This window comes from Streptomyces sp. A3M-1-3, assembly GCF_024213665.1.
Taxonomy (GTDB): domain Bacteria; phylum Actinomycetota; class Actinomycetes; order Streptomycetales; family Streptomycetaceae; genus Streptomyces.
The window spans coordinates 1-81,542 of sequence record NZ_JANAVP010000034.1; the positions used below are offsets into that span (position 1 = coordinate 1).

73 protein-coding genes, 2 pseudogenes and 1 riboswitch are annotated in these 81,542 nt (G+C 70.7%); of the genes and pseudogenes, 36 read left to right on the forward strand and 39 right to left on the reverse strand.

Translation table 11 applies throughout. The features are described 5' to 3' along the window. Nucleotides 1-95 precede the first annotated feature (95 nt). Nucleotides 96-3,206, reverse strand: a complete 3,111-nt coding sequence (locus NLX86_RS29110; protein WP_254374790.1) for a sacsin N-terminal ATP-binding-like domain-containing protein — start codon at nt 3,204-3,206, stop codon at nt 96-98. A 933-nt stretch (nt 3,207-4,139) separates the two neighbouring features. Next, entirely contained in the window at nt 4,140-5,066 is a 927-nt protein-coding gene (locus NLX86_RS29115; protein WP_254374791.1) for a DUF3027 domain-containing protein, read from the reverse strand. Between the two features lie 329 nt (nt 5,067-5,395). On the opposite strand from NLX86_RS29115, the gene NLX86_RS29120 reads away from it, so the two are divergent. From NLX86_RS29120 to NLX86_RS29135, 4 genes are all read left to right on the forward strand, one after another. Continuing rightward, nucleotides 5,396-6,778, forward strand: a complete 1,383-nt coding sequence (locus tag NLX86_RS29120) for an MFS transporter (RefSeq protein WP_302061911.1) — start codon at nt 5,396-5,398, stop codon at nt 6,776-6,778. 27 nt (nt 6,779-6,805) lie between these two features. Then, a complete protein-coding gene (locus tag NLX86_RS29125; RefSeq protein ID WP_254374793.1) occupies nt 6,806-7,318 on the forward strand; it encodes a DUF2771 domain-containing protein in 513 nt (170 codons plus the stop codon). Nucleotides 7,319-7,612: 294 nt separating this feature from the next. Continuing rightward, the gene (locus NLX86_RS29130; protein WP_254374849.1) at nt 7,613-8,209 is read left to right on the forward strand and encodes a futalosine hydrolase; all 597 of its coding nucleotides are present in this window, start codon (nt 7,613-7,615) and stop codon (nt 8,207-8,209) included. Further along, complete coding sequence (locus NLX86_RS29135; RefSeq protein ID WP_254374794.1) at nt 8,202-9,059, forward strand: 1,4-dihydroxy-6-naphthoate synthase; 858 nt, start codon at nt 8,202-8,204, stop codon at nt 9,057-9,059. Before NLX86_RS29130 ends, NLX86_RS29135 begins: the two co-directional genes overlap by 8 nt. Nucleotides 9,060-9,066: 7 nt before the next feature. Here NLX86_RS29135 and NLX86_RS29140 read toward each other — a convergent pair. The 4 genes and pseudogenes from NLX86_RS29140 to NLX86_RS29155 all read right to left on the reverse strand — a co-directional run. Next, nucleotides 9,067-9,261: pseudogene (locus NLX86_RS29140) on the reverse strand (VapC toxin family PIN domain ribonuclease); the annotation flags it as partial. Nucleotides 9,262-9,302: 41 nt separating this feature from the next. Beyond that, nucleotides 9,303-10,508 (reverse strand): annotated as a pseudogene (locus NLX86_RS29145) (IS3 family transposase). A gap of 95 nt (nt 10,509-10,603) precedes the next feature. After that, nucleotides 10,604-11,098: an SMI1/KNR4 family protein gene (locus NLX86_RS29150; RefSeq protein WP_254374795.1), complete on the reverse strand. Its 495-nt coding sequence runs from the start codon at nt 11,096-11,098 to the stop codon at nt 10,604-10,606. Continuing rightward, nucleotides 11,095-18,039, reverse strand: coding sequence for an HNH/ENDO VII family nuclease (locus tag NLX86_RS29155; protein WP_254374796.1), 6,945 nt, complete (start codon nt 18,037-18,039; stop codon nt 11,095-11,097). Before NLX86_RS29155 ends, NLX86_RS29150 begins: the two co-directional genes overlap by 4 nt. Before the next feature lie 736 nt (nt 18,040-18,775). Between NLX86_RS29155 and NLX86_RS29160 the strand changes: the two genes are divergently transcribed. After that, nucleotides 18,776-21,925, forward strand: a complete 3,150-nt coding sequence (locus tag NLX86_RS29160) for a DNRLRE domain-containing protein (protein WP_254374797.1) — start codon at nt 18,776-18,778, stop codon at nt 21,923-21,925. Between the two features lie 60 nt (nt 21,926-21,985). On the opposite strand, the gene NLX86_RS34600 is transcribed toward NLX86_RS29160, so the two are convergent. Further along, the gene (locus tag NLX86_RS34600; protein WP_308409658.1) at nt 21,986-22,369 is read right to left on the reverse strand and encodes a cold-shock protein; all 384 of its coding nucleotides are present in this window, start codon (nt 22,367-22,369) and stop codon (nt 21,986-21,988) included. 145 nt (nt 22,370-22,514) lie between these two features. Here NLX86_RS34600 and NLX86_RS29170 point away from each other — a divergent pair, with 145 nt between their 5' ends. After that, nucleotides 22,515-22,763: a hypothetical protein gene (locus NLX86_RS29170; RefSeq protein ID WP_254374798.1), complete on the forward strand. Its 249-nt coding sequence runs from the start codon at nt 22,515-22,517 to the stop codon at nt 22,761-22,763. Here the strand turns inward: NLX86_RS29170 and NLX86_RS29175 are convergent. Continuing rightward, complete coding sequence (locus NLX86_RS29175; protein ID WP_254374799.1) at nt 22,742-23,392, reverse strand: HAD family hydrolase; 651 nt, start codon at nt 23,390-23,392, stop codon at nt 22,742-22,744. The genes NLX86_RS29170 and NLX86_RS29175 overlap by 22 nt on opposite strands. A 71-nt stretch (nt 23,393-23,463) precedes the next feature. On the opposite strand from NLX86_RS29175, the gene NLX86_RS29180 reads away from it, so the two are divergent. The 3 genes from NLX86_RS29180 (at nt 23,464) to NLX86_RS29190 (ending at nt 26,566) form a co-directional block, all read left to right on the forward strand. Next, nucleotides 23,464-24,498 (forward strand): iron ABC transporter permease, encoded by a 1,035-nt coding sequence (locus NLX86_RS29180; protein WP_254374800.1) that lies wholly within the window; start codon nt 23,464-23,466, stop codon nt 24,496-24,498. 83 nt (nt 24,499-24,581) lie between these two features. Beyond that, nucleotides 24,582-25,622 (forward strand): iron ABC transporter permease, encoded by a 1,041-nt coding sequence (locus NLX86_RS29185; protein ID WP_254374850.1) that lies wholly within the window; start codon nt 24,582-24,584, stop codon nt 25,620-25,622. Nucleotides 25,623-25,663: 41 nt separating this feature from the next. Continuing rightward, nucleotides 25,664-26,566, forward strand: a complete 903-nt coding sequence (locus NLX86_RS29190) for an ABC transporter ATP-binding protein (protein WP_254374851.1) — start codon at nt 25,664-25,666, stop codon at nt 26,564-26,566. Between the two features lie 80 nt (nt 26,567-26,646). Here the strand turns inward: NLX86_RS29190 and NLX86_RS29195 are convergent, their stop codons facing one another. After that, nucleotides 26,647-27,777, reverse strand: coding sequence for a hypothetical protein (locus NLX86_RS29195; RefSeq protein ID WP_254374801.1), 1,131 nt, complete (start codon nt 27,775-27,777; stop codon nt 26,647-26,649). A 107-nt stretch (nt 27,778-27,884) separates the two neighbouring features. Between NLX86_RS29195 and NLX86_RS29200 the strand changes: the two genes are divergently transcribed. After that, a complete protein-coding gene (locus tag NLX86_RS29200) occupies nt 27,885-30,422 on the forward strand; it encodes a helicase C-terminal domain-containing protein (RefSeq protein ID WP_254374802.1) in 2,538 nt (845 codons plus the stop codon). Between the two features lie 102 nt (nt 30,423-30,524). Next, nucleotides 30,525-31,019 (forward strand): MBL fold metallo-hydrolase, encoded by a 495-nt coding sequence (locus NLX86_RS29205; RefSeq protein WP_254374803.1) that lies wholly within the window; start codon nt 30,525-30,527, stop codon nt 31,017-31,019. 210 nt (nt 31,020-31,229) lie between these two features. On the opposite strand, the gene NLX86_RS29210 is transcribed toward NLX86_RS29205, so the two are convergent. After that, nucleotides 31,230-31,736 carry a VanZ family protein gene (locus NLX86_RS29210; RefSeq protein ID WP_374213988.1) on the reverse strand — a complete coding sequence of 169 codons (507 nt, stop codon included), beginning with the start codon at nt 31,734-31,736 and terminating at the stop codon, nt 31,230-31,232. Nucleotides 31,737-31,811: 75 nt separating this feature from the next. Between NLX86_RS29210 and NLX86_RS29215 the strand changes: the two genes are divergently transcribed. Beyond that, a complete protein-coding gene (locus NLX86_RS29215) occupies nt 31,812-32,402 on the forward strand; it encodes a DUF4291 domain-containing protein (RefSeq protein ID WP_254374804.1) in 591 nt (196 codons plus the stop codon). 18 nt (nt 32,403-32,420) lie between these two features. On the opposite strand, the gene NLX86_RS29220 is transcribed toward NLX86_RS29215, so the two are convergent. Both NLX86_RS29220 and NLX86_RS29225 read right to left on the reverse strand, forming a co-directional pair. After that, nucleotides 32,421-32,837 carry a PIN domain-containing protein gene (locus NLX86_RS29220; RefSeq protein ID WP_254374805.1) on the reverse strand — a complete coding sequence of 139 codons (417 nt, stop codon included), beginning with the start codon at nt 32,835-32,837 and terminating at the stop codon, nt 32,421-32,423. Continuing rightward, nucleotides 32,834-33,055 (reverse strand): type II toxin-antitoxin system VapB family antitoxin, encoded by a 222-nt coding sequence (locus tag NLX86_RS29225; RefSeq protein WP_254374806.1) that lies wholly within the window; start codon nt 33,053-33,055, stop codon nt 32,834-32,836. The genes NLX86_RS29220 and NLX86_RS29225 overlap by 4 nt, the downstream gene beginning before the upstream one ends. Nucleotides 33,056-33,206: 151 nt before the next feature. On the opposite strand from NLX86_RS29225, the gene NLX86_RS29230 reads away from it, so the two are divergent. Beyond that, nucleotides 33,207-34,853: a DNA repair helicase XPB gene (locus NLX86_RS29230; RefSeq protein ID WP_254374807.1), complete on the forward strand. Its 1,647-nt coding sequence runs from the start codon at nt 33,207-33,209 to the stop codon at nt 34,851-34,853. Nucleotides 34,854-34,904: 51 nt separating this feature from the next. Beyond that, nucleotides 34,905-35,189: an antibiotic biosynthesis monooxygenase family protein gene (locus NLX86_RS29235; RefSeq protein WP_254374808.1), complete on the forward strand. Its 285-nt coding sequence runs from the start codon at nt 34,905-34,907 to the stop codon at nt 35,187-35,189. A 24-nt stretch (nt 35,190-35,213) separates the two neighbouring features. Here the strand turns inward: NLX86_RS29235 and NLX86_RS29240 are convergent, their stop codons facing one another. Then, on the reverse strand, nt 35,214-36,425 hold the full coding sequence (locus NLX86_RS29240; RefSeq protein ID WP_374213989.1) for a glycosyltransferase 87 family protein: 1,212 nt from the start codon (nt 36,423-36,425) through the stop codon (nt 35,214-35,216). A 52-nt stretch (nt 36,426-36,477) separates the two neighbouring features. Next, nucleotides 36,478-36,684 (reverse strand): hypothetical protein, encoded by a 207-nt coding sequence (locus NLX86_RS29245; protein WP_254374809.1) that lies wholly within the window; start codon nt 36,682-36,684, stop codon nt 36,478-36,480. A gap of 292 nt (nt 36,685-36,976) precedes the next feature. Between NLX86_RS29245 and NLX86_RS29250 the strand changes: the two genes are divergently transcribed. Next, nucleotides 36,977-39,046: an ATP-binding domain-containing protein gene (locus NLX86_RS29250; RefSeq protein ID WP_254374810.1), complete on the forward strand. Its 2,070-nt coding sequence runs from the start codon at nt 36,977-36,979 to the stop codon at nt 39,044-39,046. Between the two features lie 39 nt (nt 39,047-39,085). Here the strand turns inward: NLX86_RS29250 and NLX86_RS29255 are convergent, their stop codons facing one another. Then, nucleotides 39,086-39,772 carry a copper homeostasis protein CutC gene (locus tag NLX86_RS29255; protein ID WP_254374811.1) on the reverse strand — a complete coding sequence of 229 codons (687 nt, stop codon included), beginning with the start codon at nt 39,770-39,772 and terminating at the stop codon, nt 39,086-39,088. A gap of 94 nt (nt 39,773-39,866) precedes the next feature. On the opposite strand from NLX86_RS29255, the gene NLX86_RS29260 reads away from it, so the two are divergent. Beyond that, nucleotides 39,867-40,520, forward strand: coding sequence for a hypothetical protein (locus NLX86_RS29260; protein ID WP_254374812.1), 654 nt, complete (start codon nt 39,867-39,869; stop codon nt 40,518-40,520). A 439-nt stretch (nt 40,521-40,959) separates the two neighbouring features. Beyond that, nucleotides 40,960-42,174 (forward strand): Cmx/CmrA family chloramphenicol efflux MFS transporter, encoded by a 1,215-nt coding sequence (locus tag NLX86_RS29265; protein ID WP_254374853.1) that lies wholly within the window; start codon nt 40,960-40,962, stop codon nt 42,172-42,174. Nucleotides 42,175-42,373: 199 nt separating this feature from the next. Here the strand turns inward: NLX86_RS29265 and NLX86_RS29270 are convergent, their stop codons facing one another. Together NLX86_RS29270 and NLX86_RS29275 are read right to left on the reverse strand one after the other, a co-directional pair. Further along, nucleotides 42,374-42,643 (reverse strand): DUF4031 domain-containing protein, encoded by a 270-nt coding sequence (locus NLX86_RS29270; RefSeq protein ID WP_254374813.1) that lies wholly within the window; start codon nt 42,641-42,643, stop codon nt 42,374-42,376. 7 nt (nt 42,644-42,650) lie between these two features. Continuing rightward, nucleotides 42,651-43,043 carry a hypothetical protein gene (locus NLX86_RS29275; protein WP_254374814.1) on the reverse strand — a complete coding sequence of 131 codons (393 nt, stop codon included), beginning with the start codon at nt 43,041-43,043 and terminating at the stop codon, nt 42,651-42,653. Between the two features lie 101 nt (nt 43,044-43,144). Between NLX86_RS29275 and NLX86_RS29280 the strand changes: the two genes are divergently transcribed. After that, nucleotides 43,145-44,068: a MurR/RpiR family transcriptional regulator gene (locus NLX86_RS29280; RefSeq protein ID WP_254374815.1), complete on the forward strand. Its 924-nt coding sequence runs from the start codon at nt 43,145-43,147 to the stop codon at nt 44,066-44,068. A 39-nt stretch (nt 44,069-44,107) separates the two neighbouring features. Next, nucleotides 44,108-45,049 (forward strand): N-acetylmuramic acid 6-phosphate etherase, encoded by a 942-nt coding sequence (gene murQ / locus NLX86_RS29285; protein WP_254374816.1) that lies wholly within the window; start codon nt 44,108-44,110, stop codon nt 45,047-45,049. 11 nt (nt 45,050-45,060) lie between these two features. Here the strand turns inward: murQ and NLX86_RS29290 are convergent, their stop codons facing one another. After that, the gene (locus NLX86_RS29290; RefSeq protein WP_254374817.1) at nt 45,061-45,201 is read right to left on the reverse strand and encodes a hypothetical protein; all 141 of its coding nucleotides are present in this window, start codon (nt 45,199-45,201) and stop codon (nt 45,061-45,063) included. Nucleotides 45,202-45,227: 26 nt separating this feature from the next. On the opposite strand from NLX86_RS29290, the gene NLX86_RS29295 reads away from it, so the two are divergent. Next, nucleotides 45,228-46,913 (forward strand): transposase, encoded by a 1,686-nt coding sequence (locus tag NLX86_RS29295; protein ID WP_254374818.1) that lies wholly within the window; start codon nt 45,228-45,230, stop codon nt 46,911-46,913. Nucleotides 46,914-47,008: 95 nt separating this feature from the next. Next, a complete protein-coding gene (locus tag NLX86_RS29300) occupies nt 47,009-48,571 on the forward strand; it encodes a PTS transporter subunit EIIC (RefSeq protein WP_254374819.1) in 1,563 nt (520 codons plus the stop codon). 26 nt (nt 48,572-48,597) lie between these two features. Here the strand turns inward: NLX86_RS29300 and NLX86_RS29305 are convergent, their stop codons facing one another. Genes NLX86_RS29305 through NLX86_RS29325 form a run of 5 tightly spaced genes read right to left on the reverse strand, consistent with a single transcriptional unit; the run spans nt 48,598 to nt 50,289 of the window. Continuing rightward, nucleotides 48,598-48,963 carry a fic family toxin-antitoxin system, toxin component gene (locus tag NLX86_RS29305; RefSeq protein ID WP_254374854.1) on the reverse strand — a complete coding sequence of 122 codons (366 nt, stop codon included), beginning with the start codon at nt 48,961-48,963 and terminating at the stop codon, nt 48,598-48,600. Nucleotides 48,964-48,965: 2 nt separating this feature from the next. Beyond that, complete coding sequence (locus tag NLX86_RS29310; protein ID WP_254374820.1) at nt 48,966-49,208, reverse strand: hypothetical protein; 243 nt, start codon at nt 49,206-49,208, stop codon at nt 48,966-48,968. Between the two features lie 56 nt (nt 49,209-49,264). After that, nucleotides 49,265-49,840 carry a hypothetical protein gene (locus tag NLX86_RS29315; RefSeq protein WP_254374821.1) on the reverse strand — a complete coding sequence of 192 codons (576 nt, stop codon included), beginning with the start codon at nt 49,838-49,840 and terminating at the stop codon, nt 49,265-49,267. Between the two features lie 39 nt (nt 49,841-49,879). After that, nucleotides 49,880-50,089, reverse strand: coding sequence for a hypothetical protein (locus NLX86_RS29320; RefSeq protein ID WP_254374859.1), 210 nt, complete (start codon nt 50,087-50,089; stop codon nt 49,880-49,882). Beyond that, complete coding sequence (locus NLX86_RS29325; protein ID WP_254374822.1) at nt 50,086-50,289, reverse strand: hypothetical protein; 204 nt, start codon at nt 50,287-50,289, stop codon at nt 50,086-50,088. Before NLX86_RS29325 ends, NLX86_RS29320 begins: the two co-directional genes overlap by 4 nt. 120 nt (nt 50,290-50,409) lie before the next feature. Here NLX86_RS29325 and NLX86_RS29330 point away from each other — a divergent pair, with 120 nt between their 5' ends. The 6 genes from NLX86_RS29330 to NLX86_RS29355 all read left to right on the forward strand — a co-directional run bounded on the left by NLX86_RS29330 (nt 50,410) and on the right by NLX86_RS29355 (nt 53,997). Further along, entirely contained in the window at nt 50,410-51,246 is an 837-nt protein-coding gene (locus tag NLX86_RS29330) for a helix-turn-helix transcriptional regulator (protein ID WP_254374823.1), read from the forward strand. Then, complete coding sequence (locus tag NLX86_RS29335) at nt 51,233-51,529, forward strand: DUF397 domain-containing protein (protein WP_254374824.1); 297 nt, start codon at nt 51,233-51,235, stop codon at nt 51,527-51,529. Before NLX86_RS29330 ends, NLX86_RS29335 begins: the two co-directional genes overlap by 14 nt. 231 nt (nt 51,530-51,760) lie before the next feature. Beyond that, nucleotides 51,761-52,645: a hypothetical protein gene (locus NLX86_RS29340; protein ID WP_254374825.1), complete on the forward strand. Its 885-nt coding sequence runs from the start codon at nt 51,761-51,763 to the stop codon at nt 52,643-52,645. Further along, the gene (locus tag NLX86_RS29345; RefSeq protein ID WP_308409659.1) at nt 52,642-53,211 is read left to right on the forward strand and encodes a Uma2 family endonuclease; all 570 of its coding nucleotides are present in this window, start codon (nt 52,642-52,644) and stop codon (nt 53,209-53,211) included. The genes NLX86_RS29340 and NLX86_RS29345 overlap by 4 nt, the downstream gene beginning before the upstream one ends. Before the next feature lie 49 nt (nt 53,212-53,260). Beyond that, nucleotides 53,261-53,482, forward strand: coding sequence for a hypothetical protein (locus NLX86_RS29350; protein ID WP_254374826.1), 222 nt, complete (start codon nt 53,261-53,263; stop codon nt 53,480-53,482). Further along, nucleotides 53,479-53,997 carry a PIN domain-containing protein gene (locus NLX86_RS29355; protein WP_254374827.1) on the forward strand — a complete coding sequence of 173 codons (519 nt, stop codon included), beginning with the start codon at nt 53,479-53,481 and terminating at the stop codon, nt 53,995-53,997. The genes NLX86_RS29350 and NLX86_RS29355 overlap by 4 nt, the downstream gene beginning before the upstream one ends. Here the strand turns inward: NLX86_RS29355 and groL are convergent, their stop codons facing one another. From groL to thrC, 4 genes are all read right to left on the reverse strand, one after another. Further along, nucleotides 53,998-55,620 (reverse strand): chaperonin GroEL, encoded by a 1,623-nt coding sequence (groL, locus tag NLX86_RS29360; protein ID WP_254374828.1) that lies wholly within the window; start codon nt 55,618-55,620, stop codon nt 53,998-54,000. It abuts the gene before it with no gap. A 290-nt stretch (nt 55,621-55,910) separates the two neighbouring features. After that, a complete protein-coding gene (locus tag NLX86_RS29365) occupies nt 55,911-56,114 on the reverse strand; it encodes a cold-shock protein (protein ID WP_005315736.1) in 204 nt (67 codons plus the stop codon). Nucleotides 56,115-56,504: 390 nt separating this feature from the next. Beyond that, the gene (locus tag NLX86_RS29370) at nt 56,505-56,780 is read right to left on the reverse strand and encodes a MoaD/ThiS family protein (protein ID WP_254374829.1); all 276 of its coding nucleotides are present in this window, start codon (nt 56,778-56,780) and stop codon (nt 56,505-56,507) included. Nucleotides 56,781-56,831: 51 nt separating this feature from the next. Then, nucleotides 56,832-58,166: a threonine synthase gene (gene thrC, locus NLX86_RS29375; protein WP_254374830.1), complete on the reverse strand. Its 1,335-nt coding sequence runs from the start codon at nt 58,164-58,166 to the stop codon at nt 56,832-56,834. Nucleotides 58,167-58,183: 17 nt separating this feature from the next. Further along, nucleotides 58,184-58,327, reverse strand: a riboswitch (SAM riboswitch). Nucleotides 58,328-58,481: 154 nt separating this feature from the next. Here thrC and NLX86_RS29380 point away from each other — a divergent pair. Continuing rightward, on the forward strand, nt 58,482-59,420 hold the full coding sequence (locus NLX86_RS29380; RefSeq protein ID WP_254374831.1) for a glucosyl-3-phosphoglycerate synthase: 939 nt from the start codon (nt 58,482-58,484) through the stop codon (nt 59,418-59,420). Nucleotides 59,421-59,496: 76 nt separating this feature from the next. Beyond that, a complete protein-coding gene (locus NLX86_RS29385; protein WP_254374832.1) occupies nt 59,497-60,972 on the forward strand; it encodes a trehalose-6-phosphate synthase in 1,476 nt (491 codons plus the stop codon). Between the two features lie 19 nt (nt 60,973-60,991). Here the strand turns inward: NLX86_RS29385 and NLX86_RS29390 are convergent, their stop codons facing one another. From NLX86_RS29390 to NLX86_RS29415, 6 genes are all read right to left on the reverse strand, one after another. Then, nucleotides 60,992-61,663 carry a response regulator transcription factor gene (locus NLX86_RS29390; protein WP_254374833.1) on the reverse strand — a complete coding sequence of 224 codons (672 nt, stop codon included), beginning with the start codon at nt 61,661-61,663 and terminating at the stop codon, nt 60,992-60,994. Beyond that, the gene (locus tag NLX86_RS29395) at nt 61,660-62,934 is read right to left on the reverse strand and encodes a sensor histidine kinase (protein ID WP_254374834.1); all 1,275 of its coding nucleotides are present in this window, start codon (nt 62,932-62,934) and stop codon (nt 61,660-61,662) included. Before NLX86_RS29395 ends, NLX86_RS29390 begins: the two co-directional genes overlap by 4 nt. Nucleotides 62,935-63,010: 76 nt before the next feature. Next, nucleotides 63,011-65,278 (reverse strand): MMPL family transporter, encoded by a 2,268-nt coding sequence (locus NLX86_RS29400; RefSeq protein WP_254374835.1) that lies wholly within the window; start codon nt 65,276-65,278, stop codon nt 63,011-63,013. A gap of 255 nt (nt 65,279-65,533) precedes the next feature. Then, nucleotides 65,534-66,382, reverse strand: coding sequence for a trehalose-phosphatase (gene otsB / locus NLX86_RS29405; RefSeq protein WP_254374836.1), 849 nt, complete (start codon nt 66,380-66,382; stop codon nt 65,534-65,536). A gap of 61 nt (nt 66,383-66,443) precedes the next feature. Further along, nucleotides 66,444-66,707 (reverse strand): DUF3263 domain-containing protein, encoded by a 264-nt coding sequence (locus NLX86_RS29410; protein WP_254374837.1) that lies wholly within the window; start codon nt 66,705-66,707, stop codon nt 66,444-66,446. 38 nt (nt 66,708-66,745) lie between these two features. Further along, nucleotides 66,746-67,996 carry an extracellular solute-binding protein gene (locus tag NLX86_RS29415; protein ID WP_374213990.1) on the reverse strand — a complete coding sequence of 417 codons (1,251 nt, stop codon included), beginning with the start codon at nt 67,994-67,996 and terminating at the stop codon, nt 66,746-66,748. Between the two features lie 205 nt (nt 67,997-68,201). Between NLX86_RS29415 and NLX86_RS29420 the strand changes: the two genes are divergently transcribed. The 3 genes from NLX86_RS29420 (at nt 68,202) to NLX86_RS29430 (ending at nt 71,345) form a co-directional block, all read left to right on the forward strand. Beyond that, nucleotides 68,202-69,134, forward strand: coding sequence for an ROK family protein (locus NLX86_RS29420; RefSeq protein WP_254374838.1), 933 nt, complete (start codon nt 68,202-68,204; stop codon nt 69,132-69,134). Further along, complete coding sequence (gene nagA / locus NLX86_RS29425; RefSeq protein WP_254374839.1) at nt 69,134-70,288, forward strand: N-acetylglucosamine-6-phosphate deacetylase; 1,155 nt, start codon at nt 69,134-69,136, stop codon at nt 70,286-70,288. Before NLX86_RS29420 ends, nagA begins: the two co-directional genes overlap by 1 nt. Before the next feature lie 130 nt (nt 70,289-70,418). Continuing rightward, a complete protein-coding gene (locus tag NLX86_RS29430; RefSeq protein WP_254374840.1) occupies nt 70,419-71,345 on the forward strand; it encodes a 1-phosphofructokinase family hexose kinase in 927 nt (308 codons plus the stop codon). Nucleotides 71,346-71,401: 56 nt separating this feature from the next. On the opposite strand, the gene NLX86_RS29435 is transcribed toward NLX86_RS29430, so the two are convergent. Then, on the reverse strand, nt 71,402-72,367 hold the full coding sequence (locus tag NLX86_RS29435; RefSeq protein WP_254374841.1) for a CBM35 domain-containing protein: 966 nt from the start codon (nt 72,365-72,367) through the stop codon (nt 71,402-71,404). 89 nt (nt 72,368-72,456) lie between these two features. Next, a complete protein-coding gene (cdgB, locus tag NLX86_RS29440; RefSeq protein ID WP_254374842.1) occupies nt 72,457-74,118 on the reverse strand; it encodes a diguanylate cyclase CdgB in 1,662 nt (553 codons plus the stop codon). 304 nt (nt 74,119-74,422) lie between these two features. Between cdgB and NLX86_RS29445 the strand changes: the two genes are divergently transcribed. Next, complete coding sequence (locus NLX86_RS29445; RefSeq protein WP_254374843.1) at nt 74,423-74,989, forward strand: flavin reductase family protein; 567 nt, start codon at nt 74,423-74,425, stop codon at nt 74,987-74,989. Between the two features lie 19 nt (nt 74,990-75,008). Here NLX86_RS29445 and arfB read toward each other — a convergent pair whose 3' ends face one another. Beyond that, on the reverse strand, nt 75,009-75,446 hold the full coding sequence (arfB, locus tag NLX86_RS29450) for an alternative ribosome rescue aminoacyl-tRNA hydrolase ArfB (RefSeq protein ID WP_254374844.1): 438 nt from the start codon (nt 75,444-75,446) through the stop codon (nt 75,009-75,011). 155 nt (nt 75,447-75,601) lie between these two features. Between arfB and NLX86_RS29455 the strand changes: the two genes are divergently transcribed. Further along, nucleotides 75,602-76,177 (forward strand): TerD family protein, encoded by a 576-nt coding sequence (locus NLX86_RS29455; protein ID WP_254374845.1) that lies wholly within the window; start codon nt 75,602-75,604, stop codon nt 76,175-76,177. An 89-nt stretch (nt 76,178-76,266) separates the two neighbouring features. On the opposite strand, the gene NLX86_RS29460 is transcribed toward NLX86_RS29455, so the two are convergent. The 3 genes from NLX86_RS29460 to NLX86_RS29470 all read right to left on the reverse strand — a co-directional run bounded on the left by NLX86_RS29460 (nt 76,267) and on the right by NLX86_RS29470 (nt 79,103). Then, nucleotides 76,267-76,857, reverse strand: a complete 591-nt coding sequence (locus tag NLX86_RS29460; protein WP_254374846.1) for a Uma2 family endonuclease — start codon at nt 76,855-76,857, stop codon at nt 76,267-76,269. Between the two features lie 107 nt (nt 76,858-76,964). Further along, the gene (locus tag NLX86_RS29465) at nt 76,965-78,308 is read right to left on the reverse strand and encodes a M1 family metallopeptidase (RefSeq protein ID WP_254374857.1); all 1,344 of its coding nucleotides are present in this window, start codon (nt 78,306-78,308) and stop codon (nt 76,965-76,967) included. A 237-nt stretch (nt 78,309-78,545) separates the two neighbouring features. Continuing rightward, complete coding sequence (locus NLX86_RS29470) at nt 78,546-79,103, reverse strand: heme-binding protein (protein ID WP_254374847.1); 558 nt, start codon at nt 79,101-79,103, stop codon at nt 78,546-78,548. Between the two features lie 309 nt (nt 79,104-79,412). Between NLX86_RS29470 and NLX86_RS29475 the strand changes: the two genes are divergently transcribed. Both NLX86_RS29475 and NLX86_RS29480 read left to right on the forward strand, forming a co-directional pair. After that, a complete protein-coding gene (locus NLX86_RS29475) occupies nt 79,413-80,732 on the forward strand; it encodes a sensor histidine kinase (protein ID WP_254374858.1) in 1,320 nt (439 codons plus the stop codon). Further along, nucleotides 80,729-81,382, forward strand: coding sequence for a response regulator transcription factor (locus NLX86_RS29480; RefSeq protein ID WP_254374848.1), 654 nt, complete (start codon nt 80,729-80,731; stop codon nt 81,380-81,382). Before NLX86_RS29475 ends, NLX86_RS29480 begins: the two co-directional genes overlap by 4 nt. Nucleotides 81,383-81,542 lie beyond the last annotated feature (160 nt).

An 81,542-nucleotide genomic window follows, 5' to 3' on the forward strand; every position in this document is an offset into this window, starting at 1 on the left:
TCGTCCGTCAGATCTGCACGCGCCACAACACAAGATCATTTCACAGGCGAGATCCACTTTCGCAACAGGCCCTAGGGGAGGGGGTGTCCGGCGGCTCAGTCGAACCAGCGGTCCCGGGCCAGCTCGTCAGTACGCGACGGGTCCTCCAGCAGGGCCGCCACCTCGAAGCGCCGCGGCCACTGGCCCGCCGCCCAGGCCAGGCCGGCCGCCACGCCCTCCAGCGTGGCCGCGTGCAGGACCCCGTCCGGGGTGCGGCGCCAGTCCAGTTCCACGCCGCCCGCGACGAGTTCCTCGTGTTCGTAGTACGAGTGCGGAGTCGCGGGTCCGAGCAGGATCCGGACCGCGTCCGGCACCCGGTGCTCCTCGCCCTCCGTCGTCACCTCGGCCGGTACGGTCTCGCCCAGGCGCCGCACCTGGAGCAGCTCGGCCAGGTCCGCGGCCCGGGACGGCGACACCGGCAGCAGCGCCAGGCCCGCGGTGAGCGGCAGCAGGTCCGGCGCGTCGGCGATGACGGCGTCCGCCGCGTCGACCACCCGCACCTCGCCGTCCACGACGGCCCGCAGCTCGTCGGGCAGCGTCACCTGGTCCGGGTCGAGGTCCGCGAGCGCCCCGTAGAGGGCGTGCAGCTGGCGCGCGGTGACGTGCCGGGACGCGTCGGCGAGCCGCCCCAGCAACTCGGCCGCGCCGCCCGGCTCGTCGAGGAGGGCGGCCACGGATGTCCGTACACCCAGGGCGCGCAGCACCTGCTCGTCGTCAAAGCCGGTCGCGTCCGCCTCGTCGTAGAGCCCTGCGAGCAGCGGATCGCCGCCCGTGGCGCGCAGACCGGCCGGCCGGCGGCCGTCGAGCACCGGGTGGTCGCGCAGCCACCACGCCGTGTAGGACCGTACGGTCTCGGTCCTCCCGTCCGGCAGCAGTACCCGCACCGGCTGGGTCAGCGCATCACGCAGCGGCGGCTGCGCCAGCAGAGCCAGCGCCCGCGGCCAGGCGTCGTCGTCCACCAGATCCAGATCCCGTACCGCGACGATCTCCGTCACGACGGGCGGCACCGGGGTCTCCGGCAGCTGGTCGAGCACGTCCTCGCACCACACGTCCACCGCGTCGAGCAGCCCGGCGTCGTCGGGCTCGGCGAAATCACTGTCGCGCGGCTCGAGTTCGTCCGGGTCGAGTACGACGTCCGTCGTCCGTACGAGGGTGAAGTTGCCCAGCACCCCGCAGGCGGTCAGCGGCTGCGCACCCCAGCGCGTGGCCAACTCGCTGTCGCAGAAGGCCAGTTCACCTTCACGCATAACCTTCGCGAACGGGCTGCCGGGCAGCACGAGTTCACCGGCCGGGGCGGGCTCGCCGTCCTCGTCCGGCAGCGCGAGCGCGCCGAGCCACGGCTCGTCGCCCGGCTCCAGCCCCGCCTCCCGCACCAGCCCGAGCACGACCTCGGCCAGCTCCTCGGCGTCGAGCCCGTCCTCCTCCCACATCCCGCCGTCGTCGAGCGACGCGGCGACCGCGGCCCGCACCTGGGGGGTGGTCAGCACGGCGCGGGGCGTCGCGGGCAGCGCACCCAGCTTCTCCAGCAGCGGATGCGCGGCGTCGGGGTGCGCCACCTTCAGCCCGAGCCGGGCCAGCTGCTCGCTGTCCACCGCGTCCGGCAGCGGCAGCAGCACCTGGCGGGGGCCGTTCGCGGTGCGGCCACTGGCCAGCGGCACCGGCAGCCCGGCCAGCCGGTCCGGGTCGACGCCGGCCAGGGTCTCGTACAGCCGGTGCCACCACTCCGGCGCGCGCTCCACACCCGCCAGCCGGTCGATCGCGTCGCCCAGCGGCAGCCGGCCCACGCCGAGCGTGCGCAGCTCCGTGCGCCGCTCCAGCCCGGCCGGCAGCAGCGTCGGCAGCACCTCCGCCAGCACCAGCACCGTGTCGGCGCCGGCGCCCTCCACCACCTCGGCCTCAAACGGCCGCAGCGCGGTCAGATCCTCCGACGGCGCCGCAGGCGCGAGGAAGGCCACCCGCGTCAGCCGCCGCAGGATCGCGCCTCGCAGCGCGCCGTCCAGCTCGCCCTTCCCCAACGGCCCCGGCACCAGGTCGATGGTCCCGGTCGAGACAGGCTGCCAGTCACCCAGCAGCTCGGCGTACGCGTCGGCCGCCCGCTCCACCAGGAAGTCGGTCAGCGGGCCGGGCGCGGGGTGCCGGCGGGCCGTGTCCAGCGGCAGCGAGGCGATCAGCAGCGCGGGCACGCCCAAGGGCTCGTCGGTGGGCGTCGGCGCATGCACCACTGCCGCCGTACGCGGATACTCGGGCGCCCCGTCCAGGTCCACGGGCACGGCCCAGGTGACCGCCCAGTTCGGGCGCAGCCGCTCCTCGACGGGCCGTCCGACGAGCAGCGCCGGCTCGATCGGTCCGCCGTGCGTGACCGTGCGCCAGCGGTTCGTCACCCCGGCGCTGTCCTCCACATGGACGTACGGCCCCTCCTCCCGGCGGCGCAGTACGCGTACCCCGCCCGGGGTCTCCACCACGACCTCTTCGAGCCCGGACAGCGTGAGCAGCAGCGCGTCGTCGATGGCCCCGAGCAGCCGCTCCACGAGGTCCTCGGCGCTGCCGTCCCGCAGCGGGAGGATGACGACGGTGTCGTACCCGTCCGGCGCGGTGCCCTCGGCGGGCAACGGCAGCCGCAGCAGCGGCACATGGCCGTCCCGGCGGCGCAGCTCGTCCCCGAGGCCGGGGCTCGCCAGCGCGGTACGCGCGGCCAGCTCGCGCGCCTCGGCGAGCGACCACCGCACGCCCCCGTGCCGCCCCACGACAGCGGGCTCGTCACTCACCGCGAGCACGGCGGCGAACCCGACCCCGAACCGGCCGACGCTCACCTCCTGCGCGTCGCGCTTGGCGGACGCGCGGAGCGTGCTCAGCGACTCGACGCCGGTCGCGTCCAGCGGCGCGCCGGTATTGGCCGCGGCCAGCACGGCGGGCTCGCCGCCTGCGCCGGGATGCAGGGTCAGCCGCAGCCTGCCCGGCACCCGCGCCCTGGCCGCCGCGTCAGCAGCATTCTGAGCCAGCTCCACAACGAGCCGGTCGCGGTACCCGCCGAGCGCGAGGTCCTCCTCGGCGTTGGCGTCCTCCCGGAAGCGGGCGGGGCTGGCCCCCCACGCATCGAGCACCCCGCGCCTCAGCCGCGCCGTCCCGAAGGGATCGGCCCCGTCGGTCGCCGTCGCCTTTACGCTCACGCCTGGTGCCTCCAATTGTCTGACGCCGCCTCCTGGCGGGGCTGGCCTGAAGGTACCGCGCGAGACGGCAATTCCCGCCCTCGCCCCAAGCACCTACCCGATGCCTCAGCCCCCACGCGGCCCCCTGCCGGGGCCGGCCAAGCCGGTGAAGTTCCCCTACCCGCCCTCCCCGAAACGGGGGGCAGCCCCCCGGCCCCCCAGCGCCCAGCTGCGCTGCACGACAGCGAGTCCCAGGCCGGGGCCCCGCAACCCGCCCGCCGCGCGGCACGGGGCACGGGGCGCGGGGCGCGGCACCGCACGGAGCGCCGGGCGCGGGGCGCGGCACAGCACGCGCACGCGCACGCGGCACACGCGGCACCGCACACGGCAGCGAGTCAAGGCCCACCCCGGACGGCCAATCACCCACGGGACGGGGCGAGCGCCCACCGGGCCCAGCTGTACGGCGAGCGGTAGCGAGCAGGCGCGCGGCGCGCAGGCGGGGACGGGGCTTGCCCCCGACCCGCCCCCCATCTCCGCACCCGGAACGATGCGCGCTTCGTCGGCGGGAGGGTGGCGGGGTCGGAGGGCGGGGTGTTCGGGACGTAGAAGCGTGATTTGTGGCGCGGGGCACTGGGCGCCCGAACGCGCCGCCCGAGGGCGCCGTAAATCATGCAGTCCCGGACGCGCCGCCCGGAGGCCCCGGCGCCCGGCCCCTCACCCCCGCGACGCGGGCCGCCCCCGGTCCGGCACTGCAGCGCGGGCCCAACCCAAAACCCCGGCCAACGCCCCGCCCAGCACGGCGGCAGGCCAGCCCGGCCCCAGCGCGGGGACGCCCAATGGCCCCGACCCGCCAAGGCCGACACACCCCGGGCCCCGGCCCGCCAGGGCCGACGTAACGCCAAGGGCCCCGACCCGCCAAGGCCGACGCACACTCCAGCCCGCGGTCCGCCGGGGCTACGAGTGGCCCAGTTCGCCGTCCGCCGTTTCCGGTTCCTCCGGGACCGAGCCGCCGTCCCGCGCCGGGCGGAGCGCGAACTCGTCCACCCGCATCGAATCCAGCACCGGCGGCGCCGGCCGCAACGGCTTCGGCATGACCGCCGCCTCCGAGTGCCCACCGCATCCGTACGACAGCGACACGACATGCCCGTCCGCCGGACCGAACTCGTTGCCGCAGATTCCGAACGCCTGCCCGAGCGACCCGCCCAACGGCACCAGGAAGCCGCACGACACGCACGACGCCGGCGCCGCCTGCGCCATCGCGGTCTTCGCGCCGAAGGATTCGTCCCAGCGGTCGGCCGCCGTGTGCAGCCCGTACCGCGACAGCACCCGCGCCCGGCGCATGCCGAGTTCCTCGGCCACCGCGGCGATCGAGCCACGCGCGGGGGCGACCGGCAGGGAGGACGGCGGACCGCCCGTGACCTCGGCGTCCTCCGCCTCCACCAGCTCGGCCATCTCCTCCGAGACGGCGGAACTCGGCATGGGCTCGTCCTCGCCCGAGTAACCGGGCTCGAGCCGCAGATCCTCCGCCTCGGTCGGCAGGAGGTCGCCAGGACCCATGTCCCCGGGCCGGAGCCGCTCGCTCCACGGCACCCACTCGGGCGCGAGGAGCGCGTCGGGCCCGGGCAGCAGCACCGTCTCGTCGAGGGTGACGATCTTCGCGCGGGAGGCCCGCGCGACCGTCACCGCCCAGCGCCACCCGCGGTAGCCCATCTCCTTGCACTCGAAGAAGTGGGTGACGATGCGGTCACCCTCCGCGACAGCGGAGACATGTTCGCCCACCACCCCGGGAGCGGCGGCTTCCTCGGCCGCCGCACGGGCGAGGTCGACCGCCTCGACGCACAGGCGGTCAGGGGTACGGCTTCGCGTCGTCGCAGCACTCACAGGTCTCGCTTCTCTCCTACGCCGTCTCCTGAGTGCGCCGTCCGTGCAGCCGGTCCATGTCCGTCCGTACGTGGAGCGGGCGGAGCGGACCAGAGGGCCGCGTCGACGTCCGCACCCGATCGGCCTCGGGCGCACCTACTGCTATCCATTCTGCGGGATAGCGGAGAGGCGCGCGGCCAAGAGCAACCGCCGGTGGCGCGCTACGCACGCTACCCTCTCCGCCGCCTGTGGCCCACCTGCGCGTCCGATTCATGGGACAGAGTGAGAAAAAGACGGGAGCGCGACGACCGGCGCACCGGCGCGCCGTACAGCACATCCCCGCCAGTCAGTTGGGGCACTATGACGGGGTGGCAGCCGCAAGGTCGTCCGACGACGCAGCGGGCCCGGTCCGCAGAGCCGGCCGGGCGGTCGGCCGCGCCCTGCACCTCCCCTTCACCGGCACAGCCAGAGGCATCCGCCGCGCCACGCACGCCCACGGAGCAGGCGAATCGGGCCTCGGCAAACTGATCGAACTGCACGCCGTCAACGGCGCGGGCGACATGATGATCACTGTCGCCCTCGCCTCCACGGTCTTCTTCTCCGTACCGACGGACGAGGCACGCAGCCGCGTCGCGCTCTACCTCGCGATCACAATGGCCCCCTTCGCCCTCCTCGCCCCCGTCATCGGCCCGCTCTTCGACCGCATCCCGCACGGCCGCCGCGCCGCGATGGCGGGCGCGATGCTGACGCGCGCGCTGCTGGCGCTCACCATGTCGGGCGCGGTCGCGACGGGCGGGCTGGAGCTGTATCCGGCGGCGCTGGTGGTGCTGGTCGCCTCCAAGTCGTACGGAGTCGTGCGCAGCGCGGTCGTCCCGCGCCTCCTCCCGCCCACGTTCTCGCTGGTCAAGGCGAACTCCAGGGTGACCCTGGCCGGCCTGGTGGCGACCGGCATCGCCGCCCCGGTCGGGGCGGGCCTCCAGGCGATCGGCCCGCAGTGGCCGCTGTACGGGGCCTTCGCGCTCTTCACCGCCGGTACCTTTCTGGCCTTCACGCTGCCCCACAAGGTCGACTCGGCGAAGGGCGAGCGCAAGGCCTCGCTCATCACGCACCCCGAGCGCCACCCCCACGGCCGCAAGCCCGGGCTGCGGACGGTCGGCCCGTCCGTGGCGTGCGCGCTCCGCGCGAACGCCGCGTTCCGCTCCCTCTCCGGCTTCCTCATCTTCTTCCTGGCCTTCCTGCTGCGTGAGCATCCGCTCGCCGGCCAGTCCGCCGTCGTCTCGCTGGCCATCGTCGGCGTCTCGGCCGGCGTCGGCAACGCGTGCGGCACGGCGGTGGGCGCCTGGCTCAAGGCCCGCGCCCCCGAAGCGATCATCGCCTCGGTGCTGACCCTCACCCTGACCGCGGCGATCACCGCCGCCGCGCTGTTCAGCCCGGCCCTGGTCGCGGTGCTCGGGGCGTCCGCGGGCTTCTCCCAGGCGCTGGCGAAGCTGTCGCTGGACGCCCTGATCCAGCGGGACGTACCGGAGGAGGTACGGACCTCCACCTTCGCCCGCTCCGAGACCCTGCTCCAGATGTCCTGGGTGGCGGGCGGAGCCATCGGCATGGCGCTGCCGCTCAACGGAGTCGTGGGCATGTCGGTGGCCGCCGGGCTGATCGGGATGGGCGCCGCGACCGCCGCTCGGGGCCTGCTGACGTCGGCCCGGCGCGGCACGCCGCACCCCCGCGTGGCATGAGCGAGACCGAGCGATAGCCTTCGGCACATGACCGCTCCGCTTTTCTCGGGTAAGGGCCGCCGCACTGCTGCCGCCCTCGGCGCCGTGTCCGCCGGACTCCTCGTCCTTTCCGCCTGCGGCAGCAAGCCGACGCCGCTGGCGACCGTTACGGTCGGCACGACGACGGTGACCTCCGAGGCCGCCTGCCAGGGCGGTGACGGCAAGGGGCTCTCCAACGAGAAGCTCCAGGAGTGCATCGAGGGCCTGAAGACGTCAAAGACCGTCAAGTACTCCCCGGGCACGACGCTGCGTATCGGCGTCGAGCCGGAGGTCGTCGAGGACGGCAAGAAGTGGATCGCCGCGCTGGACGGCCAGCCGATCACCGACCAGTCGAACAAGACCTACCGCAGCTTCCCGGGTGTCGACTTCTTCGGCACCGGCGGCCAGGGCGAGCCCGCGAAGAGCCGGAAGATCAGCATCATCCAGTTCTCCGACAAGGGCCCGAGCAAGGGCAAGGCCGAAGCCGTCTGGAACTTCAAGCTCCAGCGCGACGACAGCTGACGCATGCTGAGTGTGCTGGTGGTGACGGCGGTACAGGCAGAGGCCGACGCCATCACCACCGCCCTGGCGCCGGCCACCCCGCCCGCCCCCGGCGACCCCGCCGTCACGACCCCGGTCCTGGCAACCGCCGCCCCGGCGAGCCCGGCGGGGCGCGGCGACCCTGCCGCCACAGCGGCCACCGTCGCGACCCAGGCACCAGCCACCCCGGCCGGACCGCCCGGCCCGGCCGGACCCGGCAGTCACACGGCTCCGGTGGCCACGGGTGCCCCCGGCCACCGGGGCGGCGCGCCGGAGGTGACGGCGGTCAGCGGCACCGTTTCCTTCGAGGTGCTGGTCGTCGGCGTGGGCCCGGCCGCGGCGGCCGCCGGGACGGCCACGGCCCTGGCCACCGCCCCGTACGACCTGGTCGTCTCCGCCGGCATCGGCGGCGGCTTCCAGCCCGCCGCACCCCCCGGCTCGCTCGTCGTCGCGGACGCGATCGTCGCCGCCGACCTGGGCGCCGAGACGCCCGACGGCTACCTCCCAGTCGAGGCACTCGGCTTCGGGCGCTCCGTCCACCTCCCGCCGCCGGACCTGACGGCACACGCGGCCCAGGCCCTGGACGCCCTGATCGCGCCGGTCCTGACCGTCTCGACGGTTACCGGCACCGCCGACCGCGCCGCCGAACTGGCCGCCCGCCACCCGCGCGCCGGGGCCGAGGCCATGGAGGGCTTCGGCGTCGCCGAAGCCGCCGCCCTGCACGCCGTCCCCGTCCTCGAGATCCGCGCGATCTCGAACGCCGTCGGCCCGCGCGACCGCGCCGCCTGGCGGATCGGCGACGCGCTCGCCGCCCTCACCGAGGGGTTCGGGAAGCTCGTGCCCGTACTGAATGGTTGGGGAGACCATGGATGACGCACTGAAGGACGCCCTGAAGATCGCGTACTCGCCGTGCCCGAACGACACCTTCGTCTTCGACGCCTGGGCCCACGGCCGGATCCCAGGAGCCCCGGTCCTCGACGTCACCTTCGCCGACATCGACATCACCAACGGCATGGCGGAGCGCGGCGAGTTCGACGTCCTGAAGGTCTCGTACGCGGTCCTCCCCTGGGTCCTGGACGAGTACGCCCTGCTCCCCTGCGGCGGCGCACTCGGCCGCGGCTGCGGTCCGCTCGTGCTGACCCGCGAGCCGGGGCTCGACCTCACCGGCAAGACGGTCGCGGTACCGAGCGAGCGCTCGACCGCCTACCTCCTCTTCCGCCTCTGGGCGGCCGACACCCTCCCGCACGGCGTCGGCAAGGTCGTGGTCCTGCCGTTCCACGAGATCATGCCCGCGGTACGGGACGGCAGGGCCGACGCCGGACTGGTCATCCACGAGGCGCGGTTCACCTACCAGCAGTACGGACTGCACTCCCTCGCGGACATGGGCGAGCACTGGGAGTCCACCACCCGCTTGCCCATCCCGCTCGGCGCGATCATCGCGAAGCGCTCCCTGGGCGCCGGGATGCTGCGCCAACTGGCCGACGCCGCACGCACGTCCGTCCGTATGGCCTGGGACGAACCGGAGGCGTCCCGTCCGTACGTACGCGAACACGCCCAGGAAATGGACCCGTCGGTGGCGAACCAGCACATCGGCCTGTACGTCAACGAGTTCACGGCCAACCTGGGCGACGCCGGCTACGCGGCGGTACGCGGCCTCCTCACCCGCGCGGCGGCCGAGGGCCTGGTCCCGCCCCTGTCCCCGGACGCACTGAACTTCGTCTGAACCGGCCTCAGCAGTCGTCCGGCAGCACCCGGAACGCCTTGCGCGCGGTGAGGGGACGCATGGCACGGAAGTCCCACCGGTCAAAGGTCAGTACCGCGTCGGTACGGAACTCGGAAGCCAGCACCACATTCACGGCGTCCGCCAGGTCGAGATCCAGATAGCGGTACCGGCGCATGACGGAACGGGCCTCAGCGAGCACATCCGCGCCGATTGAGGCGACCCCCGGAGTGTGGACACGGGGTTCTATGCGACGAGTGAGAGTTTAGCCCGCTGGTGGTGTTGCTGTTCGAACTCCATCGGCGAGAGGTAGGACAGCGCGCTGTGGCGGCGACGGGCGTTGTAGTAGGTGAGCCATCGGAATATCTCCAACCGTGCCTGACCCATCGTCAAGAACAGCTTCTTGTGCATCACCTCTCGCTTCAGCCCCTGCCACAGACTCTCGGCGAGGGCGTTGTCGTAACTCGAACCGACCTTGCCCATGCTTCTGCGGATGCCGTACTGGTCGCAGACCTGGGCGAACGCGGCCGAGGTGTATTGCGATCCGCGGTCCGAGTGGAAGATCACCCCGGTCACGTCACCACCTCGAGCGGCGACCGCGGCCCGCAGGGCGTCGATGACCAGCTCGGCGCGCATATGCGGGGCCATCGACCAGCCGACCACCCGGCGCGAGCAGACGTCGATGACGCTCGCGACATAGAGCCACGAGGCGCCGACCTGCACGTATGTGATGTCGCCGCACCACTTCTCATCGAGCCGGCGGGCGGTGAAGTCGCGCTGGACCAGGTCCGGGGCGGGCGGCGCGACCGGATCGGGGACGGTGGTGCGCTTCTTCCTGCGCAGGTGACGGCCAACGATGCCGTTCTCACGCATCAGCCGCGCGACCCGCTTGCGGTTGACCGTGTGGCCGAAGCCGCGCAGTTCGGCGTGGACGCGCAGTGCTCCGTAGTTCTCGCGGTGTTCGGTGTGTATCTCGCGGATCTCGGCGACCAGGGCCTCTTCCTCGGCCCGACGGGCGTCCCGCTCCTCGGCGCCGGCGAGCCACCGGTAGTAGCCCGAGCGGGAGACCTGGAGCACCCGGCACAGCCGCTGAACGCCGAAGGCCCCGGCGTGGGCGGAGACGAAGTCCCAGCGGCGGGTCCTCACTTCATCTCCTTGGCGAAATAGGCAGCTGCCCGTCGCAGGATCTCCCGCTCCAGCTGCCACTCTCGGCCTTCAGGAGTCGGGCGTTGTCCGCCCGCAGCCGGCCAGCTCCGCCTCCGGCTCAGCCGCCGCCAACCCACTGCCGACCACCGGGGGCCCGTCCGCGTCGCGCACCCAGACGCGCAGCGTCTCGGGATTGACATTCAGATCGGCCGCGACATCCCGGAACGTCCGACTGCCGACCGAAGCCCGCCACAACGCGATCGCGTCGGACCGGAACTCCGGACTGTACTTCGAGGGCCTTGCCATGGAGATCTACACCTTCCTGGACCGTCAAGATCCATTGTCAGGTGTGTCCACACCACGGGGGTCTCCTCATCTCGCTTTTCTCCTTATTTTCAGCTTCAGCCAGACTCTCGCCAGCGGGCTACGGAACGCTGACACAGGGCGAACGCGAAGGATCCGAAATCATCCCCGAGTCTCTCCATGCTCTCGCGATCCACAACTCCGGGGTTCCAAACGAGGATCGGATACTCGCCTTCCTGATCCACTTGAGAGGAATCGAGGGCAACCAGACCACCCATTCCATCGAACATCACAACGATCAGGTCGGATGGCATTTCGTACTGGCTGCGAGCATCCAGAGTTTCCGTTACGGAACCCAACAGTTTCTGCCCCATCGCGGGCGTCTGATACACGCCGAGGAATTCTTCACCAGCGATATCCCAGGTCCCGAACTCTTCGATCAGACGGCGGTACGAGGGAGGGAAAGCAACACCCAGATCACTCTCGGCGGCGGCCATCGTCCCTGCGTCACAGCCGTCGGCGTGGTTCGCGATGTCATCGTTCCCGCGAACCAGCTCGATCAGTCGCTCACTCGCCTCGACAGCGTTCATCATCCACCAAATCCTGCCGCTCGGTCCTTCCAGTACTGGGATTTCCAGGCGTTGAAGGCATCTCGATCGATTCCACTGGGGATCTTGGTGCCCGCCTTCCAGTGCAGCTGATTGTAGTTCCCGAAGTGCATCGAGTGCGTCACCTCGGCGATCGGCCCGTCCTGCGTCTGGAGCATGTGATGAAGGTTCAGCGGCTTGCCGTCCGGACCCATCGGGGCCAGCCCCTGCTGCATTCTCTTGAGATTGCTTCGACCGTACTTGTCCGCAGGCGAAAAATAGTCCGGATTCACCAGATCATCCCGCTGATAAATGCGCTGACCGTTGTAGTCGGTCCGCGACCAGAATTGGCAGTTTGAGTTGTGAACCAGGACCGGCGTCTCGCCCGCCAGCACATAGTACGTGTGGAGGTTGCTGACGGTCAGGTTGTGGACGGTAGCTTGCTGCGTCCAGCGCTTGATGGCGGTGATCTGGATGTAGGTGCCAGCGCTGGTCTGGAGCCACTGGCCAGGTGTCAGGTCGGTAGCGTCGATCCATTCGCCGAGTTCGGGGACCCAGAAGGGGTGTCCGTCGGTGGCGGTGATGACGGAAGATTCGCTGCCCGTCTCTGTGCCGAGGTCAAGGGTGATCCGAACGAGGTTCTTGTCGCCTTCGCCTGTGATTTCGGCGGTGACGGTCTCGATGCGAGTTTCACCGGTTTCGGAGTCGGTGGCCAGAACAAGGTCGCCCGTTTCCAGCGCTTCAATGGGCTTGCTTGTGCCATCAGCAAGAAGAACCTCAGTACCGGAAACGAAGCTGTTGCCAGAACAGCCCTTCGCTGCGCCCTTGCCCGCACCCTTGGCGAGAGAGGCGCCGCCCTTTACTGCAGCCCCTCCGGGAGCAATCATGCTGAGCGCGTCAACGAACCCCTCACCGCCCTCGTAGGAGCGCGACTTGGTGTCTACGCCCATTTTGGCGACGAGGATGTCGTAGAGATCTGCCGCCGGCAGACCCGGGGCAGCGAATTCCACCGTGGCCGCGACCGACCGGCCCATGCCCGCGAGCAGGTTCCAGCCCCAGTTGCGGTCGTAATACGGGTTGACCCAATTGGTAACCCTCACGGCTTTGGCCATGGGGCTGTACCCCTGCCGCTGCCATGCGTATATATCGGCCAACGAGGCGGTCGTACTGTAGTGCTTGGCAACGGTGCCGACGTCTTGGTATTCAGTGGTGTCGGTGGTGATGACCTGGTTTCCGCCGCATTTGTACAGCGTGCCGCACTCATCACTTTTCAGCCCCGAGGGGTCGCTGAAGGTGACAGGGTTGCCGTTGGAATACGTATACCCGTTCATCTGGAGCGGGTCCGTGATGTCGATGATCGGGTCGACGCTGATGAACCGGCCGGTTGTGGGGTCGTACTCGCGGGCGCCGATGTGGGTCAGACCCGTTGCGGGGTCGTCCACGCCCGTGCCCAGGAATGTGCGGCGGCCCGGCCAGTTCGTGGGTTCCGTACCGCGCGGGTTGCCGTACGGGTCGAACTTGCGGCGGGAGACCGTCATCGCGCCCGAGAGTTCGACCGCCGTGGTGCCCGTGTTGTGGTGGTCGGTGAGCAGGACGGTGAGCTTGTGCCCAGTCGTCTTGCCGGCCGTCGAGCGGACCGTGGTCGGGGCACCCGGGTGGCTGTAGTAGCGCTGGGCGTCGACAGCCGTTCCCGCGGTGTTGACGGTGATCTCGGCCTCGCCGAGGTAAAGAGTGCGCCCGGTGGCGTTGTTCTCGATCAGGCGGTTGCCATCCGCGTCGTACAGATAGGAGACGTCCGACTGGGCGTCACCGTCGGTGTCAACCGAGGTGAGCTTGTTGCGCTGGTCCCAGGTGAGCTTCTGGGTGTCTCCGCCGATCGTGCGTGTGGTGGTGTTGCCCGTGAGGTCGTAGCTGTACGTGGACTGCGAATTCACGGTCGAGCCGGCTTCGCGGACCACCGAGTCGACCTTGGACAGGGCGTGCGGCTGCGTCTTGGTCGGCGGCTGGGTTCCGTTGCCCGTGACCGTCGTCCCATAGCTGTACGTGTACTCGTCGTCCAGTGCGGGGTTGGTGAGGTCGTGGTCGACCATCTTGGTGCGGTTGCCGATGGCATCGAACTCGTACGACTGCCAGTAGCCGTCGCCGTCAGGACCTGCCGTCACCTCGGCAAGGGCTGGTCCCGCACCCTGATCGCCGGTTGAGGTGGGGCATCCGCCGGTCGCACCGGTCCAACCGTGGACCAGCTGGCCCATGTTGTCGTACGCAAAGCACTGCCGGTCATTGGCACCGCTGGGCTGCACGTCGGTGATGTCGGTGACATTGCCGCCTGTGTCATAGCCGTAGTACAGGTTGGACAACCTGTACGGGGCGGTCTCCCGGTCCGCGATCGTCCGGTCCACGAAGCCCGTGTTCGCGTTGAACACATTCGTCGTCCAGACACGGCGCGGGGCCTCACCCGAGGCTGCACGCAGCACTTCGCCGAAGGGGCTGTACTTGGTGTCGGCGGTGTACCAGGACAGACCCGAGGTGGTGACCGGAGCGCCCTCGCCGTTGTACCGGGTGATCAGTTTCTCGGCTGCCAGTCCGCCTGGGGCGGCCGGGAGCGTAGTCGTCTGGAGCTTGCCCGTCGGGGTGTAGGTGTGGCTGTAGGCGTAGGTACCGGCCAGGCCCTTTGTCGCGGCTGTGTCCGGGACCGTGATCCGCGTGCCGGTGGGGCGGTACTCGGTGTCGTAACCAGTGACCTCGGACGTGTACGGCTTGCCATCGTTGAAGCGGGTCGAGGCCACCGGCTGCCCCTTGGCGCCGGGCAGAATGTCGAACGTCCAACTCGCCACGAGCGGGCCCGACGCGGATCCTTCGCGCAGGGCCGTCGTCCGGCCCAGTTCGTCGTACTCGGTGTACTGGGTGCGCTCATAGCTGTCCTTCGACCAGACCTTCTGGTCGAGGGCGTTGTAGCCGAACGACGCGGAGCCCATGTCCGGATCGGTGGAGGCGGTCAGGCGGCCTCGCGCGTCATAGGTGTAGGTCCACTCATTACTGTCGGTATCAGTCACCTTGGTGTGGTTGCCGCGCGCGTCGTAGGCGTAGCGCGTGCTGTTCCAGCTGGTCAGACCGGCGGCCGTCGCGTGCTGGATCAGCTCCGTCCTGCCCAGCACATCCGTCCATGCCCTGACAGACCGGCCGCCCTTCCCCACAGACAGGCCGTCCCCCGACATGCCGGTGCGAGTCAGCGTCCAGTCGCCGCCGTACTTCGTGGTCGTCGAGTGCTCCGAGCTGCCCTCGTACAGGGTGGTCGTCTTGGTGGGGCGGCCGAGACCGTCGTAGGCGGTTTCGGTTGAGTTCGGTACCTCGAAGTCCGTCTTGGGATAGAAGATCTCGGCGACGGGCTCGCCCTCGGCCAGGTACCCGTTGTTGGTCTGGCGGACCGAGCCAGAGGAGTTGTAGAGAGAATCGGTGATGATCCGGCCGCCGCCCATGGCTTCGGCCTGCGTCTGGCGCGGGCGCAACAGCCCGTCGTATATCGCGACGGAGTCCTCGTACGTCCCGTTGTCACGCAGGGTGCTGGTGGTGACAACCGGCGGCTTGTTGTCTGCGATCTGGTACTTGAAGGTGGCGATCGCCTGGTCGGTGCCCTGCTTACGTGACGGCGTCCACACACCCGTCACACGTCCCAGCTCGTCGTAACTACTGGTGATTTTACGGTTGTTGGCGTCGGTCACTTCAAGAGGCGTACCGCGGGCCGGGTCGACCAGCGATGTCGTGGCGTGGCCCGCCGCGTTGGTGACCGTCGTGGTGAAGGCGGTACCGGTTGCCGGGCTGTATGTGGTGGAGGTGGGTTCGTCGGCCGCGTCAATCACCTTCGTGAGTCGGCCGAGCGCGTCATATGTCGTGCGGGCGCTGGTGATCCAGCCTGCGCCGTCCCCGTCGACCGTGTCCACCTGGTACGGCAAGCCCTTGACCGGTGCGGTACCGAAGGCGTTCAGCGCGTCGTAAGAGGTACGTGCGTCGGAGATGACCTTGTCCCCGCCCGCCGTCGGGGCCTGGGTGCAGTCGCCTACCGTGGTGCGCACGCGCTGTGGGAGGCCGATGAGGTGCTTGGTGGTGTTGTGAACGTAACTGGTGGTGGTGCAGGACTCATTGCCCGTGGTGTGCCCACCGTCGGCCTTGGGAGTGAGGGTGAGGGTCTCGCTGGTGAGCGGCAAGCCGTACACAGCGTCGAACGTGCTCACAGTGCGCACAGTGCGATCGCCCGTGCTGACCGTCTCAACGGCATCCGTGCGCGCGGTGCCCGTGCGGTAAGCCTCAAGCGGGGGCAGGCCGACCCGGGGCCGTGAAGCCGTGCTCTTCGACCACGGCCGGCTCACCGTACGGGCAACGACGGTGCCGCCCGCCTTGGTGTACGTAAGCGCTTCCGCCGTTCGGCCCTGGTACGCGTACAGGTCCTCGGCCAGGTCGGCGCCGGTCGAGTCCTTGACGGTGCTCTTCGCCCGGCCGCCGTCACCCGACATGCCACGGAAATAGCGGGTGCGGGTCTGGGACTGCTCGGTGGAGTCCGTCGCACCGCTTGTGGTCGCGCCCCTCTTCGTGAGCACACTCGCGTAACCGCGCCACTGGCTGTATGTACGCAGCTCCGGCTTGGAGAACTCGTCGGTGTCCTTGCCCCAGGCCGCGTCGCCCTCGTACGTGTAGGAGGTGACGAGATCGGGCTGTTGCGCGACCCGGTCCTTCTCCACGACCTGGTCGACGACGTACTTGTTGAACCACTCCGTCGGCGGCTTTTCCAGGTCCGGGTCCGGGGACCAGTGAACCGGGAAGCAGCGGGTGGTGTTCTCCTCGGGCTTGGGGTGGCTGGTACCGACCGGGCACGGCGCCGAGTAAGCGACGTAGATCTCGCCGCCCGTCTCGGTACGGATCGTCTCCACCCGCAACCGGTCGAAGTCGGGGGTGGCGTCCGTGGCGCTGGTGGCGACCCGGTTGGGCATGTCTACGATGTTGGGGAGGAAGGAGACCGACGGCAGCGCCGCGCTCTCCTGCTGGCCGTCCTCGTTCAGCGTAGTGCCGAAGCCAGTGCGGGTGATCGTCTCGAGCCACAGCGGCGGGTGTGTGTCCGTGCGTTGCTTGGGGAACGACTGCTGCAGGTTCCACTTGTCCACCAATGACAGGGAGGTGGATCCGGGGGTGCGCTGCGCGTAGGTGGTCACGGCCGTCAACCGGAGACGGCTCCAGAAGGTCGGGGAGGAGACGTAGCAGTTCTTGGCAGTGGCCTTGCAGTGCAGGGTGGACGGGGTGTCCCACCAGGGCTGCTTGTCCTCGTAGTTCTTCGACTCGAACTCAGTGTCGGAGCAGTCGGTGCTGCCTTCCCGGACGCATCGCTCGCCGACGGAGAAGACCACCTTGCCCGCCGGGGCACCGGAGATGTCGCCGACCCGCAGACCGTAGCTGATCTGGCTCGGATGCCCGCCGCGGACGTAGGAGACCTTGGACTTGAACTTTTCGTTCTTCGCGTAGTGGTTGGTCTCCTTCTTCCAGTCGATGACCATAGCGTTGCCGTGCACGTCCTCGACGTAGTCGAGATTCCAGCGCCAGGCCTGGGTGCAGAAGGAGTCGGCGTAGGCCGTCTTGTGGCAGGGCTCGTCCGCGTGGTTACCGAAGACTGGGGCCGTGAAAACGGAGTTGGTGAGCGCACGGCTGCCGCCGCCGTCAACGTCGTTGCGGCCAAACCAGTATTGGGTGCCGTCGCGCGCGGTGACCACCCAGTGCTCACCGTCGTTGTCGCCGTTGGCCAGCGCGGTCTCCGTCCTCCGCTCGATCTTGGCACCGTCGTCTTTGGCAGGGGTCCACGTCTCCGTACCACCCTCGCCCTCCACGACCAGCTCGGTGGTCGAACCGCCGAGAGACATCACCACGTTTGGCCCGGACCAGCAGAGGTCGGACTTCTTCTTGTCCGCGGAGCCCGTGTTGTTCGGGACCTTGCCGTCGATGGTCTTGCGGTCCTCGGAGCAGGTCCGGTAGCGGCGCTCGATGAAGCCCGGGTGGTAGTCCCAGCCGTCACCGACCCATGAGGCCTGGCCGTTGGCCACGGACGTCTTGCCGTCCACCGCCTGCGAGGAGTACGAGAATCCGATGCTCGGTGCGGGTCCGGCCGGCGGGGACGGCACGGCAAGCGGGTATGTCCAGGAGAAGCCGCCGCCGCTTCCGCCGGCCGTCCAGGAGCCGGTCGGTGACAGCGTGGTGGCCTTGTACGTACCCCCCGCGCCCGACGCCGAGTCGGTTGCCGCGAGCACCACCGGGCCACCGCCCGCCTGGGTCGAGAGCCCCTGAGTGGGTGCGGTTGCCGGGTCGATCGTCGCCCGTACCGTCTCCGCGGCCGGGTCGTTGGCGCTGGGAACCTCGGTGGCGGTGCTGCATTCCTCCAGGTCGGGCGTCTCCAGGAAGCACTGAGGCAGCTGAACCAGTTCCAGCCGGGACGCCCACTCAGTGCCATACAGGTCCTCGAACCCGCCGTAGTCCAGCTCCACATCGACCGGAGCCGAACCGCCCGCCGGCGGCGTCACGGTGATCACCGCGCCGTCCACCTCGACGTCCTCGGTGGTGGCGCGCGGCTCGATCTCCACATCCCACGTGCCTGTGGGAGCAGGCGGGTTGGGGTCGGCTTCGGTCGGTGACGCCTTCCCGATGCTCACCGGCAGATCGCCGGCCTGGACCAGCGCGTCACCAGCCCCGGTCAGCGGGACGGCGGCAGTGCCTCCGGCCGGCGGCGCCACATCCACCGGATTGTACTCGGCGGGCGGCTCCAGCGGCGCACCCGACCAGCCATCGAGCTGCTCGGCCTTCTCCTCGTCCAGTTGCGCGGCCTTGTCCCGCTGGAGGCTCGGCAGCGCGACGCCATTGCGGGGGTCCGTGGGCGGCAAGGCCCATGCCGTGCTCGGCAGCAGCGTGACTGCCATGACCGCTGCCAGGGCGACTCCGATGCCCTGAGAGACACGGCGTCGCCGTACAGAACGGCGCTCCCTGCCTCCGGGCAGACGGAACTGACTCGTCGGAACCGACGACGGCATGTGGACCCCCCACGCCCGCTGAAGGACATGCCGAGGCAGCCAACAGGGAATTGACAAATAGCTCGCAGATCATGCGCGCAGCACTCACACAAAATCCACAGCTGTCAGGCGCGAGTGATGCCAATCACAGGGATATAAGTGCTCAAACATCGCATGCGTCATGTGATGCGCCTACGGTGCATCAAAATCTGTCTGCTCTGTTCATATATCCAATGGCGGAAGTTCTCTGCGAAGAGGGATAATTCCCCTCACAAGGGCGGCAGAAAAGTTCCTCATGCTCCGTTCTGTACAGCTGTTGTCCCGAACCTCTGCCAGTGACTGGCACGCATCACCCTTCTAAGGCGCGCCCACGCCCCAGTTGGTTCCCCCTCCCCCTCCTCTGCTCACCACGTGACGAAACCGTGGAGATGAGCCATGCTCTGCTCGCACAAATCTGCGCGGCACGGAGTAGGGAGAACTCCGGGATGCCGCGCCACGGACACCGGTCACCGGTATTTCCGAGGGCAGCTCAGCTTCCAGGCGCCCGAGGGGGGAGAGGAAAGCCATGGACGCCTCGAAGGCTGCGGAAACCACAGCATCGGATGAGGACACGGAGACGAGCGAAACGCCCGTAGGAAAAGGGAAGTTGAAGCGTCGGCGGAAACAGCGGCGCATCGCCGCGCTGGCCGTGCTGCTAGCCGCCGCCGTCGCCATTCCGTTCGGCGTGCAGCAGCTCACGGCCGAGGCGCCGGACCGGGCACCCGCCACCCAGCGGAAGCAGACCACGTCTGTCGACACCGCCGAAGCGGCCAGGCAAGCGAGGCGGACCGGCAAGGACGTCGAGGCGACCGCCGAGCGGACCGCCAACTCCACGACCTGGGTAAAACCCGACGGTCTGCTGCGGACCCGCACCTACAGCGACACGGTCCGCGCAAAGGTCGGCGGCGAGTGGAAGGAGATCGACACTGATCTCCAACGGGTGAAGGGCGGCTACGCGCCCAAGGCGGTCAACGACCCTCTCCTGTTCAGCGCCGGTACCGGCCAGGAGCGTTCCTCTCGCGGCGTGGCGCGTACCGCGCTCACCGCACAAGGCTCCAGTGACTCGTGGAGCGAACTGGTCCGGCTGAACACTGGCGGCCACGAGGTTGTCCTCAGCTGGCCCGGGCCGCTGCCCGCCCCCGTGGTCGACGGCCCGAGGGCGCTGTACGAGAACGTCCGGCCCGGCATCGATCTACTGCTCACCGCCCGCGACAGCGGCTTCTCCCACCTTCTGATCGTCCACAGCCTGCAGGCCGCCGCCGATCCGCTGCTCGGCAAGCTCAAGTACCTGTTGGACTCGCCCGGTCTGACGTTCCGGCTGGACAAGAACTCGCACGCGCTCAGTGCCGTCGACAGCAAGGGTGAGGAGTTCGCCTCCGCGCCCACTCCGTACGCCTGGGACTCCGCGGGCGCGGTGAAGGCCACCGTCGGCGAAGCGCCGGCGGAGCCGACCGCCTCCCCGGTCGCCGGCAGCCCGGCCGCACTGGCCCTGGCGGGCCTGGCGGGTCCGCAGCCCGGCAGCCACGACGCCGTCCTCTCGGCCGCCCTGGCCGAGGACACCCTCACCCTGGGCATGAGCAACAAGCTGCTCACCGACCCTGATACTGTCTACCCGGTCTTCATCGACCCGTCCCTCAAGGGTCGGAAGAAGAACTGGACGCTGCTCTACCAGAAGTACGCAAGTTCCAGTTTCTACAACGGCCAGAACTTCAACGACGGCACCAACGAGGCCCGCGTCGGGTACGAGAACGACTCCGGCGGCCTGTCCCGCTCCGTCTTTACTTTCGAGTACCCGTCCGACGCGCACGGTGCCTCCGTCAAGAGCGCCTACTTCAGGACCTTGCAGACGTATTCGTGGGGATGCGCCTCCCGCCAGTACAACGTGTGGCTCACCGGAGCCATCTCCAGCTCCAGTACCTGGAGCAAGCAGCCTGCCTGGAGCCGGGTCCTCGGCAGTCAGACCAACGGACACGGCTACAAGTCGGGCTCCTGCCCTGATAAATGGGTCGCGACGGACATCAAGTCCGGTGCTCAGGAGGCATCCACCAAGAAGCTGGCCACTCTCACGCTGGGCCTGCGGGCGGCGAGCGAGAGTGACACCGCCGCCTGGAAGAAGTTCATGGCCAATGGGGAGTACTCGCCCTACATCGAGATCACCTACAACCGGCCGCCCGACGAGCCGACCAGCTCGGTGATGAAGACGTCGCCCGGCGGCACGTGCGACACCGCGGCCCCCTACCTGTCCATCGGGAAAAGCGACGTCACCTTCAGCGCTTCCGCCTCCGATGTGGACGGCAACCTCAAGTACCTGCATCTGAAGGTCTGGCGCACCGGCAACTCCGCCGATCCGCTGCACGATGCCGACCACGCCACCAACAGCTCAGGCGCCATGACGGCCTACCGGATGCCGGCTGCCGGCTTCACTCACGGCACTGTCTATTCCTGGTCGGTGTACGCCAAGGACACCGAAGGTGCCATCTCCGCCTGGGGCCCGTCCGGAACTGCCGCGTACTGCCAGTTCACTGTCGACCACAGCGCACCCAACAGCCCCGGCGTCTCTTCCACCGACTTCCCGGAACCGGGTGAGGACGGGGGCACCTGGTCCAGCGTGCGTTTCGGCACCGCCGGCCGGTTCACCTTCTCGCCCGCCGGCTCGGCGGACGTGAAGGAGTACCAGTACAGCTTCAACACCGCCTACAACCTCAAGGCCTATCCCGATGCGAGTAAGGGCGGCACAGCAACCACCGGCGCCGTGAAGCCGCCGCACGCCGGCCCAAGCGTTCTCTACGTGCGCGCCGTCGACTCCTCCGGCAACGTATCCGTGCCTACCAACTACTTGTTCAACGTGACTCCGGGAACCGACCTCGACTCTCCCGGTGATGTCACCGGCGACAAGGTGCCCGATGTCTACACCATCGACCCCGACGGCAAGCTCATGCTGTTCGCCAAGGCCCTCGGCACCGACCCCCTCCACCTCGGCGGCACGCCCGCCGCCTACACCACCGAAACCGGGAAAGCCGCCCCAGTCCCGGACGGCTACTGGACCGGCGCTCTGATCACCCACAACGGCGACTGGCTCCCCGGCGACGGCATCCAGGACCTCGTCGCGCGCATGCCCGACGGCAAGCTCTACCTGTACCCCGGCGACGGATACGGCAGCTTCGACGTGCATGCCCGTATTCACATCCTGCTGCCCAGCGGCTCTCCCGCACCGTCCGCCTTCCGGCAGATCTTGTCCGTCGGTGACATGACCGCCGACGGACGCCCCGACCTGCTCGCCACCACCAGCAACGGCCTCTGGGCGTTCACCGGCTACACCGGTGCGAGCTTCGAGACGTCCAGTCAGCTGACCGGAGAGGACTGGACCCAGCGCGACATCGTCCAGCTCGGCAACATCGCCGGCGACGAAGCACTCGACCTGGTCTACCGGGACAATGCGGCCGGACAGCTCCATCTCCGCCAGGGCAAGAAGGCGGCAAGCGGCGGCACCGACCCGGCATCCATCGCCACCAAGGCCGCCGCTGCCGCCCAGCTCGACACCTACGGCGTCTCCGGATGGTCGCGCACCTCGCTGCCGATCGTCACCGGCACCCCCGACGTCAGCGGGGACGGAGTCCCCGACATCTGGGCGCTGCTCTCCAGCGGTGATGTCCGGGTCTACCCCGGCAGAGCCGCGGGACTCACCAGCACCACGATGTTCCACGTCGTTTCCGGCACGGTGGGCCCCAACTGGGCCGGGCACACGGCCATCGGCTGAGGCAGACCGGTGGGCCGGGGCGGGATCTTTCTCCCGCCCCGGCCCACCGGGATGACTACGTCAGACGTCCAGCTGGTCCGCCACCGCTCGCAGCAGGCCGGCGATCTTCGCGCCGTGGATCTTGTCCGGGTAGCGGCCGCGCTCCAGGCTCGGGGTGATGTTCTCCAGCAGTGTCGTCAGGTCCTGGACGATTGAGGCCAGTTCGTCCGGCTTGCGGCGCTGCGCGGCCGCGACCGAGGGGGCCGGGTCGAGGACCGTGACCGAGAGGGCCTGGTCGCCGCGCTGGCCTGCTACGACGCCGAATTCGACGCGCTGGCCGGGCTTGAGCGAGTCGACCCCGGCAGGGAGCACCGACGAGTGCACGAAGACGTCGCCGCCGTCGTCGCGGGAGAGAAAGCCGAAGCCCTTCTCACTGTTGAACCACTTGACCTTGCCGGTAGGCACGTCTGTCCTCGTCCTTGTGCTCGTTGGGGCTCTGAATAGCACTACAGCGGGTCGCGTGACCCGCCACCACCAAGGCTAATGGTCCAGGGGCTGGTGACAAGACGTTGCTGGGTGGTTCCTACGCGCAGGGAACTACCCTGGTCGGGTGACTAGCGAAACCCGAACGGACAAGGCCGGCGCCGGCGACCGGCTCGTACAGGCCGGCGTGATCGTCTTCTTCATCGGCGCGGTGGCCACTCTGGTCACCGTCGCCCCGCTGTTCCTGGGGACGGAGCCGTTCCCCTCCGTCGCGTACGCGGTGTGCATGCTGATGGGGCTCGGCTTCCTGATCGCCGGAGCCGGGGTGCTCCGTTCCATCGCCGTGCAGCGCCGTCAGGCGCGCGCGGTGGTGTAGCTCCCGGCGTACGAGGCCAGCCACTCCGGAAACTCCGTCAGGTCGGCCAGCAGGACATCCGCGCCCTCGGCGCGCAGCTCCGCCTCGTCGCACGGGCCCGTCGGGACCGCGACCGAGAGCGCTCCGGCCGTACGGGCGCCGCGCACGTCGCCCGTGTGGTCGCCGACGTACACCGTGGCGCCGTGTTCGCGCAGCGCCTCCGCCTTGGCCTCCGCCCACAGCCGGCCGATCACCGCGTCCGGCTCGATGCCGAGATGTGCGAGGTGGAGCTTGGCGTTCGGCTCGTGCTTGGCGGTGACGACGATCGCCCGGCCGCCGAGCGCCTGGACGGCGGCCACGGCTTCGCGGGCGCCGGGCATCGCGGGCGTCGGGGCGATGGCGTGTGTGGGATACATCTCGCGGTAGCGGTCGCCCATTTCCTGGATCAGCTCGTCCTCGAACCAATGTGCCAGCTCCTGTTCGAGCGGCGGACCGAGCCGGGTGATGGCCAGCTCGGCGTCGATGAACGTACCGGTCTCGGCGGAAAGTGCCTGGTAGGCGGCCTTGATGCCGGGGCGGGAATCGATCAGCGTCATGTCGAGGTCGAAGCCGACGGTCAGGGATGTCATGCCGGATGTCATGTCGGCCATTGTGCCGAGTCGGGAAGCGGTACGCGGAACATAGACTTAGCCAAGCCTTACCAGACTTTGAATTGGATCTGATGTCAGCCGCTGCCTCGACTGCCGCCCGCACCAGACGTGATCAAGTGACCTCTCGCATCGGCTGGACCGTTGCCGCCGTCGTGGCCCTGCTGTTGGCCGTACTGCTGAGTCTGGCCGTGGGGGCGAGGCCGATCGCGCCGTCCGCGGTGTTCGACGCGCTGCTGCACGGCGGCCGCAGCGACGCGGCGGAAGTCGTACGGAACCTGCGGGTGCCGCGCACGCTGATCGGTCTGATTGTCGGTGTCGCCCTCGCGCTCGCCGGGACCGTGCTCCAGGGGATCACCCGCAACCCCATCGCAGACCCCGGCATTCTCGGCATCAGCCAGGGCGCGTCGGTGGGGGTGGTGCTGGCCATCGCGTACGCCGGGATCCACACACTGACGGGGTACGTGTGGTTCGCCTTCGCCGGGGCCGCACTGGCGTCGGTGGCCGTGTACGCGATCGCGTCGAGCGGGCGCGGCGGTGCGACGCCGGTCAAACTCGCGCTCGGCGGCGCGGCGATCAACGCGCTGCTGGTGTCCGTGACGATGGCGGTACTGACGACGCGGGCGGCGGCGCTGGACGAGTTCCGGTTCTGGCAGGTCGGATCGGTTGCCGGGCGGGAGGCCGAGGTCGTCGGACAGATCTGGCCGTTCCTGCTGGTCGGCGTGGTGCTGGTGGTGTCGGTCGCCCGCGGCCTGGACGCGCTCGCGCTGGGCGAGGATGTGGCGAAGGGGCTGGGTCAGAATGTCGCGACCGTACGAATCGTCGGCGGCGTGGGCGCCACCGTGCTGACCGGCGTGGGTGTCGCCGCCGCCGGTCCGATCGCTTTCATCGGGCTCGCCGTGCCGCACATCGCCCGCGCGATCGTGGGAAGCGATCACCGGTGGGTGCTGCCGATGGCGGCGATCGTCGGGCCCGTGATGCTGCTGGTCTCGGATGTGATCGGGCGGGTCGTCTTTCCGCCGAGCGAGGTGCCGGCCGGGGTGATGACGGCGCTGATCGGGGTGCCGTTCCTGGTGACGCTGGTCCGCCGGAAGGCGGTGCCGGCGTGACGGCCACGACCGGTACGGGAGCGGGAGCGGGTGCGGCTGCGGCGGGTGCGGCTGCGGCCGCGGCTGACGTTCGGCGGCCGGGCGTGCGGCCCGCCGGCTACAGCCTCGTACGCGCCGGGCGGGCGACCTTCCTCGTCCACCGGCGGGCGGCGCTGGCCGCCGGGGCGCTCGCCCTACTGCTGGCCGCCGTCTGTGTCGCGTACCTCTCCGTCGGCGAATCGTTCGTCGCGCCGGGCGAGGTAGTCAGGGTGATCTTCGGGCAGCCGTCCCCGGACGAGCTGGTCGTCGGCACGCTGCGGCTGCCCCGCATGGTCGTCGGGCTGCTCGTCGGCGCCGCGTTCGGCGTGGCGGGCTCGCTCATCCAGACCGTCGCCCGCAACCCCCTGGCCAGCCCCGACATCATCGGCATCAGTCAGGGCGCGAGCGCGCTGACGGTCGGCGCGATGACGCTGGGCGTCACCTCGTACACCGTGCTGCCGTACCTGTCCGTCGCGGGCGGTCTGGCGGCCGCGGCGCTCGTGTACGTCTTCGCGTGGCGCGGCGGTCTGCACGCCACCCGGTTCGTACTCATCGGCATCGGCTTCGCCATCGCGTTGCGGTCGATCACCCAGCTGTTCCTGACCAAGGGCGACTACCTCGTCGCCCAGCAGGCCCAGATCTGGATGACCGGTTCGCTGAACGGGCGGGGCTGGGACGCCGCGGCACCGCTGGGCTGGGTGCTGCTGGTCCTCGTCCCGGGTGTGCTGTGGGCGGCGCGGGCCCAGCGCACGGTGTCCATGGACGACGACACGGCGACCGCGCTCGGTGTCCGGCTGGGGCGGGTGCGGCTCGGGCTGGTGGTCCTGGGTGTGGTGCTGGCGTCGGTGGCCACGGGGGCGGCGGGCCCGGTGGACTTCGTGGCGCTGCTCGCGCCGCAGATCGCGCGCCGGGTGACCCGTACCGCGCAGATCCCGCTGCTCTGCTCCGCGCTGCTGGGCGCGGTGATCGTGGTGCTGGCCGACCTGCTGGCGCGCAAGCTCTTCGCGCCCACCGAGCTGCCGGTGGGTGTGCTGACGGCGGCGGTGGGCGCCCCGTATCTGATCTGGCTGATCGTGCGCAGCCGTACCGCAGGAGGCAAGGCGTGACCCGGCAAGGCGTGACCGCGGACGGCATGACCCGGCAAGGCATGACCCGGCTGACGGCTGGTGAACTGACCCTCGCGTACGAGGACCGCACGGTCGTGCACGACCTCGACCTGGCCATACCCGATGGCCAGGTGACGGTCATCGTCGGACCCAACGCGTGCGGCAAGTCGACGACGCTGCGGGCGCTCGGGCGGCTGCTGAAGCCGCGGGGCGGGGCGGTGCTGCTGGACGGCACGGAGCTGGCCCGTATCCCCACGCGGAAGATCGCGCAGTCGATCGGACTACTGCCCCAGTCCCCTGTCGCGCCCGAGGCGATCACGGTCGCCGACCTGGTCGCGCGGGGGCGCCAGCCGCACCAGCACTGGTGGCAGCAGTGGTCGGAGGCGGACGAGCGGGCGGTCACGGACGCGATGGAGCGCACGGACGTCGGCGCGCTGGCCGAGCGGTCCGTGGACGAGCTGTCCGGCGGGCAGCGGCAGCGCGTGTGGATCGCGATGGCGCTCGCGCAGGAGACGGATCTGCTGCTGCTGGACGAACCGACGACGTTCCTCGACATCTCGCACCAGGTGGAGGTGCTGGACCTGGTACGCCAGCTGAACCACGAGCGGGGCCGGACGGTCGTCGCGGTGCTCCACGACCTCAACCAGGCGGCGCGGTACGCCCACCACCTGGTCGCGATGAAGGCGGGCCGGATCGTCGCGGAGGGCTGCCCCCGGGACATCGTCACGGCGGATCTCGTACGCGAGGTATTCGGCATGCAGGCGGTGGTAATCCCGGACCCGGTAACGGGCTCGCCCCTGGTAATCCCAGCCAAGCCGTGGTCGCCGAAGGCGACACGGGCGGGGGTAGGGGTAGGGGTAGGGGAGCGTGCGGGGGTCGGGGACGGGGATCAGGCCGGGGACGAGGCCCCGGATGAGTCCGACCCTGCTTCCCTGCCGGGGTAACCGGCCACGGCAGCCCGGACCCCCGGCGGGGGGCGGCGGCGCCCCGGCCCGGGGGCGGGCCGCCGCCCGGGCCGCGCCGACTACCGCCTCCGCGCTCGCCACACCAGGTAGAGCGCGGAGGCGACGGCCGCTGTGCGGACCACTACCGGCCAGACGCCCGAGAACGCCTCGCCCAGCGCTCCCTGTGCGAGCGGCTCGCCCCAGCGGCCCTCGGACCGCCCCCACAGCCAGACGATCCCGCCGACCGCCACCAGCCCCGGCAGCCCGAGCGTCACCCACTTCGCCTCGGCGCGCGACATCGTGCGCGAGGCGTATACGAGGAGCCAGCCGGCGCCCAGCGCGAGCCAGGAGCCGAGGACTGCGCCGCCGACCAGCAGCGCGGCGGCGAGTAGGAGCAGCGGGTTGGCGAGCGGAGCGCGTTGGGCTGCGGACGGTGCGGTGGGGGCGGCAGGCGGCGCCGGCGCGGTACGACGGCGAAGCCGTCGCCGCCACCACCGCCTTCTGGTGCCCGCCGTTCCGCCCCCGGCCACGTCCGCATCCACGTCCGCATCCGCGTCCGCACTCCGGCGCGCGGCTCCGGCGGCGCCATCGCCGTTGCTGGTGCCGATGTCGGCCCCGGCCCGGCGCGCGGCACCGGCTCCGGCCCCTGCGCCCGCGCCCCGGCCTCGGCTACGGCGGCGCCTGGTTCCGGGGGGCGGCTCCGGCGCCTCCGCCCCGTCCTCCGGCGCCTCCGGCGCCGTCGGTGGGCGGAGTATTTCTGGGATTTCCACGCCTCCTACGAAGCCCGGTACCGCGTCGCCCAGCCCGTACGGGCCCGGCTCGATGCGCCACCAGTCCGGTTCGCTGCCCTGCGGGCCCAGCTCGTCCTCCCCCGCCAGGTGCGGCGGCGACGCCGCGGTGCTGGACACCTCGGGCTCCGGGGGCTGCGCCCTGCGGGGGCGCGGAACCGGCTCCGGCGGCGGGACAGGCGTCGGCGCAGCCCCGTCCGCGGCCGCCGCCACCACGATGTCCTCCGGGCTGCCCAGCCGGCCCAGGATGCGGCGCACCGCGGCCGGTGTGTCAGCCGTCTGCGTGGCGCGCTGCTTGTCGATCTCGCCTCGCAGCGTCGACACCAGCCGCATCCGGTCGCCGGAAGGCAGCTGCCGCTGCTGGGCCAGGTCGCCGACCCGGCTCAGATAGTCGTAGACGAGCTGATCGCTCTCGATCCCCACGAAGTCCCCTCCGGTGCGGCCCAGTTGCGGACCACGTGCTACCACGTGCCTCCGACGTTAGCGCCTGGCGCACAGTGGCGCCGCGCACAGCGGCTACCGTGGGTCGGATGGGGACCAGCGAGCGCAACCGGGAGGCGCACGTGCCCGACGTAATTCCCAGTGCGGCGAGCGGCGCGGCGGCAAGCGCCCCGCGGTCCCTCGCCGAAGCCCTGCGCGCCCGCGGCGACGCGTCCCTGGCCGCACTGCTGCGCGCCCGGCCCGACCTGCTCTCCCCCGTCCCGAACGACCTCACCCAGCTCGCCACCCGCGCCGGAACCCGCGCCTCCGTCGTACGCGCCCTGGAGCGGCTGGACCGCTTCACCCTGCAGACCGCCGAAGCGCTCGCGGTGGCCCCGGACCCGCCGCCGTACGCCACCCTCCTCGCCCTGCTCACCGGCGACGAGGGCGACCCTGACACCGAGGCCGGGCTGCCCGCCGCCGTGGCCGACCTGCGCGAACAGGCCCTGCTCTGGGGGCCGGACGACCGGCTGCGCCTGGTGCGGACCGCGCGCGAACTCCTCGCACCGTCCCCCACACACCCCTCCCCGACGGGGCTCGGCCCGACAGTCGCCGAGGCGACCGCCGGCATGTCGCCGGGCCGCATCCAGGAGATCGTGGCCGCCGCCGGACTGCCGCCCACCCACGACTCCGTCTCGGCCGTCACCGCACTGACCGCCCTGTTCACCGACCGCAGCAGGATGTCGGCGCTGCTCGACGAGGCCCCGGCGGAGGTGCACACCGTACTGGGCCGGCTGGTCTGGGGGCCTCCGTACGGCGAGGTGACGGCGAATCCCGCCCCGCCCGTGCGCTGGCTGCGCGACCGCGGGCTGTTGCTGCCCGCCTCCACCCGTACGGTCGTACTCCCCCGGGAAGCCGCCCTGCATCTGCGCGCCGGGCGCGCGCACCGCACGCCGGAGCCGCTGCCGCCGGCCGTCCTCCCCGCGAAGGAACACCGTCCACAGCTTGTGGACGCCAATGCGGCCGGCCAGGCCGTAGGCACGCTCGACGCGGTCGAGGACCTGCTCAAGGAGTGGGACCACGGCGGCCCCGCCGTACTGCGCGCCGGCGGGCTCAGCGTCCGCGACCTGCGGCGGGCGGCGACCGCCCTCGACACGCCGGAGACGGTCACCGCTTTCTGGGCCGAACTGGCGTACGCGGCGGGGCTGCTGGCCTCCGACGGCGAGGCCGACGAGCGGTACGCGCCCACGCCCGCGTACGACGACTGGCTCGCCCTCCCGGTCCAGGACCGCTGGGCCCGCCTCGCCGGCGCCTGGCTCACCGCGACCCGCACCGCCGGCCTGGTCGGCGGCCAGGACTCCAAGGGCCGCACGCTCTCCGCCCTCGGCCCCGACCTGGACCGCTCGGCCGCCCCCGAGGTGCGCCGCCGCGTACTGGATCTGCTGGCCGGCCTGCCCGAGGGTGCCGCGCCGGACCCCGACAGCCTCCTCGCCCGGCTGCGGTGGGAGCGACCCGTGCGGGGCGGCGGCACGGGTGAACTGCGCACCCGTATCGCCCGCTGGACCCTGACCGAGGCGGAACTCCTCGGCGTCACGGGCCGCGGCGCGCTCTCCACCCACGGCCGCGCCCTGCTGTCCCCCGGCCAGGCTTCCGCCACGGCCACCGGCACCGCCCGCCGCCGCCCTTCGGCCTCTGCCGTCGAGACCGCCGCCGCCGCGCTGCTCGCGCCGCACCTGCCCGAGCCCCTCGACCACGTACTGCTCCAGGCCGACCTCACCGCCGTCGCCCCCGGACCGCTGCAACGGCCGCTCGCCGAGACCCTCTCCGTCCTCGCCGACATCGAGTCGAAGGGCGGGGCGACGGTGTACCGGTTCACGCCCGCGTCCGTACGCCGCGCCCTCGACGCCGGCCGGGCAGCCGCCGATCTGCAGGCCTTCCTCAGCGCGCACAGTCGTACCCCCGTTCCGCAGCCGCTCGCGTACCTCATCGACGACGTGGCCCGTCGGCACGGCCACCTGCGCATCGGGTCCGCCTCCGCATACGTCCGCTGCGACGACGACGCGCTGCTGAACGAGATCATGGCGGACAGGCGGTCCCAGCCCCTCGGACTGCGCCGCCTCGCGCCCACCGTGCTGGCCGCCCAGACCGACCCGGCCACCCTCCTCGACGGCCTGCGCGCGCTCGGCTACGCGCCCGCCGCCGAATCCGCCGAGGGCGATGTACTGATCACCCGGCCCGACGCCCGCCGCACCCCGCCCCGCACGCCGCCCGCGCCCGTACCGGAGGGGCCGCCGGTACCCGATGCCACGCTGCTGGGCGCGGCCGTGAAGGCGATCCGCGCGGGCGACCTCGCGTCGACGGTGGTCCGCAGAGAGCCGTTCGCGGCAGCAGCCACGGCCGGCAACGGTGAACTCCCGCGCACCACCTCGGCCGAGACGCTCGCCACCGTCCAGGCCGCGGCCCTCACCGGCTCCGCCGTCTGGATCGGCTACGTCAACGCGGACGGCGCGGCCAGCCAGCGCGTGATCGCGCCGGTGCGCGTCGAGGGCGGGTTCGTCACGGCGTACGACCACACGGCCGACGAGGTACGTACGTATCCGCTGCACCGCATCACGGGAGTGGCGGAACTGGCGGACGACCCCGCCTGAAGGTCCTCGATTCACTCCTGATGCGGGCATGCCAGTCCGCTCGCAGCTCGAGGGCCGCAGATACCCGACAAGGGGTATCTGGTACAAGAGATCCGAGAGCGGTTGTACTGGCTCACCGACGGCAGCTACCAGATGATGTTCCTCGCGACCGGGGCCGGCGTCGTGGTGGTGGACGCACCGCCAACGCTCGGGCACAGCATCCTCCGCGCGATCGCGGAGGTGACCTCCCAGCCGATCACGCACGTCGTGTACTCGCACCACCACGCCGACCACATCGGCGCCGCAGCGATCTACCCGTCCAAGGCCGTCCGCATCGCCCACGGGCGGACGCGTCGCCTCCTGCACGAGGTCCGCGACCCCAACCGGCCGCAGCCGACCCGCGTCTTCTCCGACTCCCTCCGCCTGGAGGTGGGAGACCAGGTTCTCCAGCTCTCCTACAAGGGCCCCAGCCACAGCCCGGACAACATCTTCATCTACGCACCGAGGCAGCGCGTGCTGATGCTCGTCGACATCGTCTTCCCCGGCTGGGTCCCGTTCAAGAACCTCGCGCGCAGCCGGTGGCCCGCGGCCTCCGACAGCGGGCCGAGGATCCGGTAGTCGGCCATGGACAGCTCGCCGGCCCGCCGAAGGCCCCGGTTGACTTCCGCCTCCAGAAGCTGGCTCATGGCGACGTAGCCCTGCCACGCCCGGCGTTCCACGTCATCAAGCCATCGAGGTTCGGTCACCGATGGTGACTATCTCTCTACTGGTTGACACATCAACCCACATCAACCGGGCGAGCGGCACCATGACGACAACTCCTACTGGTTAGGCGCGGGTCTCGCGACGCGGTGCGCGGCGTTTGCTGCGCACCGCGCGCCCGAACCGGCGGCCCAGGAGCACGTACCCGATCAGCGCACCCGTCGTGTTGAGGATCACGTCGTCGACGTCGAAGGCCCGCCCCTGGACGATCGCCCCCTGTGCCAGTTCCACCAGCACCATGACCGCCATGCTGAGGAACACGACGCGCAGCAGGCGTAGATGACGGGGCACCAGCACCGGCAGCAGCACCCCGAAGGGCACACCGAGCAGCAGGTTGCCGCCGACCTGCTTGCACGCGGCGAGGAACGTGTAGTCCTCGGCGTACTTCCGCAGCGAGGCGCCGGGGCGGAGGTTGGTGGTGACCAACTCCTCGGAGGCCGGGGACGGTACGAGGGTCAGCTTCGCGAGCACCCAGGAGAAGGCCACGAGCCCGGCAATAGCCGCCCCGACGGCCAGCACCCGCAGCACGGTCCGGCCCCACGAAGGTCTAGGACTTGCATCAGTCGTCGCCATAGCCCTCCGCTTACCCCGGCCCGCCCACCCCAAAATGACTGGCCCGTACGGAACTCGGGCCCGCACCCTGTCGCCATGGAAGAACCGAAACACCGCATCAGGGCGCTCCACACGCCCACGACGGTCACCGTCTACCAGGCCTACGCCCCACACCTCGGCCTCCCGGCCGCCCGCGACGGCCGCTTCCCCGCCGCCTGGAAGCGGGAGCGGATGACCTGGATCAAGCCGTCGTTCCTGTGGATGATGTACCGCTGTGGGTGGGCCACGAAGGCCGACCAGGAGACCGTCCTGGCGGTCGAGATCACCCGCGAGGGCTTCGATCACGCCCTGCGCCACGCCTGCCTCTCGCACTACGCCCCCGGCCTCCACCCCGACCGGGCCACCTGGCAGCGCGCACTGAAGCACGCCCCGGCCCGCGTCCAGTGGGACCCGGAACGGGACCTCCACCTGAACCCGCTGCCGTACCGCTCGCTGCAGCTGGGACTCGCGGGCGAAACGTCCCGCGCGTACGCCGACGACTGGACGGTGTCGATCACGGACATCACCCCACTGGCCCACGAGATCCACGGCCTGCTGCAGGAGGGAGCGGAGGAAGAGGCCCGAGCGCTGCTCCCTGCGGAGACCCCGTACCCGGCGGGTGACGACTTGCTGACGCACCTGCGCTGATGCGGCCGGGGCCGGGGCTCAGCCGGGGAGGTTGCGGACACTGCGCTCGCGCACGTCTCGTATCGCACGGGCGACCGTCGTGAAGTCGTTGTCGTCGTGGAGCACGATCACGCCGTGGTGGGCGGCGGTGGCGGAGATCAGCAGGTCCATGGCGGAGAGGGCCGTGTGCTCGCCGGACTGAGCGAGCCGGTGCTGCGTGGCTTCGACCCACTGGGGCGCGGACTTGGGGACGGAGACGTCCGGATAGAGGGACGCGAACATGTCCGTCATGAAGTCGTATTCGCGGCGGTCGCGAGCGGATCGCCTGAACTCGGCACGCTGCGGCCAGCAGGAGCCCACAGCTCCGCTGGTAACGGCTTCCTGCCAGGCAGCATGCATCTGCTTGTCGCGCTGCAGCCGCCAGAGGGCGGAGGAGTCGATGAGGTACTGGATCACCGACCGAAGTCCTTCTCCGCCTTGTGCAGACGCTCCCAGGACTCGTAGTCCCAGTTCTGCGCGAGCTGTGCGTAGTACTCGTAAGCTTCGATGCGCTTGTGCCGCTCGGCGAATTCACGCAGCGCCGTGTTCACGGCCTCCTTTTTTGTCCTTATCCCGGAGACCCGCATCGCTTCGGTCAGCGCCTCGTCGTCAAGATCGATCGTTGTCAGGCTCACAACAGCCTCCATATATACGAGAAACACTCGACGTCAACAGATTAGCGCCTGCCCACCCAGGCCGTCCACGAGACCAACCGCCCACCCCCCGCCATGCGGCACACTGGAGGTTTGGCCGTACCGGCCGATCAGTGCGGGAAAGGGCTGAGCGTTGAACGGACCCCTCATCGTCCAGAGTGACAAGACTCTGCTCCTGGAAGTCGACCACGAGCAGGCTGACGCCTGCCGCCGTGCCATCGCGCCCTTCGCCGAGCTGGAGCGCGCGCCCGAGCACATTCATACGTACCGGGTGACGCCTCTCGGCCTGTGGAACGCCCGCGCCGCCGGGCACGATGCCGAGCAGGTCGTGGACGCGCTCGTGGAGTTCTCCCGGTACCCCGTGCCGCACGCGCTGCTCGTGGACGTCGCCGAGACGATGGCCCGGTACGGGCGGCTCACGCTCTCCAAGCACCCCACCCACGGGCTCGTGCTGACCACCACCGACCGGCCCGTCCTCGAGGAGATCCTGCGGTCGAAGAAGGTCCAGCCCCTGGTCGGGGCCCGGATCGACCCGGACACCGTCGCCGTGCATCCCTCCGAGCGCGGTCAGATCAAGCAGACGCTGCTGAGGCTGGGCTGGCCGGCCGAGGACCTCGCCGGGTACGTGGACGGCGAGGCGCACCCCATCGAGCTGGCGGAGAACGGCTGGGCGCTGCGCGCCTACCAGAAGCAGGCCGTCGAAGGGTTCTGGCACGGCGGGTCCGGGGTCGTGGTGCTGCCCTGCGGGGCCGGCAAGACCCTGGTCGGCGCCGGGGCGATGGCGCAGGCCAAGGCGACCACGCTGATCCTGGTCACGAATACCGTGTCCGCCCGGCAGTGGAAGCACGAGCTGGTGAAGCGGACCTCGCTGACCGAGGACGAGATCGGCGAGTACAGCGGTACGCGCAAGGAGATCCGGCCGGTCACGATCGCGACGTACCAGGTCCTGACGACGAAGCGGAAGGGCATCTATCCGCACCTGGAGCTGTTCGACTCCCGCGACTGGGGTCTGATCGTGTACGACGAGGTGCATCTGCTGCCCGCGCCGGTCTTCAAGTTCACGGCCGACCTGCAGGCCCGGCGCCGGCTCGGCCTCACGGCGACGCTCGTACGCGAGGACGGGCGCGAGTCGGACGTCTTCTCGCTCATCGGCCCGAAGCGCTTCGACGCGCCGTGGAAGGAGATCGAGGCGCAGGGTTACATCGCGCCCGCGGACTGTGTCGAGGTGCGGGTCAACCTGACGGAGAGCGAGCGCCTGGCGTACGCGACCGCGGAGACCGAGGAGAAGTACCGCTACTGCGCGACGACCGAGACCAAGCGGAACGTGACGGAGGCCCTGGTCGCCAAGCACCGGGGTGAGCAGACGCTGGTCATCGGGCAGTACATCGACCAGCTGGACGAGCTCGGCGAGCATCTCGACGCCCCGGTCATCAAGGGCGAGACGAGCAACGCGCAGCGCGAGAAGCTCTTCGAGGCGTTCCGGCAGGGCGAGATCAGCGTGCTGGTGGTGTCGAAGGTCGCGAACTTCTCGATCGACCTGCCGGAGGCGACGGTCGCGATCCAGGTGTCGGGCACGTTCGGGTCCCGGCAGGAGGAGGCCCAGCGGCTGGGCCGGGTGCTGCGTCCGAAGGCGGACGGCCACGAGGCCCGGTTCTACTCGGTGGTCGCGCGCGACACGATCGACCAGGACTTCGCGGCGCACCGCCAGCGGTTCCTGGCCGAGCAGGGCTACGCGTACCGGATCGTGGACGCGGACGAACTGCTGGCCGGCGAGCGATGAGTCCGGGGCAGTCCGACGGTCTGTAGAGGTGAGACCTCTGGAAGGAGCGCCGTGATCATCGTGTCCGGAAAGCTGTACGTCGATCCTGCCGCGCGCGACGCGTACCTGGCCGGCTGCCGCACCGTCGTCGAGCAGGCGCGGGCCGCGCCCGGCTGCTTCGACTTCGCCCTGTCCGCCGATCTGGCCGAGCCGGGCCGGATCAATGTGTACGAGCGGTGGGAGTCGGACGAGCAGCTGATGGCGTTCCGCGGGTCGGGTCCGGAGCCGGAGCAGGCGGCCGCGATCCGCGACGCGGAGGTGAGCCGGTACCGGATCTCGGCCGTCGAGCCCGCGTAGCCACGGGCTCGCCCGGCCGGGTACTCACTTCGCGCGGCGCGCGTACTCATTCCGTACGGGTACCTGCGGCCGCACGCCGCGCTGCCCCGGGACCGGCCGTGCGGGGGCCGGTGCGCAAGCGGCGAGGAGCAGGAGGCCGGCGGCGAGCAGGGGGTAGGGCGACGCCAGGGGCTGTTGCCACCAGGGCAGCTGGAGGTCGAGATCGCCTTGGTGCGGTACGAGCCACAGCGTGCGGGCGGTGAAGACCGCGCCGACCGCGGCGGCCGTGCGTACGTAGCCCTCCGCCACCAGGACCGCGAGCAGCGGTACGCACCACACCCAGTGGTGGGACCAGCTGATGGGCGAGACGAGCAGCGCCGTGAGGGCGGTGATCAGGACGCCCCAGGTCTCCCGGCCGTCCCGGACGGCCACCCGGCGGGCCAGCCAGAGACCGCCGACGCCCGTGGCCACCGCGAGGGCCACCCAGAGGAGACCCGGCTCGGGCGTGTGCAGGACGCGGGACAGCAGGCCCTGCAGCGACTGGTTGTCGACGATCCACGGCTTGCCGACGCGGTCGGTCTCGAAGATCCGCCGGGTCCAGAAGTCGACGCTGGCCCCGGGCAGGACGAGCGCCCCGAGCAGCACGGTGCCGGTGAAGGAGGCGAGGGCGGTCAGACCGGCCCGTACCCGGCCGGTCAGCAGCAGGTAGACGATGAAGATCGCCGGGGTGAGCTTGACGCCGGCCGCGATGCCGAGCGCGAAGCCCTTGCCGAGCGCGCCGTCCGGGCGGGCCAGGTCCCAGAGGACGAGGCAGGTCAGGGCGAGGTTGATCTGGCCGAACAGGAGGGTCTGGAAGACGGGCTCCAGCCACAGCCCGAACGCCGTCGCGGCCAGCACCATCCCGGGGCGGGCGGGGAGCCGTGCGAACCGGCAGGAGAGGTGGACGAGGAGCGCGAGGAGCGCGGCGTTCCCGGCAACGAAGACGATCTTGAGCGCGTCGACGGGCAGCCAAGTGGTCGGAACGAAGAGGATCGCGGCGAATGGCGGATAGGTGGCGGGCAGGTTCCACTTGGTGACCGTGAAGCCGTACAGGTCGGTGCCGTTGGCGACCGCCGCACCCTCCGCGCGGTAGACAAGGGTGTCGGCCATGGGAATGCGCTGGACGATGCACAGCACGGCGAGCGCGGCAAGGGAGCCTGCGAACAGTACGCCCGATGCGAGCAGGAAGGGGCGGGTAACGATGCGGCTCCGGGTCACGCGCGTGACCCTAGTGGATCCCCTTCAAATCCCGTGGATCAGGTAACAGAGATCAGGGACCAGGGACCAGGGACCAGTGGCGTATGACGCCGGCCTCTTCGGCGTACTCACCGAGGACGATCACGCCGAACGCGGCGGAGGCAAAGACCTTGACGGCACGCAGGGCGTCGCCGAGGCGGTGGGGGTGGTGGGTGCCGGAGGCCGCGGTCGCGCCGCGGTGGGGGCCGGCCTGGGCTGGGTTGAAGGCTGCACTGCTCATGTTTCCATGATGGGTTTCCGACTTGCGAAAAGCGTCGGTCTATGGACCTGACCTCGGGTCGGGACGAGTACCCCCTAGGACCGACGCGTCCCCTACGGGAGACACACGCCCCCTACCGGAGCGGTACGGGCCATACGCGGGATATTCATTCGCCCGGTCATCGCCCACTGGCTAGAATCGCCCGTCTTGCCGCCTCCCGAACCGCGCTGCCCACAGCAGCCGGGGGAGCGCCGCCGGCCGGACGGAAACCGGCCGGCGCCCCTGCCCGCATGCTCACGCCGGAGGCAACACCGTGCCCGCGCACGCCCCCACATCCCCACTCGGCCCCGACCCCCTGGCCCGCGAGCGTGCCCACCTCGCCGCCTCCCGCGCCGCGCTGCGCGCGATGCGCGAGGATGTCGAGTCGCTCGACATCCGCGACGTCACCGCGAACTGGGTGAACGCCGCGGTCCTCCAGTCGCAGATCGAAGACCGCATCAAGGCGCTCGCCGACCTCACCCACACCCCGCTGTTCTTCGGCCGCCTCGACTATCTGCACGCACCGGGCAGGGAGCTGGCGGAAGGTGCCGGGGGCGAGCAGTTCTACATCGGACGCCGGCACGTCCACGACTCCGACGGCGACCCGATGGTCATCGACTGGCGCGCGCCCGTCTCGCAGCCCTTCTACCGGGCCTCGAAGAAGGACCCGCTGGACATCGCGCTGCGCCGCCGCTTCGGTTACACGGGCGGCGACCTCACGGCGTACGAGGACGAGCACCTCACCGACCCCACAGAGGCGGCACAGACCAGCAAGCTGCTCCAGGCCGAGATCGAACGCCCCCGCGTCGGTCCGATGCGGGACATCGTCGCGACGATCCAGCCCGAGCAGGACGAGATCGTACGGTCGGGCCTGTCCGGCAGCGTCTGCGTACAGGGCGGCCCGGGCACCGGAAAGACAGCCGTGGGCCTGCACCGGGTCGCGTACCTGCTCTACGCCCACCGGGAACGGCTGGCCCGCACCGGCACGCTCGTCATCGGACCGAACCGGTCCTTCCTCCACTACATCGAGCAAGTGCTGCCCGCGCTCGGCGAGTTGGAGGTCAGGCAGTCGACGGTCGACGATCTCGTCGCGACGCACGTGGAGGTGCGCGGCACGGACGACCCCGCGGCGGCGGTCATCAAGGGCGACGCGAGGATGGCCGAAGTCCTGCGCCGCGCGGTCCGCTCGCACGTGAGCGTCCCCACCGAGCCGGTCGTGGTGGTCCGCGGCTCGCGCCGGTGGCGGATCCCGGCGTACGAACTCGAGGAGATCGTGGGTGAGTTGCTCGCCCGGGACATCCGCTACGGCGCCGCCCGCGACGCCCTCCCGCAGCGCATCGCACACGCGGTACTGGTGCGGATGGAGCAGGCGGGCGAGGCCCCGGACGACCGGATCCAGGACGCGGTGGCGCGAAACCCCGCGGTCAAGGCGGCGGTCAAGGCGATCTGGCCACCGGTGGACCCGGCGAAGCTGGTCCACCGGCTGCTCTCCGACCCGGACTTCCTCGCCGCCCAGGCGGAGGGTGTCCTGTCCCCCGACGAGCAGAAGGCGATCCTCTCCACCAAGCCGGCCCGCAGCGCGAGAGCGGCCAAGTGGTCTTCGGCGGACGCGGTGTTGATCGACGAGGCGCAGGATCTCGTCTCCCGCACGCACTCCCTCGGCCATGTCGTCCTCGACGAGGCGCAGGACCTGTCCCCGATGCAGTACCGGGCGGTGGGCCGCCGCTGCACGACCGGTTCCGCGACGGTCCTCGGCGACCTGGCGCAGGGTACGACGCCGTGGGCGACCGAGAGCTGGGCGGAGGCCCTGGCCCACCTGGGCAAACCGGACGCGGCCGTCGAGGAACTCACGGCGGGCTTCCGCGTGCCGCGCGAGGTCATCGCGTACGCGTCCCGCCTCCTGCCGACGATCTCCCCCGGTCTGGCGCCCGTCTCCTCGGTCCGCGAGACGCCGGGCTCACTGGAGGTGCGGCAGGTCGCGGACCTGGACACCGCGGTGGTCGCCGCGTGCAAGGAGTCGCTGCGCCACGAGGGCTCCATCGGCCTGATCGCGGCCGACGCCCGCATCCCGGCCCTGACGGAGGCACTGTCGGCGGCGGGCCACACGTACCTCTCACCGGGCGAGGAGACGACCGCGGCGTCCCGCCTCACGCTGGTCCCGGCGTCGCTGGCGAAGGGCCTGGAGTACGACTACGTGGTACTGGACGAGCCGTCGGCGGTGGTGGACGGCGAACCGGACGAACGAACGGGCCTGCGCCGCCTGTACGTTGCCCTGACCCGAGCGGTATCAGGCCTGACAGTCCTCCACCGAACCCCCCTGCCCCCGCAGTTGGCGACCCCGTGAACCTGGGGGTCTTCACGCCGGTGGACTCGGGAGTGCCCGTCAGCCCACCGCCTCGCGCCACTCCGCGACCGCCGCCGCGTCGACCGGCGCCGACCAGCCGCCCGGCCGCGCCGCGCCGCCGATGTGGAACGCGTCCAGCCCCGCCGCCCGCAGCACCGGCAGGTGGTCCAGGCGGAGGCCGCCCCCGACCAGGATCTGCGGCTCGTAGCCGGGCTTCCCCCGCCGCGCCGCCTCCGCGAGGAGTACGGGCAGCCCCGCGTCCACCCCCGCCGCCGCCCCGGCGGTGAGGTACGCGTCGAGGCCCGGCAGCTCCGCGAGCTGCTTCCGCAGCGCATCGCGATCGCGGGCCCGGTCGATCGCCCGGTGGAACGTCCACCGGCACCCCTCCAACACCGCGACGAGCCGTTCCACCGTGACCAGGTCCGGTGTGCCGTCCGGGTCCAGGAAGCCGAACACGAACTCCTCCGCACCCTCGGCCCGCAGCGCCTGCGCATCTCGTACGAGGGCATCGACGTCCCCGGCGGCGAAGCCGTCCGCCGCTCTCAGCATCACGCGCAGCGGAATGTCGACGGCGGCCCGGATCGCGGCGACGGTTTCGCGCGACGGTGTGAGCCCGTCGGCGGCCATTTCGGTGACCAGCTCAAGGCGGTCCGCACCACCGGCCTGGGCGGCGACGGCGTCCTCAGCGTTGAGGGCGATCACCTCCAGGACTGCACGGTTGCTCATGTGACCCCATTTCTTAGGGAAGACGTTCCGGCCGTACCGGATATAGGTCTAGTCCAATGACCACCCTAGGGGACACCCCGAGCGGCGGGCCACAATGGGCGGCATGGCCGAGCACCCCGCATACGAAGACCTCCGCCGCCGCTGGGCGTCGGCGGTACCCGACGCGACGCTCCGCGCCGACGCGGACCGGTACGCCGACAACCTGCTCGCTCGCTGGGCCGAGCCGCAGCGGCGGTACCACACCACCGACCACCTGCTGGCGGTGCTCGCGCGTGTCGACGAGCTGGCGGAGTACGCGGACGACGTGGACGTCGTCCGGCTCGCGGCCTGGTTCCACGACGCGGTCTACCGCCCGGACCGCTCGGAGAACGAGGAGCGCAGCGCGGCCCTGGCCGAGCGCGCCCTGCCCGAGCTGGGCCTCGACGAGGCCCGTACGGCCGAGGTCGCCCGGCTCGTCCGGCTCACGGTCACCCACGACCCGCAGCCGGGCGACGCGAACGGCGAGGTCCTGTGCGACGCGGACCTGGCGATCCTGGCGGCGGACCCGAAGACGTACGCGGCGTACGCGTCCGCGGTCCGCGAGGAGTACGGCTTCGTGCCGGACGACGCGTTCCGCGAGGGCCGGGTGGCGGTCCTGCGCCAGCTCCTGGCACTGCGGACGCTGTTCCGTACGCAGTACGGCCAGGAGCAGTGGGAGGAAAGGGCCCGCCGGAACCTCACCACGGAACTGGACCTGCTGACGGCATAACGCGCATGGCCGCCGGCGAGGGGGTCCCTCGGCGGGGGATAGCGCAGGAATGGGGGCCCGGCCCTCGTGAGTGTGGGGCGGCGCGATCACTGCGTGGTGGGCCCGGCCGGGCTCAGCGGCCGCCAGGCCGGTGGGCGGGGGCGGTTGGGCTTGGCCGGGAGCGAGTGCTTCGGCGATGGCGCCGCCCTAGCTAGGCGGGATTATGGCGGCTCCGGGCCGCTCCTGCGTCGCAAACCGGGCGGCCCCGGATTACCCCGCACCACGCACCCCGGCTCTTGCGGCCCCCTCCGGCCCACCATCTGAGACACCCCCGCCACCCGGAATGTCAGGTACCAATCCACGGTTGGTACCTGTCATGCCCGAAACCGCTGAACCCGACGCCGAACCCGCCGCCGAACCCGCCGCACGCGCAGACCGCACCCGCGCGGACCGCACCCGTATGCCCCTGGCCGTCCACATCCTCGGGCTCTCCGTCTTCGCGCTCGGGACCAGCGAGTTCATGCTGTCCGGGCTGCTGCCGCCCATCGCCGCCGACCTGGACGTCACCATCCCGCAGGCCGGGCTGCTGATCTCCGCCTTCGCGATCGGCATGGTCGTCGGCGCGCCGCTGCTCGCCGTAGCCACCCTCCGGCTCCCCCGCAAGACGACCCTGGTCGCGTTGATCTCCCTCTTCGGGCTGGGCCAGGTCGCCGGGGCGCTCGCGCCCTCGTACGAACTGCTCTTCGCCTCCCGCGTGGTCAGCGCCCTGGCGTGTGCCGGTTTCTGGGCCGTCGGGGCGGCTGTCGCCATCGCCATGGTGCCGTTCAGCTCCCGCGCCCGGGCCATGGCCGTCATGATCGGCGGGCTGTCCATCGCCAACGTCCTCGGCGTCCCGGCGGGCGCGTTCCTCGGTGAGCACCTGGGCTGGCGTTCGGCGTTCTGGGCCGTCGGCGCGGCCTCCGCCGTCGCCCTCGTCGGCGTGGTCACGCTGATCCCCCGCATTCCGCTCCCGGACGAGAAGCCGAAGCTCAGGCGTGAGTTGACCATCTACCGCGACCGGCAGGTGTGGCTGTCAGTCTCGGTCATCGCGCTCGCGGCGGGCGGCGTCTTCTGCGCGTTCAGCTACTTCGCCCCGTTGCTGACGGACGTCGCCGGCCTGGACTCGGGCTGGGTGCCGACCGTCCTCGCGCTCTTCGGTATCGGCGCGCTCGTGGGTACGACGATCGGCGGCCGGGTCGCCGACGCGCACATGTTCGGGGTGCTGCTGAGCGGTATCACTGCCTCCACGGTGTTCCTGGTCGCCCTCGCCCTGTTCGCGTCGAACCAGGTCGCCGTCATCGCGCTCTCGTTCCTGCTCGGCGTCTCCGCCTTCTACACGGCCCCTGCCCTGAACGCCCGTATGTTCAACGTCGCAGGCGCCGCCCCGACCCTCGCGGCGGCCACCACCACGGCGGCCTTCAACCTCGGCAACACCGGCGGCCCTTGGCTGGGCGGCACCGTCATCGACGCCGGCCTCGGGTTCGCGTCGACCGCGTGGGCGGGCGCGGCGATGACGGTGGTGGCGATCGGACTGGCCGCCACAGCACTGCGTCTCCAGCGCACCCCCGGCTCCCGCATCGTCTCGCGGTCCCGCTCCTCGTCCTCGGAAGCCGCAACGGAGCAGACCCCCGTCTGAGCGGACGCGCCCCGACAGACCCCGCCGCGCCCCGCCAACCACCCGTCAGGGATCCGTCACCGGCGTGTCGGCCGGCACGCGCCAGCCATCGCACCGCCGGCCCAAGCCACCCGCGTGCTCGCAACCGCGAACCCCCACCCTTGCCCCATGCCCCGTGCCCTCCCGTGCCCCGCAAGTCCCGATGCCCCGGCCGGACGGCCTACGGCGCCGGCCGCCCCTTCGGTCTGCGCAGCCCCGCCGCGGTGAGCCTGCGCACCAGTTCCTTGCTGCCGACCTCCACCGCGCCCGCCCGCACCGCGTCCTCGTACCGGTGCGACGGAATGTCGTAGTGGTCCCGCTCGAACGCTCGCGGCGGGCAGCCGATGGCGGCTGCGAAGGCGTGCAGTTCCTCGTACGAGACATCGCTGACCAGATGGGACCACATCCGGCCGTGACCCGGCCAGGTGGGCGGATCGATGTAGAGCGTCACCGGGGCGTCACCGGCCCAGCACCCTACCGAGCGCGCCGACGGACGAGACGACCACGCCCGCCTTGCCGCACACCCAGTGCGGGTTGGGGCCCAACTCCGGTTCCACGTCAAGCGCATGGGGTTCGCCGGCCGCGCATACCGGGCACAGCGGCCATCGCCCGTACTTCTCCAGCAGCGCGTCCTGGACGTCCTGGGCGATGAGGCCGATGACGTAGTCGACGCCCTCCGGCCACTGCTCGGCCCACCAGCGGCGGTGCACCACCGAGTCCTCGACCATCGAGACGACGTCGGCCTCGGCGACCCGGCCCGCGACGAGGTCGGCCAGGACGAGGGCGCGGGCGGCGTGCAGGGCCTTCTCCAGGCCGGAGGGCGCGGGCGGGGAAGGGTCGGGCGGTTCCATGGACCAATTGTCACCCTTCCGGGGCGCGGAGACGAAGGCCTGCCACAGGTCAGGACCATTGGGGGGTTGACGCGCCCGAAGCCTGAAAATATCTTTCAGGAGTGACCAATGAGGTGAAGGAAACTTTTACAAGACAGGCCGCCCCGCCCGCGCCGGCCGCCCTCGCGGCCAAGGTGCGTACGCTCGTGCCGTCCATGACCCGCTCCATGCAGCGGGTCGCCGAAGCCGTGGCGGGCGACCCGGCAGGCTGCGCGGCCCTCACGGTCACCGGTCTCGCCGAACTCACCGGCACCAGCGAGGCCACCGTAGTCCGCACCGCCCGCATCCTCGGCTACCCCGGCTACCGCGACCTGCGCCTCGCGCTCGCCGGCCTCGCCGCCCAGCAGCAGTCCGGCCGGGCCCCGTCCGTCACCGCGGACATCGCGGTGGACGACCCGATAGCCGATGTCGTCGCCAAGCTCGCGTACGACGAGCAGCAGACCCTCGCGGACACCGCGGCCGGCCTGGACACCACCCAACTGGGCGCCGCCGTCACCGCGCTCGCGGCCGCCCGCCGGATCGACATCTACGGCGTCGGCGCGTCCTCCCTCGTCGGCATGGACCTGGCCCAGAAGCTGCTGCGCATCGGCCTGATCGCGCACGCGCACGCCGACCCGCACCTGGCCGTCACCAACGCCGTGCAGCTGCGCGCCGGTGACGTCGCCATCGCCATCACCCACTCCGGCTCCACCGGCGACGTCATCGAACCGCTGCGCGCGGCCTTCGAGCAGGGGGCGACGACCGTGGCCATCACCGGCCGTCCGGACGGTCCGGTGTCCCAGTACGCCGACCACGTACTCACCACCTCCACCGCCCGCGAGAGCGAGTTGCGCCCGGCCGCCATGTCCAGCCGGACCAGCCAACTCCTGGTGGTGGACTGCCTGTTCATCGGCGTCGCGCAGCGTACGTACGAGACGGCCGCCCCCGCGCTGGCCGCCTCCTACGAGGCGCTCGCCCACCGCCACAGCCCCCGCACGAGCCGCTGACCACCGGCTGGAACCAGAAAGCAGAGAGAACGGCCCCAGATGACCCCCAGCACGGACCACTCGGAGCTGCGCGCCCAGCTCGACACCCTCACCACCGAGGCCTTCCGGCCCGAACTCGCCGAGATCGACCGGCTGTCCACCCTCGACATCGCGCGGACGATGAACGCGGAGGACGCCACCGTCCCGGCCGCCGTCGCCGCACAGCTCCCGCAGATCGCCGCCGCGATCGACGGCACCGCCGCCCGGATGGCCCGCGGCGGCCGCCTGATCTACGCGGGCGCCGGCACCGCCGGCCGCCTCGGCGTCCTGGACGCGAGCGAGTGCCCGCCCACCTTCAACACCGACCCGAGCGAGGTGCTCGGCCTGATCGCGGGCGGGCCCACGGCGATGGTCACCGCTGTCGAGGGCGCCGAGGACAGCAAGGAGCTGGCCGCGGGCGACCTGGACGCGCTCGCCCTCACCGCGGACGACACCGTCGTCGGAATCTCAGCCTCCGGCCGCACCCCGTACGCGATCGGCGCGGTCGAGCACGCCCGCGCAAGGGGGGCACTCACCATCGGCCTGTCCTGCAACGCGGGTTCCGCACTCGCCACGGCCGCCGAACACGGCATCGAGGTCGTCGTCGGCCCCGAGCTGCTCACCGGGTCAACCCGCCTCAAGGCAGGCACGGCGCAGAAGCTCGTCCTCAACATGATCTCGACCGTCACGATGATCCGGCTCGGCAAGACGTACGGGAACCTGATGGTCGACGTCCGCGCCTCCAACGAGAAGCTGCGCGCCCGCTCGCGCCGCATCGTCGCGCTGGCGACGGAAGCGTCGGACGAGGACATCGAGAAGGCCCTCGCCGCCACCGGCGGAGAGGTCAAGGACGCGATCCTGGTCCTCCTCGCCGGAGTCGACGGGCCGACGGCCGCCGCGCTCCTCGCCGCGTCCGGGGGCCATCTGCGGGCGGCACTGGAGGCGCGCGGCGAGAAACGCTAAGAGGTGTTCCGTCAATTACGCGCGCAGTCGATCTTGAGGTTGTGGAGGACGGCGACGGCGCGGGTGGTGTCGTTGATGGTGTCGCCGCGCCTGCGGTGCTGGCGGCGGATAGCGCCTCGGCCTGTCCCGTGAGGCGCTGGAGCGGTGCGCATACAAGCACCTCGAAGACTCGAGGCACTTGAAGTACCACGCCTCCAAGGCCCTGGCCATGCACATGGCCGACGAGGTGTGGAACGGCGTGCAGCGGCACCTGTTCGCCGACGCCACAGGCAAGCGGCACGGCCGCCCGAAGATCGGCCGCCGGCACGACTTCACCCGCATCCCCGGCCGCGCCCGCTCCCACACCACCGACCACAAGTGGGAGACCTTCCGCCTGGTCGGCACCCTCCACGGCCACGCCATGGCCTACACCGACGGCGGCCGGCACCCCATGCAGCAGCCCCGCCGGATGCCCGCCCCCGAGCTGCCGTCCGGCACCGTGCCCACGGGAAAGGCCACCGCCTCGGGAAAGCCAGGCAGCCGGAAGGCGACCTGGTGGGACCACACCGGCCCCCTCGCCGTGGTATTCGCGGGCGGACCCGACGGGAGCAGGGGTGACCTCGTGCTGCCCGTGCGCATCCCGCAGCAGCCCGGCCAGTGGAAGCGTGTCGAACACTTCCTCGCCAACCCCGGCCGCTGGCACAAAATCGATCTCGTACGCCGCCGCAAGGCATCCGCGCCGGGCGGCTGGGTGTACGAGGCGCACCTGATGATCCTCGGCCCCGGCTACACCGCGCCTTCGGTGCGCGCCATGCGCGAGCAGGCTGCCGCCCTGGACCGGATCGGCGGCGTGGACGGCAACGTCTCCAACGTCTCCGTCGTCTCCTTCCCTGCCAACCTGACCCCCGCCGACGGCACCCCGGCCTCCACCGAGATCACCCTCAGTCCCGGGGAACGGACACTTCTGGAGCGGGAGGCGAAGAAGCGGCGCGGCCATGCGCGAGCTTTGGAGCGCTCCCGCCGGGCGACGAACACCGCGCAGTACGGCCTGTCGAAGAGGCAGGTCAAGCGCGCCGAGCGCCGGGCGGCCAAGGGCCTCACGACCAAGGCCGTCGCCGTGCCCGGCGGTGCACGCGCTGCCCGCGTCGATGGGGTGCCGAAGCAGGCGTTCCGCCGCGACCGGATCTCCACCGGCTACCGGGAACTGCGCGCCCGCCAGGCCGAAGCCGCCGCATCGGCCGCCGAGCACCGCTGCCACCGCGCCCGCGCCGTGGCGCGTGAGATCATCGCCGCCCACGGCCCCGTGCTCGTCGTGGAGGACTGCGACATCCGCACCTGGTACCGGCTGTGGGGCAAGCGCCTTGCCCAGACCACCCCCGGCCTGCTGATCTCGGCACTCGACCGCGAATGTCAGGCTGCGGGCGGCCGTCTCGTACGGGCCTCCACCTGGTCAACGGCCCTGTCCCAGCACTGTCTGTGTGGCGAGCGCGTCTCCAAGGCACTGCGCGACCGTGAGCACAAGTGCATCGCGTGCGGCCTCGCCGGGAAGCGCGACCTCGTATCCGCCGCCCTGGCCGCGTTCGTCCGCTTCACCGACGTAGACGACCCCAAGACGGCGTACCTGGACACCACCGCGTCCCGGCACGCACAGATCACCTTTGCAGAAGGGCTGGAAGAAGCCCTGCGGGAGTCAACCGCACCGAGCCAGACCACCGTTCACGGTGCCGGCCATGCGGCAGTCCCACGGCAACGCCGTGAGACCTCTGCTCCCCGAACCGCCGGACAGCGGTCCCGAGCAACCCCGGATGAGCCACGCCGTCAGCGTAACTACGCCGGAAAGCCCGAACACCGCCCCGGCTGCAACCCGCAGCTCACCCCCTGGTGAATTACGGATCAAGTCTTAGCGCGAACAGCGGTACTGGCCAGCGTCGTCCGGCGCGTCGGCCGCGCCACCGGCACACCGCCCGCAGGATCGGGCCCATGGCACCAGACCGTGGACCGGAAACCCACCAGGCAACCGCCGCCGCACTCCTCCCCCTGGTGGGCGGCGCGTCGAACGTCACCTCCGTAGCCCACTGCATGACGCGCCTACGCCTCGGCCTGTACGACCGCACACTGGTCCAGGACCAGGCGCTGCGCGCACTGCCCGGGGTCCTCGGGGTGGTCGAGGACGACACGTACCAGATCGTGCTCGGCCCGGGTACGGTCGCCCGCGTCACCCCGGCGTTCGAGGCGCTGGTGGCTGCGGGCGCGGCAGCCGCAGGCTCGGCAGCGCCCGCGGGCGTCCCGGTGACCGCAGGCCCGGTAACTGTCGGCCGGGTGGCCGCAGGCCCGCTAACTGCCGGCGGGGTGACCGCCGAGGCCCTCGCCGAGCAGGGCGCCACACTCAAGGCGGCTCGCAAGGCCAAGAACGCAACGCCCCTCAAACTGCTCCTGCGCCGGATCGCGAACATCTTCGTCCCGCTCATCCCGGCCCTCATCGGCTGCGGCATCATCGCCGGCCTGGCCGGCCTCCTCCGGAACCTCGCCTGGGCCCCTGCCCTGGTCCCGGCGCTCACGGCCCTCGCGTCCGGCTTCATGTCACTGATCCCCGTTTTCGTCGGCTACACCACGGCGAAGGAGTTCGGCGGTACGCCGATCCTGGGCGGCGCGGTAGCCGCGATCATCGTCTTCCCGGGCATCGCCAACGTCACCGCGTTCGGCCAGAAGCTCTCCCCCGGCCAGGGCGGCGTACTCGGCGCACTCGCCGCGGCCGTCCTCGCGGTATACGTCGAACGATGGTGCCGCCGTCGGATCCCCGAGGCCCTGGACGTCCTGGTCACCCCTACCCTCACCATCCTCCTCACCGGCCTGGTCACGGTCTACGGCCTGATGTTCGTCGCCGGCGAGGTCGCCGCCGCGATCGGCGACTTCACCAGCCGGCTCCTGTCCTCCGGCGGCGCGTTCGCGGGCTTCGTCCTCGGCGGACTCTTCCTCCCCCTGGTCATGCTGGGCCTGCACCAGGCCCTGATCCCGATCCACACCACCCTGATCGAGCAGCAGGGCTTCACCGTCCTGCTCCCCATCCTCGCCATGGCGGGTGCGGGCCAAGTCGGCGCAGCGGCAGCGGTCTACGTCCGTCTCCGGAACAACACCTCGATCCGCACGACGATCAGATCCGCCCTCCCGGCCGGCTTCCTGGGTGTGGGCGAACCCCTCATCTACGGCGTCTCGCTCCCCCTCGGCCGCCCCTTCATCACAGCCTGCGTCGGCGGCGCGTTCGGCGGCGGCTGCGTCGGCCTCCTCCACCAACTGGGCGAAACGGTCGGCTCGACGGCAATCGGCCCGTCCGGCTGGGCGCTGTTCCCGCTACTCGCGGGCGGCCAGGGCATGGTCACGACCATCGCTGTCTACGCGACGGGGCTCCTGGCGGGGTACGTGGCCGGGTTCGTCGCGACGTACTTCTTCGGCTTCAGCAAGCGGATGCTGCTCGACCTGAACGCGGACGAGTCATCCCCGGCCTCCGAATCCCCCGCCGAGCCGAGCGAACGGGCCACGGTCTAACCCTGCCCTCCCGGCGTCCAGCTCACTCAGCCGGCAATCCACGACCGCATCTGGGCAGCAGTAGCCCTTAGGTCGAGCCCGTCGACCACCCGGCGGATCAACGCATCGGCGCCCTTGGCATCGACGACCACCTGCTTCCCGCTCAGCGTCAGATACGCCGCGGCGACCACCGCGGCGAATTGCTCATTGGCGAACCCCAGTGCCGGAACCCGCACCAACTGGTGCAGCAGCGCGGCCGCACGATGATGCGGCTCCGCGTAGACCGGACCGTCTATCACCACGTCGGCATGCCTCGCGACGGCCGCCGCGAGCGAGCCGTAATCGGTGACATCAGGGTCTGCCCGGAGGTGCTGGGCAGCTAGGTCGAGCAGCCAGGCCCGGTCGATGTGCATGATCACGCGGCTTCGGTCCCGTTGTTCCCGGCCTTCTTCGGATACGGTCCGTACTCGGCCTCGAAGTACGGCCCCCACTGCTCGGAGAAGTGCGCGGCATACGCCAGGAAACGGTTGCGCTGCTCATTGACGTCGTCGGCGAGGAGCGCGCGGGCGTAGTCCGCCGGTGTCATATGGGCCCCGGCAGCCCGCTTCTCCAGCTCGGCGTACGTAGCGTCATCGATGCGGATGTTGAGCTGCTTCATGAAGCGACGGTAGCGCCCGCTACAGACCGTACGCAACGAGAAAAGAGCACCCCTCGTCATACGGCTCCTCCCTCCGGCGCCTCGGCCGCAGTGCGCAGGAAGCGCACCAGGTCGTCGACGCTGTAACCGAGCCTTGGCCCACGCTCGGCGGCCATCAGGAGTAGCTGCCCCACGATTTCCGCACCCCATCCGTCGGTGCCGTCCTCGGACCACTCCCACAGCTTCTCGATGCCGAGGTCGGTCATGAGCAGCCCGTGCTCGGCCCTGATCTCGGCGCACAGGTCCGCCACCGCCTCCAGCAGCGTGGCGCCAGGTCGCACGCACTTCAGGCCGAAGTAGTCGAAGTCCTTCACCGTGCAGCCCTCGGGCGGACTGGCCTTGATCGCGTCGTACCGGGGGTCGTCGAAGGCCGGGTGTTCCGCGACCGGGCAGTGAATCAGGTTGAAGCGCTGCCAACCGGGCGGTGGCGGTGGATCCGGCCGGTAGGCGGTGAGCCCGAACGCCTCCTGCGCGAGGGCCGCTGCCTCGTCATGCGTATCCGCCCGTACGGTGACCGACCTGGCCCCGTCGTCGCCGACGGCGGTCCACTGGCCAGTTGCCTCATCACGGTTGAATCGGATCGAAAGTCCCATACCGTTACGCTCCCACGCGCCACTGACAACGGACCCGGTTCATGGCAGCCGCCTCTCCCGGTTCAACTCGGTCACCCGAGCCCTGAGCACCGCCCCCGGCGGGGCAGGGCTCAGCGCCTCCGGTGGGCAGTCCCACTCGACGCCGCCGCCCGGTGGGCGCAGTTGGACGTACGAGCCCTCTTCGCCCATGACCTGTCCGATCCGCCCGTCCCGGCCGTCGATGGCGTACGAGCCACGCTCCGGCTTCACGGCTGCCGCCCTTCGAGTACGGCGGCGAGCCGGCGGGCGGTGGCCAGGTTGCAGCGGCCGAGGTCGATGAGCGGTGCGGGTTCGTGGCCCGCACTGGACACCGGCTCGATCCGCAGCGACGGCAGGGTGACCCCCACCGCCGCCAGCCCGGCCCGCAGTTGCTCGGTGGCCTCCTCCGCCTCCCGCACTCTCCCGGTCATCGCCAGTTCCCTCCACCCTGAGTAGTTGATTTGCGTACTCAGCGTGTCCAGTTCGCCGCTACCTTGGAAAGAGTGGGGGTCCAACAACCCCGCTCGATGGACCAGGAGTTGGGAGCTGCCATGCCGGGACCCAGGAAACTCGATCCGTCCTCCTCGCCACGGGCACTGCTCGGCGCGGAGTTACGCCACAAGCGCGAGAAGGCCGGCCTGACCCAGGACGAACTGGGCCGGCCGCTGTTCGTGAGCGGCTCGTTCATCGGCCAACTGGAGACGGGCACGCGCCGGATGCAGCCCGAGTACGCCCGCCAGATAGACCAGATCCTGGGTACGGACGGCTTCTTCACCCGCAACTGCAAGGCGGCGACGAAGTCGAAGTACCCGGATCACTTCGCCGAGGCGGCGGAGGCGGAGGCCGTGGCGCAGCAGATCAAGGAGTACGCACCGCTCCTGATCCCGGGGCTGTTGCAGACGGAGGCGTATGCGCGGGCGGTGTTCCGGGCGTTTCAGCCGACCGCCCCCGAGGAGGTCATCGACGAGCTCGTCGCGGCCAGGCTGGAGCGGGCGCGACTCCTCGACGATCCAACAACCCCCATGTTGTGGGCGGTACTCGACGAGGCGGTGCTGCGGCGGGCGGTGGGCGGCAGGCGGGTCATGGCGGAGGCCCTGCGCCACATCGCCGGGCTGGCACGCCGACACCGGATCATCGTGCAGGTGCTGCCCTTCGTGGCAGGCGCCCACATGGCGCTGGAAGGCTCGCTCAAGTTAATGAGCTTCACCGATGCGCCACCGCTGGCGTACCTTCAGGGCCTGGGAACTGGGCAGTTGATGGACGATCCGCCAACGGTGGCACGCTATGAACTGTCCTACGATCTTGTCGGGGCCAGCGCATTGTCACCGGAAGCGTCCGTGGCCCTGATCGAGTCGGCGTCGGAGGACTACGCGCATGACGAGCACTGAGTACGACCTGAGTACCGCCCACTGGCGCAAGTCCAGCTACAGCGGCGGCAGCGGCGGCGATTGCGTGGAGGTCGCAGAGGACTTCCCCGGTGCCGCCGAGTGGCGCAAGTCCAGCTACAGCGACGGCAGCGGCGGCGACTGCGTCGAGGTCGCCGACAACCTCTCCGGCATCGTCCCCGTCCGGGACTCGAAAGCCCAGCTCGGCCCGGCGCTCGTGTTCCGGGCCGGCTCGTGGTCGTCGTTCGTCTCCGCCGTCAAGAACGGGCAGCTCAGGGCCCCCTGATCCGGCCCGGGGCTCAAGCCTCGGAGCCCGAGCCCTCTTTCAGCGGAATGGGCGGTGGGTACTACCCACCCACCCGCCCAACTCCCGCGTATACCAGCGCGGATGACTTTCCGTGACCCGCTTGCCACAAAGCGTTGCGGCGGTCTAGCGTGCCCGCATAACGAACAACCCCCGCCGGTGTGTCACCACCGACGAGGGTTTGACCAACACGATCGAACGAGGCTCGATCTCATGGCTGTAGACCAGCTTAGTGCTGCCCCGCACGCCCCCGCACACCCCCTCGCCAATCCGGGCTACGGCAAGCGCAACGCACCCGACCAACGCCCCCACCGCGCCGACGACTTCGCGCACCTCCCCCGCCGGGAGGCCGCCATCGCCGCGTACATCGACCGGCTCCCCGAGGGCGCGGACATCTCCGTGAAGACCCTGGCCAAGGTCCTGCCGGACTACGGCCAGTGCGCCGTACGCACGGCCCTCCGCCGCCTGTCGGAAGCCGGGCACATGCGCTGGGGCAAGGAGCACCTCACCGACACCACGGGCAGCCCGCGTTGGGTGACCCGCACGTTCTTCTCCCGTACGGCCAGGGACGACGCGTGGTGGGCGGCGTTCACCACCGGCAACGTCCCCCAGGAGCAGCCCCCTCCCCACCAGGAGCGGCCGCCGCGCACCCGCGCGTACGCCGTCCTCGCCTCCCTCGGCCGCACCGAACCCGCCATGACGCTCTCGGCGGCGGACTGCACCGCCCTGGAACCGCTGGCCGCCGAGTGGCTGGCGCGTGGCGCGACCGAGGCGGAGCTGCTGCATGCGCTGACGGCCGGCCTGCCCGTACCGGTCCATCACCCGGCCGGGATCGCCCGTGCCCGGCTGACCACGAAACTCCCGCCGCACCGACCGCAGCCCGCCCCCACACCGCAGCGCCCGGCCCCCCTCCGCACCCTGGAATGCACGGAATGCCGCGCCCCAGGACGCCCCGAAGCGCTCGCGGGCGGCCTCTGCCGCACATGCCGCCGCGAGGCACCACCCGCCACCACCGGGGGCCTGACCCCGGCCGAGGTTCAAGCCCACGCCACGCGCGTCCGCACCGCAGCCCGCATCCCGGAAGGGACCCGCACGTGACCGTCGACCGCCCGCAGATGCTCGTAGCCGAGTTCGAGGAACTCGCGCATGCCGCGCCGGAGACGGTGTGGCTGGAGTTCATCGACGGGAAACTGGAGGTGAAGCCTCCACACGACGGCAACCACGGTGCGATCGTCGTGTGGCTGCTCAGGCAGTGCCTGTACCTGCGCCCTGACCTGAGCCTCTATCCGTACCTGGGCCTGAAGAGCGGTGGCCTTCTGGAGGACCGTGTCCGGCCGGACGGCGCCCTCGCTCACGACGGCCAGCTGGCAGGACACGGGGGGTGGTCCGACCCCAACGGCTTTCTGATGACAGTCGAGGTGACCCTCCGCACCCCGGGCAACGACCGCCGCTGCCAGATCGCGAAACGCGACGGCTACGCGGCGGCAGGCATCCCCGTCCACGTCCTGGTCGACCGCGACACGAACACCCTCTCCGTCTACAGCGAGCCGGAGAAGGGCCGGTACCGAAAGCGAACCTCCCATCCGTTCGGCGCGACGGTCCCGTTCCCCGGACCCGTCGGCATCACACTGAAGACCGAGAGACTCAAGGACTACACCCAGTGACGGGCCGACGCCATCGCCCGGCTGCCCGGATGTCCGTACGCTTGGAGGCATGAGCACTTTGCGGGATGAACTGCATGAACTCATCGACCGGCTGCCTGAGGCGCAGGTGGCACCGATACTCGCCATCGTGCGGGAGAGCACTCTGGCTGAGGACGGCGGAGACGAATGGCCCCTGCCCGACTTCGTTGGCGCTCTGTCGAGCGGCAAGGGGGACCTGGCTGCCAGGTCGAGTGAGATCCTTCGCGACGAGATGGGACGCCCGCCCGAGTGATCGTCTGGGACACCGGTCCGCTCGTCGCCGCCGCGGATGCGGATGACAAGGACCACGCACGCTGCGTCGAACTGATGCGCCGCACCCCTCGCCCCCTCCTCGTGCCGTATCCCGTCCTCACCGAGGTGTGCTACCTGCTTGAGCGCGAGAAGGGCACGCGCGCGGAAGCCGCGTTCCTGCGGTCGATCAGCGCCGGACAGATCAGCCTGATCCCGCTGAGCCGTGCCGATGTCGACAGAATGGCCGAACTCGTCGAGACGTATGCGGACTTCCCGCTCGGCGCGACCGACGCCTCGGTCGTCGCCATTGCCGAGCGCCTGGGTGCCGACGCCATCGCCACCCTTGACCGCCGTCACTTCAGTGTCGTGACGCCCCAAGCGGCCGCTGCCGTTCACTCTGCTTCCGTAAGCCGGGGCGTGACAGATCCCGCTGAACGCCACAGGGGCTGCACCCCCTGGGAGGAGGGTGCAGCCCCTGCGTACGTGCTCAGGACCGGCGATCAACCATCAGGTTGATCAGAAGTCCATGTCACCGCCCGGCATGCCGCCGCCCGCGGAGGCACCGGCCTTCTCGGGCTTGTCGGCGATGACCGCCTCGGTGGTGAGGAAGAGCGCGGCGATGGAGGCCGCGTTCTGCAGCGCGGAGCGCGTGACCTTCGCCGGGTCGATGATGCCCTCGGCGATCATGTCGACGTACTCGCCGGTCGCGGCGTTCAGGCCGTGACCGACCGTCAGGTTGCGCACCTTCTCCACCACGACGCCGCCTTCGAGGCCGGCGTTGACCGCGATCTGCTTCAGCGGGGCCTCGAGGGCCAGCTTCACAGCGGCGGCACCGGTGGCCTCGTCGCCCTCGAGCTCAAGCTTCTCGAAGACGCTGGTCGCCTGGATGAGAGCGACGCCACCACCGGCGACGATGCCCTCCTCGACGGCGGCCTTGGCGTTGCGCACCGCGTCCTCGATGCGGTGCTTGCGCTCCTTGAGCTCGACCTCGGTCGCGGCGCCGGCCTTGATGACGGCCACGCCGCCGGCCAGCTTCGCGAGGCGCTCCTGGAGCTTCTCGCGGTCGTAGTCCGAGTCGGAGTTCTCGATCTCGGCGCGGATCTGGTTGACGCGACCGGCAACCTGGTCGCTCTCACCGGCACCGTCGACGATCGTCGTCTCGTCCTTGGTGATGACGACCTTGCGGGCGCGGCCGAGCAGCTCCAGGCCGGCGTTCTCGAGCTTGAGACCGACCTCCTCGGAGATGACCGTGCCACCGGTGAGGATGGCGATGTCGTTCAGCATCGCCTTGCGGCGGTCGCCGAAGCCCGGGGCCTTGACGGCGACGGACTTGAAGGTGCCGCGGATCTTGTTGACGACCAGGGTCGACAGGGCCTCGCCCTCGACGTCCTCGGCGATGATCAGCAGCGGCTTGCCGGACTGCATGACCTTCTCGAGGAGCGGCAGCAGGTCCTTGACCGAGCCGATCTTCGAGTTGACGATCAGGATGTACGGGTCGTCGAGCGACGACTCCATGCGCTCCATGTCGGTGGCGAAGTACGCCGAGATGTAGCCCTTGTCGAAGCGCATGCCCTCGGTGAGCTCAAGCTCCAGACCGAAGGTCTGGGACTCCTCGACGGTGATGACGCCTTCCTTGCCGACCTTGTCCATCGCCTCGGCGATGAGCTCGCCGATCTGGGTGTCGGCGGCGGAGATGGAGGCGGTCGAAGCGATCTGCTCCTTGGTCTCCACGTCCTTGGCCTGCTCCAGCAGAGCACCGGAGACGGCCTCGACGGCCTTCTCGATGCCGCGCTTGAGGGCCATCGGGTTGGCGCCGGCGGCGACGTTGCGCAGGCCCTCGCGGACGAGCGCCTGGGCGAGGACGGTCGCGGTGGTCGTACCGTCACCGGCGACGTCGTCCGTCTTCTTGGCGACTTCCTTGACCAGCTCGGCGCCGATCTTCTCGTACGGGTCCTCGAGCTCGATCTCCTTGGCGATGGAAACACCATCGTTGGTGATCGTGGGGGCGCCCCACTTCTTCTCGAGGACGACGTTGCGGCCCTTGGGGCCAAGGGTGACCTTGACGGCGTCGGCGAGCTGGTTCATCCCGCGCTCGAGACCGCGCCGTGCCTCCTCGTCGAACGCGATGATCTTGGCCATGTGAAGTGGTCCTCCCGGACTGGGGTGGATTGCTCCGGACCGCGTGGCGCCCGCGACGGACGGCCAGCCTGCCTGACGGATCCTTGCCCCGCCGGGCCTGCGGGCCTCACCGACCCGGTCCTTCTTGTCACTCTCACTGGGAGAGTGCTAACGCCAATGATTAGCACTCGACCCCTGCGAGTGCAAGCGACTCCGGAGGAGTCCCGGTGCGCGGACGCACGAGGGGCCCGCACCCCTGATGGGATACGGGCCCCTCGGCGTGAGTGCGTCGGTGGCCGATCGCGCCGAGATCAGACGGCGAGCTTGACCATGTCCGCCTGCGGCCCCTTCTGGCCCTGCGAGATCTCGAACTCGACTCGCTGACCTTCTTCCAGGGTGCGGTAGCCGTCCATCTGGATCGCGCTGTAGTGGACGAAAACATCCGCACCACCGTCGACCGCGATGAAGCCGTACCCCTTCTCCGCGTTGAACCACTTGACGGTGCCCTGAGCCATGCCTAACTCCCCTATTACTGGCCCTTGCACAGACCCGCACTTCGCGGACCCGGGTCTGACCTCGCCGTAACGCGTCGACCGCGGCTGAATGTATCCGCACATGCGCTGTCTGCAACAGGTCAATCCGACGAGAATTCTGAGCGCGACTGAACGCATAAACGTGGCGAATTCCCTGGATTCCAGGGCAAGTCGGGCTGGACATAGGGGAACCTATGTCACAAGAGCCGCACACACTTTGACCTCACCCTGACGCGTTCTCATATGCACATGGCATGAACCGCGCAGGGGACTTCCCCAACCCTACCGCGCTCAACCATGCAGAATTGCCCCCTCCGCTGCTATGGCGGAGAGGGCAATTCGGGTAACGCCGAGGTGCGAGCTGAGGTGCGATCAGCCTCCGGCGACGGCCGGGATGATCGAGACGCCGGCCCCGTCGGGGGTCGCCGTCGCGAGGCCGCCCTCGAAGCGGACGTCGTCGTCGTTGACGTACACGTTCACAAAGCGGCGCAGCTTGCCCTGGTCGTCCAGCACGCGCGCGGCGATGCCCGGGTGGTTCTTCTCCAGGGACTCGATGACCTCGGCGAGGGTCGTGCCCTCCGCCGGGACCTCGGCCTTACCGCCCGTGTAGGTACGGAGGATGGTCGGGATACGGACACTGACGCTCATGCGGTGCTGCCTTCCGGGAAGCAGGGGGTACGGGGTCGGGGCTCGGGCTGCTCAGGCCAGGCCGGCGGCGCGGAACGCGTCCAGGCTGGGGCGGATCGTGGCGGTCGGTCCGGCGGTCGGCGCGACAGCCTCCAGCGTCTTCAGGCCGTCGCCGGTGTTGAGGACGACGGTGGTGAGGGCCGGGTCGAGCAGACCGTTCTCGATCAGCTTCCTGGTGACGCCGACGGTCACGCCACCCGCAGTCTCCGCGAAGATGCCCTCCGTCCGGGCCAGCAGCTTGATGCCCTCGACGATCTGCGTGTCGTTGACGTCCTCGACCGCGCCGCCCGTGCGGCGGGCGATGTCCAGGACGTACGGGCCGTCGGCCGGGTTGCCGATGGCGAGCGACTTGGCGATGGTGTCCGGCTTGACCGGGCGGATCACGTCGTGGCCGGCCTTGAAGGCGGCGGAGACCGGGGAGCAGCCCTCGGCCTGCGCGCCGAAGATCTTGTACGGCTTGTCCTCGACAAGGCCCAGAGCGATGAGCTCCTTCAGACCCTTGTCGATCTTCGTGAGCTGCGAGCCGGAGGCGATCGGGATCACGATCTGGTCGGGCAGCTGCCAGCCGAGCTGCTCGCAGATCTCGTACGCCAGGGTCTTGGAGCCCTCGCCGTAGTACGGGCGAAGGTTGACGTTCACAAAGCCCCAGCCCTCACCCAGCGGGTCGCCGATGAGCTCGGAGCAGAAGCGGTTGACGTCGTCGTAGTTGCCCTCGATGCCGACCAGGTCGCCGCCGTACACCGCTGCCATGACGACCTTGCCGGCCTCCAGGTCGTGCGGGATGAACACGCAGGAACGGAAGCCCGCGCGGGCGGCGGCGGCGCCGACGGCACCGGCCAGGTTGCCCGTGGAGGAGCAGGACAGGGTGGTGAAGCCGAAGGCGCGGGCGGCTTCGACGGCGATGGCGACGACACGGTCCTTGAAGGAGTGCGTCGGGTTGCCGGAGTCGTCCTTGACGTACAGGCCGCCGGTCACGCCCAGTTCGCGGGCGAGGTTGTCGGCCTTGACGAGCTTGGTGAAGCCGGGGCTGAGGTTCGGCTTTCCGGCCACGTCGGCGGGGACGGGCAGCAGCGGCGCGTAGCGCCAGATGGTTTCGGGTCCGGCCTCGATCTGCTTGCGCAGAGCTTCGACGTCTTGAGATGACCCAGTGCCGCTCGGCAGTTCGTACGCCACTTCGAGCGGCCCGAAACAGGACGAGCAGGCGAAGATCGGTCCAAGCTCGAAACGCTCACCGCATTCGCGGCAGGAGAGGGCTACAGCGGGCCCGAGGTCGACAGCGCTCGCGGAGTTCGCGGTGTTCGCGACGTTCGCGGAGTCGGTGTTGCTTGCAACAGTCTGCACAGCCATGGAGGCGAGGCCCTTTCTCCTCATCTTCCCCGTGGCGCACTTCGCCACGAGACGGAATTGGCACCTTCCCTAGCTGGGAGCCTCGCGGTGATATGTCGAGACCAGCTGGAGGGTTGCCGGGGCTTCAACGGGCCGTTTCCCTCTGCCCCTCTGGATGAGCGGTATGGCACTGGGCACAGGCCCAGGCGTTTGTGTGCGGAACGACCCCCGGCATGCGGCGGTCGTTCGCGTTGTTCAAGACTGTAACCGAAGGCCCGGATGGTTGAGATAGTCGTCCGAACCGCGAGATGGATCACGTTTTCAGGAGACGCGCACGTGCTGGAAGAGGTGGAACGCTGGCTGAGCAGGCGTTCCTGGTCTGCGGCCGACCGCCCGCTCGACCGGCTGATCGCCGCCAAGCGCGGTACGACCGTCAGTGTCGTCCTGCCCGCGCTCAATGAGCAGGACACGGTCGGCGAGATCGTCACCGTGATCCGCCGCGAGCTGATGGAGGCCGTCCCGCTCGTCGACGAGCTGGTGGTCGTCGACTCCGGCTCGACCGACCGTACGGCGGAGGTGGCGGCGGCGGCCGGCGCGCGGGTCGTACACCGCGACGCGATCCTGCCGCGGCTGCCCGCCGTGCCCGGCAAGGGCGAGGTGCTGTGGCGCTCGCTGCTGGTGACCGGCGGCGACATCGTCTGCTTCGTCGACGCCGACCTGAAGGACTTCTCCGCGGACTTCGTGTCCGGGATCGTCGGGCCGCTGCTCACCGATCCGGACGTGCAGTTCGTGAAGGCGATGTACGACCGGCCGCTGGCCGGCGCCGCCGGTCAGGGCGGGCGGGTGACCGAGCTGGTGGCGCGGCCCCTGCTGAACCTCCACTGGCCCCAGCTGGCCGGGTTCGTGCAGCCGCTGGGCGGCGAGTACGCGGCCCGGCGCTCGCTGCTGGAGCGGCTGCCCTTCCCGGTCGGGTACGGCGTGGAGCTCGGGCTGCTCGTCGACTCGCTGCACACGGTGGGCCTGGACGCGCTGGCCCAGGTAGACGTCGGGGTACGCGTCCACCGTCACCAGGACGGGCAGGCGCTCGGCCGGATGGCCGCGGCGATCTACCGGACCGCCCAACTCCGCCTCTCGCGCGGGCATCTGGTGCGGCCGGCGCTCACGCAGTTCGAGCGGGGCGAGGACGGGTTCGTACCGCGTACGCACGCGGTGGACACCGAGGAGCGGCCGCCGATGCTGGACATTCGCGAGTACGCGGCGCGGCGCGCGGCGTAGGGGTCGGCGTGAAAGCGCGGCGTAAGTGTCCCCTTCCGTACGTTTGAGCGTTTCCGTGACGGGCTAGGTTCGCGTCATGGCTTCCCAGCTCGGTGCCCAGGTCCTTGTCGCGTCCAACCGCGGCCCGGTGTCGTACGCGCTCGGCGAGGACGGCGCGCTCACCGCCCGGCGTGGCGGCGGCGGGCTGGTCTCCGGCCTTTCCTCCATCGGTCCGGAGACGGAGGCGGTGTGGGTCTGCGCGGCCCTCGGGGACGGCGACCGGGAGGCCGCGAGGCGCACCGGCGGGGACCTCGACCCGGCGGACACCGGTGGACAGCGCGTCCGGATGCTGGACATCGACCCGGACATCTTCGCCGCCGCGTACAACGGCGTCGCCAACTCCACGCTCTGGTTTGTCCACCATCTGCTCTACCAGACTCCGCTTGAGCCGTCGTTCGGGGCGGAGTTCCGGGCGCAGTGGGCGTCTTACGAGCTGTACAACACGGCCTTCGCCGACGCGCTCGCCGACGAGGCCGCGGAGGGCGCGGCCGTATTGGTGCAGGACTACCACCTCGCGCTGGTGCCCGGGATGCTCCGCGAGCGCCGCCCCGACCTGCGGATCGGCCACTTCTCGCACACGCCGTGGGCGCCGGTTTCGTACTACCGGATGCTGCCCGACGACATCGCCGAGAAGCTGCTCCTCGGCATCCTGGGCGCGGACCGGGCTGCGTTCCTCACCCACCGGTGGGCGCAGGCGTTCATGGGTTGCGCCCAGCAAGTGCTCGGCGCGGACTGCCTGACCCAGTGGCCGAAGGACGACACACCCAGCCTGGTGTCGTTCGCGCCGGGGCGGGCGGCGCACAAGACGTGGATCAATGTCCACGGGCTCGGCGCGGACGCCGACTTCCTGCGCGAGCGCGCGCACCGGCCGGATGTGAACGAGCGGATGGCGGCGCTGCGCGAGCAGATCGGTCCCGGCCGCAAGACCGTCGTCCGCGTCGACCGGACCGAGCTGTCGAAGAACATCGTGCGCGGGCTGCTGGCCTACCGGCAGCTGCTGGCGGACCGCCCGGAGTGGCGGGAACGGGTGGTGCACGTCGCCTTCGCATACCCGTCACGCCAGGACCTGGCGGTGTACCGCGAGTACACGGCGGAGGTCCAGCGCCTGACGGACGAGATCAACGCGGAGTACGGCACGGAGGGCTGGACCCCGGTGATCCTCCACGTCAAGGACGACTTCGCCCGCTCCCTGGCCGCGTACCGGCTGGCGGACGTGGCCCTGGTCAACCCGATCCGCGACGGCATGAACCTGGTCGCGAAGGAGGTCCCGGTCGTCTCGGACGAGGGCTGCGCGCTGGTGCTGTCGCGGGAGGCGGGGGCGTACGAGGAGCTGGGAGAGGAGGCGATCGTCGTCAACCCGTACGACGTCCTGGGCACGGCGGAGGCGCTGCACGAGGCACTGACGATGCCGCCGGGCGAGCGAGCGGAACGCACCAAGCGCCTGGCGGCGGCAGCAACGGCCCTCCCGCCCCAGCAGTGGTTCCTGGACCAGCTCAACGCCCTGACGGCCTAGCTCGTGGGCCTGCGGGCGTTCACGCGGACCTGGGCTGGACCAGGCCGGTCTGGTAAGCGATGACCACCAGTTGAGCCCGGTCGCGGGCGTGCAGCTTCGCCATGGACCGATGGACGTGCGTCCTGACGGTGAAGGGGCTGACGAACAGGCTCTGGGCGATTTCGTCGTTCGACAGCCCTGCCGCGACGAGGACCGTCACCTCACGTTCGCGAGTGGTCAGTACGTCGAGCGCTGCGGCAGCGCCGTCCGCGGGAGGGCCTGGCTGGGCGAGGAACTGGCTGATCAGCGCTCGGGTGGCCGTGGGGGAGAGCAACGCATCGCCTGCGGCAACAGTGCGCACGGCCGCCAGGAGAGCGTCCGCGCCGATGCCCTTGCCCAGAAATCCACTCGCGCCCGCCCGCAGGGCCTCTGCCACGTACGCGTCCATCTCGAAGGTCGTGAGGATCAGCACCCGAGTGCCCGCGAGATCGTCGTCACCGCAGATGGCAGCCGTGGCGGCGATGCCGTCCATTCCGGGCATGCGGATGTCCATGATCACGACATCGGGGCGCGCGGCGCGGACCCGTTCGACCGCCTCGCGGCCGTCGGCGGCCTCTGCGACGACCTCCATGTCGTCGGCGGAGTCGACAAGCAGCCTGAACGTGGCCCGCAGCAGGGCCTGGTCGTCGGCGAGCAGCACCCGAATCGTCACTGCGGGCTTCCTTCTCCGCTGTCCCGGTCCCGGTCCCGGTCCCGGTCTCCGTCACGGTCAGTGGCCCCGTCACGGTCACGGTCACCGGTTCGCAACGGGAGCTCGGTGGACACCCGGAACCCCCCCTCGGGACGCCGGCCCGCCAGCAGCAGGCCGCCGACCGCCGCTGCCCGTTCCCGCATGCCCAGCAGTCCGTATCCCGGCGCGCTGTCCGGCCGTCGGGTCTGCGGGCTGCCGTTGTCCTCCACGGTGATCACCAGGCGGGATCCGGTGTACCGAAGGGTGACGCAGGCCGCCCGCGTGTGGGCGTGCTTGGTCACGTTGGTGAGGGCCTCCTGCACTATGCGGTACGCCGTCAGGTCCACGCCGGGCGAGACGGGCTGCTCCTCGCCCTCGCGACGGATCGCCACCTCCAACCCGGCGTGGCCGAATGCCTCTATCAGGGTGGGGAGTTGGGCCAGTCCCGGAGCGGGTTCGAGCGGGGCCTCCGCGTCGTCGGCCTGCCGCAGCAGCCCGACTGTGGCCTTCAGCTCCTGCAAGGCGGAACCAGTGGTGTCGGTGATCTGCCGCAGCACCGCGAGGGCCTGGTCGGGACGCTTGGACATCAGATGTACGGCGACGCCGGCCTGCGCGTTGGCGAGAGCGATGTGATGGGCGACCACGTCGTGCAGGTCCCGGGCGATGCGTACGCGTTCCTCCGCGACCCGCCGTCGAGCCTCCTCCTCCCGCGTCCGCTCGGCACGTTCTGCGCGTTCCTCCATGGCCGCCAGGTACGCACGGCGCGAGTGGACCGCGTCTCCGGCAGCACCGGGAAGCAGTGTCCAGGCCAGGACCGCCGCCTTCTCCGGCTCCAGCCACGAGCCCGGGCCGAAGACGACCGCGGCGCCCGTGAGCAGTGCCGCCGCGCCGAAGGAGGCGTTGCGCGTGGTGCGCCGGTCGGTGCGTACCGCGAGCCAGAAGAGCGAGAACATCACCGGACTCAGCAGGAGCGGGTTGGCTCGCAGCCCGAGCGCCACGGCCAGGGCACCGCAGCCGGCGGTCACGGCGGTGACCGTCCGGGGCAGCCGGTCGTGCGCCGCCGCCACCGCCCCGGACACCACCGCGACCGCGATCCCGACCGTCGCCGCGGAGCCCCGCGGCGACGGGATGCCACCTGCTCCCAGCACACCCCCGAGCAGCGTGATCGCGCACAGCACCAGCGCGGTCATCCAGCCCGCCAGTCGCTTGCCGGGACGCCTCCCGTGTGGCCAGAAACCGGTCATTCCCACCATGTTCCGAGTCCTTGTGGGGCAGGGGTGCACACTCCCACGGTCGTCCGCGGTGCCGTCGTACGCACCTGGAACGTGATCAGACCGAGGCGGGTGCCGGCTGCCTGGAGCCCGTCCCGTCGTCCAGCCCGCCGTCCGGCCCGCCGTCGGTCCCACGGTCGGTCTCCGTCTTCGCCGCCTTGGTCAGCTGCTCACCCTCGACGTCGACATTGGGCAGAATCCTCTCCAGCCGGCCCGGAAGCCACCATGCCTTGCGGCCGAGCAGGGCAAGCACGGCCGGGACGATCGCCATGCGGACCACGAAGGCGTCGAAGGCCACCGCGGAGGCCAGACCGAGGCCCATCATCTTCAGCATCGCATCGGGCATCCCGATGAAGCCGGCGAAGACCGCGATCATGATGAACGCAGCCGCCGCCACCACCCGTGAGCTGTGTCGGAAGCCGCTGACGACGGCCTCACCGGGCGACGCGCCGTGGACGTATGCCTCCCGCATCCGGGTGACGAGGAAGACCTCGTAGTCCATGGCGAGACCGAAGACCACGCCGATCATGAAGATCGGCATCATCGACATCACCGGACCGGTCTGCTGCACCCCGAAGAGGTCGGCCAGCCACCCCCACTGGAAGACCGCGACGATGACACCTAGCCCGGCCAGCACGGAGAGCAGGAAGCCCAGCGCCGCCTTGACCGGCACGAGCACCGACCGGAACACCACCATCAGCAGCAGGACCGCCAGACCGACCACGACCGCGAGATACGGCACCAGCGCGTCGGTGAGTTTCTGCGAGGTGTCGATGTTGATCGCCGTCGTCCCGGTCACCAGAACCTGCGCGCCGGTTTCGGACTTGAGCCCCTGCGCTTCCTCGCGGATGTCGTGCACCAGCTCCTTGGTCTCCGTGGTGCTGGGTCCTGTGGAGGGCACCGCCTGGAGCATCGCGGTGTCGCCCGCCTCGTTGAAGCGCGGGGGAGAGACCGTGACGACGCCGTCGGTGTCGGCGACCGTCCGCGCGACCTGCTCGGCCGACGCCTTGGCATCGTCGGCGCCCTTGGCGTCGACAAGGATGGTCAGCGGACCGTTGAAGCCGGGGCCGAAGCCTTCCGACAGCAGGTCGTACGCGCGGCGCTGCGTCGTCGAGACGGGCTGCGCCTCATCGCCGGGCAGCGCCAGCTTCAGGTCCATCGCCGGAACGGCGACGACACCCAGACCCACCACGCTGAACAGCAGCACCGCGATGGGCCGGCGCAGCACGAACCGCGCCCAGCGGACTCCGAGGCCCTGCCTGCGGGAGGACGCGGCGTCGGACCCGGGCCGGTCCGACCGGCCCCGGCGGGCGGCACGGGGCAGCACCTTGCGTCCGAAGAAGCCCAGCAGGGCTGGCACCAGCGTCAGCGCGACCAGCACGGCGATGAAGACCGTGGCCGCCGCCGCGAGGCCCATCTTGGTCAGCATGGGTACGCCGACGACCGACAGCCCGGCGAGAGCGATCAGTACGGTCAGGCCCGCGAACACCACGGCCGAGCCGGCGGTGCCGACGGCGCGTCCGGCCGCTTCCTCGGGATCCCTGCCCGCCGCACGCTCGGTGCGGTAACGGGAGACGATGAACAGCGCGTAGTCGATGCCCACGGCAAGGCCGATCATCATGGCCAGCGTGCTGGTGGTGCTCGACAGACCGAGCGTGCTGCCCAGCGCAGCGATCCCCGCCACGCCGATACCCACCCCGATGAAAGCCGTCAGCAGCGGAAGTCCCGCGGCCGCCAGCGAGCCGAAGGTGATGACCAGGACGACGGCCGCGACAGCGACACCGATCAGTTCCCCGGCAGGCGCCGCCTCCGGGGTCTCCTTGACCGCGGTACCGCCGACCTCCACCGTCAGCCCGCCGTCACGGCCCTCCTGTATCGCGTCGTCGAGCTGCGCTTTGGTCGATTCGGTCAGGTCCGTCGGGGCGGCGTCGTACGTGACGGTGGCGTAGGCGGTCGCGCCGTCCTTGCTCACTCCGCCGGCCTTGAACGGGTCCGTGACCGACGTGACCTGCGCCGTGGCGGTCAGATCACCCAGGGTGTTCTCGATCGTCGCCTTGTGGTCGGTGGCGGTGACCTTCTGGCCGTCGGGTGCTGCGAACACCAGTCGGGCGGAGGCGCCGTCCGCCGAGCCGCCTGGGTAGCGCTCGTCCATCAGGTCGAACGCCTGCTGCGACTCCGTGCCGGGCACGGAGAATCCGTCGTCGGGCGCGGCAGGTGCCATGACGGCGCCGAAGCCGACCGCGGCCAGCACCGCCACCCAGAGCAGAGCGACGAGTCGCCGCTTCCGGAAGGTCAGCCGGCCGAGCCGGTGAAGGAATGTGGCCACGGAAGAGGAGCTCCAGTCGGATCAGGACCGACCGTTGCCAACCCCCGGATCCACCGAGTGGCCGTCGGCGCGGCCGGGCGCGGGACGTAGCCTCCAGCCTCCCTGCCGACCAGGCACCGGGTCGTCGTCCCCCTGCAGGGAATCGGCCCTAGTGCCAATGCAGTACCTGCCTGCTGGGACTACTGCGTCCGCACGAGACTCCCCGTCCCCGGAGGCCCTTCCGTCACACCATCAATATCTGCCCCCTAGGGGCCCCTAGACGCCGTCTGTCGCTTCTGCGAGGGCCGACAGGAAGGCCGCGACCGATTCGGGGCCCGGGAGCACGAGGTCGGCGCGCTCGGCCAGTTCGGGGACTTCCGCGCCGCTGCAGACCAGCAGGCCCGGTACGCCGTCCGAGCGGAGCTTCTCGACCGCCGCGAACGCGGCCAGGTCGCCCAGGTCGTCGCCCGCGTACAGGACGGCCTCCGCGTCCACCTCGCGCACGTACTCGGCGAGCGCCACGCCCTTGTCCATGCCCGGGGGGCGCAGTTCGAGGACCGCGCGGCCCGGTTCCAGGATCAGGCCGTGGCGGTTGGCGAGGGCCGCGAGGGGCTCCCGCAGGGCCTCGAACGCCGCCTGCGGGTCGGACGCGCGGCGGGTGTGGACCGCGACCGCCTGGCCCTTCTCCTCGATCCAGGTGCCCCGCCACGCGCCGATGGACTCCAGGAAGCCGGGCAGCTCGGCCCGCGCCGCGGCCACGCCGGGGTGCGGGGCGGGGGCGTGCACCGTACCGCTGACGGCGTCCCAGCGTTCGGCGCCGTAGTGCCCGAGGACCACGAGGTGTTCGAGGCCCGGTACGCCGGCGAAGCCCCCGTACCGTACGGCTACGCCCGCCGGGCGCCCCGTGATGACCGCGACCGACCCGACGCGCGGCGCGAGCGCCGCGATGGCCGGGACCGCGCCGGGGTGGGCGCGGGCCTGTTCAGGGTCGGGGACGATGTCGGCGAGCGTGCCGTCGAAGTCGAGGGCGATGACGGTACGCCGCGGCTTACGCAGCAGTGCTTCGAGCCCCTCCCGCCCGGCAGCGGTGACCGGCGTCGGCAGGGTGTGCGGTTGGCTGCCCATGTGTATGACCCTACCGGCGGCGGGCGGGTCCGCGGTCCCGAATCCGTTCCGCCGGTTTCCGTCAGCGGCGCTCGCGCTGGGCGGCCCTGATACGGCGGAGGCGGTTGACCGTCACCGGGTCGTGGGCCAGCGCCCGCGGATCGTCGAGCAGGGCGTTGAGCAACTGGTAGTAGCGGGTCGGCGAGATGCCCAGCTGCTCCCTGATCGCCCGCTCCTTGGCGCCGGGACCGGGCCACGAGCGGTGCTCCACGGCGAGCACGGCCCGGTCGCGCGCGGAGAGCGGGGCCGGGTCGTCAGGGGCATCCTCGCGGCCGTCGTCAGTCATATGACCAACATAATCTGCGGCGCTCGCGCTGTTCGGCGCTACTCCGCGCTCTCCGCCGCCTCCGCCTCCTGGCTGATCTGGGTCAGGACGCTCTCCGGGCTGCCGTTGGGCGTGACCGCCTTGCCGATCCGCAGCTTGACGTTCTCGCTGACCTTCGCCCAGGACTTCTTGCCCACCGGGTAGAGCCTCGAAGTCGGCAGGGCCTGAAGGAACTTCTTCAGTTCGTCGTTGCCGGGGGTCTCCGCCATCGCGCGCGAGCCGCTCGTGGTGACGGGCAGCAGACCGTACTGGCTGGTGAACTTCGTGACGTTCTGCTCCGCGTAGACGAAGTCGAGGAACTTGCCGGCCTCCACCCGGTGGCCGTTGTTCTTGAACGCCATGATCCAGTCGGCGACGCCCACCGCCGCCTGCTCGTTGCCCTGGGCGCCGGGCATCGGCACCATGGCGAACTTCACGCCCTTCGCCTCGGCCTGCTTCATCAGCGTCGGGTGGCCGTTGAGCATGCCGACCTCGCCACGCGAGAACGCGTCGAACGCCTCCTGCCGGTTGAGCTTCCCGGGGGCCACCGGTCCGGTGAGGTCCTCGCCGACGAGGTCGTTCTTCAGCCAGGTGAGCGTCTTGATGTTCTCGGGGGAGTCGATCGTGTACGCGTCGTCCAAGTCGGTGTAGCCGCCGCCCCCGCTGAGCAGCCACATCATGGTCTCGGCCTGGGCCTCTTCGTTGCCCAGCGGCAGCGCGAACGGGTACTTCGCGACACTCCGGAGCTTCCTGGCGGCGCGCTGCAGCTCGTCCCAGGTCGTCGGCGGGCTCTTGATGCCGGCCTCGTCGAACAGCTCCGTGTTGTAGAAGAGCAGCCGGGTGCTGGCGACGAACGGCATGCCGTACTGCACGCGCCTCACCTGGCCGGCCTCGGAGAGCGGCCGCAGGAAGTCGGCCTGGGTGGCGACGGAGAGCAGCTCGTCCGCGCTGTAGAGCTTGTCGTCGGCGGCGTAGTCGGCGTACGCGCCGATCTGCGCGATGTCCGGTGCCTGGCCGGCCTTGTCCATCGCGGCGACCTCGGCGTCCACGTCCTCCCAGGAGTAGACGCTGACATCGACCTTGATGCCGGGGTTCTCGTCCTCGAAGGTCTTGGCGAGGTTGTTCCAGTACGACGTGGAACTGTTGCCGGGGTTGTCCCCGTAGTCCGCCGCGACCACCCTGAGGGTCACCTCGTCGGAGCTGCCGAGGCTGCCGCAGCCGGTCAGCGTCGCCGTTATGCCGAGTGCGGCCACTACCGCTGTCAGACCCAAGAAACGACGCTGCACAGCGCGACCCCACCCTTAAATTTGTCAGTCATCCCCCGTGACGACCTGCGATTGTGAACTGGCATCTTCACCCAGGCGACCACCTGAGGTCTACACCAGTCCCATATCACTTCTGCAACACCCGCATTCCTGAATCACTCACGGAGCAGTGGACTAGACCTTTCCCGGGTCAGCGCGCGAGACTGTCTTCGTGAGACACGTCATCGCCCTCGATGTGGGCGGCACCGGGATGAAGGCCGCCCTGGTCGGCGCGGACGGCACACTGCTGCACGAGGCGCGGCGGGCGACCGGCCGCGAGCGCGGGCCGGGGGCCGTCGTGGAGTCGATCCTCGGCTTCGCCGAAGAGCTGCGCGCCCTCGGCCGGGAGCGGTACGGCGAGTGCGCCGCGGCCGCCGGGGTCGCCGTGCCGGGCATCGTCGACGCCGCGAACGGCATCGCGGTGTACGCCGCCAACCTCGGCTGGCGGGACGTGCCCCTGCGGCAGCTGCTCAGCGCCCGGCTCCAGGGCGTACCCGTCGCGCTCGGCCACGACGTCCGTACGGGCGGCCTCGCCGAGGGCCGCATCGGCGCGGGCCGGGGCGCAGACCGGTTCCTGTTCGTACCGCTGGGCACCGGGATCGCCGGGGCGATCGGCATCGCCGGACAGATCGAGGCCGGCGCCCACGGCTACGCCGGGGAGATCGGCCACGTCGTCGTACGGCCCGGCGGCCCCGCGTGCGGCTGCGGGCAGCGCGGCTGCCTGGAGACGCTGGCCTCGGCGTCCGCCGTGACCCGCGCCTGGGCCGCCGCGAGCGGTGACCCGGAGGCCGACGCGGCGGACTGCGCCAAGGCCGTCGAGTCCGGGGACACCCGGGCCGTCACGGTCTGGGCGGACGCGGTCGGCGCGCTCGCCGACGGCCTGGTCACCGCGCTCACCCTGCTGGACCCGCGCATGCTGATCATCGGTGGCGGCCTGGCCGAGGCCGGGGAAACGTTGTTCACGCCACTGCGGGCCGCCGTGCGGGAACGCGTGACGTTCCAGCGGCTGCCCGACATCGTCCCGGCGGCCCTCGGGGACACCGCCGGATGCCTGGGCGCAGGGCTGCTCGCCTGGGATCTACTTTCCACGGAGGTAACCGCCTGATGGCCGGACGCGCAGGAATCACCGTTCTCTCCGGCGCCCGGGTGGTACTGCCCACCGGGACCGTCTACGGCGGGCGGGTGATCGTCGAGGGAAGCACCATCGCGGGCAGCGCCCCCGACGGCGTGCCCTCGCTCGACCTGACCGGCCACTGGGTGGTTCCCGGCTTCGTCGACATGCACAACCACGGCGGCGGCGGCGCCTCCTTCACCTCCGGTACGCCGGAGGACGTCCTCAAGGGCGTCCGTACGCACCGCGAGCACGGCACCACCACCCTGGTGGCGTCCACGGTCACCGGCGACCTGGACGTGCTGGCGAGGCGGGCCGCGCTGCTCGCCGAACTGGTCCAGCAGGGCGACCTGGCGGGCGTGCACTTCGAGGGGCCGTTCATCTCGGCGTGCCGCAAGGGCGCGCACAGCGAGGACCTGCTGCGCGATCCGGACCCGGCCGAGGTCAGAAAGCTGATGGACGCGGCGCACGGTACGGCGAAGATGTTCACCCTCGCCACCGAACTGCCGGGCGGCATCGACTCCGTACGGCTGCTCGCCGAGCACGGGGTGATCGCCGCGGTCGGGCACACCGACGCGACGTACGAGCAGACGGTGGAGGCCATCGAGGCGGGCGCGACCGTCGCGACGCACCTGTTCAACGCGATGCCCGCGCTCGGGCACCGCTCGCCCGGCCCGATCGCCGCCCTGCTGGAGGACGAGCGGGTCACCGTCGAGCTGATCAACGACGGCACGCACCTGCACCCGGCCGCACTGGAACTGGCCTTCCACCACGCCGGTCCGGCCCGCGTCGCCCTGATCACGGACGCGATGGACGCGGCCGGCTTCGGCGACGGCACATATCTGCTCGGCCCGCTGGCGGTCGAGGTCAAGGAGGGCGTCGCGCGGCTGGCCGAGGGCGGCTCGATCGCCGGCTCGACACTGACCCTGGACACGGCGTTCAAGCGCGCGGTGACGATCGACAAGCTGCCGGTGGAGGCGGTCGTCCAGTCCATCTCGGCCAATCCGGCGCGGCTGCTCGGCGTGTACGACAAGGTCGGCTCGCTGGAGCCGGGCAAGGACGCCGACCTGGTCGTCCTGGACTCGGACTTCTCGCTCGTCGGCGTGATGCGCAAGGGCGAATGGGTGATCGATCCCCAACTGGGCTGATTGGGCAACCGTTCAAGCCAGGGCGGCCGGCCGGCCGGCCCGGAGGTCTGGGCCAACCGTCTCCTCCTTTGGCATGATCGCCCCCGATGGGCAGGCAAGTTCTCATTAATCAGCCGGGAGGTGTCGGCAGGTGATCCTGACGGTCACACTCAACACCGCCCTGGACCTGACCTACCGGGTCCCCCGCCTCACCCCGCACGCCTCGCACCGTGTGACGGAAGTCGTCGAACGCCCCGGCGGCAAGGGCCTGAACGTGGCCCGGGTGCTTGCAGCGCTCGGCCACGAGGTCACGGTGACCGGCTTCGCGGGCGGCACGACGGGCATCATCCTGCGTGACCTGCTGGCGTCCTGCCGGGTGACCGATGCGCTGGTCCCGGTCACGGGAACAACCCGCCGGACGATAGCCGTGGTCGACGACGCCTCGGGCGACACGACCCAGCTCAACGAGCCGGGCCAGCTGATCACTTCGACCGAGTGGGCGGACTTCCTGGCGACGTACGCCACTCTGCTGCCCACCTGCCAAGCGGTCGCCCTGTGCGGCAGCCTGCCGCCGGGCATCCACGTCGGCGCGTACGCGGACCTGGTCCGCAGGGCCCGCGCCGCCGGCGTCCCCGTACTCCTCGACACCAGCGGCGAACCCCTGCGCCGGGGCATCGCGGCCCGCCCGGACCTGATCAAGCCGAACGCCGGCGAACTCGCCGAACTCACCGGCTCCCGCGACCCGTTGCGCGCCACGCAGGACGCCCGCCGCCGGGGCGCCCACACGGTGGTCGCCTCCCTGGGCCGGGACGGCCTCCTGGCGGCCACCCCCCAGGGCACCTGGCAGGCCACCCTGCCCCACGGCCTCAAGGGCAACCCCACAGGAGCGGGCGACTCGGCGGTGGCGGGCCTGCTGTCGGCGCCGGCGGAGGGGCTGGACTGGCCAACCCGCCTGACGAGGGCGGTAGCCCTGTCGGCGGCGACGGTACTGGCCCCGGTGGCAGGCGAGTTCGACGCCGAGACGTACGAGTCCCTGCTCCCCCGGGTAACGGTGACGGAGCACGTACGGGCGGCGTAAACGCATCCGCCCCGGCTCGCGGAGCGAGACCGGGGCGGTGGTAGGTCCTGGTGGGATCAGCCGTTCGCGCCGGTGATCCAGAGCTGGTCGAGGGCGGCGTTGCACTGATTGCCCTGCTCGCAGGAGATCTTGATGGTGTTGGTGCCCTTGTTCAGGTTCACCTGCCCCCAGGTGGTCTTCCAGCCCTTCTCCCAGTCGCCCTTCGGTGTGTCACCGAAGTTCTCCATGTTGAGCGGGGAGGTGTTCGCCTTCCCATTGGCGGAGAGGGTGGACGTGGCGTCTTCGCCGGGAGTGCCGTAGCGCAGGTACACGCGGTACGCACCGGCCTCCGTAACATCCACCGTCCACGTCACCGACGCGCCCACCTGGTTGAAGCCGCCCACGTAAGAGCCGCCCGCCGACTTCGCGCCGGGGACCGTCGATTCCGCCGCCGCGCCGCCCGCCAGGACCAGGCCCGGGCCAGTCGCGTCCGTCTTCGGGAGTTCCGGCGGCTTCTCCTCCGACTTGCTCGGCTCCGGGTTGGGGCTCTGGGGGGCCGTGTTGCCGCCCGAGTTGCCCGCCTGGGGCTTGTCCTTGGGGTCGTCGTCGCCCGATGCCAGGGCGATGCCGATGCCGATCACGACCGCCGCGACCACCGCGACCGCGCCGATCAGCAGGCCCTTCGTGTTCGGACCGCCCGAGCCACGGCCGCGGCCACCGGAGTTTCCGGGAACCGGCTGGTTCTGGGTGGTGGGCGGCTGAGGAGCGTAGCCCTCGGCCCGCAGCGCCTCGGGGGCCTGGTACTGGGCCTGCGGCGGGACCTGGGCGCGGGCGCCGCCGTACGTACGGTCGCCGACCGTACGGACGTGGTTGTACGACGTTCTGGGGACGCCGGGCTGTGCCGCGCCGCCCGATGCCGGACCCGGGTAGCCGTAGCCGCCCGAGCTGGGCGGGGTGGCACCGGCCGCCTGGCCGTCCGCATACAGGTAGCCGAACGGATCGTCGTCCTCGGGCGTGCCTGCGCCGTTGTTCGCGGGCGTCATCCCTGGTCACTCCTCAACATGTCGCCGGACGCGGGCGAGCCTACCCCGAATGGATGCCTCCCCGGGTTGGCAGTGACCTGGCGCACGTGCTAACCGGCCCTCCGGTGGGCCTTGGAGCGGGACCGCTTCTCGATATACATCCGCTGGTCCGCGGATTGCAGTACCTCTTCCGCCGACATCCCGCAGCTGGCCCAGCCGATGCCGAAGCTGGCCCCCACCCGGACGGCCCGGCCGTCGACGCGGATCGGCGGGATGATCGCGTTCCGCAGCCGCACCGCGAGATCGGCGGCGTCCGCCGCGCCGAGCCCGTCGGCGAGTACCACGAACTCGTCGCCGCCGAGCCGGGCGACCGTGTCGCCGTCTCGGACGCCGGTGGTCAGGCGGCGCGCGACCTCGATGAGAACCGCGTCACCCGTGTGGTGCCCGAAGCGGTCATTGATCGACTTGAAGCCGTCCAGGTCACAGAAGAGGACCGCGAGCCCCTTGGTGTCGTCGTCGATGTCGGTCGCCGGGGCGACCGTGTGCACATGGTGGTCGTACAAACCCGGGTCCGGCCCGCCGGAGAAGTCGAGCCCGCCGGCCCGGAAGCCGTGCTCGTCGGCGTGGATACGCGCCTCGCCACCCGTCTCGTACGCCGCGTCCAGCGCCTCCACCGCCGTCGCCCGCACCGACTGCGGCCGCCGGCACAGCCGGGCGCCGAGGCGGGCGCGCAGCTCGGCGCTGTTGGGCAGGCCGGTGAGGGAGTCGTGGCTGGCCCGGTGGGCGAGCTGCAGTTCGTGGCGCTTGCGCTCCTCGATGTCCTCGACGTGGGTGAGGAGGAAGCGCGGCCCGTCGGCGGCGTCGGCGACGACGGAGTTGCGCAGCGAGACCCATACGTACGTACCGTCGCGCCGGCCGAGTCTGAGCTCGGCCCGGCCGCCCTCGGCGGAGGTCCGAAGCAGGGTGCCGATGTCCTCGGGGTGGACCAGGTCGGAGAAGGCGTAGCGGCGCATCACCGAGGCGGGGCGCCCCAGCAGTCGGCAGAGGGCGTCGTTGGTACGCAGCAGCCGGCCGTGCTGGTCGCCGCCCATCTCGGCGATGGCCATGCCGCTCGGCGCGTACTCGAAGGCCTGCCGGAAGGATTCCTCACTGGCGCGCAGCGCCTGCTGTTCGCGCTCCAGGCGGACCAGCGCGCGCTGCATGTTTGCTCTCAGGCGCGCGTTGCTGATCGCAATGGCGGCCTGGAACGCGTACATCTGGAGCGCCTCACGCCCCCACGCGCCGGGGCGGCGGCCGTTGCGCGGCCGGTCGACCGAGATCACGCCGAGAAGCTCGCCGCCGGACGCGTACATCGGGGCGTAGAGCCGGTCCTCGGGGTGCCACTCGTCCTCGAAACGGGGGTCGGGGCCCTCGGTGTGCCACTGCGGGACGTCGTCATCCAGCAGGACCCAGCCCTCGGTGTGCGGGATGAAGCGCAGGCCGTCCCATGCCTCGCCCATGGAGAGCCGACGTTCCCAGGAGGCGCGGGAGCCGACCCGGCCGGTGATCAGCGCTTCGGCGGCGGCGTTGCCCGCGAAGGCGGCGACGACGAGATCCCCGTCGGGGCGCACGAGATTGACACACGCCAGCTCATAGCCGAGCCCGGCGACGATGCCGTCCGCGACGGTCTGCAGCGTGTCTGCCAGACTCCGGGCCGTGTTGAGGTCCGCGACTACCTGGTGCAGCTGCCGCAGGGTCGCAAGACGGACGTACGGCTCCGACTCGGTCTCCATTGCTCGCTCTCCCCGAGACCTCGACAGCAACTCCAGGATTCTGATCGGCGCTCTTGCTGCAGTGTCTCCGCCACTGAATCACAGTGAGCTGTTCCGCCGGTACACAGGGTCAACAAATCTTGCACTCTGTGACTCAAGTCACATCAGGTGATGAAGGGTTGGAGGGGTAGGAGGGGTCCCGTGGGAGCGCTCCATAGCTTTCTTGTACGCAAATCTCAACGGCGGTTTCGGTCGCTGGACCTAGGCCGAGGCTGGGTCCAGGGCCCGATGCGCCCGCGGGGCGCACGAGACTAGCGTTCCAGACGTGCTGAAGACGACCCCTGCCGCCACACCGGTGCCGAGCCCGGAATCCGTCCCCCATCCTGAGGGGGTGAGCAACGACGAGTTCCGCGCCGCCATGTCCCGGCTGGCCGCGGGTGTGGTCCTGGTGACCGCGCACGATCCCGACGACGGGCCGCGCGGCGAGGACGTCGGTATGACGGCGACCGCCTTCATGTCGGTGTCGCTGGACCCGCCCCTGGTGCTGGTCAGTGTGCGCAACGGCTCACGGATGGACGACCTGCTGGCGGAACAGCCGCTGTGGGCGGCCTCGCTACTCTCCGAGAACCAGCGGCAGGTGGCCGGCCGGTTCGCGATGAAGGGGCGGATCAGCGACCGCCTGCTGTTCGCGGACATCCCGTTCGTACGGGGCAAGGAGAGCGGCGCCCCGCTGGTGACCGGCGCGCTCGCCGCCCTGGAGTGCCGGACCGAGCAGCGGGTGGAGGCCGGGGACCACACCCTGGTCATCGGCCGGGTACTGGCGGCGGACCTGCCCGATGCGGACAGCGGACCCCTGACGTACTTCCGGGGGCGGTACCGGCACCTGGGCTGAGCGGGGCGCGGGGCCGGGGTTACGACCAGCCCTGGCCGGTGCGGCCGCGCTTGGTCTCGCTGCGCTGCTTCTTGTTGCGCAGCCGGCGCTCGTTGATACCCCGGGGGATCTTCGTCGCGCGGCGCGGCTTCGGCGGCGGCGCGGTCGCCTCCGCGAGCAGCGAGGCGAGCCGGACGGCGGCCATCTCACGGTTGCGCCACTGGGACCGGTGCTCGGAGGCCCGCACCGACACGACCCCGCCCACAAGCCGGGGCGCGAGGCGCTCCAGGGCGCGCTCCTTCCAGACCGGCGGCAGCGCTTCGGTGTTGGCCAGGTCGAAGCGGAGCTCCACCTGCGTGTCACTGGTGTTGACGTGCTGTCCGCCGGGGCCGGACGACCGGGAGAAACGCCACAGGAGCTCTGCCTCCGGAAGGGAGACAGAACCGCGGATGACGTAGGGCCCGGACATGTGTCCCATGATCCCGTGTCGCCGCGGCCGCGTCACCCTCTTTTCCACGTACGTGGGGCGCGCGTGGAACCCGGTGGTCCCCTGCCTGCGTTATGACGGGTGACGGTAGCTTCGCTCCTGACTCGGTGCGAAGCCCGCACCACAACGAGGAAAGGGACATCCCCATGGCTGTAAGCCTGTCCAAGGGCGGCAACGTCTCGCTCACCAAGGAGGCACCGGGCCTGACCGCCGTCACGGTCGGCCTCGGCTGGGACGTCCGTACCACCACCGGTACCGACTTCGACCTCGACGCCTCGGCCATCGCGGTGAACCCGGGCGGCAGGGTCGTCTCCGACGGCCACTTCGTCTTCTTCAACAACAAGTCGACGCCGGACCAGACCATCGTGCACACCGGCGACAACCGCAGCGGTGAGGGCGCGGGCGACGACGAGGCGATCAACGTCAACCTGGCGGGCCTGCCGGCCGACGTCGACAAGATCGTGTTCCCGGTCTCGATCTACGACGCCGGCACCCGCAGCCAGAACTTCGGCCAGGTGCGCAACGCGTACATCCGCATCGTGAACCAGGCCGGCGGCGCCGAGATCGCCCGCTACGACCTGAGCGAGGACGCCGCCACCGAGACCGCCATGGTCTTCGGCGAGCTGTACCGCAACGGCGCGGAATGGAAGTTCCGCGCGGTGGGCCAGGGTTACGCATCGGGTCTGTCGGGCATCGCCCAGGACTTCGGCGTCAACCTCTGACGTACGCGGGCGGGTTGTCGCGAAGGTGCCCCGGCTCCGCGAGCCGGGGCACCTTCGCACAGAAACCCGCCGGCAGACCAGGCGTGGGGTCAGAACTCGCCGGTGTCCAGATCGAAGCCGAAGGGCTCGGGCAACGTGATCGTCTTGGAGATCTCCACCCCGACGTCGCGGGTGTACCGCTCTCCGGAAGGCTCGGTGTAGAGGATCACGTGCCCCTTCTCCCGGTCCACCAGCAGGTAGAACGGGATACCGGCGCGTGCGTAGCCGCGCAGCTTGGGGCCGCGGTCGTTGTCCGCGGTGGAGTCCGAGGTCACTTCCCCGACGAGCATGACGGGACCCGGGTCGTGGTACTCCAGCTGGTCGCTGAAGGATCCCTTGGGCGCGATCACCAGGTCGGGAACGACCTTGCCGGTGGGTGAGGCACCGGGCACGAGTAGCCCGACTCCGGTGAAGCGGCCGAGGTCCCGGCGATGGTCGCGCACTTGTCCCGACAGCTCCGACACGATCTCTTCGTGCTCGCCGTTGGCTGGAGGCACCACGTGGATTTCCCCTTCGATCAGTTCCACGCGCCATCCCTCCGGGGCTGCCGCGCTCAACGCCTCGAAGGCTTCCTCGACCGATGAGGCAGTGTTCTCGTCGGCGTCCGTGCGCGGTTCGCGCTCTGGGGCGGTCAGTGCCACGGCGGTCCTCCTTCGTGCGGAGCGATGCTTCCAGCGTAGGCGACCGGGCCGCGGACGTACGGGGGACTCCGTCACCCGGACGAGCGACAGTGTGACGTTTCTGCTGCTCAGGGGCCGTCTGGGCGGTCCTTGCCGTGCAGCCAGGTCTTCCAGACGTCGCCGAGGTCCTGGCCGGACTCCTCCTCGGCGTACGCCTTGAAGTCCTCGGTGTCCGCGTTGCCGTGGCGGTGGTCCTGCGCCCAGCCCTCGACGATGTCGAAGAACAGCTCGTCGTCGTCAAGTTCCTCGCGGATCTTGTGGATGACCATCGCCCCGCGCCCGTACACCGGCGACTCGGAGATCACCTCGGGGCCGGTCGGATCGGCCGGCGGGAAGGCCCAGTTGTCCGCGTCCTTGAAGTTCTCGTCGAAGTGCTCCTGCACCGTCTTGTTGCCCTCGTCCTCGTCCCAGAGCCACTCCGCGTAGGTCGCGAACCCCTCGTTGAGCCACATGTCCGCCCACGTCTTCGGCGTGACGGAGTTGCCGAACCACTGGTGGGCGAGTTCATGGACGAGGTCGGTCTCGACGGACTCCGCGCCGGGGAAGACGGGCCTGGTCTGCGTCTCCAGGGCGTATTCGGCAGCGCCCTCGCGGGCGACGACCGCCCCCACCGAGGAGAAGGGGTAGTCGCCGAACAGCTCTTCCTGCCACTCGATGATCTCGGGGATCCGGGCCAGGCTCGCGGCGCTCGCCTTCGCCTCGGCCGGGTCCACGGCGATGAAGACCGGCAGGCCGTCCTTCGTGGCGGAGGTCTTCGTGTCGTACTTGCCGACGGCGACCGTGGCGAGGTAACTCGCCATCGGCTCCTTGGAGTGCCAGCGGAAGGTGTCCCGGCTCCCGCTGTTCTCGCGGGACTTGAGCTCGCCGTTGGAGACGGCCGTGAAGCCCTTGGGGACCGTGACCTCGATGTCGTACGAAGCCTTGTCACTGGGGTGGTGGTTGCCGGGGAACCAGGCCATCGAGCCGGCCGGCTGGCCGAGGCCCAGCGCGCCGTCGGCCGACTTCAGCCAGCCTTCCTTCGAGCCGTCCGGGTCCGTGATCGTCTTCGGCTTGCCCGCGTAACTCACGACCGTACGGAACGTCTTGCCCTTCGCCAGGTCGTCGGGCGGACGGACCGTCAGCTCCTGGCCCGCGCGGTTGAAGCGGGCGCTCTTGCCGTCGACCGTCACCTTCGTGACGGTCATTCCGTCGAGGTCGAGGTTGAACGCGCTGAGCGCCTCGGTGGCGCGGGCGGTGACCTCCGCGGTGCCGGTGAGCTCGGCGTCCTGCGGCGTGTAGGCGAGGCCGAGCCGGTAGTGGGTGACGTCGTACCCCCCGTTCCCGGACTTCGGGAAGTACGGATCGCGCAGGCCGGCCGCACCTGGGCCGCCCTGCACACCGCCGCCTGTGCAGGCCGTCGCGAGCGCCAGCAGGGCGACGGCGGAGGCAGAGGCGGAGGCGGAGGCGGAGGCAGAGGCGGACGCGGAGGCGGAGGCGGAGGCGGAGGCGGAGGCGGAGGCGGAGGCGGAGGCGGCGAGGCGTACGAGCTTGCGGTGATCCACACCGATGATCCTATGTGGCAAACCGTGCATTCCGGGGCGGGTTGCGGTAAGAGCACCCGGGGCGACGGGGCCCCGGGTGCCCCCGGGGTCCTACCTGTTCCTCGGCTCCTACTTGTTCAGCGCCGCGACGCCCGCCTGGGCGAACTTCTCGTCCAGGTCACCGCTCGGGGCGCCGGCCACGCCGATGCCGGCCACCGGGGCGCCCTTGGCCTGCACCGGGGCGCCGCCGCCGAGGAACAGCGTGCCGGGGATGTCCTTCAGGTTGGGCGCCTGGGCGAGCCGCTTGGCCAGCTCGGAGGTCGGCGCGTTCCAGGACACGGCGGTGAACGCCTTGCGCTGGGCGGACTCGTACGACTGCGGGCCGGCGCCGTCGCCGCGCAGGACGACGAGGGTGTTGCCGTTGCGGTCGACGACGGCGACGGTGACGCGCTGGTTCTCCTGCTCCGCGGCGTCGAGGGTGGCCTGCGCGGCCTTGGTGGCAGCCTCGATGGTGAGGTGCGTGGTCTGGTGGAGGTTCTTGTTCGAGGCGTCGGCGTTCACCGTGGTGGCGGGGGCGGCTGCCGGGGCCGCGGCGTTCGCCGACATCGCGCCGAAGGTGCCGGCACCGAGGGCGGCAGCGGCGACAGCACCGGTCAGGACACGGGCGCGCAGGGACAGCTTCTTCATGGTCGGGCTCCTTGGGCTTACGGACGCTGTGCTCTGTCTCCCTTCGATCCTCCGGCCGGATCCGGGCCCCGACGGTCGGCGTACCGGCTGCCGTGCGCAGGCATGATGGGGGACGGCCGGGTCAGCCGATCGGTTGATGCGGGGGTGGTCCCGCCGGGTCAGCATGGGTACGTACCCACAGGTCAGGGGTGTCGCAAGGAGTACGAGGAGCACGAGGAGCACGAGGTGCAGACTGCCACCGCCCGCCCCGGCAACGGGACCGGCAACGGGCCGGGCCCCGATCCCGACGCCCGCTGGCTCGCGCCCGTCATGCACGCGGCGTTCTTCCTGCTGCTCGCCGCCTCCCTCGTCCGCTTCCTGCTCCGGCACCCGGGTGAGTCCCGCACCCCGTGGATCATCGCGCTGAGCATCGTGCTCGCGCTGCTGTACGCCCTCCCGTCGCCCACCACCACCCTTCCAAGGAAGCGCTTCGCGCCCGTCCCGTCCGGCCCGGTGATCGGCCCCGCCGGAGGGGTGGCGGGCGGCGCTGCGGGAGGTGCTGCGGCAGGCGCTTCGGGCGGCGCGGCGCCCACCCTCCGCCGGCTGCTATGGCTCGGGCTCGTCGTCGCCGCCTGGATGGTGCTGGTGCTGCTCGCGCCGAGCTTCGCGTGGTGCGCGGTGCCGCTCTTCTATACGGGCCTGCGCACCCTCCCCCTCCGGGCCGCCCTCGCTCTCGTCGCCCTGCTCACGGCCTTCGTGGTCGCCGCCCAGGTGCGGCTCGCGGAAGATTTCGACCCGAACCTGCTGCTGGCCCCGCCCGCCGTGGCCGCGCTGGCCACCGCCGTCTTCGTCCACATGCAACGCCAGGCGGAACGCCAGCGCCTCCTGATCGACGATCTGATCCGCACCCGGCGCGAACTGGCCGCAACTGAACGGCGCGAGGGCACGCTCGCCGAGCGCCAGCGGCTCTCCATGGAGATCCACGACACGGTCGCACAAGGCCTGTCCAGCCAGCAGATGCTGCTGCAGGCGGCCGACCGCACCTGGGACGCCGACCCGGCCGCCGCCCGCAGCCATGTCCGGGCAGCGACGGACATCGCCGCCCGCGGGCTGGCGGAGGCGCGGCGCATGGTGCACGATCTGGCCCCGCCCGAGTTCGACGGCGGCGCGCCGCTGGCGGACGCGCTGCGCGCGCTGGCCGAGCGTACCTCCGCCGAAGCCGCGGAAGCTGCGGAAGCGGCCGGATCTGCCGCGTCGCCGGGGCGGCCCGCCCGTCCGGGGCCGGTGGTCCGCTTCCACCTGGAGGGCGTTCCCGTACCGCTGCCGGACCGGGCGCAGTCCGCCCTGCTGCGCATCGCGCAGGGCGCGCTGGCGAACGTACGGGAGCACGCGGCCGCGAGCACCGCCGCCCTTACCCTCAGCTTCCTCGGCGACCAGGTGGTCCTCGACATCGCCGACGACGGGCGGGGCTTCGCCCCCGCCGACACCCCGGGGCCCGGCCGGGTGAGGGGGCACGGCCTGCCCGCGATGCGGGCCCGCGTACAGCAGCTGGGCGGCACGCTCACTGTCGAGTCGGCGCCCGGCGAGGGCACGGTGCTGTCCGCCGCGCTCCCCCTGCAAGCCCCGGAGAACGTGGAGGACCCGTCATGACGAAGCCGGTCCGGTCCCCGGTCCGCATCCTGCTCTGCGACGACCACGTCGTCGTACGCGCGGGGCTGCTCGCGCTGCTCGGCTCCGAGCCGGACATCGAGGTGGTCGGCGAGGCGGGCAGCGGCGAGGAGGCGGTCGCGCTGGCCGCGAAGCTGCGGCCCGACGTCGTCCTGATGGACCTGCAACTCGGCGAAGGCATCGACGGGGTGGAGGCCACCCGGCGCATCTCCGCGCTGCACGACGCCCCCCGCGCCCCCCATGTGCTCGTCCTGACCACGTACGACACGGACGCCGACATCACCCGCGCCATCGCGGCCGGCGCCACCGGCTATCTGCTCAAGGCCGAGCGCCCGGAGGAACTGTTCGCCGCGATCCACTCCGCGGCCGAGGGCCGCACCACCCTCTCGCCGCCGGTGGCGAGCCGCGTCATGGCGCAGATGCGGGGCGCGGGCCGCCCCACCCTCACCGAGCGCGAGCTCGACATCCTCGGGCAGCTCGCGCACGGCCTCGGCAACCGGGAGATCGCCCGCGCGCTCTTCATCAGCGAGGCCACGGTAAAGACCCACCTGGGCCGGATCTACGACAAGCTGGGCGTCGACACCCGGGCGGGCGCGGTAGCGGTGGCAAAGGAACAACGCCTCCTCCCCTGACCGTTCCTTTCGACTGAGCGTGAGTCCGATCAGCCGCACGCTCCGAACGGTCTTGAGCGCACTGGTCCCTGGCGTACTCGACTCCGAGGCGGCGACACGCATCCCGTGCGTGGTCCGGTCCCGGGAGGCCAGTTCCCTGTGCGACCTGGCCAAGTGGGTA

What these genes read in the sequence shown, in the direction of transcription:
- NLX86_RS29125 (WP_254374793.1), top strand. Translation starts at nt 6,806, where the DNA reads ATGACCGCTCCGCTTTTCTCGGGTAAGGGCCGCCGCACTGCTGCCGCC.
- NLX86_RS29135 (WP_254374794.1), top strand. Translation starts at nt 8,202, where the DNA reads ATGGATGACGCACTGAAGGACGCCCTGAAGATCGCGTACTCGCCGTGC.
- NLX86_RS29150 (WP_254374795.1), bottom strand. Translation starts at nt 11,098, where the DNA reads ATGATGAACGCTGTCGAGGCGAGTGAGCGACTGATCGAGCTGGTTCGC.
- NLX86_RS29155 (WP_254374796.1), bottom strand. Translation starts at nt 18,039, where the DNA reads ATGGCAGTCACGCTGCTGCCGAGCACGGCATGGGCCTTGCCGCCCACG.
- NLX86_RS29175 (WP_254374799.1), bottom strand. Translation starts at nt 23,392, where the DNA reads ATGGCCGACATGACATCCGGCATGACATCCCTGACCGTCGGCTTCGAC.
- NLX86_RS29180 (WP_254374800.1), top strand. Translation starts at nt 23,464, where the DNA reads ATGTCAGCCGCTGCCTCGACTGCCGCCCGCACCAGACGTGATCAAGTG.
- NLX86_RS29190 (WP_254374851.1), top strand. Translation starts at nt 25,664, where the DNA reads ATGACCCGGCTGACGGCTGGTGAACTGACCCTCGCGTACGAGGACCGC.
- NLX86_RS29200 (WP_254374802.1), top strand. Translation starts at nt 27,885, where the DNA reads ATGGGGACCAGCGAGCGCAACCGGGAGGCGCACGTGCCCGACGTAATT.
- NLX86_RS29210 (WP_374213988.1), bottom strand. Translation starts at nt 31,736, where the DNA reads ATGGCGACGACTGATGCAAGTCCTAGACCTTCGTGGGGCCGGACCGTG.
- NLX86_RS29215 (WP_254374804.1), top strand. Translation starts at nt 31,812, where the DNA reads ATGGAAGAACCGAAACACCGCATCAGGGCGCTCCACACGCCCACGACG.
- NLX86_RS29245 (WP_254374809.1), bottom strand. Translation starts at nt 36,684, where the DNA reads ATGAGCAGTGCAGCCTTCAACCCAGCCCAGGCCGGCCCCCACCGCGGC.
- NLX86_RS29255 (WP_254374811.1), bottom strand. Translation starts at nt 39,772, where the DNA reads ATGAGCAACCGTGCAGTCCTGGAGGTGATCGCCCTCAACGCTGAGGAC.
- NLX86_RS29260 (WP_254374812.1), top strand. Translation starts at nt 39,867, where the DNA reads ATGGGCGGCATGGCCGAGCACCCCGCATACGAAGACCTCCGCCGCCGC.
- NLX86_RS29265 (WP_254374853.1), top strand. Translation starts at nt 40,960, where the DNA reads ATGCCCCTGGCCGTCCACATCCTCGGGCTCTCCGTCTTCGCGCTCGGG.
- NLX86_RS29275 (WP_254374814.1), bottom strand. Translation starts at nt 43,043, where the DNA reads ATGGAACCGCCCGACCCTTCCCCGCCCGCGCCCTCCGGCCTGGAGAAG.
- murQ (WP_254374816.1), top strand. Translation starts at nt 44,108, where the DNA reads ATGACCCCCAGCACGGACCACTCGGAGCTGCGCGCCCAGCTCGACACC.
- NLX86_RS29290 (WP_254374817.1), bottom strand. Translation starts at nt 45,201, where the DNA reads ATGCGCACCGCTCCAGCGCCTCACGGGACAGGCCGAGGCGCTATCCGC.
- NLX86_RS29300 (WP_254374819.1), top strand. Translation starts at nt 47,009, where the DNA reads ATGGCACCAGACCGTGGACCGGAAACCCACCAGGCAACCGCCGCCGCA.
- NLX86_RS29305 (WP_254374854.1), bottom strand. Translation starts at nt 48,963, where the DNA reads ATGCACATCGACCGGGCCTGGCTGCTCGACCTAGCTGCCCAGCACCTC.
- NLX86_RS29310 (WP_254374820.1), bottom strand. Translation starts at nt 49,208, where the DNA reads ATGAAGCAGCTCAACATCCGCATCGATGACGCTACGTACGCCGAGCTG.
- NLX86_RS29315 (WP_254374821.1), bottom strand. Translation starts at nt 49,840, where the DNA reads ATGGGACTTTCGATCCGATTCAACCGTGATGAGGCAACTGGCCAGTGG.
- NLX86_RS29325 (WP_254374822.1), bottom strand. Translation starts at nt 50,289, where the DNA reads ATGACCGGGAGAGTGCGGGAGGCGGAGGAGGCCACCGAGCAACTGCGG.
- NLX86_RS29330 (WP_254374823.1), top strand. Translation starts at nt 50,410, where the DNA reads ATGCCGGGACCCAGGAAACTCGATCCGTCCTCCTCGCCACGGGCACTG.
- NLX86_RS29335 (WP_254374824.1), top strand. Translation starts at nt 51,233, where the DNA reads ATGACGAGCACTGAGTACGACCTGAGTACCGCCCACTGGCGCAAGTCC.
- NLX86_RS29340 (WP_254374825.1), top strand. Translation starts at nt 51,761, where the DNA reads ATGGCTGTAGACCAGCTTAGTGCTGCCCCGCACGCCCCCGCACACCCC.
- NLX86_RS29350 (WP_254374826.1), top strand. Translation starts at nt 53,261, where the DNA reads ATGAGCACTTTGCGGGATGAACTGCATGAACTCATCGACCGGCTGCCT.
- groL (WP_254374828.1), bottom strand. Translation starts at nt 55,620, where the DNA reads ATGGCCAAGATCATCGCGTTCGACGAGGAGGCACGGCGCGGTCTCGAG.
- NLX86_RS29365 (WP_005315736.1), bottom strand. Translation starts at nt 56,114, where the DNA reads ATGGCTCAGGGCACCGTCAAGTGGTTCAACGCGGAGAAGGGGTACGGC.
- NLX86_RS29370 (WP_254374829.1), bottom strand. Translation starts at nt 56,780, where the DNA reads ATGAGCGTCAGTGTCCGTATCCCGACCATCCTCCGTACCTACACGGGC.
- thrC (WP_254374830.1), bottom strand. Translation starts at nt 58,166, where the DNA reads ATGGCTGTGCAGACTGTTGCAAGCAACACCGACTCCGCGAACGTCGCG.
- NLX86_RS29385 (WP_254374832.1), top strand. Translation starts at nt 59,497, where the DNA reads ATGGCTTCCCAGCTCGGTGCCCAGGTCCTTGTCGCGTCCAACCGCGGC.
- NLX86_RS29395 (WP_254374834.1), bottom strand. Translation starts at nt 62,934, where the DNA reads ATGGTGGGAATGACCGGTTTCTGGCCACACGGGAGGCGTCCCGGCAAG.
- otsB (WP_254374836.1), bottom strand. Translation starts at nt 66,382, where the DNA reads ATGGGCAGCCAACCGCACACCCTGCCGACGCCGGTCACCGCTGCCGGG.
- NLX86_RS29410 (WP_254374837.1), bottom strand. Translation starts at nt 66,707, where the DNA reads ATGACTGACGACGGCCGCGAGGATGCCCCTGACGACCCGGCCCCGCTC.
- nagA (WP_254374839.1), top strand. Translation starts at nt 69,134, where the DNA reads ATGGCCGGACGCGCAGGAATCACCGTTCTCTCCGGCGCCCGGGTGGTA.
- NLX86_RS29435 (WP_254374841.1), bottom strand. Translation starts at nt 72,367, where the DNA reads ATGACGCCCGCGAACAACGGCGCAGGCACGCCCGAGGACGACGATCCG.
- cdgB (WP_254374842.1), bottom strand. Translation starts at nt 74,118, where the DNA reads ATGGAGACCGAGTCGGAGCCGTACGTCCGTCTTGCGACCCTGCGGCAG.
- arfB (WP_254374844.1), bottom strand. Translation starts at nt 75,446, where the DNA reads ATGGGACACATGTCCGGGCCCTACGTCATCCGCGGTTCTGTCTCCCTT.
- NLX86_RS29455 (WP_254374845.1), top strand. Translation starts at nt 75,602, where the DNA reads ATGGCTGTAAGCCTGTCCAAGGGCGGCAACGTCTCGCTCACCAAGGAG.
- NLX86_RS29470 (WP_254374847.1), bottom strand. Translation starts at nt 79,103, where the DNA reads ATGAAGAAGCTGTCCCTGCGCGCCCGTGTCCTGACCGGTGCTGTCGCC.
- NLX86_RS29475 (WP_254374858.1), top strand. Translation starts at nt 79,413, where the DNA reads ATGCACGCGGCGTTCTTCCTGCTGCTCGCCGCCTCCCTCGTCCGCTTC.
- NLX86_RS29480 (WP_254374848.1), top strand. Translation starts at nt 80,729, where the DNA reads ATGACGAAGCCGGTCCGGTCCCCGGTCCGCATCCTGCTCTGCGACGAC.